At 65.1% G+C, this 102,381-nt stretch carries 79 protein-coding genes, 1 tRNA gene, 6 pseudogenes and 1 riboswitch (1 of these 87 running past the window's edge); of the genes and pseudogenes, 43 read left to right on the forward strand and 43 right to left on the reverse strand.

Translation table 11 applies throughout. The features are described from left to right. Positions 1 to 547, reverse strand: the 5' end (the start) of a protein-coding gene (locus tag EHV23_RS00425; RefSeq protein ID WP_125094231.1) for a TrbG/VirB9 family P-type conjugative transfer protein. It extends 971 nt beyond the left edge of the window; 547 of the gene's 1,518 nt are visible here — the first part of the coding sequence; it begins with the start codon at positions 545 to 547; the stop codon falls past the left edge of the window. 198 nt (positions 548 to 745) lie between these two features. Here EHV23_RS00425 and EHV23_RS00430 point away from each other — a divergent pair, with 198 nt between their 5' ends. Then, the gene (locus EHV23_RS00430; protein ID WP_125094232.1) at positions 746 to 1,558 is read left to right on the forward strand and encodes a sulfite exporter TauE/SafE family protein; all 813 of its coding nucleotides are present in this window, start codon (positions 746 to 748) and stop codon (positions 1,556 to 1,558) included. 315 nt (positions 1,559 to 1,873) lie between these two features. On the opposite strand, the gene cysK is transcribed toward EHV23_RS00430, so the two are convergent. Further along, positions 1,874 to 2,791, reverse strand: coding sequence for a cysteine synthase A (gene cysK, locus EHV23_RS00435; RefSeq protein ID WP_125094233.1), 918 nt, complete (start codon positions 2,789 to 2,791; stop codon positions 1,874 to 1,876). A 530-nt stretch (positions 2,792 to 3,321) separates the two neighbouring features. Between cysK and EHV23_RS00440 the strand changes: the two genes are divergently transcribed. The 3 genes from EHV23_RS00440 (at position 3,322) to EHV23_RS00450 (ending at position 7,086) form a co-directional block, all read left to right on the forward strand. Then, positions 3,322 to 4,131 (forward strand): lipoyl protein ligase domain-containing protein, encoded by an 810-nt coding sequence (locus EHV23_RS00440; RefSeq protein ID WP_125094234.1) that lies wholly within the window; start codon positions 3,322 to 3,324, stop codon positions 4,129 to 4,131. A 197-nt stretch (positions 4,132 to 4,328) separates the two neighbouring features. Beyond that, positions 4,329 to 5,777, forward strand: coding sequence for a BMP family ABC transporter substrate-binding protein (locus tag EHV23_RS00445; protein WP_125094235.1), 1,449 nt, complete (start codon positions 4,329 to 4,331; stop codon positions 5,775 to 5,777). Between the two features lie 34 nt (positions 5,778 to 5,811). Next, positions 5,812 to 7,086 (forward strand): BMP family ABC transporter substrate-binding protein, encoded by a 1,275-nt coding sequence (locus EHV23_RS00450; RefSeq protein ID WP_125094236.1) that lies wholly within the window; start codon positions 5,812 to 5,814, stop codon positions 7,084 to 7,086. Positions 7,087 to 7,189: 103 nt separating this feature from the next. On the opposite strand, the gene glgB is transcribed toward EHV23_RS00450, so the two are convergent. The 3 genes and pseudogenes from glgB to sbcB form a co-directional block, all read right to left on the reverse strand. Beyond that, on the reverse strand, positions 7,190 to 9,694 hold the full coding sequence (glgB, locus tag EHV23_RS00455; RefSeq protein WP_238990216.1) for a 1,4-alpha-glucan branching protein GlgB: 2,505 nt from the start codon (positions 9,692 to 9,694) through the stop codon (positions 7,190 to 7,192). 37 nt (positions 9,695 to 9,731) lie between these two features. Next, positions 9,732 to 10,298: a hypothetical protein gene (locus EHV23_RS16550; RefSeq protein WP_125095436.1), complete on the reverse strand. Its 567-nt coding sequence runs from the start codon at positions 10,296 to 10,298 to the stop codon at positions 9,732 to 9,734. A gap of 18 nt (positions 10,299 to 10,316) precedes the next feature. Continuing rightward, a pseudogene (gene sbcB, locus EHV23_RS00465) lies at positions 10,317 to 11,474 on the reverse strand (exodeoxyribonuclease I); the annotation flags it as partial. A gap of 486 nt (positions 11,475 to 11,960) precedes the next feature. Here sbcB and EHV23_RS00470 point away from each other — a divergent pair. Together EHV23_RS00470 and EHV23_RS00475 are read left to right on the forward strand one after the other, a co-directional pair. Then, positions 11,961 to 13,496, forward strand: coding sequence for a hypothetical protein (locus EHV23_RS00470; protein WP_125094237.1), 1,536 nt, complete (start codon positions 11,961 to 11,963; stop codon positions 13,494 to 13,496). Between the two features lie 257 nt (positions 13,497 to 13,753). Further along, positions 13,754 to 15,106: an IS5 family transposase gene (locus EHV23_RS00475; protein ID WP_125094238.1), complete on the forward strand. Its 1,353-nt coding sequence runs from the start codon at positions 13,754 to 13,756 to the stop codon at positions 15,104 to 15,106. Between the two features lie 255 nt (positions 15,107 to 15,361). Here the strand turns inward: EHV23_RS00475 and EHV23_RS00480 are convergent, their stop codons facing one another. After that, positions 15,362 to 16,522, reverse strand: coding sequence for an alpha-hydroxy acid oxidase (locus EHV23_RS00480; RefSeq protein ID WP_125094239.1), 1,161 nt, complete (start codon positions 16,520 to 16,522; stop codon positions 15,362 to 15,364). Between the two features lie 565 nt (positions 16,523 to 17,087). On the opposite strand from EHV23_RS00480, the gene EHV23_RS00485 reads away from it, so the two are divergent. Continuing rightward, positions 17,088 to 18,536 carry an FAD-binding oxidoreductase gene (locus EHV23_RS00485; protein WP_125094240.1) on the forward strand — a complete coding sequence of 483 codons (1,449 nt, stop codon included), beginning with the start codon at positions 17,088 to 17,090 and terminating at the stop codon, positions 18,534 to 18,536. Between the two features lie 158 nt (positions 18,537 to 18,694). After that, the gene (locus EHV23_RS00490) at positions 18,695 to 19,852 is read left to right on the forward strand and encodes a hypothetical protein (protein WP_125094241.1); all 1,158 of its coding nucleotides are present in this window, start codon (positions 18,695 to 18,697) and stop codon (positions 19,850 to 19,852) included. On the opposite strand, the gene EHV23_RS00495 is transcribed toward EHV23_RS00490, so the two are convergent. Then, complete coding sequence (locus tag EHV23_RS00495) at positions 19,809 to 20,948, reverse strand: DUF1615 domain-containing protein (protein ID WP_275265076.1); 1,140 nt, start codon at positions 20,946 to 20,948, stop codon at positions 19,809 to 19,811. The two genes, EHV23_RS00490 and EHV23_RS00495, sit on opposite strands and share 44 nt — an antisense overlap. A 386-nt stretch (positions 20,949 to 21,334) precedes the next feature. Here EHV23_RS00495 and EHV23_RS00500 point away from each other — a divergent pair, with 386 nt between their 5' ends. From EHV23_RS00500 to EHV23_RS00510, 3 genes are all read left to right on the forward strand, one after another. Further along, positions 21,335 to 23,188 carry an ATP-binding protein gene (locus tag EHV23_RS00500; RefSeq protein ID WP_158615759.1) on the forward strand — a complete coding sequence of 618 codons (1,854 nt, stop codon included), beginning with the start codon at positions 21,335 to 21,337 and terminating at the stop codon, positions 23,186 to 23,188. Next, positions 23,185 to 23,943, forward strand: coding sequence for a response regulator (locus EHV23_RS00505; protein WP_125094243.1), 759 nt, complete (start codon positions 23,185 to 23,187; stop codon positions 23,941 to 23,943). Before EHV23_RS00500 ends, EHV23_RS00505 begins: the two co-directional genes overlap by 4 nt. 285 nt (positions 23,944 to 24,228) lie before the next feature. Continuing rightward, a complete protein-coding gene (locus tag EHV23_RS00510; RefSeq protein WP_125094244.1) occupies positions 24,229 to 25,146 on the forward strand; it encodes a recombination-associated protein RdgC in 918 nt (305 codons plus the stop codon). Here the strand turns inward: EHV23_RS00510 and EHV23_RS00515 are convergent, their stop codons facing one another. Continuing rightward, positions 25,147 to 25,347 (reverse strand): CopG family antitoxin, encoded by a 201-nt coding sequence (locus tag EHV23_RS00515; RefSeq protein WP_203228834.1) that lies wholly within the window; start codon positions 25,345 to 25,347, stop codon positions 25,147 to 25,149. A 408-nt stretch (positions 25,348 to 25,755) separates the two neighbouring features. Here EHV23_RS00515 and EHV23_RS00520 point away from each other — a divergent pair, with 408 nt between their 5' ends. Beyond that, a complete protein-coding gene (locus EHV23_RS00520) occupies positions 25,756 to 26,148 on the forward strand; it encodes a type II toxin-antitoxin system VapC family toxin (protein ID WP_125094245.1) in 393 nt (130 codons plus the stop codon). A 418-nt stretch (positions 26,149 to 26,566) separates the two neighbouring features. Further along, on the forward strand, positions 26,567 to 27,343 hold the full coding sequence (locus tag EHV23_RS00525; RefSeq protein WP_125094246.1) for a LysE family translocator: 777 nt from the start codon (positions 26,567 to 26,569) through the stop codon (positions 27,341 to 27,343). 25 nt (positions 27,344 to 27,368) lie between these two features. Here the strand turns inward: EHV23_RS00525 and EHV23_RS00530 are convergent, their stop codons facing one another. The 3 genes from EHV23_RS00530 to EHV23_RS00540 form a co-directional block, all read right to left on the reverse strand. After that, entirely contained in the window at positions 27,369 to 27,638 is a 270-nt protein-coding gene (locus EHV23_RS00530) for a type II toxin-antitoxin system RelE family toxin (RefSeq protein WP_125094247.1), read from the reverse strand. After that, complete coding sequence (gene relB / locus EHV23_RS00535) at positions 27,622 to 27,849, reverse strand: type II toxin-antitoxin system RelB family antitoxin (RefSeq protein ID WP_125094248.1); 228 nt, start codon at positions 27,847 to 27,849, stop codon at positions 27,622 to 27,624. The genes EHV23_RS00530 and relB overlap by 17 nt, the downstream gene beginning before the upstream one ends. Before the next feature lie 142 nt (positions 27,850 to 27,991). Further along, positions 27,992 to 29,317, reverse strand: a complete 1,326-nt coding sequence (locus tag EHV23_RS00540; protein ID WP_125094249.1) for a sugar transporter — start codon at positions 29,315 to 29,317, stop codon at positions 27,992 to 27,994. A gap of 386 nt (positions 29,318 to 29,703) precedes the next feature. Between EHV23_RS00540 and EHV23_RS00545 the strand changes: the two genes are divergently transcribed. Continuing rightward, positions 29,704 to 30,282, forward strand: coding sequence for a hypothetical protein (locus EHV23_RS00545; protein ID WP_125094250.1), 579 nt, complete (start codon positions 29,704 to 29,706; stop codon positions 30,280 to 30,282). Between the two features lie 275 nt (positions 30,283 to 30,557). Here the strand turns inward: EHV23_RS00545 and gcvT are convergent, their stop codons facing one another. The 3 genes from gcvT to gcvH are packed head-to-tail and all read right to left on the reverse strand — an operon-like array spanning position 30,558 to position 35,287. Further along, positions 30,558 to 31,676, reverse strand: a complete 1,119-nt coding sequence (gcvT, locus tag EHV23_RS00550) for a glycine cleavage system aminomethyltransferase GcvT (protein ID WP_125094251.1) — start codon at positions 31,674 to 31,676, stop codon at positions 30,558 to 30,560. Between the two features lie 26 nt (positions 31,677 to 31,702). Continuing rightward, positions 31,703 to 34,888, reverse strand: coding sequence for an aminotransferase class V-fold PLP-dependent enzyme (locus EHV23_RS00555; protein WP_125094252.1), 3,186 nt, complete (start codon positions 34,886 to 34,888; stop codon positions 31,703 to 31,705). Between the two features lie 12 nt (positions 34,889 to 34,900). Then, positions 34,901 to 35,287 (reverse strand): glycine cleavage system protein GcvH, encoded by a 387-nt coding sequence (gene gcvH, locus EHV23_RS00560; RefSeq protein WP_125094253.1) that lies wholly within the window; start codon positions 35,285 to 35,287, stop codon positions 34,901 to 34,903. Positions 35,288 to 35,732: 445 nt separating this feature from the next. Next, a riboswitch (glycine riboswitch) is annotated at positions 35,733 to 35,874 on the reverse strand. 620 nt (positions 35,875 to 36,494) lie between these two features. Here gcvH and EHV23_RS00565 point away from each other — a divergent pair. The 3 genes from EHV23_RS00565 to glcF all read left to right on the forward strand — a co-directional run bounded on the left by EHV23_RS00565 (position 36,495) and on the right by glcF (position 41,085). Next, positions 36,495 to 38,081: an FAD-linked oxidase C-terminal domain-containing protein gene (locus EHV23_RS00565; RefSeq protein WP_125095439.1), complete on the forward strand. Its 1,587-nt coding sequence runs from the start codon at positions 36,495 to 36,497 to the stop codon at positions 38,079 to 38,081. Between the two features lie 160 nt (positions 38,082 to 38,241). Further along, complete coding sequence (gene glcE / locus EHV23_RS00570) at positions 38,242 to 39,597, forward strand: glycolate oxidase subunit GlcE (RefSeq protein ID WP_125094254.1); 1,356 nt, start codon at positions 38,242 to 38,244, stop codon at positions 39,595 to 39,597. A 201-nt stretch (positions 39,598 to 39,798) separates the two neighbouring features. Continuing rightward, positions 39,799 to 41,085: a glycolate oxidase subunit GlcF gene (glcF, locus tag EHV23_RS00575; RefSeq protein WP_125094255.1), complete on the forward strand. Its 1,287-nt coding sequence runs from the start codon at positions 39,799 to 39,801 to the stop codon at positions 41,083 to 41,085. On the opposite strand, the gene EHV23_RS00580 is transcribed toward glcF, so the two are convergent. Beyond that, positions 41,036 to 41,413: a DUF4870 family protein gene (locus EHV23_RS00580; protein ID WP_125094256.1), complete on the reverse strand. Its 378-nt coding sequence runs from the start codon at positions 41,411 to 41,413 to the stop codon at positions 41,036 to 41,038. The two genes, glcF and EHV23_RS00580, sit on opposite strands and share 50 nt — an antisense overlap. A 389-nt stretch (positions 41,414 to 41,802) precedes the next feature. On the opposite strand from EHV23_RS00580, the gene EHV23_RS00585 reads away from it, so the two are divergent. After that, positions 41,803 to 42,258, forward strand: coding sequence for a DUF4870 family protein (locus tag EHV23_RS00585; protein WP_125094257.1), 456 nt, complete (start codon positions 41,803 to 41,805; stop codon positions 42,256 to 42,258). Positions 42,259 to 42,279: 21 nt separating this feature from the next. Here the strand turns inward: EHV23_RS00585 and EHV23_RS00590 are convergent, their stop codons facing one another. The 4 genes from EHV23_RS00590 to EHV23_RS00605 all read right to left on the reverse strand — a co-directional run bounded on the left by EHV23_RS00590 (position 42,280) and on the right by EHV23_RS00605 (position 46,141). Further along, positions 42,280 to 42,945, reverse strand: coding sequence for a MarC family NAAT transporter (locus EHV23_RS00590; protein WP_125094258.1), 666 nt, complete (start codon positions 42,943 to 42,945; stop codon positions 42,280 to 42,282). Positions 42,946 to 43,253: 308 nt separating this feature from the next. Next, positions 43,254 to 44,699, reverse strand: coding sequence for an NAD(P)(+) transhydrogenase (Re/Si-specific) subunit beta (locus tag EHV23_RS00595; RefSeq protein ID WP_125094259.1), 1,446 nt, complete (start codon positions 44,697 to 44,699; stop codon positions 43,254 to 43,256). Then, positions 44,696 to 45,010, reverse strand: coding sequence for an NAD(P) transhydrogenase subunit alpha part 2 (locus EHV23_RS00600; protein WP_125094260.1), 315 nt, complete (start codon positions 45,008 to 45,010; stop codon positions 44,696 to 44,698). The genes EHV23_RS00595 and EHV23_RS00600 overlap by 4 nt, the downstream gene beginning before the upstream one ends. Positions 45,011 to 45,019: 9 nt before the next feature. After that, positions 45,020 to 46,141 carry a Re/Si-specific NAD(P)(+) transhydrogenase subunit alpha gene (locus tag EHV23_RS00605; protein ID WP_125094261.1) on the reverse strand — a complete coding sequence of 374 codons (1,122 nt, stop codon included), beginning with the start codon at positions 46,139 to 46,141 and terminating at the stop codon, positions 45,020 to 45,022. 57 nt (positions 46,142 to 46,198) lie between these two features. On the opposite strand from EHV23_RS00605, the pseudogene mnmA reads away from it, so the two are divergent. From mnmA to EHV23_RS00675, 14 genes and pseudogenes are all read left to right on the forward strand, one after another. Further along, positions 46,199 to 47,164, forward strand: a pseudogene (gene mnmA, locus EHV23_RS00610) (tRNA 2-thiouridine(34) synthase MnmA); the annotation flags it as partial. 303 nt (positions 47,165 to 47,467) lie between these two features. Next, on the forward strand, positions 47,468 to 47,737 hold the full coding sequence (locus EHV23_RS16555; RefSeq protein WP_420813038.1) for an aminomethyltransferase beta-barrel domain-containing protein: 270 nt from the start codon (positions 47,468 to 47,470) through the stop codon (positions 47,735 to 47,737). 93 nt (positions 47,738 to 47,830) lie between these two features. After that, positions 47,831 to 48,640 (forward strand): hypothetical protein, encoded by an 810-nt coding sequence (locus tag EHV23_RS00620; RefSeq protein WP_125094262.1) that lies wholly within the window; start codon positions 47,831 to 47,833, stop codon positions 48,638 to 48,640. A 220-nt stretch (positions 48,641 to 48,860) separates the two neighbouring features. Continuing rightward, a complete protein-coding gene (gene purB / locus EHV23_RS00625; protein WP_125094263.1) occupies positions 48,861 to 50,234 on the forward strand; it encodes an adenylosuccinate lyase in 1,374 nt (457 codons plus the stop codon). Between the two features lie 41 nt (positions 50,235 to 50,275). After that, positions 50,276 to 50,701, forward strand: a complete 426-nt coding sequence (locus EHV23_RS00630) for a hypothetical protein (RefSeq protein ID WP_125094264.1) — start codon at positions 50,276 to 50,278, stop codon at positions 50,699 to 50,701. A 247-nt stretch (positions 50,702 to 50,948) separates the two neighbouring features. Beyond that, positions 50,949 to 51,212: a hypothetical protein gene (locus EHV23_RS00635; protein ID WP_125094265.1), complete on the forward strand. Its 264-nt coding sequence runs from the start codon at positions 50,949 to 50,951 to the stop codon at positions 51,210 to 51,212. Between the two features lie 159 nt (positions 51,213 to 51,371). Further along, a complete protein-coding gene (locus tag EHV23_RS00640; protein ID WP_125094266.1) occupies positions 51,372 to 51,932 on the forward strand; it encodes a hypothetical protein in 561 nt (186 codons plus the stop codon). A gap of 168 nt (positions 51,933 to 52,100) precedes the next feature. After that, positions 52,101 to 52,673, forward strand: a complete 573-nt coding sequence (locus EHV23_RS00645) for a hypothetical protein (protein ID WP_125094267.1) — start codon at positions 52,101 to 52,103, stop codon at positions 52,671 to 52,673. A 212-nt stretch (positions 52,674 to 52,885) separates the two neighbouring features. Further along, the gene (locus EHV23_RS00650) at positions 52,886 to 53,146 is read left to right on the forward strand and encodes a type II toxin-antitoxin system ParD family antitoxin (RefSeq protein WP_125094268.1); all 261 of its coding nucleotides are present in this window, start codon (positions 52,886 to 52,888) and stop codon (positions 53,144 to 53,146) included. Between the two features lie 5 nt (positions 53,147 to 53,151). Then, positions 53,152 to 53,469 carry a type II toxin-antitoxin system RelE/ParE family toxin gene (locus tag EHV23_RS00655; protein WP_238990218.1) on the forward strand — a complete coding sequence of 106 codons (318 nt, stop codon included), beginning with the start codon at positions 53,152 to 53,154 and terminating at the stop codon, positions 53,467 to 53,469. Beyond that, entirely contained in the window at positions 53,466 to 53,891 is a 426-nt protein-coding gene (locus EHV23_RS00660; protein ID WP_125094270.1) for a rhodanese-like domain-containing protein, read from the forward strand. Before EHV23_RS00655 ends, EHV23_RS00660 begins: the two co-directional genes overlap by 4 nt. A gap of 314 nt (positions 53,892 to 54,205) precedes the next feature. After that, entirely contained in the window at positions 54,206 to 54,430 is a 225-nt protein-coding gene (locus tag EHV23_RS00665; RefSeq protein WP_125094271.1) for a hexameric tyrosine-coordinated heme protein, read from the forward strand. A gap of 131 nt (positions 54,431 to 54,561) precedes the next feature. Beyond that, positions 54,562 to 56,061, forward strand: coding sequence for a hypothetical protein (locus EHV23_RS00670; protein WP_125094272.1), 1,500 nt, complete (start codon positions 54,562 to 54,564; stop codon positions 56,059 to 56,061). Between the two features lie 525 nt (positions 56,062 to 56,586). Beyond that, positions 56,587 to 57,159, forward strand: coding sequence for a YagU family protein (locus EHV23_RS00675; RefSeq protein WP_125094273.1), 573 nt, complete (start codon positions 56,587 to 56,589; stop codon positions 57,157 to 57,159). Between the two features lie 129 nt (positions 57,160 to 57,288). On the opposite strand, the gene secF is transcribed toward EHV23_RS00675, so the two are convergent. The 5 genes from secF to queA form a co-directional block, all read right to left on the reverse strand. Then, positions 57,289 to 58,233, reverse strand: coding sequence for a protein translocase subunit SecF (gene secF / locus EHV23_RS00680; protein ID WP_125094274.1), 945 nt, complete (start codon positions 58,231 to 58,233; stop codon positions 57,289 to 57,291). A 15-nt stretch (positions 58,234 to 58,248) separates the two neighbouring features. After that, positions 58,249 to 60,129 (reverse strand): protein translocase subunit SecD, encoded by a 1,881-nt coding sequence (secD, locus tag EHV23_RS00685; protein ID WP_125094275.1) that lies wholly within the window; start codon positions 60,127 to 60,129, stop codon positions 58,249 to 58,251. 2 nt (positions 60,130 to 60,131) lie between these two features. Further along, complete coding sequence (gene yajC, locus EHV23_RS00690) at positions 60,132 to 60,473, reverse strand: preprotein translocase subunit YajC (protein WP_125094276.1); 342 nt, start codon at positions 60,471 to 60,473, stop codon at positions 60,132 to 60,134. A 204-nt stretch (positions 60,474 to 60,677) separates the two neighbouring features. Next, positions 60,678 to 61,820 (reverse strand): tRNA guanosine(34) transglycosylase Tgt, encoded by a 1,143-nt coding sequence (gene tgt / locus EHV23_RS00695; RefSeq protein ID WP_125094277.1) that lies wholly within the window; start codon positions 61,818 to 61,820, stop codon positions 60,678 to 60,680. A gap of 251 nt (positions 61,821 to 62,071) precedes the next feature. Next, a complete protein-coding gene (gene queA, locus EHV23_RS00700) occupies positions 62,072 to 63,238 on the reverse strand; it encodes a tRNA preQ1(34) S-adenosylmethionine ribosyltransferase-isomerase QueA (RefSeq protein WP_125094278.1) in 1,167 nt (388 codons plus the stop codon). A 354-nt stretch (positions 63,239 to 63,592) separates the two neighbouring features. Here queA and EHV23_RS00705 point away from each other — a divergent pair. The 3 genes from EHV23_RS00705 (at position 63,593) to EHV23_RS00715 (ending at position 66,617) form a co-directional block, all read left to right on the forward strand. Beyond that, a tRNA-Leu gene (locus tag EHV23_RS00705) sits at positions 63,593 to 63,677 on the forward strand. A 247-nt stretch (positions 63,678 to 63,924) separates the two neighbouring features. Further along, complete coding sequence (locus EHV23_RS00710) at positions 63,925 to 64,926, forward strand: YeeE/YedE family protein (protein WP_125094279.1); 1,002 nt, start codon at positions 63,925 to 63,927, stop codon at positions 64,924 to 64,926. Between the two features lie 404 nt (positions 64,927 to 65,330). Continuing rightward, positions 65,331 to 66,617, forward strand: coding sequence for a rhodanese-like domain-containing protein (locus EHV23_RS00715; protein ID WP_203228835.1), 1,287 nt, complete (start codon positions 65,331 to 65,333; stop codon positions 66,615 to 66,617). Between the two features lie 176 nt (positions 66,618 to 66,793). Here the strand turns inward: EHV23_RS00715 and EHV23_RS15440 are convergent, their stop codons facing one another. The 5 genes from EHV23_RS15440 to ydiJ (EHV23_RS00745) all read right to left on the reverse strand — a co-directional run bounded on the left by EHV23_RS15440 (position 66,794) and on the right by ydiJ (EHV23_RS00745) (position 73,986). Beyond that, positions 66,794 to 68,185: a hypothetical protein gene (locus EHV23_RS15440; RefSeq protein WP_203228836.1), complete on the reverse strand. Its 1,392-nt coding sequence runs from the start codon at positions 68,183 to 68,185 to the stop codon at positions 66,794 to 66,796. A gap of 21 nt (positions 68,186 to 68,206) precedes the next feature. After that, entirely contained in the window at positions 68,207 to 68,740 is a 534-nt protein-coding gene (locus EHV23_RS00725) for a hypothetical protein (protein ID WP_125094280.1), read from the reverse strand. A gap of 340 nt (positions 68,741 to 69,080) precedes the next feature. Further along, positions 69,081 to 69,620 carry a hypothetical protein gene (locus tag EHV23_RS00730; protein ID WP_125094281.1) on the reverse strand — a complete coding sequence of 180 codons (540 nt, stop codon included), beginning with the start codon at positions 69,618 to 69,620 and terminating at the stop codon, positions 69,081 to 69,083. 302 nt (positions 69,621 to 69,922) lie between these two features. Further along, the gene (locus EHV23_RS00735; RefSeq protein ID WP_125094282.1) at positions 69,923 to 70,519 is read right to left on the reverse strand and encodes a glutathione S-transferase family protein; all 597 of its coding nucleotides are present in this window, start codon (positions 70,517 to 70,519) and stop codon (positions 69,923 to 69,925) included. A gap of 182 nt (positions 70,520 to 70,701) precedes the next feature. Further along, a complete protein-coding gene (gene ydiJ, locus EHV23_RS00745) occupies positions 70,702 to 73,986 on the reverse strand; it encodes a D-2-hydroxyglutarate dehydrogenase YdiJ (RefSeq protein WP_238990219.1) in 3,285 nt (1,094 codons plus the stop codon). A 499-nt stretch (positions 73,987 to 74,485) separates the two neighbouring features. Between ydiJ (EHV23_RS00745) and EHV23_RS00750 the strand changes: the two genes are divergently transcribed. Continuing rightward, positions 74,486 to 76,741, forward strand: coding sequence for a TonB-dependent siderophore receptor (locus EHV23_RS00750; protein ID WP_158615760.1), 2,256 nt, complete (start codon positions 74,486 to 74,488; stop codon positions 76,739 to 76,741). Between the two features lie 167 nt (positions 76,742 to 76,908). Here EHV23_RS00750 and EHV23_RS00755 read toward each other — a convergent pair whose 3' ends face one another. After that, positions 76,909 to 77,238: a hypothetical protein gene (locus EHV23_RS00755; RefSeq protein WP_125094284.1), complete on the reverse strand. Its 330-nt coding sequence runs from the start codon at positions 77,236 to 77,238 to the stop codon at positions 76,909 to 76,911. Between the two features lie 143 nt (positions 77,239 to 77,381). Here EHV23_RS00755 and EHV23_RS00760 point away from each other — a divergent pair, with 143 nt between their 5' ends. From EHV23_RS00760 to EHV23_RS00770, 3 genes are all read left to right on the forward strand, one after another. Beyond that, the gene (locus EHV23_RS00760) at positions 77,382 to 77,927 is read left to right on the forward strand and encodes a hypothetical protein (RefSeq protein ID WP_125094285.1); all 546 of its coding nucleotides are present in this window, start codon (positions 77,382 to 77,384) and stop codon (positions 77,925 to 77,927) included. Positions 77,928 to 78,047: 120 nt separating this feature from the next. After that, a complete protein-coding gene (locus tag EHV23_RS00765) occupies positions 78,048 to 78,554 on the forward strand; it encodes a hypothetical protein (protein ID WP_125094286.1) in 507 nt (168 codons plus the stop codon). Positions 78,555 to 78,594: 40 nt separating this feature from the next. Continuing rightward, positions 78,595 to 79,131 carry a hypothetical protein gene (locus tag EHV23_RS00770; RefSeq protein ID WP_125094287.1) on the forward strand — a complete coding sequence of 179 codons (537 nt, stop codon included), beginning with the start codon at positions 78,595 to 78,597 and terminating at the stop codon, positions 79,129 to 79,131. A 34-nt stretch (positions 79,132 to 79,165) separates the two neighbouring features. Here the strand turns inward: EHV23_RS00770 and fghA (EHV23_RS00775) are convergent, their stop codons facing one another. Further along, positions 79,166 to 80,065 carry an S-formylglutathione hydrolase gene (gene fghA, locus EHV23_RS00775; RefSeq protein WP_125094288.1) on the reverse strand — a complete coding sequence of 300 codons (900 nt, stop codon included), beginning with the start codon at positions 80,063 to 80,065 and terminating at the stop codon, positions 79,166 to 79,168. Positions 80,066 to 80,129: 64 nt separating this feature from the next. Beyond that, positions 80,130 to 81,260, reverse strand: a complete 1,131-nt coding sequence (locus tag EHV23_RS00780) for an S-(hydroxymethyl)glutathione dehydrogenase/class III alcohol dehydrogenase (protein ID WP_125094289.1) — start codon at positions 81,258 to 81,260, stop codon at positions 80,130 to 80,132. A 1,052-nt stretch (positions 81,261 to 82,312) separates the two neighbouring features. Here EHV23_RS00780 and EHV23_RS00785 point away from each other — a divergent pair. Further along, positions 82,313 to 83,317, forward strand: coding sequence for a YeeE/YedE family protein (locus EHV23_RS00785; protein WP_125094290.1), 1,005 nt, complete (start codon positions 82,313 to 82,315; stop codon positions 83,315 to 83,317). 40 nt (positions 83,318 to 83,357) lie between these two features. After that, complete coding sequence (locus tag EHV23_RS00790; protein ID WP_125094291.1) at positions 83,358 to 84,878, forward strand: rhodanese-like domain-containing protein; 1,521 nt, start codon at positions 83,358 to 83,360, stop codon at positions 84,876 to 84,878. Between the two features lie 112 nt (positions 84,879 to 84,990). Here the strand turns inward: EHV23_RS00790 and EHV23_RS15445 are convergent, their stop codons facing one another. The 8 genes and pseudogenes from EHV23_RS15445 to nadA form a co-directional block, all read right to left on the reverse strand. Next, positions 84,991 to 85,590, reverse strand: coding sequence for a glutathione S-transferase N-terminal domain-containing protein (locus tag EHV23_RS15445; protein ID WP_203228837.1), 600 nt, complete (start codon positions 85,588 to 85,590; stop codon positions 84,991 to 84,993). A 242-nt stretch (positions 85,591 to 85,832) separates the two neighbouring features. After that, positions 85,833 to 86,189 carry a helix-turn-helix domain-containing protein gene (locus EHV23_RS00800; RefSeq protein ID WP_125094292.1) on the reverse strand — a complete coding sequence of 119 codons (357 nt, stop codon included), beginning with the start codon at positions 86,187 to 86,189 and terminating at the stop codon, positions 85,833 to 85,835. A 77-nt stretch (positions 86,190 to 86,266) separates the two neighbouring features. After that, a pseudogene (locus EHV23_RS00805) lies at positions 86,267 to 86,605 on the reverse strand (hypothetical protein); the annotation flags it as partial. Beyond that, positions 86,604 to 86,770 (reverse strand): annotated as a pseudogene (locus EHV23_RS00810) (transposase); the annotation flags it as partial. The pseudogenes EHV23_RS00810 and EHV23_RS00805, both read right to left, overlap by 2 nt. A gap of 289 nt (positions 86,771 to 87,059) precedes the next feature. Further along, entirely contained in the window at positions 87,060 to 88,079 is a 1,020-nt protein-coding gene (locus EHV23_RS00815; RefSeq protein ID WP_125094294.1) for an alpha/beta fold hydrolase, read from the reverse strand. Between the two features lie 194 nt (positions 88,080 to 88,273). Beyond that, positions 88,274 to 91,432: a D-2-hydroxyglutarate dehydrogenase YdiJ gene (gene ydiJ / locus EHV23_RS00820; RefSeq protein WP_125094295.1), complete on the reverse strand. Its 3,159-nt coding sequence runs from the start codon at positions 91,430 to 91,432 to the stop codon at positions 88,274 to 88,276. A 144-nt stretch (positions 91,433 to 91,576) separates the two neighbouring features. Beyond that, complete coding sequence (nadB, locus tag EHV23_RS00825) at positions 91,577 to 93,307, reverse strand: L-aspartate oxidase (protein ID WP_125094296.1); 1,731 nt, start codon at positions 93,305 to 93,307, stop codon at positions 91,577 to 91,579. Beyond that, positions 93,304 to 94,422, reverse strand: a complete 1,119-nt coding sequence (nadA, locus tag EHV23_RS00830; RefSeq protein WP_238990334.1) for a quinolinate synthase NadA — start codon at positions 94,420 to 94,422, stop codon at positions 93,304 to 93,306. The genes nadB and nadA overlap by 4 nt, the downstream gene beginning before the upstream one ends. A 425-nt stretch (positions 94,423 to 94,847) precedes the next feature. Between nadA and EHV23_RS00835 the strand changes: the two genes are divergently transcribed. Together EHV23_RS00835 and nadC are read left to right on the forward strand one after the other, a co-directional pair. Continuing rightward, positions 94,848 to 95,792 carry an NUDIX hydrolase gene (locus EHV23_RS00835; protein ID WP_125094298.1) on the forward strand — a complete coding sequence of 315 codons (945 nt, stop codon included), beginning with the start codon at positions 94,848 to 94,850 and terminating at the stop codon, positions 95,790 to 95,792. A 126-nt stretch (positions 95,793 to 95,918) separates the two neighbouring features. Then, positions 95,919 to 96,809, forward strand: coding sequence for a carboxylating nicotinate-nucleotide diphosphorylase (gene nadC / locus EHV23_RS00840; RefSeq protein WP_125095441.1), 891 nt, complete (start codon positions 95,919 to 95,921; stop codon positions 96,807 to 96,809). A gap of 108 nt (positions 96,810 to 96,917) precedes the next feature. Here nadC and fghA (EHV23_RS00845) read toward each other — a convergent pair whose 3' ends face one another. From fghA (EHV23_RS00845) to EHV23_RS16310, 3 genes and pseudogenes are all read right to left on the reverse strand, one after another. After that, on the reverse strand, positions 96,918 to 97,778 hold the full coding sequence (gene fghA / locus EHV23_RS00845; RefSeq protein ID WP_125094299.1) for an S-formylglutathione hydrolase: 861 nt from the start codon (positions 97,776 to 97,778) through the stop codon (positions 96,918 to 96,920). A gap of 118 nt (positions 97,779 to 97,896) precedes the next feature. Further along, positions 97,897 to 99,018: pseudogene (locus EHV23_RS00850) on the reverse strand (S-(hydroxymethyl)glutathione dehydrogenase/class III alcohol dehydrogenase). Between the two features lie 731 nt (positions 99,019 to 99,749). Further along, positions 99,750 to 102,381: pseudogene (locus EHV23_RS16310) on the reverse strand (DUF11 domain-containing protein); the annotation flags it as partial.

Consider the following 102,381-nt stretch of genomic DNA (forward strand, 5'->3'; position numbering starts at 1 on the left):
GGGCATTCTCGCCATGGCGCAGCAGGATGCCCTTGTGCACGCCTTCCACGGCCAGCACGTTGCCAACGGCCTCGCAGCCGAGCAGGGCGCCGGCATCGTCGAAGCAGGCCAGATCGCTGGGGACGGGCTGTTCGAATTCGGCATAGGTGTGGCTGCCGTCGTCGAAGGCTGCCGTCAGACCAATGGTGCCGACCTGATAGTTGAGATAGTAGGGCTCGCCGGCCGGGTCGGTCCGGCTGGTCTCCTGCACGGCTTCGGGTGTCAGCATGGCCTCGGGGATCTGCTGGGAGGGCAGTGTGGTGCAGGCAGGCAGCAGCACGGCCGCCATCAGGGCTGCAGCCAGAGGGCGGACGCCCCGGAGCGACGCGAAGGTGGACTGCATGCGGGGCATGGCGCGTGGTCCGGGGGTATGGGTGTTGTCGAGGGCGTCACTGGCGTGAGTGTCTGGCGCGTCGGCGCTGTGAAGGGCCTGGCTGTGGAGAATCTGGCTGTCGAAGACCTGGCTTTGGGGGACCTGGCCGAGGGAGGAGAAGCGGGTGGAGACCATGGGAACTCCTGCGGAGTGGGGCGGGGCAGTTGATGAATGACGATGGCACGCAGGCCAGCGGATGTCGGACAGCTTAGGGGGCGCTGCACCGCCTGCCGAGGGGATTTGTTGGCAGATGTCCGGATGGCCTAGGCCATATGGATGAATCGCCCGCTCTGCTAGACTGGCTGCCGGTTTTCAGGGAACGGGGCCTGCGCCATGTCTGTCCTCACTGTGCTGATGCTGCTGCTGATGGGATGTGGCGGCGGCTTTCTGGCTGGCCTGCTGGGCGTGGGCGGCGGGATGGTGCTGGTGCCCTTTCTGGTGATGATCTTCGACGCCGAAGGCATGGTGGCACCGGAGCGGCTGGTGCAGACGGCACTGGCCACGGCGCTGGCCACCATCATGTTCACGTCGCTGTCCAGCATGCGGGCGCATCATCGCAAGGGGGCTGTGCAGTGGCCGCTGGTGCTGATGCTGGCACCGGGCATCCTGCTGGGCGGGCAGCTGGGCTCGCGGGTCGTGGCCTGGCTGCCGGGGCAGGCGCTGTCACTGGTGTTTGCGCTGTTCGTGGGCTGGTCGGCCAGCCGGATGCTGCGCGGGGCCAGACAGGTGACTTCCACGGGGCGCCCCCTGCCCGGACGGCTGGGGCTGATGGCCGTGGGGACGGGTATTGGGGTGCTTTCGGCGCTGTTCGGTGCCGGAGGTGGTTTCATCACCGTGCCTTTTCTGGCGGGACACGGGGTGCCCATGCCGAAGGCCGTGGCCACCAGTGCGGCCTGCGGCTTTCCGATTGCCGTGTCGGGCACGCTGGGCTACATGGTGCTGGGCTGGTGGCAGGGCCTGCCCGGTGGGGTGCTGGCGTTTCTGGAGGTGCCGGCGCTGCTGACCATCGTGCCGATGAGCATGCTGTTTGCGCCGCTGGGGGCGCACATGGCGCACCGTCTGCCGGTGCCCACGCTGAAGCGGCTGTTTGCCTGCCTGCTGATCGTGCTGGCCGTCTATATGCTGGTGCGGGGGCTGCGGGGATAAAAGCTCATCGAATCCCGGTCTGTGCGCTGCCAGCCTTGCCTGTGGTGTGTCCTGTCAGCATATGACCGCGGCCAGTGTGGGGGCGAATGAGTCCAAAACACGTTCCAGGAAAGAAAAACCACCGCGTCGGGCTGCCTGGGCGGGCAGTCGATCACGGTGGGTGATCAGACGGCGCCTCGTGGCACCGTTCAAAAAGGCCGCACGACAAGGAGGCCGCACAATCACGAATGCGGAAAGGCGGCATATCTTGCGCCGCCTTTCCCGGGGCTACCCGCCGGGTAGCCATGCGCCGTGGGGCCGGTGTGTGAGGGGGGCTCAGGCCGGCAGGAAGCCGTCGATGGACAGGTAGCGTTCGCCCGTGTCGTAGGCAAAGCCCAGCACGCGGGTGCCCTTGGGCAGCTCGGGCAGCTTGCTGGCAATGGCGGCCAGCGTGGCACCCGACGAGATGCCCACCAGCATGCCTTCTTTCGCGGCGGCTTCGCGGGCGAAGCGCTTGGCATCCTCACCGTCGACGGTGATCACACCATCCAGCAGGGAGGTGTCGAGGTTCTTCGGAATGAAGCCGGCGCCCAGCCCCTGGATGGGGTGCGGGCCGGGCTTGCCACCGGAGATGACGGCCGAGGCCACCGGCTCCACGGCATAGGCTTTCAGGTTGGGCCATTTCTGTTTCAGTACCCTGGCTACGCCGCTCAGGTGGCCGCCGGTGCCCACGCCGCTGACCAGCACGTCCAGCCCTTCGGGGAAGTCCTTCAGGATTTCCTCGGCCGTGGTGCGGATGTGCACGTCGGGGTTGGCCGGATTCTCGAACTGCTGCGGCATCCAGGAATTGGGAGTTTCGGTGAGCAGCTCGCGGGCGCGTTCGATGGCGCCGGGCATGCCGCGCTCACGCGGGGTGAGTTCGAAGCGGGCACCGTAGGCCAGCATCAGGCGGCGGCGCTCCAGCGACATGGACTCGGGCATGACCAGGATCAGCTGGTAGCCCTTGACGGCCGCCACCATGGCCAGACCCACGCCGGTGTTGCCGGAGGTGGGTTCGATGATGGTGCCACCGGGCTTCAGTTTGCCGCTTTTTTCGGCATCTTCGATCATCGACAGGGCGATGCGGTCTTTCAGCGAGCCGCCCGGGTTGAACTGTTCGGACTTGATCCAGACTTCATGATCGGGGCCGAACAGCCGGTTGATGCGGATTTCCGGGGTGTTGCCGATGGTAGCGAGAATGTTGTTTGCTTTCATGGTGTGAATGGATTCGTTGGAAGTCCTGTCCAGCAAGGGAGCGGGCCATGCGGGCGGCGGCCACGCTGCGCAGCCTGCAGGCATGCGGCACCTGCACGGCCAGACCAGACCACAGGGCCATGTGACTGCGCGGTACGGCAGTCAACCCGCCAGACCGCAGGGCCGTGTGACCGCATGGTACGGCAGCCGGAACGGCCGGACCGCATGACCGCATGGTACGGTGGCTGGCGCGCCCATTGCCGGAAACCCCGGAAGCGGGCATGCCTGAAACCGTACGTGGCCATCGTTGTCCGGCCTGGCAAGGTGGTCAGCCCTGTCGCGCCTGGCGCCCGGCCGATACGCAGTATCGGGGCATTCGCGGGAGCGGATGCACCTGCGTCACGTTCTGTCGGGGCTGCGTGAACGTCGGGGGGCTGACTGCAAGGGGCGATGTTCGTGCCGGCCTTGCGGGGAGCAGCCTTTCCCAAGCATTGGCTGCAATTTTGGCGCATCATTGCCGTTCCGATGACAGAAGGATATGCATAAAACGCATGAACGGAGCCATGATGGCACCGGCAGGTGCATGGGATGGGGGCGCTGCGGACCTGGTGCTGGACGCAGCCGAAGAGCAGCGCTGGAATGAGGCCCAGCTGGCCGAACCGGTAACGCAGCCGCAGATGCGGGTCTGGACGTACCGTCAGGGGGCCATCGTGCTGGGGCGTTCGCAGCACGCCATGGCGGAGCAGGTGGCGGCTGGTGATGGCGCCTGTGAGCCGGATGGGGCAATCGACCGTCTGCCCCTGGTCAAGCGGGGCGCGGGGGGCGGTGCGGTACTGGTGGGGCCGTGGCTGCTGAGTGCGTCGCTGCTGCTGCCACTGGATGATCCGCGCATGGCGGCCGTGTCGGTGGCCGACAGTTATCGCTGGCTGGGTGAGGCGATGGTGGCGGCATTGGCCTCCTTCGGGGTGCAGGCACGTGCGGTTTCCCCTGCGCAGCGCATTGCCGCGCCGGACGATCTGAAGTGGGCCTGCTTTGCCGGCGTGGCGCCCTGGGAGATCGTGGTGGATGATCCCGCCACGGGCGTGGCGCGCAAGCTGGTCGGCTTTGCGCAGCGCCGCAGTCGCCATGGCATGCTGCTGGCGCTGGGGGCACTGATGCAGCCGGCGCCCTGGCGGGCCATGGCGCGGACGCTGGGCTATCCGGATGCGCAGGCCGATGCGCTCGCGGGTACGGTGATCGACCTGGCCTCCGTGAGTCCGCAGCCGGTATCGAACGGGGCTTTTCTGGCGGCGCTCTGGCCCCATCTTCAGCCCATGGTCTGGCTGCCGGGGGCCCTGCCGGCACCGGCCGGTGCGGTCTGATCCTGGCCGATGCCGTCTGACGGTGGGGCTGTGATGACGGCAGGGCTGCGACATTGTTGGCAGTACCCCCCAGATTGCTACAGGGTGTGGCCGAAGCAGGAAAACCGCACTGCTAAAATCAGCACTTTGACTTTTTGCCGTTTTGGGGTTGTGGCGGGCCTGCCGGCGGCAGGTACGCAACCTTCGGAGCCAAACGCATGAAACTTGCTCGCCGATGTAAAACTGCGCCGCTGGCTGCGGCGCTGATGCTGGTGTTTGCCGGTGCCGCCGTGGCGGAACCGGCTGCGGAGGGGGCCACCCAGGCACCGGCTGCCGGCACCTCTGCCGTGCAGGCGGGTAGTGCAAAGGCGCCTGCACACACGGAAGGGGCGGCCAGGGGCAGCAGCCACGAGGCTGCGGCACCGTCAGGTTCCTCGTCCTCCGGTTCGGCGTCGTCTGCGTCCCGCTCGGCATCGCCTGCGGCCGGCACAAAAGCGTCTTCTTCCGGCACTGCAGCATCTTCTTCTGGTGCAGCAGCGTCTTCTTCCGGCTCGGCCGGGGCTGCTCCGGCTGGCAAGGCTGCGGCCGGTACCGCGCCTTCGGGCACTGCCCCGTCATCGTCCACCGGCGCCGACGGCCAGCCTGCCCACAAGGTCGAGGCCGAACTCAAGGTCGGTTTCGTGTTGCCCACCACGCCCGATGGCAGTGGCTGGTCACGCTCGCACCAGAACGGCATCGACCTGCTGCGCGATAAGCTGGGCGACCGGGTGCAGGTCACCGTGCTCGACAACGTCCGGGATGTGGATGCCGAAAAGGCCTTCCGCCAGCTGGCGGATGAGGGCAACCGGCTCATCATCGGCACCGGCCCGAGCTATGACGGCCTGATGCGCCGTCTGGCGCTGGAGTACCCGGATGTGCGCTGGGAAGTGGCCGGGCTGGACACCTCGGCCGGCAACATCCGCGCCTACGGTGCCCGATCGTACGAGGGCGTGTATCTTGCCGGCGTAGCCGCCGGCAAGATGACGAAAACCGACGTGATCGGCTTCGTGGCGCCGGTGCCCATTCCGGAGGTGGTGCGCAACATCGATGCCTTTGCGCTGGGCGCCCAGTCGGTCAATCCGACGGCCCGGGTGAAGGTGGCCTGGATCAACGGCTGGAACGACCCGGTCCGTGAAACCGAGGCCACGCAGACGCTGATCACCACCGGGGCCGATGTGATCATCTCCAACACCGGTACCGACGACGCCCTGAAGCAGGCCGAGCGGGTGGGCAAGTACGGGTTTGGCTGGGCCTCCGACCGCAGTGCGGCGGCGCCGAAGGCCCATCTGGGCTCGGTGGCCTTCGACTGGGGCGAGTATTACGTCCAGAGTGCCAATCAGGTGCTGTCGGGCCGCTGGAAGCCCACGCCCACCTGGCAGGGCGTGAAGGACGGCCGGGTCGATCTGGTCGCCCTGTCCGAAAAGAACCTTTCCCCCGAGGCACGTGCCGCCGTGCAGGAAAAGCGCGAGGCCCTGAAGAAGGGCACGCTGCAGATCTGGAAGGGCCCGCTGGTCACGGTGGATGACCGTGAGCTGCTGCCCGCCGGCAAGGTGGCGGACGACCGCTTCCTCGAAAGCCTGATGACGCTGGTCAAGGGCGTCGAGGGCCAGGTGCCCGTTGGCCGCTGAACACCACGCCGCACGCTGAAAAGGACCATACAAGATGTCGAATACTGATCGTCGTCGCCTGCTGCTGGCTGCTGGCGGTGGGGTGCTGCTGTCGCAGTTGGGCAAACCGCTGCAGGCGCTGGCTGCCGGAACCCAGGAGGCCACTCCGGGTGGTTCGCAGGGCGCAGCATCGGGCTCTGCACAGGGCGCACGGGCAGCAGCCACCGGCAAGACAGCCGGGGGAGGTGCCTCCACGGCCGCCGCTGCCGGCAAGGCGCAGGCTGCCTCCCGGGGTGTGTCCGCTGGAGGGGCGGCCGCGAAGGCGCCGGCCAAACCGCTGCGGGTTGGTTTTCTGTACGACGGCCCCATCGACCCGTATGCCTCCAGCCACCTGCATGCGCTGAGCGCCGGGTACGTGAAGAAGCAGCTGGGCTCGCGCATCGAGTTGGTGCCGGCCGAACGCGTGACCGAGGGCAAGGAGGCCGAGCGCGTGCTGCGCAAGATGTGTGCCGACGGCTGCCAGCTGGTGTTCGGCACCTCCTATGGCTTCATGGATGCCATCGTCCGGGTGGCGCGCGAGTATCCGGCGGTGCGCTTCGAGAGCAATGCCGGCTTCAAGACGGCCGACAACGTGGGCGTCTACAACGTCCGCTACTACCAGGCGCGCTATCTGGCCGGCATGCTGGCGGCCTATGCCAGCAAGGCCGGGGTGTTGGCCTATGTGGCGCCCATCCCGGTACCCGAGGTGGTGCAGGGCATCAATGCCTACACGCTGGGGGCCCGGGCCGTGAATCCGAAGGCCGTGGTGCGTGTGTACTGGACCAACAGCTGGCGTGATCCGGGGCTGGAGCGCGAGGCCACCTACAGCCTGCTGTCGCAGGGGGCGGATGTCTTCACCCACCACACCGACACGGTGGCCGTGGCCGAGGTGGCGCGTGACCGCAAGCTCAAGTTCATCGGCTTCCAGGGCGACTATCGCAAGATGCTGCCCCGCAACCTGCTGCTGGGCTCGGTGCTGCCCAGCTGGAACGCCTATTATCTGCAGCGCACCCGCAGTCTGCTGGACGGTACCTGGGGGCCCGATCGTACCTGGGGTGGTCTGGCCGACGGCATGGTGCGGCTGGATGTCGGCCCGGCGCCGCTGTCGCTGAAGGCGCGCCGGCAGCTGAGCCGGGTGCGGCAGCAGCTGGTGAGCGGGCGCCGCCATGTGTTCGAGGGGCCGCTGCGCGGCAACGACGGCACCATGCGCCACCTGGGGGGCATCATGCCCGACAACGTGCTGCAGAAGATGGACTGGCTGGTGGAAGGCGTGATCGGCCGGGTGGGGTGATCGCAGATTTTTCCAGCGTGACGCTGGCGTGCCGATGTGAAAACCCCCGCGTCCCCGGCATGTCCGGGGAGCGGGGGTTTTCTTCAGGGCTGGCTGCGGTTACTCAGACCTTGCGTGCACGCGTGGCCTTGGCAGCCGGTTTGGCTGCGGCAGCGGCGCCTACACGGGCCGTCGTGCTGCGGGCCGGGCTGGCCTTGGTGGCAGCGGCCTTCGGTGCGGCGGTCTTGGCGGCCGTAGCCCGCGAATTTTTCGGCGCAGCGGCCTTGGGCGCTGCAGCAGCCGTACCGGCGGTGGCTGTCTTGCGGGTCGCGGGTTTGCGGGCAGCCGGTTTTTCTTCGGCCACCGGCTCAGCCGGGGTCTGCGCCTTGGGGGCCGGCTTCTGGGCGGCTCCGGCACGTGCCTCGGCCTGCGCCTGGGCGCTGTCGGCCTTCTGGCGGGCTTCCACACGGGCTTTGGCCTCGGCGGCCGCCTTCGCTTCGGCGGCTTCGGCCTGGGCTTTGGCGGCAGCGGCGCGGGCGCTGGCCGAGCCGGCATCACCGGCACGCTGGCCTGCCTCGGCCGAGGCCTGTGCCCCGTCCTGCGCCTGGGCTTTGGCCGCTTCGGCCTGGCTGGCGGCGCTGTCGTCAGCCGACCCGGCCTTTGACTTTCCCGGCAGTTTGGCCTTTTCCACTTTCTGCGGCTTGAGCACCAGCAGACCCAGCGGCGGCAGCGTCAGCTCCAGCGAGTAGGGCCGGCCATGGCTGCCTTCGTGGATGGCTTCCACAAAGCCATGATTGCCCACGTCGGTCCCGCCGTAGATGGAGGCGTCGGAGTTGAAGATCTCCTGCCAGCGGCCACCCTGCGGGGCGCCCAGCCGGTAGTGGTGACGCGGCATGGGGGTGCCGTTGAAGATCACCATCAGCGTGTCTTCGGGGTTGTTGCCGTGACGCAGGTAGGCCAGCACGCTCTGGGCCGAGTCGTCGGCGCTGATCCACTCGAAGCCGCTGCCGTCGAAGTCGCGCTGGTGCAGGGCCGGCTGGGTGCGCATCAGGTGGTTGAGCGCGCCCACGATGTGCTTGATGCCCACGTGATAGTAGGTGTCGGCCGCATCCCAGTTCAGGCTGCCTTCGTGCGCCCATTCCGTCCACTGGCCGAACTCGCCGCCCATGAACAGCAGTTTCTTGCCGGGGTGGGTCCACATCAGGCCAAAGAGCAGGCGCAGGTTGGCAAACTTCTGCCAGTCGTCACCGGGCATCTTGGTCAGCAGGCTGCCCTTGCCATACACCACTTCATCGTGCGAGAGCGGCAGCACGAAGTTCTCGTTGAACGCGTAGTAGAGGCTGAAGCTCAGCGCGTTCTGGTGGTAGCTGCGGTAGACCGGGTCTTTCTCGAACCACGACAGCGTGTCGTGCATCCAGCCCATGTTCCACTTCATGCCGAAGCCCAGACCGTTCATGGTCTCGGGGTTGTCGTTGCTGTGGCCGCCCCAGGCCACCGGACGCGAGACGCCCGGCCACGCCGTGGATTCTTCGGCGATGGTCTGCACATCCGGGAAGTCGCGGTAGATGCTCTGGTTGAGCTGGCGCAGGAAGTGGATGGCTTCGAGGTTCTCGCGGCCACCGAAGCGGTTGGGAACCCACTCGCCGTCCTTGCGGGAGTAGTCCAGATACAGCATGGAGGCCACGGCGTCCACGCGCAGGCCGTCGATGTGGTATTCGTCCAGCCAGAAGGCGGCGCTGGAGAGCAGGAAGGCGCGCACCTCGTGGCGACCGTAGTTGAAGATCCAGCTGTTCCATTCGGGGTGGAAGCCCTGGCGGCGGTCGGCGTGCTCGTACAGTTCGGTGCCGTCGAAGCGGTGCAGGCCGTGGGCGTCACCGGGAAAGTGCGAGGGCACCCAGTCCAGAATGACGCCGATGCCACGCTGGTGCAGGTAGTCGACGAAAAACTTGAAGTCTTCGGGGCTGCCGTAGCGGGCGGTGGGGGCGAAGTAGCCGACGGTCTGGTAGCCCCACGAGCCATAGAACGGGTGCTCGGTGATGGGCATCAGCTCGACGTGGGTGAAGCCCATCGACTGCACGTAGTCGGCCAGTTTGGGGGCGATGTCGCGGTAGTTCAGGAAGCCCTGCGGGTTGTCGCCGGGGCGCATCCACGAGCCCAGGTGGCATTCGTAGATGGCAATGGGGGCGTCCAGCGCATTGGCCTTGGCACGGACCTTCATCCACTCCTGGTCGTGCCATTCGTGCGAGAGGTCGGCGATGCGGGTGGCGGTGCGCGGCGGTTCTTCCCACGAGAAGCCGAACGGGTCGCCCTTCTCGAGCCACTCGCCGGTGGCGCCGGAGAGGATGCGGTACTTGTAGCAATCGCCCACCGTGGCGCGGGGAACGAAGCCTTCCCAGATGCCGGAGCTGTCGCCGCGAACGCTCAGCGGGCTGGCGCCATGCTGCCAGCCGTTGAAGTCGCCGATGACTTCCACTTCGCGGGCGTTGGGGGCCCAGACGGCAAACCAGCAGCCCTGTTCGGCGGGCTGCCCTTCCTGGGTGCTGAAGCTGCAGGGATGCGCGCCCAGCCAGCGGTACAGGCGGTTGTTCGTACCCTCACGGAAGTAGTAGATGTCGTCTGCCGTGGGCACGGGGGGCGCCTGGAGCGTCCGGGCCGGATGGTGTTGGTCAGGCGAGTTGTTCCCCGTAGTCATAGAGAGCCTCCAGTAGCCGTTGGGCCGTAGGGTTATCAGGAGACAGCGCCTGGTTGAGGTCGTCGAGACGGTCGGCATAGGCCGCCAGGGTGAGGGCGTTGTCCGCACCCTCATGGAGCCGGCTGTGACAATGCTTCTGCCAGCGCTGTTTTTCTTCAGCATTGAGCATAGCCGGAAACTGCCTTGCACGGTACCTGAAAGACAATTCTTCGAGTCGGGGATCTTCGAATGAAGGTACGGAAATATGATCTATCTCAATGGTTGATAAGTGTGTCGCCGGTGATCCGTCGCCCGGGGTCTGGTTTGCGGTCGAATGGTCTGCCCCGGTGCTGCCGGCGTCGTGCCTGGCGCCATCGGTGTCGTGCCGGTGGCCGTCGTGCACGCCTGTACGGGCGCCGTGATCTGTGTGCACCGCAGCATTCCGGTGTGTCGTGTTCCCCTGCAAGGTCGCGCTTGCTGCATCTGATGCATCTGCTGGTTCCGTTTTGCCTGCCGGGCTCGTCGCTGCCGTCGCTCCGGCTGCCGCTCCGGTGAGAAGCATCCCTGCCGCATCGACACGTGCCCGCCAGTCGTCCAGCCGCCGGCGGTCGTCGTTGCCGATGAAGCCGCCGTACAGGTCACCGTCCACGTCGGGGGCATGCTCTCCCGCTCCGGCCCCTTGCCTGCGCGGGCGCTGATACACGTCGGGCCACAGGCCGGAGATCTGCGGGCTGATGCGGCGGGCCGCTTCCGTGTGGCGCTCGATGGCGCCCAGGTCGATCTGCCAGCGGTCGATGACCTGCGGCGTGAGCACCTTCAGGTTGCCGATGACGACCGGCGCCCTGTTGATGGCCAGACTGTAGACGGGCAGGCGGCTCATACCTTCGGGCAGCTCGCTGCCGCGGGTGAAGATGCGCTGCCGAAGGGATTCGGCGTCCAGCGCCAGCAGTTCGGCCGGGTCATGCGCCAGATCCCAGACGATCAGCTCGTTTTTGTTGGTGGGGTGCCAGGCCAGTGGCCAGACCACCGCCATGGCGCCGCGTTCCACGCCGTACATGGCGGAGATGTGAATGAAGGGGCGGCCTTCGCCGATCTCCTTCAGCACGGCGTGCTTGCTGCGCAGCTCCAGACAGAAGTTCCAGAGCTTTGGCTGGCGTTCGCGGATCAGCCGGCCCAGCGCGATGGTGGCGCGCACGTCCGACAGCGCATCGTGCGCCTGCTCGTGACCCAGCCCGTTGGCGGCGCTCAGGTGTTCCAGTTTGAAGGAGGGGCGGCCCTGGTCGTTGCGCGGCCATTCGATGCCATCGGGCCGCAGGGCAGCCGTGCAGCGGACCACGTCCAGCAGGTCCCAGCGGCTGCAGCCGTTGCGAAACTCCCGGTCGTAGGGCGGGCGCAGTGTGCGCCAGAAGAGATGGCGGGTGACCTCGTCGTCGAAGCGGATGGAGTTGTAGCCCACGCCGATGGTGCCGTCACGCCCCAGCTCGGCCAGGATGGTGTCGGCGAAGCGATATTCCGGCAGCCCCTCGGCCAGGCAGGTCTGCGGCACGATGCCGGTGAGCAGGCAGGCTTCGGGGTCGGGCAGGTAGTCGGGCGCCGGCTGGCAGTAGATCATCACCGGGTCGCCCACCTCGTTCAGGTCGAGGTCGGTGCGGATACCGGCAAACTGGGCCGGCCGGTCCAGGCGCGGGTCGCGGCCGAAGGTTTCGTAGTCGTGCCAGAAGAAGGTGTGTGTGGTCATGGGTGAGGGCGTGGGCGGGTGCGGGGCTGGCGTGTGTCCTTGCCGTTAGTTCCTGTACTTCCATGAAAGCCGTTTGGGCGATGCAGGGGGAGGCGTCAGGGACTGCACAGGAAGAAGAGGGGTCGGGGCATGGTATCAAGCGCGTCTCACTGGGGGTATCTGGCTGGGGGGGCGCCAGATGGGGGAGGATGTATCAGACGATATCGATGTGTTGTGAAAGTATGGCGTTCCCGATAGGGAGCCGGGTGTTCGGCGTGCCTGCAAAACGGTGATACACAAGGGGTGGCAGTGCCATTCTTGGGGATAGGCACCGGTGTTTCAGGTATTTAGAGTGGAACCGTGACGCATTTCCCGTGCGTGACCAGCATGCGATCCGGACGCCTGTTGAAACCTGTTTACAGGCGCTGGGTGAGTGTGCTGCGTAACCGTTTACCCGGGCAGATTCTCTCCATCAGCCCGGTCCGAACCCCAGGAGGAGATTCGATCATGACCAGATCCCACACATCCGCTCCCGCCAACGCCTCTGCCCGTCCTGCAGGACGCGGGCGTTCCCCGCTGGTTGCTGCACAGGTTCACCCTGGCCTCATGCATGCACGTACGCGTCAGGCCGTGCTGGTTGGCATGGCCGTTGCGGCATTGGCCGCCGCAGGCGGGGTGCATGCGGCCGAATCGGAAGCGGTGCCGGTGTCCATCGAGGGCAAGACGTTCAAGGTGGAAGCGCCGGTGCAGACGCAGGTGCTTGTTGACAGTCCCGAAAAGCGGGTAGAGAGTGGTACTTCTGCAAACGGGGCACCGGTGATCGTGACCCGGTTGTCCTACCGGAAACGTGAATGGCACGTCGATAAGGAGGATGATGATGGACAGGCACAAGAGCGCAAGGACGTTGCCGGTCAGTCTGCTACTGGGACTACGGGGGAGGCAGATAGCGTCAATAAAGATGTGACTAATCCAGCGACCGAGGACGCAGTAAGTAGTTCAGACGCCTCTGCAGCAGCCACTGACGATACAGAGGGGGCAGAAGCTCCCCACGAAGAGCCCGTCGCTGTGAAAGCGACTCGCGCATCAGCAGAGGAGTTGGAGCCGTTTGTAATTCATGCTGTTACACCACATTCGGTATCCATGGCGTGGGAGAGTGACCCTTCAGTGGTCTACAACGTTTCCCGGAATGGGCAGCCCATTGCTCAGGTAAGTGGTGGCAAGTATGTGGATGAAACAGTTAGTCCTGGGACTGAGTATCAATACAGCATCGAGCCGGCGACAGCGCCTACAGGTGCGTCAGGCAAACCCGGCATGTCCGGTGTGATTCAGGTCAGGACGCCAGAAATGCCAGAGTCTGGCGGTGCAGTGGCGAGTACGGCACGAGCCACAAAGGTGGTTAGCAAAGGGGGGGATGGTCCCACGGAAACCATCTACAAACATAGGGCATTCATTCCCAATGACTGGGTGGACATCAGCCAGTTTGAGAATATGGGATGCGGCGCCTGGCCGACGCAGAATGTGCGGTTCAAGGGGGATGATCGCAGCTGGAGTGATATTTTTGATATAGACCCAAACCGAAGCAGAACGGTGCTCACGATACAAGCGGACTGGAGAAGCTCGCCGGCAAAACTCAGCAGGGGGATTCATGTGTCCCGGACAACACGTATTATTGATGGGAAGGAGGAGGTAAAAAGAGCGAGTCCGAACTTTGGCTGGTTCCGGGATAGTGCCTCAAATTCGGAAGGGACATATCTTGCCGCTTATATATACCATTTTATCGGCAACCCGTTCTGCTGGCTTGGGCAGATACGTTACGAAGAGGAAGTGCACATGTGGAATGATGGCTCGATATCCATCATAGGACATCGACGGCAGGCGCCTCGTCATGAAGGATTGGTGGCTTTAAGGTTCGGGAACGGGCTTTTCCGCGGACCATGGCGTTTGTACCGGCTGGAAAATGTCGGATTCAAGTGCCTTGTTGGGGATAATGGAGTTGATGGGCAGTGCGTTTATGAAGAATACCGCGCTCGGAACAGTCTGTAACATCAGGTTGTTTTGAATTTGCGGTCTGCAGATCCCTCTCCATGGTGGTTATGGATGTAGGCGGATGTAGAACCATCGCTGGCTCTTAATTCAGCCAAGGGATATTGTGAACGCTGGCGCTCGATCCCGGCTAGTCTGCCCTGAACAACCCGTCTCACCCCCTGATTCCCAGTGTCTGACCCCGGGAACCACCCTGTGGGAATTGCAAGATTTGCGATCATAGGGGCTCGTTTTCTTGCAATTTCTCCGGGGTTCTCATGGGTCCAAAGCCATCACAACCACAGACTGGCGAGCTGTTCGGGTATCCGCTGCGCGATCACCTGAACCTGAAGCATCCGCTGATCCTGCTGGGTGACCGGATCCAGTGGGAGCGCATCGATGCACTGGTGGCGGACCAGTTCAAGTCCCGTACGGGGCGGCCCGCCACGTCCCCACGTCTGATTGCGGGGCTGCTGTATCTGCAGCACGCCTTCGATCTGTCCGACGAGGAAGTGGTGGCAACCTGGGTAGAGAACCCGTACTGGCAGGTCTTCACCGGGGAGATCTATCTGCAGACCAGGCCGCCGATTGATCCATCCAGCCTGACGCGCTGGCGCAAAAGGCTGGGCGAGGCTGGCGTGGAAGAGATGCTGTCGCTGACGCTGGTTCTGGCGCAGGAACTTGGCATGCTCAGGGAATCCAGCCTGAAGACGGTGATCGTGGATACGACCGTCATGCCCAAGGCGATTGCGCATCCAACGGATTCCCGGCTTCTGGAGCGTACCAGACAGCATCTGGTCAAGGCTGCCAGGGCGTGTGGCCTGAAGCTGCGACAGAGCTACAGTCGTGTGGCCCCTCAGCTGGCGAGGCAGGTGGGCCGCCATGCGCATGCAAGACAGTTCAAGCGGATGCGAAATGTGCTCGGCAAGCTGCGCAAACGGGTCGGGCGTATCTGGCGGGATATCGACCGGCAACGAGAGCAGGTGACCGGCCCATTGCGTCAATGGCTTGATGACCTGATGGCACGGGCCGAACGGATTCTGACGCAGCAGCCGAAAGACAGGAACAAGCTGTACGCACTGCATGCGCAGGAGGTGGAGTGCATCAGCAAGGGCAAGGCCCGAAACCCCTACGAGTTCGGTGTCAAGGTCTCGATCACCACGACGCACAGGGAAGGTTTCGTTGTGGGCGCAAGATCGATGCCGGGCCGGCCGTACGATGGCCATACCCTGTACGAAGCGCTGGAGCAGGCGTCGATTGTGGGAGATTGCCGTATCGACACTGCCGTAGTGGACAAGGGCTATCGCGGTGCTGACGTGCCGGGCGTGAGAATCCTGCGATCAGGACAGAGGCGAGGCGTGACCCGGGGACTGAAGGCGATGATCAGACGCCGCAGTGCCATCGAACCGACGATAGGTCACATGAAGACCGATGGCAAACTTGACCGAAACTGGCTCAAGGGGGCATTGGGAGATGCACTTCACGCAGTGCTGTGCGGTGCCGGACACAACATCCGGCTGCTGCTGCGTCGGCTGCAGCGCCGGCTGCGGCGTTTTTGCGCTTTCATTTTGCTGTCGATTCTGGCCTGTGTACGGCTGATGCTGCCGGATCGGTCGGAAATGACGTTGTAGGCGGTGGAGCGCAGCGCCAACCCGGTCGTTCAGACTTCAGGCCACTCGACAGGAGCCCGTTCAACGGCAGGCTGACGGGCGGATTCTGGGTTGTTCAGGACTGACCGGCTATACAGGGGATTGAGCGCCTCGTAACTTGGGATTTTCTTTTTATCGTTTGATGCCAGAATGGCATGGACTGCGCGGATGTGCAGAGGTTGGGAAAACAGGCGCCAGATCTGGCCGTGGCATATTCTGGCGCTGCTCCTTCCTGATTCAGACCACCAGATACGTCCCCGGCACCAGAATGTTCCGGTTCACATCCTTGATGTTGCGCAGCCCGCAGAACGCCATGGTGATGTCGGCTTCGTTGTAGATGATTTCCAGCGCCTTGGTCACGCCGGCCTCACCCATGGCGCCCAGGCCGTACAGGAAGGCGCGTCCGATGAACACGCCGCGTGCGCCCATGGCCACGGCGCGGATCACGTCCTGACCGGAGCGCACGCCGCTGTCGAGGAAAATCTCGATGTTGTCGTTGCCCACGGCATCCACGATGGAGGGCAGGGCCTCGATGGTGGGTAGGGCGCCGTCGAGCTGGCGGCCACCGTGGTTGGACACGATCAGCGCGTCCGCCCCGGACTTGACGGCCAGCCGGGCATCTTCGGGCTCCATGATGCCCTTCAGGATGATCTTGCCGCCCCACTTGTCCTTGATCCAGGCCACGTCGTCCCACGAGAGCGCCGGGTCGAACTGCTGGCTGGTCCAGGAGGAGAGCGAACTCATGTCATCCACACCGGTGACGTGCCCGACGATGTTGCCGAAGTAGCGCCGTTTGGTGTGCAGCATGTTCCAGCACCAGTACGGCTTGGTGGCCAGGTTCATCAGGTTGCGCGGCGTGGGCTTGGGGGGCGAGGACAGGCCGTTCTTGAGGTCCTTGTGGCGCTGGCCGAGGATCTGCAGGTCCAGCGTGATGACCAGCGCCGAGCAGCGGGCAGCCTTGGCGCGGTTGATCAGCTTCTCGACGAAGGGCTTGTCCTTCATCACGTAAAGCTGGAACCAGAAGGGGCGGCTGGTGTGCTCGGCCACGTCCTCGATGGAGCAGATGCTCATGGTGGACAGGGTGAACGGCACGCCGAACTTCTCGGCTGCGCGGGCGGCAAGGATTTCGCCGTCGGCGTGCTGCATGCCGGTCAGGCCGGTGGGAGCGATGGCCACGGGCATGTGCACCTTCTCGCCGATCATGGTGGTTTCGAGCGAGCGGTTCTCCATGTTGACCGCCACGCGCTGGTGAAACTTGATCTTCTGGAAGGCCGCTTCGTTGGAACGATAGGTGGATTCGGTCCAGGAGCCGGAGTCCGCATAGTCGTAGAACATGCGGGGGACACGGCGCTTGGCCATTTTGCGGAGGTCTTCTATGCAGGTAATGACAGGAGCCATGGAGAGGAAGTCCTTGTTGCGACAGGGCGGGCGGTACGTCCCGGCAGCCCGCCGGGCCAGCGGTTTTATTGGGAAATGCGAATCGCCTGCAATGTGCAGGCGGTCCGGCAAGATACTACAACCGGTAACGCGCCGTGGGGTGGCCGAAAGGTGTGATTAGGTGTTAACCCTGATGGACGGTGCGGGCGCGGGCCGCGGAATGACAGGAGGCGCATCAGGGCTGTGTGCCCGTCGTGGCACGGGGGCGACGCTGGGGAGTGCTGGGGGAGGTCGTTGGGGGCGCGCGATGCAGTGCCGGGCAGGACGGTACCTGCGCGCGGTGGGTGATGCAGGCGCAGCCGGCTCCGCCGTCGTATCGGGGGCGTTTTGGTTGCGCCGCATCTGGACCTGTCGGGTGCAGGTGTGATCCATGTCGGCCGCGGCGTGTTCCGTGATGGCATGGGGCCGTGTCAGTCGGGTGCCGGCGGCTCCATCCCTTTGCCAGAGGCCCCGCCAGCCTCCCGTACAGGCGCGAATGGGTCCGCTGCACGCTCTAGAATGACCGCCAGCCCACCGGAAGAACATCATGCACGAGACAGAATCCCCCGCAGCAAAGACAGCAAAGGCCACAGCCGCCACCCACTCACCCTCTCCCCGCCTGACACCCGCCCTGGCCAGTGCCCTGCAGCAGCGCTTCGGCAGCCGGTTTTCCACCGCGCAGGCCGTGCGCGAGCACCACGGTCGGGACGAATCACCCTATCCGCTCACGCCGCCCGAGGGTGTGGTGTTTGCCGAAAGCACGCAGGATGTGGTGGACGTGGTCAATCTGTGCCGTGAGCATGGCTGCCCGATCATTCCCTGGGGTGCCGGCTCGTCCATCGAGGGGCAGCTGCTGCCGGTGCAGGGGGGCATCACGCTGGACCTGTCGGGCATGAACCGGATGGTGGCGCTGGCCCCCGAAGACCTGCAGGTGACCGTGCAGGCCGGCATGTCGCGCCGGCAGCTCAATCAGGAAATCCGGGGGACGGGGCTGTTCTTTCCCATCGATCCGGGGGCCGATGCCTCGCTGGGCGGTATGGTGTCCACCCGCGCCTCGGGTACCAACGCCGTCCGCTACGGCACCATGCGCGAGAACACGCTGGCGCTCACCGTGGTCACGGCGGATGGCGAGGTGGTGCACACCGGCACGCGTGCCCGCAAGTCGTCGGCCGGTTACGATCTCACGCGCCTGTTCGTGGGGGCCGAGGGGACGCTGGGCATCATCACCGAGGTGACGGTGCGGCTGCATCCGCTGCCCGAGGCGATGTCGGCTGCAGTGGTCAGTTTTCCGTCGGCCGAACAGGCGGTGAACGTGGTGATCCACGCCATCCAGATGGGCATTCCGCTGGCCCGCTGCGAGTTTCTCGATCCGTCATCCATCCGGGCCATCAATGCCTACAGCCGGCTGACGCTGCCCGAGCGCTACACGCTGTTCTTCGAATTCCATGGCAGCGAGGCCGGGGTGGCCGAACAGGTGGAGCTGGTGCAGGCACTGGCGGCCGAGCAGGGCGGGGCGGATTTTCAGTGGGCCAACCGGCCCGAGGAGCGCTCGAAGCTCTGGAATGCGCGTCACGATGCCTATTTTGCCGGGCTGCAGCTGCGCCCCGGTGCCCGCGGCATCACCACCGATACGTGCGTGCCCATTTCGAAACTGGCCGTGTCGGTGGAGGGGGCACGCCGGCTGCTGGAAGACAGCGGCTTTCCGGCCATGATCCTCGGGCACGTGGGTGATGGCAACTTCCACTGCCTGATTCTGGTGGATGCCGACGACCCCGACGAGGTGGCCCGTGCCGAGGCGCTCAACCGCCAGATCGTGGAACTGGCGCTGTCGCTGGGCGGCACCTGCACGGGCGAGCACGGCATTGGCCTGCACAAGATGGACTTTCTGCAGGCCGAGGCCGGTGCGTCGGGCGTGGCCCTGATGACCCGCATCAAGCAGGCGCTCGACCCGCAGGGGCTGTTCAATCCGGGCAAGATGTTGCGGCCGGGGGCTTGACGGCGTGGCGACGGCTTCCCGGGGCACCGCAGGTACCGCATCATGCTCTTGCACGCAGGACGGCAGAGTCTGATAGGGTCTTGCCAGAGGAGCAGTCCGGCCGCAATTAGTATCGATACTGGTCACCTCTTCCCGTTCCACCCGAGTACCGCATCTCCATGATTTCTGCTGCGTTATCCGTGTTCCTGCTGCGAGAGCAGTCCTGGTCGGACTTCGAGTTTCCACGGGGTCAGGTGGTGGCTGCGCTGACGCTGATGGGGCTGCTGACTGGGCTGAGCCTGGCCATGCTGGTCGATGCCGATGGCCAGCCGCTCTTTTCACTGCAGGGGGCCGTGCTGCTGGGGCTGGTCTTCAACGCGCTGCTGTATGGGCTGGTGCACGCCATGCTGCGCCGCTGGCTGATGCGTGACGGGCGCTGGGATGGCCGTGGCCCGCTGTTCAACCTGCTGGTGGCCGCCGGGCTGCTGCCCAACATCCTGTCGGCTTTGTTCGAATCGCTGGAGCTGCCGCCCGATCTGGCGCAGCTCTCCGGCGTGGCGGTGGCCCTGTGGGGGCTCTGGACGGTCAGCCGCGCCCTGTCGTGGCTCATTCCAAAGGCCGACACGCGCTTTGCCATGGCCGGCATGGCGGTGTCGTCGGTGTTCTCCGTGTCGGTGCTGGCCGTGCTGGCCATGGGGGTGCTGATGGCCTTCGAACCGGAAGAGCTTCAGCAGGCATCGGCACCGGGCGCGACGCAGTCGGCCAATGCCACTGCACCGGGCGCACCCGGTGCGTCGGCAGCCTCGGGATCACCCCCCGTGCAGGGCGCCCCGGCTGCGGGTGCCTCTGCAACGTCTCAGGGAGGTCCTGCTGCGGGCGCCTCTGCAACATCTCCGGCTGCAGGCAGTTCTGCTGCGTCGCCGGCTGCCGGCCAGCCCGACCCTTCTGTTCCCCACCCGCCGGACACGGCAGGTCAGCATGGTACCCAGGCCGACAGCCGGACGGCACAGGCAGGGCAGGGCGCCCAGACGGGCAATCAGACAGGCAATCAGACAGGCAATCAGACAGGCAATCAAACGGGTGCCCCGACCGGCCAGACCAGTGCCCAGTCCGGTCAAACCGCCAGGACCGGCGCCCAGCCCGCGGCCAGCGCCCGGGATGCACAGAAGGCCAGTGACTGTCCCGCTGAGCCCCACAACTACCGCGACCGCCCCCGTGGCGAGCTGGTGCGTCACCAGCGCTTCGACCGCAATGGTCAGGCCGTGGATGCTTCTGGCCGGCCCTGCGCGCCTGTCACTCCCCCACCCGCGCCAGGCAGCGCAGATAGCGCTCGTTGACCCGTTCGGCAAACCAGGCCGTCGTCAGCTTGCGGGTGATTTTCGGGCTGTTGAGCCGGATGTCGGGCAGCAGCGCCCGGGCCATGGGCCTGCCGCTGCCGGCCCGGTCGGCCCGTGCAAAGGCAGCCTTGTAGAGGGGCGTATCGGCAAAGGCCAGTGAATCGCCCTTCTGCAGCATGGCGCGGATGGCCTCGTCGCTCTGGCCGATCTGTTTGCCGAACACACGGGCGGCCTGCTCGGTCTGGCCCGGGGTGTTCATGGCCGGATTGGCGTGGTCCAGCAGGTCGCCATCGGGCGTGAGCTTGCGGCCGGTGGCCACGGCCAGGGCGCGCTGGAAGGCCGCATTGCGGCTGGCATAGTGGCCTGCGTTGTAGTCGGCAAAGCGGAATTTCATCTCCGGATAATCCACCGGATAGTCCAGCAGGTGGGCAATGCCGAAATACAGTCCGCCGCGCCGGGTGAAGATCTCCTCGCGAATGCTGCGCGCGTCGCCGTAGGGGTAGGGTTTGCGTTTGGTGTGTTCTTCGGCATAGGCGATCGATACCTGCATGGCGCCGCCGGTGCGCACCGGGTTGTACTGTCCGAACAGCTGTCTGCCCATCGGTACCGAACCGATCAGTGCATCGAAGGTCCTGCTCAGGTCCTCTTCGGTACGCGCGCTGTCGATGCGTTCGGCATAGCTCTTGCCATTGCCGCTGGGCAGCGCCAGCGCACTGCGCACCATGAAGCTGGGGATGTGATAGCGCCCGGCCCGTTCCTCGATGGCCTTCCACGCAATGGCGGGCAGCCCCGCCACCACCGGATTCACCTGAAAATTCGATTCCTGCTCGATGATGGCCACCGTGGCGCACAGGCTGCCGCGCGTGGCGGGCAGCCCCAGCAGCGAGAACGATGTCCGGATGTCGTGGGCCCAGCCAGAGGCGTCCTTCACCCCGGGGGGGACGGCCTTGCGCGCCATGCTCAGCGCATCCTGCGGGGCCAGACCGGCCTGCGACGGATCGGTGGTGGTCTGGCAGCCGGCCAGCAGGGCGGCCAGGGCGAGGGCAGCGACAGGGGGGAGGCGGTTCGGCGTGATCATCGTGCGAAAGCGGAGCATGTGACAGGAACGTCAGGGTGGTGGCACACGGGTGGCACATGTGCGGCACATGAACGGTATGCGTGCGGTATGGAGGTGGCACGCAGGTGGTACATGGGTGGTACACAGGTGGCGCATTGGCGGTACGGGTGTGGTACACGTGCGGTACATGGGTGGCACACAGGTGGTACACGGGCAGGGCGGCGTGATGCGCAGCAAGGCCATGATGCGACCAGGCTGTGCATACGGGTCAACCCGCACAGGTTACAGCGCCAGACACCCAGATTATGGGGAGATTGCGGATTCTGAGGCATTCTGCGGGAACTTGCGGCGTACATTTGCGCCTGGATCACGCGTCCTGTGTTCTATTGTCTCCCATGAGAATCGGAATCGGCTTCAAGTTGTTCGTGGCAGTCCTGGTCGCCAGCATCGTGATGGCGGTCGCCATGGGTATTGCCAACCGCGTGAGCTTCCAGCGCGGCTTTCTGGGCTACCTGAACGAACTCGAAAGCCGGCGCATGTCCGTGCTCACCACCATTCTGGCGGCCCACTGGCGCGAGGTGGGCGATCCCGAGCACGGCTGGGATGTCCTGCGCGGGCGGGATGACCTGTGGCGTCACATCGTACGCTACAGCGGCTACCGCCTGCATTCCGGTCCTCGCCATCTTCCCATGCTGGTGCCCCCGGAACACCAGCTGCGCATGTGCCGCAGCGGCCCCGGGCTGCCGTATCCCTACGGCACGATGGACATGGGGGCGCCTGCCGGCAGTGATGCCCCGCCCCTGTTCCTGCTGCTGCACCAGCACCCACGGCCCGCCGGCGGTTTCTATCCGCTGCCCAGGCCGGCCGATGACCATGGCCGGCGGCGTACGGGAGCCTCCCATGCCCCGCATCCCGATCATGCCCGTCTGGCCGCGCAGATCACACCTGGGCAAGGGCGGGTACGTCGGCTGGTCCCGGGTGAGGCGTCGGCCGACATCGGCCGTGCCGGGCTGTTCTGGCCGCCGGAAGCACGGGCCGCCGAGATGCCGGGGACCGGCCCTGCCGAGAACCCCCTGCTCGATGCCCTGATCGACAACGAACCGATGCCCGGTGAGGGCATGCCCCTGCCGCCCGCCCCCGACTGGACGGGCCACAACCGGCCACCACCACCTCCGCGGGATGCCGCAGCCCGGATGACCCTGCAGGATGCCCATGGCCGGTTCGTGGTGGGCAACCCCAATCCCGGTCCGGATGCCCATTTCGTGCCCATCCTCGTCGATGGTGTGGTGGCCGGCTGGGTGGGCAGCGAGCGCTTCACCGAAGTGACCGACGCCGCCGACCTGGCCTTCCAGCGCCGGCAGGAGAGCGCCGCCTGGTACATCGCCGGCCTGGCCGTGCTGCTGGCTGCCGGCATTGCCTGGCTGCTGGGCCGGGTGATGCTGGTGCCGGCCCGGCGACTGGCCTCGGCCACCCGGGCCCTGGCCGCCGGCCAGTACGACATCCGCGTACCGGCCGAATCGCAGGACGAACTGGGTCAGCTGGCGCGCGTCTTCAACAGGCTGGCCAGCACCCTGCAGAGCAACGAGAGCATGCGCCGCGCCTTCATGGCCGATGTCTCGCACGAGCTGCGCACCCCGCTGGCCATCATGCGCGGTGAGCTGGAAGCCGTGGAGGATGGCCTGCAGCCCCTGGACCAGCGGGTGCTGCAATCGCTGCAGAGCGAAGTGGGCATCCTGTCCAAACTGGTGGACGACATTCACGTCCTGTCCATCACCGAAATGGCCTCCATGGCCTATCACTGGCAGATGGTCGATGTGGTCGAACTGCTCGACAGCACCCTGGCCAGCTGGCGGGAAAGACTGGCGGCGCGGGGGCTTGGCCTGAAAAGGGTCGGGGTTATCGATAAAATATACGTTTCGGGCGATCCGAACCGGTTGCGGCAGGTGTTCCAGAACCTTCTGGAAAACGCCGTGCGCTATGTGGACCAGGGCGGCCAGGTGCAGGTGGGCTGCCAGGCCGGCAACCCCGGCGTGATCATCATTTTCGATGATTCGGGGCCGGGCATGCCGCCGGAAGACTTTCCGCGGCTGTTCGACCGTTTCTACCGGCGCGAAGCCTCGCGCAACCGGGCCACGGGCGGGTCGGGGCTGGGGCTGGCCATCTGCCGGGGCATCGTCGAAGCCCATGGCGGTCATATCAACGCGGAGGCATCACCCCTGGGCGGGCTGCGCATCCGGATCGAACTGCCGCCCGAACATACCTCGGAGGGAAGTGGATGACGCAGCCTAATCTCTGGACCAACCCCGGCCGGCCGCTGCAGCTGCTGGTGGTGGAGGACGAGCCCAAACTGGCCGTGCTGGTGTGCCGTTATCTGGACGCCGCGGGTTTTCAGACGGGCATCCTGGCCGACGGCCGCCTGGTGGTCAACGCCGTGCGCACCAACCCGCCTGATCTGGTCCTGCTCGACCTCATGCTGCCGGGGCGCGATGGCATCGACATCTGTCGCGAGATCCGCACCTTCTCCTCGGTGCCCATCATCATGATGACTGCCCGCGTCGAGGAAATCGACCGGCTGCTGGGCCTCGAACTGGGCGCCGACGACTACATCTGCAAACCCTTCAGCCCCCGCGAAATGGTGGCCCGCGTGCGGGCCGTGCTGCGCCGCACCCTGTCCGACGCCATCAAGCCGCAGCAGTCCGCCGTGGCCGAGGCCGTACTGGAAAAGCCGGCCGAAGTCTCGCCCCCGCCCGATGGCCTCTGGATCGACACCGTGCGTCATTCCGCCTGGCTCGAAGGCGTGGCGCTGGAGCTGACCCCGGTGGAATTCCGCCTGCTGTCGGTACTGGCCGCCATGCCGGGCCACGTCTTCAGCCGCGAAGACCTGCTGGAACGCCTGTACGAAGACCACCGCGTGGTCAACGGCCGTACCGTCGACACCCACGTCAAGAACCTGCGCCGCAAGATGGGCCGCATCCTGCCCGATTCCGAGCTGATCCAGTCGGTGTACGGGATGGGGTACAAGTATCAGCCCTGAGCGCAGCCGGCCTGCAGCGTCGGGGTTGTCGCTTTTGGTGCCCCCCGCTGCATGCCGGCCCCGATGATGCGTTAAAGTAGCCGCCCGGCCATGACGGGAAAGCCCCCGTTCATGCGGACGGCTTTTCTGTCCCGCCATGGTGCCCACCGTCCACCTCACTGCACCAGTCACCGGCGAAATGCCGTGCGGCAGGCATGCCGTCTGCATCTTCCCTCAACATTCACCATCTGACTGACATCTCCGCTCAGACAGATGTCCCTTCTTTGTCCTTCGCATCACATCTCCATGAGTGCCGCCTTTTTTCGCAACGCCCTGATCTACCGTCTCTCCGCCCCCTGGAACCCCGATCCCGCTGCCGTCGAGGATCAGCTCGCCCGCCTGGCCTTCACCCCTGGCATGGCGCAGGAGGCCCAGTCGCTGGGCTGGGTGCCGGCCATGGAAGGCGAGGGGCTGGCGCATCGCGTGGGCAAACACTGGCTGCTCACCCTGCGCGCCGAAAAGAAACTGCTGCCGGCCTCCGTCATCAACCAGTTCACGAAGACCCGTGCCGCCCAGCTCGAAGAAGAGCAGGGCTTCAGACCCGGCCGCAAGCAGATGAAGGAGCTGAAGGAGCGCGTCACCGAAGAGCTGCTGCCCAAGGCCTTCAGCATCTTCCGTGATACCCGGGTCTGGATCGACCCCGAAGGCGGCTGGGTGGTGGTCGACACCACGGCGCCGGCGCGTGCCGACGAGATCATCGGTCTGCTGAAGAAGTCCGTGGACGACCTGCCGCTGGCCCCGCTGAAACTGGCCCATTCGCCCGCCCAGTGCATGACCACCTGGCTGGTCGACAACGAGGTGCCTGGCCCGTTCTCCATCGACGACGACAGCGAGCTGCGCGACACCGGCGAATCCCGCGCGGCCGTACGCTATGTGCGCCAGTCCGTGGACGCCGACACCGTGCAGCGCCACCTGAAGGAAGGCAAGCAGTGCACCCGGCTGGCACTGACCTGGCGCGACCGCGTGTCCTTCGTGCTGACCGAGACCTGCGCCATCAAGCGCATCAACGCCCTGGACGTGGTGCGCGAGGGCCGCGAGGGCCTGGACGAGGGCGACGCCCGCCAGGTGTTCGACGCCGAATTCACGCTGATGGCCGGTGAACTGTCCGGCATGCTGACCGACCTGCTGGATGTGCTGGGCGGGGAGCAGAAGGCGGAGGGGTGATCAGCGCACGGTGCCGCTGGCGTGCGTGCGCAGAATGTCCGACGTGCCCGGTTTGCTGAACTCGAACTGCATCGGCCTGAAATCCGACAGGTCGTACTCCGACAGATCAGCCGTATCAACGAAGTGCTCTGCCTCGTCGTCCGTGCGTAATGGGGGCAGGGCCTTGCCGGGAGAGGGCATGGGACGGGTGGATCGATCCATGCATGACATGGACTCCTGTCAGGGTTGGTGCCTGTTGGCGGAGACCGTTGCTCAGTGGCAACGCTGTGTTGGCTGAATATTGTGCCGCAAGGATCTCCGGCCGGTGTTTGCGACACAGTACATCATGATGGTGACGGTGTAACGCAACACGCACGTTCCACCCCCGATTTGCCCGTGATGCCCTGTTCATGGGCCTCTTCAGCAGACCAGCCCCGGAAGTCTGGGGTTTCTGCCCTCTGGACACCGTGCGTTTTTTCCGTCGATACCCGAACGGCATAGGCCGTCTGTACAGACAAGCCGCCCGTCGGTTGCTTTTGTTGCAGCGTGTCAAAAGCATTGAGACCGGGGGCGTTTTCTTCTACAGTCCGCCCTTGTCTCCAACCGGCGCAGGCCGGAGCTTTCCATTACATGAAAATTCTGCTGGATACCCAGGTTCTGAAAGCCTGGCTGACCCACGACCTCTCCCGTCTGTCTGCCCAGACCATTGCCCTGCTGCAGGACACCGGCGCCGAGCGCTACTACAGCAACGCCAGCATCTGGGAACTGTCGCTGAAGGAAGCGCTGGGCGCCTCCAACGTCAAGCTGAACCCGCACGAAGTGGTCAACGCCCTCAAGGCCCAGGGCTTTGTCGAGCTGCCGCTGACCCTGTCCGTCGTCTGGGGCGCGCTGCGCATGCCCGGTACTTTCGGCGATCCCTTCGACCGCCTGCTGCTGGCCCAGGCCAAACAGAAAGACCTGAAGCTGCTCACCGTCGACCCGCTGATGCTGCAGCGTGAGCTGCCGGGGGTGATGGCGGCCTGAGTCGCTGCGCAGGGGCGTCCGGGCGGCTCCGTGTACGCTGGCCACAGCCACAAACAGTGTGCCAGTTCTGGCCATTGGGCCGGAGATTCAACGCAAAACGCCTGAGCGTATCCCTCGCCGGGCGTTTTGCCGTTTCAGGGGGACCTGGCGCCGCCTTGCGCTGTCCGTATGATGCATGGGCCGGTTCGTGACCCTCATTCGGAACAAGGGGCGCTTCGCAGGGGGTCATTGAACAATGGACTCATCAGTGCCGGCTCCAGTCGCCGTCGCTCCGCCATGAGTTCGATCTCTGCCATGAGCCCGATGAACGCCTCCAGCGTCGGCAGCTGGTGCCGGACGCGCTGATACTGCATCCACGGCGCCCCGCAAAGCATGGCATACTGCCCCGCTGCTTCGACGCCTGTTACACCGGCACGCCATGCACCCCGACTACCTTGCCGAGTTCCTTGCACTCGCTGCCGTCCACTTCCTGGTGCTCATCGCCCCCGGCCCGGACTTCTTCATCACCGTGCGCCAGAGCGTGCGCCATGGCCGCAACGCCGCCATCGCCACCGCGCTGGGGATCTGCGCCGGCATGTCCGTACATGTGATCTACACCCTGCTGGGCATGGGCGCGCTCATGCACAGCACCCCGTGGCTGATGCAGGTGGCCCAGCTGCTGGGTGGACTGTATCTGTTCTATCTGGGCGTCGTCTTCATCCGCCAGGCCGGGCGCATGGCGGAAGGTACCGGCCCCCAGCCGCCCGGGGAGGCTTCCGCCGCGACGGGCAGCGTGCTGCCGCTGGCCGGTGATGCATCCATCATGTTGGATGAGCCCGCTGTCTCCGGCCGTGAGGCGGTCCGCGGGTGCGCGAATGTCATGACCCTGCGCCAGTCCTTCCTGCAGGGGTTTCTGACCAACGCCACCAACCCCAAGGCCACGCTCTTCTTTCTGGCCGTTTTCACGACCATGGTCAGCGCCGAGACGCCGCTGTCCGTGCAGGTTCTCTATGGCGTCTGGATGTGCCTCGCGAATGCGGTCTGGTTCGTGGTGGTGGGGCTGGTGTTCTCGTCAGCCCGGGTACGCGGGCACTTCCTGCGCGCGTCCTGCTGGATCGAACGGGCGATGGGGGTGCTGCTGATCATCTTTTCGGCGCGGCTGCTGTGGGAGTGCGTGGCACTGCTGGCCAGCGTGCAGCAGGCGCTGGCGGCCTGAGCGAGGGCCTTGGGAAAGGGGCACACTATCGGCGGTACACATCCTTGCGGTTGCCCAGCTCAACGACCAGAATGCGCAACACATTGTTCTGAATGTTGCAGATGATTCGGTAATCGCCAACACGGTAACGCCAGTAGTCTCCCAGAGGTCCTGTCAGGGCCTTTCCTGACGTTCTGGGATCATTTTGCGGCGCGATACGCGTATCCATGAAATCAACGATGCGCCGCGCGACCTGACGGTCAAGTTTCTTCAGTTGTGACCGAGCCTCGGCGGTATAGTCAATCGTCCAGGCCAAGATCCTGTCTCACTTCTGCTGCCGAGTAGATCTTTTCTTCACCACGGCGAACGCGCGCCATCACGGCTTCCGCCCGGTAATAATCTTCCATGTCCTCAAGCCCCTGCTCAATGGCTTTTTGCAGGTAGTAGGCCCTGGATTGTCCCGTGAGGGACGCAAGAAAATCGAGGCGCTGCTCGATTTCTGGCGTCAGGTTGATGGATGTGGGCATGACTGGCTCCTTGCTTCCTGGGGCTTTGAGGTGGCTCCGGTAAGGTTACGTCCTCCGGGCGAGGATCTCAAGTGTGCTGTTGTGCAACCTGCTTGCCGTGTCGCCGGAGCAGGTGTTACTACAAGGTTCCTGCGTGGTCCTCTCAATGCCCCGCCACCACCCCGCCCCCCGGTCCGCGCAGAAACACCCCGCGAAACTTAACCAGCGCCAGCACCGTCCCTGCCAGCGTAGCCACTGACAGCCACCCGGCCACATGGCCCAGCTGCGGCAGGCCCCAGTGCAGGCTCACCTGATTGCCCAGCAGCGCGCCGGCGCCGATGCCCAGATTGAAGAGCCCCGAATAAAGCGCCGTGGCCACATCGGTGGCATCCGAGGCCAGCCCCAGCACGCGCGCCTGCGTCGACAGGCCAAAGCACATCATCATCGCGCCCCACAGCACCAGCAGCGTCAGCAGCCAGCTTTCGTGCGTGGCCATGCCCGGCAGCAGCAGCAGGCAGACACTCATCACCGCCAGCGCCGTGAGCAGCAGCGTACCGGGCATGCGCGTACCCAGCAGGCCGAACAGCACGCTGCCGATCAGCCCCGAACCACCGAACACCAGCAGCACCAGCGTGATGGCCTGACCCTGCAACCCCGCCACGTGTTGCGCGAAGGGTTCCAGATAGCTGTAGAGCGTGAAGTGCGCCGTCACGCCCACGATCACCAGCCCGTACACACTCAGCAGTGCCTGCCGCTTCAGCAGCAGCGGCAGGCTGGATAGCGAACCACTGTTCTGGCTGGGCAGCTTCGGCAGCAGCCGCATCAGCACCAGCATGATGACCAGTGCCACCGCACCGGTCAGCCCGAAGGTGATCCGCCAGCCCAGCAGTTTGCCCACCACCCTGCCCAGCGGAATACCCAGCACCATGGCCAGCGACGAGCCGGTGGCCACCAGCCCCAGCGCCTGGCTGGCCTTGCGGGAGGGCACCATCCGCACGGCCAGCGATGGTGTGATCGACCAGAAAATCGCATGCGCGCAGGCAATGCCCAGCCGGCCCGCCATCAGCAGCCAGAAGCTGCTGGCCACTGCCGTGACGGCATGGCTGACCACGAACACCAGAAACAGGATCATCAGCAGCCGCTTGCGCTCGGCCGCACGTACCGCCAGCATCAGGGGCAGGGAGCCGACGGCTACCACCCACGCATAGATGGTCAGCATCAGCCCCACGTCCTCGGTGCGCATGGCAAAGCTCTCGCCGATCATCGACAGCAGTCCCACCGGCGCAAACTCGGTGGTGTTGAAGATGAAAGCGGCCAGAGCCAGGGCGATGACGGCAGGCCAGCTGGTGGGGGTTGCCGTTTCTGCGGTGCCCGCGTTGTCTGGTGCGCTCGTGCTGTCCGGGACGCCCGTGTCAGTGCTGTTGATGCCAGCGGTGTCGTCCTGGGGCGCCGAGGGGGGGGCGGGGAATGCTGCGGGGATGTTGCTCATGGGGTGTCGGAGTACCGGCGGCAGGCAGCCCGAAGGTGGCTGCCATTCCGTCAAGTATGTGCGGAGCCGGGCGCGGTGTATCGTGCCATGAGGTCAAAAGGAGTCGGGTGATGGGCTTGGAGGAGGGGGGTGTTGTCGCCGTGCGACGAACGTGGCATTGCGTAGTGCATCTTGCCGGCACGTGGATTCGGGGGCAGCGGCGGGGTGAATGAGTCCATGACATGCGCCAGGATATGAGATGCTTCACTGGGGCAAAAGGTGGCCAGTGTTTCGGGGGAAATTACCTGTTGGAGTGCGCGTCGTCCACGTGTATGGTTCTGTGTCTGTTCGTTCTGCGGCGTCTGAGGGTGCTCGCTGGGCCGGCTTCCAGGAAAGAGCGGGTAGAAGTGAAAGCAACGATCATCTTTCTGGGCTTCGCGCAATACATCCCCTATTTCATCAGCATGTTCCGGGGCCGTACCCGACCTTCCGTGTCGGGTTGGCTGTGCTTTGCGTTGTCGCTCTTCGTCACGCTTGTGGCGTCGCTTTTCATGGGGTCGATCAGTATTCTCGTTTCCTGTGGAATGGGGTTGTTGTGCCAGATTTTCATCATTATCGCAGGGGTGCGGCAGGGGGTGGCGTTCATGCCCTCCCGTATGGAGATCTTCGTCCTGTGGATGGTAGCCTTCAGTGGGGTGGCCTGGTTTGCTTCGGGGGATGCTTCCGTGGCCATCTACGTGAATCTCATTGCCGAGGTGGCTGGCACATTCTTCATTTTCTTGAAAACGTTGCGGCACCCGATGTCCGAGGCCCTGCTGACCTGGGGAATGGGGCTTCTGGGGTCTGGCCTCGCAGTCATTCATTTCAATGACGAAACAGGAGCCCATTATGCGTACCTGCTCAATGTGTTCCTGTCGAATCTGCTGATTGTCGGGCTGCTCCTGTATCAGCGGTTCGTGCCTGCAGATGGAAAGCGTGGCCCGTAGAGCATGTCATGGACCTGTTCTTCCCCGCGAAACCCCAAGGGAGCCCTCTGCAAAAGCGGTGAAAGTCCTGCGGCATTTTGGCCCCCATGCGCGGGTGGTTCGGGAGGTGCTCCCTCGCTCCCCAGGGCAAAAAAACCGGCCCGTGAACCGCATTCACCGGGCCGGTCATGATGGAGCCCCCTGCAGGCCGTATCGTCAGCGCATCAAGTGCCAGACGCGCCCTTCAGGTGCCAGGGGCCTTTCCCGCAGGTCGCTGGCCTGCCGGGGCATTCCGCTCACCGCTTGTACTGCTTCGCCACAAACGGCAGCTTCACCCGCTGCAGCGGAATCAGCCTGTCCCGCACCCGGGCGTGGAGGGGGCTGTCATCCTTCGACACCGCCGGTGGCAGGTAAGCCAGCATGATCGGCTTGCCCAGCGTGGGCGACACCGTGCCGGACGTGACTTCGCCGATCACCTCGCCGGCTGCATCCACGATGGGCGAATGTGCGCGTACCGGCACATTGCTGTCGGCCATCAGCGCCGTCAGCCGGCGCGGGGCGCCGTGGGCCAGCTGGCCCAGAATCACCTCGGCGCCGGGGAAGCCGGCAAACTTCGCACCGTCGGCACGGCGGCTCCTTGCAATGGCAAAGTTCAGCACGGCTTCCACCGGTGTGGTGTCGGGGCCGATGTCGTTGCCATGCAGCGGCAGCCCGGCTTCCAGACGCAGCGTGTCGCGCGCGCCCAGGCCAGCCGGTGTGACGCGGGCGTCGTCCAGCAGGTGGCGCACCACCTGTTCGGCCTCGGCGGTGGGGATGGAAATCTCGTAACCATCTTCGCCGGTGTAGCCCGAGCGCGTGGCAAAGCAGGGCACACCCAGCAGCTCCAGCGAGACGGACTCCATGAAGCGCGGCGAGGCCGCCCGCGGATCCAGCGCGCTCAGTACGGCTTCGGCCTGCGGCCCCTGCAGGGCGATCAGGGCGGCGTCGATCCACTCGAACGACAGTTTCGGGCAACGGGTGGTGAGCAGGTGGTAGTCGTGCTCGCGGTTGCCGGCGTTGACGATGATGCGCACCTCGCTGCCGAGGTTGACCAGCATCAGGTCGTCCTCGATGCCGCCCCGCTCGTTCAGCAGCAGCGAATAGCGCTGCTGGCCCTCGGGCCAGTCGGCAAAGTCCAGCGGCAGGCAGGCTTCCAGCTGGCTGTGCAGTGTGCCGATCTGGCCGTCACGCGGCGTGACCAGCAGCTGGCCCATGTGCGAGACATCGAACAGGCCGCACGACTGACGCGTGGCCAGGTGCTCGGCCTTCAGGCCGCTGTACTGGATGGGCATGTCGTAGCCGGCAAAGCCGCCCATGCGGGCGCCCAGCTCCCGGTGCAGCGCGTCCAGCGCCACGTGTTTCAGGGTATCTGCCATGATGGGTCTCCTTGTGATGTTCCGGCTCACTGATAGCCCGACAGCGGCGGGCAGGTGCACACCGGGTTGCGGTCGCCGGCGGCGTTGTCGATGCGCTTGACCGTCGGCCACACCTTGCCCCCCTTCAGCCAGGGCACCGGGAAGGCGGCCTGTTCGCGGCTGTACGGGTGATTCCATTCGCCCGCCACCTCGGTGGCAGTGTGCGGGGCGTTCTTCAGCGGGTTGTCGTCGGCGGGCCACTTGCCGGCGGCCACGTCGGCAATTTCCTGGCGGATGGCGATCATGGCGTCGCAGAAGCGGTCCAGCTCGGCCCTGTTCTCCGATTCGGTGGGCTCGACCATCAGCGTGTCGGGCACCGGGAAGGAGAGGGTGGGGGCGTGGAAGCCATAGTCCATCAGCCGTTTGGCCACGTCTTCGGCGCTTACGCCATACTGGGCCTTGAAGTGGCGCAGGTCCAGAATGCACTCGTGTGCCACCCGGCCATGCTCGCCGGTGTAGAGCACCTCGTAGTGCCCTTTGAGGCGGTGCACGATGTAGTTGGCGTTCAGGATGGCCATCACCGTGGCCTGGCGGATGCCGGCCGAGCCCATCATGCGGATGTACATCCACGAAATGGGCGTGATCAGGGCGCTGCCGAAGGCGGCGGCCGAGACGGTGCCGGGTTGCGTGCCTTCCTTGATGGAAGAGGCGGCCAGGGTATGCCCCTGTTCCGCGGTCGGGCCGGACGCTCCGGTCTGCGAACGGGCGCTACCCGCCTGCGTGCCCGGTGCGCAGCCAGCGCCTGCGGGAGCTGCCGTCAGTGACGGTGCGGCCGGCAGGTACGGCACCAGATGTTTGGCCACCGCAATCGGCCCCATGCCCGGGCCGCCACCGCCGTGCGGGATGCAGAAGGTCTTGTGCAGGTTGAGGTGGCACACGTCGGCGCCGATCTCGCCCGGCTTGGTGAGGCCGGCCTGCGCGTTCATGTTGGCGCCGTCCATGTACACCTGGCCGCCGGCGGCATGCACCTTCTTGCAGATGTCGCGAATGCTGGCTTCGAACACGCCATGGGTGGACGGGTAGGTCACCATCAGGCAGGCCAGCGTGTCGCGGTGGGCTTCGATCTTCGCGTCCAGGTCGGCCACGTCGATGTTGCCCTTCTCATCGCAGGCCACCACCACGATCTTCAGCCCGGCCAGCTGGGCCGAGGCCGGGTTGGTGCCGTGGGCCGAGGCCGGAATCAGGCACACCTTGCGCTGCGGCTGGCCCTGCGCCAGCAGGTACTCATGAATGGCCTGCAGCCCGGCATACTCGCCCTGTGCACCGGAGTTGGGCTGGAACGACACGCCCGCAAAGCCGGTGATGTCGGCCAGCCACCCGCCCAGCTGCGCCAGCATGGCGGCATAGCCCTGCGTCTGGCTTTCGGGGGCGAAGGGGTGGATGTGGGCAAAGGCCGGCCAGGTGATGGGCGCCATCTCGGCGGCGGCGTTGAGCTTCATGGTGCACGAGCCCAGCGGGATCATCGAATGCACCAGCGAGATGTCGCGGTTTTCCAGCCGCTTCAGGTAGCGGACGAACTCCGTTTCGCTGTGGAAGCGGTGGAATACCTCGTGCGTCAGCACGGTGTCGGTGCGCAGCAGGCCGGCCAGCACGTCGCTGTCGGTAGCCTGTCTGGCGGCCAGGTCTTCCAGCGTCCGGATCGTCGCCCCGGTTGCACATGACGTTGTGGTGCCGCTGGTTCCGGTGTCGTCCGTTCCGATGCTGCCCGATGCAGTGCTGCCGCCCCGGGCGTTGCCCGTCAGCACTTCCACCAGATCGGCCACGTCGTCCAGCGTCACCGTTTCGTCCAGCGCCACCAGCACGCGCTGGTCATCCAGCCGGCGCAGGTTGATGCGCCGCGCTTCGGCCCGTGCCATCACCGCATCGGCGGCGGCCCGGTCGGCAAAACGCCAGGTCAGCGTGTCGAAGTACACGCCGTGCTGGGGCAGTGGGAAGGCAGCGCCCGCGGGGCTGGAGGCGCCCTGACGGCCGGCAGTCGTGCTGGCTGCACCGGTTGCCGCCTGGCCGCTTGCTTCGGCCACTGCCGCGGCCAGCAGCCGTGCCAGCCCGTGTGTGCGCTGTGCGATGCGGCGCAGCCCCTCGGGGCCGTGGTAGATGGCGTAGAAGGCCGACATGTTGGCCAGCAGCGCCTGCGCCGTGCAGATGTTGCTGGTGGCCTTGTCGCGGCGGATGTGCTGCTCGCGCGTCTGCAGCGCCATCCGGTAGGCGGTGTGGCCGGATGCATCCACGCTGGTGCCGATGATGCGACCCGGCATGGAGCGGATGAGTTTCTGCCGCGTGGCCATGAAAGCGGCGTGCGGGCCGCCAAAGCCCAGCGGAATGCCGAAGCGCTGGGCCGAGCCGATCACCACATCGGCGCCCTGGGCGCCGGCGGGTTTGAGCAGGACCGATGCCAGCAGGTCGGTGCCCACGCAGACCTTCACGCCGGCGGCCTGCAGGCGGGCGATGTCGTCGGTCAGGTCGCGTACGCGGCCTTCGGTATCGGGGTTCTGCAGGTGGGCACCGTAAACGGTGGCCGGATCCAGCGCATCCAGCGCGCCGACGGTGACCGGAATGTCCAGCCAGCGGGCACGGGTGCGAATGACCTCGATGACCTGCGGATGCGTGCCGGCCTCCACGAAGTAACCGGCGGCCCTGTTGGCCGTGTTGGCCCGGCGCAGCATCGTCATGGCCTCGGCGGCGGCCGTGGCCTCATCCAGCAGCGAGGCGTTGGCCACCTCCATGCCCGTCAGGTCGATGACCATCTGCTGGAACACCATCAGCGCTTCCAGCCGGCCCTGCGAGATCTCGGCCTGATAGGGCGTGTAGGCCGTGTACCAGCCGGGGTTTTCCAGCACATTGCGGCGGATCGGCTCGGGGGTGAAGGTATTGTGGTAGCCGGCACCCAGATAGCTGCGCCAGACCTGGTTCCGGCTGGCCAGCGCCTGCAGCTCGGCGAGTGCGCCGGCCTCGGTGGCCGCCTCGCCCAGCGACAGGGCCGGTCTGTTGCCCGGATCCAGCAGAATGCTGGCCGGCACCGTTTCGGCCACCAGCGCATCCAGCGAGGAGGCGCCCACGGTGGCCAGCATCTGCGTCACATCGTCCCCCGCAGGGCCCACGTGACGCGCCACAAATTCATTGCTGCCCTGGGCCAGCAGCCCGGCCAGGGTTCCCGAGTCGTTCCGATCCGCCATGATGGTGTCCCCTCAGTCCTTGGTAGCTTCTGCGTAGTCTTCCGCCGACAGCAGGCTGTCGAGATCGGCTGCATTGGCCGGCTTGATGCGGAACAGCCAGCCGCCCTCGAAGGGCTGCTCGTTGACCAGCTGCGGGGCCTCGCCCAGCGCGTCGTTGCCGGCCACGATCTCGCCGGCGATGGGGGCGTACACGTCCGATGCCGCCTTGGTCGACTCGACCACACAGATCGCCTCGCGGGCCTCGACCTGACGGCCGGCTTCCGGCAGTTCCACATAGACGAGATCGCCCAGTTCGGCCTGTGCGTGCTCGGTGATGCCGACGGTGATGGTGCCATCCGCCTCGGGGCGCAGCCACTCGTGCGATTCGGTGTACTTCAGATTGCTGGGTACTTGTGCCACGGCAATGTCTCCAGAGAAAGGGAATGAAGGGATCGGAAGGGCGGCAGCCGTGCCGCCACCCCGCAGATTAACAGAGCTTCACATGGGCATGGCCGATATCGGCCAGGACCGGCTGCACCGCGCCATCGCCCGGTGTTGGCCAGAACCGGCAGCACCACGTCATTGTCCGGTGCCGACCAGAACTGGCAGCGCCACGCCACGATACGGTCACATGGATCGCCCCGTGGCGGCGCTGTGCACCTGCCGGAAAACCCGCCCCCTCTGTATCTGTGCCTGAGATCGTACCCTTCGGCGAAGCCTGGGGCCGTGCCTGCCCGACTGCCGCCCGGCGCAGCCTCCGGACGCCATGACCTGGATGTCATGACCCGGACCGGGCGTCAGCCCCGGACGGCATGCGTGAGGCGGTGCGATGCAGCACCGGCCCTGGCTCTCTCTCCAGAGCGTTCGCGCCGCGGCAGTCCTTTTGCCTGAGAGTTTGCGGGGATGCTGCCCCTTCGGCGCCACCATGGGGGCGTGTCTGCAGGGTACGGAAGTTCGACCCATGCCTGAAACACGCCGCGCTGGATGGTCTCTCCTGCTGCGACGATAGGGTGTTGTAGGGAAAACCCTGATGTCCGGAAGCCCCGGTGATAAAGATTTGGAGGCACTCTGGTCCCCGTGCCCGGGCGATCCAGCGCGTTGTCATTGCCGCCAATGGTTCTGCCATTGCCGGCAAACGACGCCTTCTGGCTCGGCCCGATGCTGGTTTCAAGGTGCTTGCAAACTTTTCCGGAGGCTCCCGGGGTTTCCAGACAAAACCCCGGAACTGCCAGAAAATTAGCTGACGTATGGCGGCAAGTCAAACCGGGCGTATTACGGATGACGTGTGCACCGGGGCCCGCACTTCGGGTCTGCACGGGGGTGAACAAGCCCAGGACACGCTCTAGAATGAACGAAGACCCTGCCCGTGAAAGGGAGAGCAGGCCCCGCCGGCACCGTACGGACGGGCACCTGCCATAACACTGGAGACCCATGCCGTATGGACAACGGCCCGTCATCGCCCTGGCCGGGGCAACCGCCAGCCCGGTCGCACCCGTCAGCCCGGTTGCATCCGCCTGTAGTGCATGCCGGTGTGCCGCCCCTGTGCGACAACCCGCAACCGGTGGACACCGAGACGCAGGCATTTGCCCTGCCACGGCTTCAGGAGGGCGAGCAGCCGTGGCAGGACATTGCCCGCCCGCTGCCGCCCGGGCAGGCGCGTCAGCTCATCCAGCGCCTGCAGCAGATCCTGCCGGCGGGCAGTGTCCTGCACCGCGAGGAAGACCTGCGTCCTTACGAATGCGACGGCCTGAGTGCTTATCGCCAGTTGCCCCTGGTGGTGGTCATTCCCGACGCCGAAGCGCAGGTGCAGGCCATCATCCGCCTCTGCCGTGCGCTGGACGTGCCATTGGTGCCGCGCGGGGCTGGCACGGGGCTCACCGGCAGTGCCTTGCCCCATGCCGGCGGCGTGCTGATGTCGATGGCCCGCTTCAACCGGATCGGGCACGTGGACCCGTACAGCCGTACCGCCCGTGTCCAGCCCGGTGTGCGCAACCTGGCCATTTCCGAAGCGGCCGCGCCGCATGGCCTGTTCTACGCCCCCGATCCCTCCTCGCAGATCGCCTGCACCATCGGCGGCAATGTGGCCGAGAATTCCGGTGGCGTGCATTGCCTCAAGTACGGGCTGACCGTGCACAACGTGCTGGCCGTGCGCGGGCTGACCGTGGATGGCGACCCCATCACGCTGGGGCCGGGGATGGATCCGGCTGTGGCGGAGGGTAGGGCGGCGGCCGCACCTCCTGGCGCACCGGGGCCTCGTGACGTATCGGGGGCGCCGTCCGGGCCGGCCTGTACGACATCTGCCGTGGCGCTGGACGCCCCGGGGCTCGACCTGCTCGGGGCGGCCATCGGTTCCGAGGGCATGCTGCTGGTCGTGACTGAGGTGGTGGTCCGGCTGCTGCCCATGCCCCGGCAGGCACGCGTCATCATGGCCTCCTTTGACGACGTGGAAACCGCCGGCAATGCCGTGGCCGACGTGATCGCTGCCGGGCTGATCCCGGCCGGCATGGAGATGATGGACCAGCAGGCCACACGGGCCGTCGAACCTTTCGTCAACGCCGGCTACGATCTGGATGCAGCCGCCATTCTGCTGCTCGAATCCGATGGCACCGAAGCGGAGGTCACCGAAGAAATTGCGGCCATGGAAGCCGTGCTGCGCAAGGCCGGGGCCACCCGCCTGCAGGTGTCCACCTCCGATGCCGAGCGCATGCGTTTCTGGTCCGGCCGCAAGAATGCCTTTCCGGCGGCGGGCCGCATCTCTGCCGACTATTACTGCATGGATGGCACCATTCCCCGGCGCACCCTGGGCCGCATGCTGCAGGCCATTGCCGGCATGGAACGCAAATATGGCCTGCGCTGCATGAACGTCTTTCACGCGGGCGACGGCAACCTGCACCCGCTCATCCTGTTCGACAGCTGCATCCCGGGCGAATGGGACCGGGCCGAGAAATTCGGTGCGGAAATTCTGGAACTGTGCGTCGGGCTGGGCGGCACCATCACCGGCGAACATGGCGTGGGCGTGGAAAAGATCAACTCCATGTGCGTGCAGTTCTCCGAGGCAGAACGCGCAGCCTTCTTTGCCTTGAAGCGCGCCTTCGATCCCCCGGGGCTGCTCAACCCCGGCAAGGCCATTCCCACGCTGCACCGCTGCGCCGAATACGGACGCATGCACGTGCAGCAGGGGCGGCTGAAGTTTCCGGAACTGCCGCGGTTCTGAGCATGGAGATACCCTTGTTTCCATCTATCCCGGCCATGTTTTCGGCTATTCCTGCCATGCTTCCGGCTATCCATGCCATGTATTCGACTGTCCCTGCTATGTTCCCGGCCGTCCCTGTCCGGTTTCGAAAGGAACGATGATTTCGAAAGGAACGATGATCATGTCTTCTTTCTGCAAGGAAAACGGTACGGCACAAGCGTTCACGAATGCGGGCGACATCCCCGCGGCTGGTGCAATCCGTGAGGCACGTGCTTCCCATGCAGCCCTTGCCGAACTGCGTGAACAGCTGGTTTGCGCCTATCGAGGTGGCTATCCCATTCTGCTGCAAGGGGGTGGCACCTGTGCGTTCTACGGCAATCCGTACCGCTTCCGTGGCGAGGAGATTGCCGGTGGGACACCAGCTGGTTTCGTGCCGGAGGGCTCCACAGACATCGCACAACCTGCTTCTGTCATGCTGGACTGTCGCCGTTACGCCGGCGTCGTTTCGTACGATCCCTCAGAGTTGGTCGTGACGGCACGCTGCGGCACATCGCTGGCCGAACTGGAGGTGCTGCTGGCCGAACAGGGCCAGTGTCTGCCCTTCGACCCACCGCACTTCGCCCCGGGGCGTACCGTGGGCGGCATGGTGGCCACCGGCCTGTCGGGACCGCGACGCTTGTCGGCGGGCGCCGTGCGCGATTTCGTGCTGGGGACCGTGCTGCTTGCGGCCGATGGCAGCGTCATGCGTTTTGGTGGCGAAGTGATGAAGAACGTGGCCGGCTACGACATGTCGCGTCTGCTCTGCGGATCGCTCGGCATGCTGGGCATGATTGCCGAAGTCTCGCTGAAGGTGCTGCCCGTGCCGCGTGCCGATGCCACCCTGCGCCTGGAGATGACCGAAGCCGATGCACTGGCCGCCTGCAACCGCTGGGGCGGCCAGCCCCTGCCACTGGCGGCTACCTGCTGGTACCGGGGCGTGCTGCATGTCCGCCTGTGCGGGGCGCGGCGCGCCGTCGATGCAGCGTGCAGGCTGCTGGGTGGCGAAGTCGTGGACATCAGCGAGGCCGATGCCTTCTGGCGTGCGCTGCGTGACCAGCATCTGGACTTTTTTACCGGCCCGGCCAGCGCAACGGCGCCTCTCTGGCGCCTGTCGGTCCCCGCCACCACCCTGCCGCTCGATCTGCCGGGTGAGCATCTGATCGAATGGGGAGGGGCGTTGCGCTGGTGGCGCCCGCCCCTGGAGCACGGCCAGCCGGTGTACCGCTTCGGGGGCAGGGACCATGCCTGGCCCGGGGCTGCTGCGGCACTGCGCCATCTGGTTGCACGCCAGCGCGGGACGGCCACGCTGTTCCGGGCCGGCACGGCTGCGGCTGGTGTGCATGCGGGTACCGCTGTCGGGCTTTCCCTGGGAACATGCGCCGGCGCGGAGCGTTTTCATCCACTGGATCTCGTAAACCTGCAGATTCACCAGCGCCTCAAGCAGGCCTTCGACCCGCGTGGTCTGATCAACCCGGGCCGGATGTATACCGGGCTGTGACTGATGCACGTACCGGCAGCCGTCCGATGGACACACGGGTCGCGTGGTCTCACAGGAGCGATGCCCGACTGCCTGACTGAATGGCTGAATGGCTGAATGACTAAAGTGATGCCTGACTGGGGTGATGCCTGACTGGAATGATGCCTGACTGGAATGATGCCTGACTGGAATGATGTCTGACTGAAGCTGGAGTGATGTCTGATGGAAACCCACCTTGCTGCCCGTTTTCTCGGCACGCCTGCCGGGGAGGAGGCCGAACGCATCCTGCGTGCCTGCGTCCATTGCGGTTTCTGCACCGCCACCTGTCCCACCTACCAGCTGCTCGGCGACGAGAAGGACAGCCCGCGCGGCCGCATCTACCTGATGAAACAGGTACTCGAAGGTGCAACGCCCACCCTGTCGGCCCTGCATCATCTGGACCGGTGCCTGACCTGCCGCAACTGCGAAAGCACCTGTCCTTCGGGCGTCCAGTATTCGAAACTGCTCGACATCGGTCGCGACATCATTGGCACCGAAGTGCGCCGGCCCCGGCGTGAAGCGGCCGTCCGCACGCTGGTACGCCGCGTGGTGGGCTGCAGGCCGCTGTTTGGCGGCCTGATGAGAATCGGCCGTGCCCTGCGTCCGGTCCTGCCCGCGGCCGTACGGGCCAAGGTACCCCCCGTGCACCATCCCGTGGGCCAGTGGCCCGCCCGCGCGCATGCCCGCAAGGTGCTGATGCTCAACAGCTGCGTGCAGGAAGCCATGCTGCCGGCCGTGGACCGTGCCACGGCACGGGTGCTGGACCGGCTGGGCATCCAGGCCATCGTTGAGCGGAAATCGGGCTGCTGCGGCTCGCTGCCCTTTCATCTGGATGACGAACCCGCCGGCCTGCAGGATGCGCGCCGCAATATCGATGCCTGGTGGTCGCACATCGAGGCCGGTGCCGAGGCCATCGTCATCAACATTTCGGGGTGCGGTGCCATGGTCAAGGACTATGGACACCTGCTGCGCAACGATCCCGTCTATGCCGAACGTGCCCGCCACATTGCCGGCATCACCTTCGATCTCAGCGAATGGCTGTCACGTGAACTGGCGCAGTACCGTCCCGCCATGCCCCTCAAGCCCCAGCGGCTGGTGTTCCACCCGCCCTGCACCCTGCAGCATGCCCAGAAAATCCGTGGTGTGGTGGAGGACATGCTCACCATCTGGGGTGCCGAACTGCAGCCCATCCGCGATTCACACCTGTGCTGCGGTTCGGCCGGCGCCTACTCGGTACTGCAGCCGGACATTTCGCAGCAGCTGCGCACCCGCAAGCTCGACAACCTCGAACACAGCCGGCCCGAACTGATCCTGTCGGCCAACGTGGGGTGCATTGCCCACCTGGGTGCCGGAACGGACACGCCGGTCATGCACTGGATCGAATGGATGGAGCAGCGGCTGGAGGTGGGGGGAATGGGAATCACACGATCATCATGGGCTGATACGCATTGGCCCGCAGCAGCCCCTTGATCATCCGGTAGTAGAACCAGATGACCGGGATGATGGCCAGAAAGCCCAGCAGCCCGAAGGTGATGAAGCCCAGCGGCACCGTGACGCAGACCCACAGGATGGTCCACCAGCAGGTGCGGATCATCCAGCTGAAGTGACTTGCGTAGATGGTACCCCGTGCCGACGGACGCTGGATGTAGTTGACGATCAGGGCGATGACGTTGAGCAGCCCCAGCGAGAAGGTCATCCCGATGAGGTGCATCCAGTAGTCCAGCATGGCCGTGCGCCGGAACGCTGCCTCCTGCTGGGTTTCGATGTTGGTGACGTTGTCGTAGGTGTAGGACGGCATGGCAAGCGCTCCGCTGAGGATGGGGGAGGGGCTGCGCTGTCCGAACGCTCGGGCGCATCTTCCTGCAGGTCTGGGCAGTGGCGGCGATTTCAAGGACAGAGTGCCGCCCGGAGCGCCCGGCAGGGTGAACAATGGTTTCTGGCTGCCCGGGTCATGGACGAGATGCTGGCCTTCAACCGCCGTGTCGAGACTTTCTTCCCCAGCAAAGCGCCTGTTTCCGTCTGATTTCCCCGCTTGCCCCCGATGTTTTGAACAGTCGGGCCATCGACCGGGGAGGGGATTGCCGCCCCCCCATCCCCCAGGATGCGACAAACGTCATTGTCCATGCTCCCCAAAGGGATTAGTCTCAAAAGAGACACTTGGTTCTCTTTTCCGGATCTGTTCCGTTCATGGACATCGACTCCAATGCTGCCTCGCCGGCCGGCTCTGCCCCGGCTGGCTCCCCCTTTGCTTCCGCGCACGGCTCCGTACCCTCGCACGGCTCGTCCCGGGATGCTCCGTCCGACGATCTTCACAACCTGGCCACCCAGCGCAACCTGGCGCTGGCCTGCTATGCCCTGCACATCCTGGGCGGGCCGTTCACGGTGGGGGCAGCCAGTCTGGCGGGGCTGATCATCAACCATCTGCAGCGCGACCATGCACGGGGCACGGTGTACTACACGCACCACCGCTGGATGATCGGCACCTGCTGGCTGGGGGCCGGGCTGGCGCTGCTGGCCGGGCTTGTCTGCCTGGCCTTTCCGTCGCTGACCCTGTTGCTGTTCCCGCTCATCGGTATCTACCTGATGCTGCGGATGGTGACGGGGGCGATCAACGCCATTCACGGCGAGCCGATCAAGGACTGAGGCGCGGCTTGCTGCGCCGCCTCAGTGCGCCGCAGCAGCCGCCTGCACCAGCGTGGCGTACAGCGTCTGGGCGCCCGAGGCCACGAACTGCACGCCCACACAGATCAGCAGAAAGCCGCTCAGCCGGGTCACCACCTCGATGCCGGTGTTGCCCAACCGGGTGGTGACGCTGCGGGCGCTGCGCAGCAGCAGCCACTCGATGGCGCACACCATCAGCATGGCAATGAGCACGGCGGCATAGGCACCGATGCGGTGCTGAAAGCCGCCCAGCTCACGGATCTGCGTCTCCAGACCGATCACCACGGCGATGGAGCCGGGGCCGGTGATGCCGGGCAGGGCCAGCGGGAAGAAGGCGGGATTGCCATACTGGGCCTTGGCCACTTCCGACACCTCGGCCTTGCCATACAGCATGCCGTGGCCCAGCAGGCCGATGATCATGCCCCCGGCCACACGCATGGCGCCGTAGGAAATGCCGAAGGCCTTCATGATCATGCTGCCCACGAACAGCGATCCCACCAGAATGCAGAAGCAGTAGAGCGAGGTCTTGGTGGCCGTGCGCCGTGTGGTGTCGGCGTCCATGCCGACGGTGACCGAGGTGAAGATGGGCAGCGTGGCCGGCGGGTTCATGATGGTGAGAAGGCTCACAAAGGCCCCCAGCAGAAACGCGGTAAAACTCTCGCCAGCCATGCTTCGACCATCCACCAAACGTACGAAGTCTGATTGTCGGGCACCGGTTTGCGTGTGGCCAGCCCCCGGCGCCGGGTGTTGTATAGGCGCCGATAAAACAAAAAACCCCTGTGCCATGAGGCAGCAGGGGTTTGCGGAGGACGGGTGAATCGCCCGCGGTGGAGTGGCTGTTGCCTGTCCTGGCGCTTCCGGTAGTCGGCGCAGGTGCTTTTGGAGGCCAGCAGGTGCTTCCAGTGGCTGGCCTGTGGCATGCCGGCCGGCCCGGCGCAGTGCCCGCTGCACAAGGCCGCGGGCGTTCTGCGTGCGGGTCAGCCCTCCAGCGACTTCACCATGTCCTCGACCACTTTCTTGGCGTCGCCGAACACCATCATGGTCTTGGGCATGTAGAACAGCTCGTTGTCCAGGCCGGCGTAGCCGGAGGCCATCGAACGCTTGTTCACGATCACCTGGCCGGCCTTGTAGGCGTCCAGGATCGGCATGCCGGCGATGGGGGAGCTGGGGTCCTTGGCGGCGGGGTTCACCACGTCGTTGGCGCCCAGCACCAGCACCACGTCGGTCTCACCGAAGTCGGGGTTGATGTCCTCCATTTCGAAGACCTGGTCGTAGGGCACCTCGGCCTCGGCCAGCAACACGTTCATGTGACCCGGCATGCGGCCGGCCACCGGGTGGATGGCATAGCGCACCTGCACGCCTTTCTCGATCAGCTTGTCGGTCAGCTCCTTCAGCGGGTGCTGGGCGCGGGCCACGGCCAGACCGTAGCCCGGCACGATGATGACCGAGTCGGCGTTGGCCAGCATGAAGGCGGCGTCGTCGGCCGAGCCGCTGCGCACGGGGCGCTGCTCTTTGGCTTCACCACTGCCGGCTGCGGCCGGATCGGCACCGAAGCCACCCAGGATCACGTTGAAGAACGAGCGGTTCATCGCCTTGCACATGATGTACGAGAGGATGGCACCGCTGGAGCCCACCAGCGAACCGGCGATGATCAGCATGGGGTTGTTGAGCGAGAAGCCGATGCCGGCGGCCGCCCAGCCCGAGTAGCTGTTGAGCATCGACACCACCACCGGCATGTCGGCCCCGCCGATCGGGATGATGATCAGCACGCCCAGCACGAAGGCGATGGCGGTCATCATCCAGTACGGGAACCAGCCCTGTGTGGCGGCAAACCAGCAGCCGAACAGCACCATGGCAATGGCCAGGATGAGGTTCAGTGCGTGCTGGCCGGCGAAGGTGACCGGGGCGCCCTGGAACAGGCGGAACTTGTACTTGCCCGACAGTTTGCCGAAGGCGATGACCGAGCCGGAGAAGGTGATGGCGCCGACGAAGGTGCCGATGAACAGCTCGACGCGGTTGCCCACGGGGATGCGCTCGCCATGGGCGACGATGTCGAAGGCCCAGGGCTCGGCCACGCAGGCGATGGCGATGAAGACCGCGGCCAGGCCGATCATGGAGTGCATGAAGGCCACCAGCTCGGGCATCTTGGTCATTTCCACCCGGCGCGCCATGATGGTGCCGAGGGTTCCGCCCACCAGCAGGCCCAGGATGACCAGCGCGATGCCGGCCCCGTTGGACTGGGTGCCGGCGGCATCCTGCAGTTTCAGGATCAGCGCCACCGTGGTGAGCAGCGCGATGGCCATGCCGCTCATGCCGAAGACGTTGCCGCGGCGGGCGGTGGTGGGGTGCGACAGTCCCTTCAGGGCCTGGATGAAGCAGACCGAGGCCACGAGGTACAGAAGGACGACAAGGTTCATGCTCATGCCTGTTTCTCCGCCTTTTTCGGTTCTTTCTTCTTGAACATCTCGAGCATGCGCCGTGTCACCAGGAAGCCGCCGAACACGTTGACGGCGGCGAGGACCACGGCCAGCAGGCCCATGGTCCGTCCCAGGCCGGTTTCGGTCAGCGAGGCGGCCAGCATGGCGCCCACGATGACGATGGCCGAGATGGCGTTCGTGACGGCCATCAGCGGTGTGTGCAGCGCCGGCGTCACGTTCCAGACCACGTGATAGCCCACATAGATGGCCAGCACGAGGATGATCAGATTGATGATGGTGTGATTGACGAGTTCCATGCTTTTCCCTTATTTCTGCTCGCGCAGCACCTTGCCGTCCTGCGTGACCAGGCAGGCCTTGACGATGTCGTCCTCGAGGTTGATCTTCAGTTTCTTCTCGTCATCGACGATCAGCTTCAGGAAGTCGAGGATGTTGCGGGCGTAGAAGGCCGAGGCGTCGGCCGGTACGAGCGCCGGCAGGTTGCCCACGCCGGCGATGCTCACGCCATGGTGGCGCACGACCTTGTCGGCCTGCGACAGCTCGCAGTTGCCGCCCTGTTCGACGGCCATGTCGACGATGACCGAGCCCGGCTTCATCGACTCGACCATGGCGCGCGTGACCAGCACCGGCGCCTTGCGGCCCGGGATGAGCGCGGTGGTGATCACCACGTCGGCCTGCCTGATGCGCTCGGCCACGGCAGCGGCCTGGCGCTGCAGCCACGATGCCGGCATCGGCCGGGCGTAGCCGCCCACGCCGGCGGCGGCCTCGCGTTCTTCATCGGTCTCGTAGGGCACGTCGATGAACTTGGCGCCCAGCGACTCGATCTGCTCCTTCACGGCAGGGCGCACGTCCGAGGCCTCGATCACCGCGCCCAGCCGCTTGGCCGTGGCGATGGCCTGCAGGCCAGCCACCCCGGCGCCCAGGATGACCACGCGGGCGGCCTTGGCCGTGCCGGCGGCGGTCATCATCATGGGGAAGAAGCGCTGATACAGGTTGGCGGCCACCAGCACGGCCTTGTATCCTGCGATATTGGCCTGAGATGAGAGCACATCCAGGCTCTGTGCCCGCGTGGTGCGGGGGGCGGCCTCGAGGGCAAAGCCGGTCACGCCGGTGGCGGCCAGCTTCTCCAGCCCTTCGGCATGGAAGGGGTTGAGCATGCCCAGCAGGGCCGTGCCGGCCTTCAGGTGCTTCAGCTCCTCTTCCATGGGGCTGCGCACCTTGGCCACCAGCTCGGCGCCGAAGGCACCGGCCGTGTCCACCAGCTGCGCACCGGCCTCTTCCCAGGCGGTGTCGGGGATGTCGGAGGCCACACCGGCCTCGCGTTCCACCACCACCTCGTGGCCGGCTTTCACCAGCTTCCTGACCGTTTCCGGTGTGGCGGCTACCCGGGTTTCGCCAGGGCGCCGCTCTTTCGGGATCCCGATTCTCATGAGTCGATCCTTTCCAAGGGTTTGCTGCAGGGATTTTCTGTTTTCTACAATGTTCGCATGAAACGTACGATACCGGACGGCGAAGGCCGTCAGATTGTGGTGGGGCTTTCGGGCGGGGTCGATTCGGCCGTCAGTGCCTGGCTGCTGAAGGAGGCCGGCTGGCAGGTCACGGGCCTCTTCATGAAGAACTGGGAAGATGACGACGACAGCGAGTACTGCTCCTCCCGGCAGGACTGGCTGGATGCCGCCAGCGTGGCCGATGTCATCGGCATCGACCTGGAGGCCGTCAACTTCGCCGCAGACTACCGGGAAAGGGTGTTCCGGCTCTTTCTGGAGGCCTACGAGGCCGGCCTCACACCCAACCCCGACGTGCTCTGCAACGCCGAGATCAAGTTCAAGGCGTTTCTGGACCACGCCCTGAAGCTGGGGGCCGAACGCATCGCCACCGGTCACTATGCCGGCAGCCGCGTGGGGCCCGATGGGCGCGTGCAGCTGTTGCGCGGGGCCGACAGGAACAAGGACCAGAGTTATTTCCTTCATAGGCTGAATCAATACCAGCTTTCGTCCGTGGTCTTTCCGCTGGCCGGATACACCAAGCCGGAGGTGCGCGAGATCGCCACCCGCATCGGCCTGCCCAACGCCACCAAGAAGGATTCCACCGGCATCTGCTTCATCGGCGAGCGGCCGTTTCGCGAGTTCCTGTCGCGCTACCTGCCCACCCAGCCGGGCCCCATCGTCGACGACCGGGGCGTGCAGGTGGGCGAGCACGTGGGCCTGTCGTTCTACACGCTGGGTCAGCGCAAGGGCATTGGCATCGGCGGCCGGCGCGACAATGCCGGCGGGGAACCCTGGTTCGTGGCCGGCAAGGATCTGGCCACCAACACGCTGACCGTCGTGCGTGGCCACGATCATCCATTGCTGCTCACCCGCGAGCTGGTGGGGCGTGATGTGCACTGGATCGGTGACGCCCCCATCACGGGCAAGCACTACGGCATCAAGGCCCGCTACCGGCAGGAAGATGCCGATGGCTGGCTGGAAGGGGATGTACCCCGTGGCTGTGCCGCCGACGGCTTCCGGCCCGGCGCTGCCCGGGGGCGTGGCATGGGGGCCGGCATCGGTATGGGGCAGGGCAGTGTGGTGGGGCAGGATGACGCCAGTGCCATTGCCCGCGAGGTGGCGGCCAGTCTGGGGGTGCCCGTGCCCACCGGGGCGGCCGGCCAGAATACCGGTGCAGTGCGGGGACCCTCGTGGGGGGATGTGCCCGTGTGCGGCGCCGGCGGCATGACGGGGGCGGGCTGGCCTGCGGCCGGCATGCCTGTGGCCGGCATGCCACCCGGGAGGGGGGCTGGCGTGCCATCAGCGGGGGGCGTCGGCACGCAAGACCCGGTGACGGGGGGGAGCTGGCCGGGGACATCACACGGGGCAGCCGGCGGTGCCTCCCGGCCGGGAGACCCGGCCGCGTCTGGCGGGCCGCGCATCCAGGTCCATTTCTCCAGCCCGCAGTGGGCCGTCACGCCAGGCCAGTCCGCCGTGTTCTACGACGGCGAAGTCTGTCTGGGGGGCTGCATCATCGACCGGAAACCTGCCCGCGCCTGACCGCCTGCACCCTCCGCTCGTCCGCGCGTGCTGGCGGCCCTGTACGTCCTGCCCAACAATCCGGGGCATATGGACACTCCGGGTACACGACACATGGCAACTACCACGCCGGCCCCTGCCGCAAGGGCCCAGGCCGGCGCGCGCTCGCGACCAGAAATGGCGCGGCGTCAGCGTCGCCGGCTGTTGCAGATCATTGCCATGGCATTTTCCGGGCTGCTGCTCGGCAGGCCCGCCCATGCCAATACCACCCGACGCCAGCTGGGGCCCCTCTCCCAGGGGCAGCGCATGCTGATTATCGAGTTTCTGGAGGCACAGGCCACCCTGCTGTCCACCTACGTGCTGGCCGGCATCGATGACGGCGCCGACCGCTATCGCAGCACGCTGGAGAGCCAGCGCCGCAATGCCGACCTGCTGCTGGGGCGTGTCAAGCGCGAGCTGTTCGCGCGCATCGAGCGTTCCGACATGACGGCCATCGAAGCCCGCTGGCACACCGTGTCCGACGCTGCCCGCACCCAGCCCACGCTGGACATCGCCCGCCTGATGCTGCCGATGGCGCAGGAAGTGGCCGCGCCGCTGGGCAACCTGCTGCCGGCGGTCGACACCCAGAGCCTGGGCGGCATGGAAGGGCGCGCGCGCCGTCGTCTGCTGATGTGCCAGCTGATGCTGGACGGCCTCAGCGCCTGCTGGGGGCGTGACCTGGCCCAGTGGGATCTGATGGAGGCACGCCGCGGTCTGCTCGATACCTGGCTCAATGCCGTGGCCCAGCAGGGCACCGACGGCGTGCGCCTGATGGCGCAGTGGAACCTCTTTGCCAGCGCGCTGCCGCTGCACAACGCGCGCTGCCTGCCTGGGGCGGCGCAGACCCTGCAGATGGTGGGGGAGCGGCTGTACAAGCTGCTCTAGCGCGTGTTGGGGGGCGTTTGTCCCGCGAAACACACGTACGGCATGCAGGGCAAGGCGGCCATCCTGTTGAAGGACGGTAGTGGCGATACGCCTGCATGAGGCGGTGCCAGGGGGCGATCCGTATTCCGGGGCAGGGTGGCCCTGAGCCGTGTGTGTATGTGGGGAATACAGGGGATTTGCTAGCATTCCGGCTGTCGATCACCCCAGCCGGAGCCCCCTCATGTCCGCCCAATCCGCCGCCCTCGAAGCCCTCTCTCCCCTGGATGGCCGCTATGCCGCCAAGGTCGCCCCGCTGCGCGCCTTCTGGTCCGAGGCCGCCTTCATGCGCCACCGCGTGCAGGTGGAAGTGGCCTGGCTCATCGCGCTCTCGGATGCCGGCCTGCCCGAACTGAAGCCCTTCAGTGTCGCCGCCCGCCAGCGCCTGCAGGCCATCGTCGAGCATTTCGGCCCGGCCGATGCCCAGACCATCAAGGACTTCGAACGCACCACCAACCACGACGTGAAGGCGGTCGAATACTTCCTGAAGAGCAGGGTGGCCGAGGATGCCGAGCTGGCACCCGCCGCCGAATTCATCCACTTTGCCTGCACCTCCGAGGACATCAACAACACCTCGCACGGCCTGATGCTCAAGGGCAGCCGCGAACAGGTCATCCTGCCCGCCATCGACCGCATCATCGACACCCTGCGCACCATGGCACACCAGTATGCCGGCCTGCCCATGCTGTCGCGCACCCACGGCCAGCCCGCCTCGCCCACCACCCTGGGCAAGGAACTGGCCAACGTCGTGCAGCGCATGAAGCGGGCCCGCGAGCATATTGCCGCCGTGCAGCTGCTGGGCAAGATGAACGGCGCCGTCGGCAACTACAACGCGCATCTCTCCGCATATCCGGAGGTGGACTGGCCGGCCTTCTCGAAGCGCGTCATCGAGGGGCAGCTGGGCCTGACCTTCAACCCGCTCACCACGCAGATCGAACCGCACGACTACATGGCGGAGCTGTTCCATGCGCTGATCGGCTTCAACACCGTGCTGCTGGACCTGTGCCGCGACATCTGGAGCTACATTTCCATTGGCTATTTCACCCAGAAGCTGAAGGAAGGCGAGGTGGGTTCGTCCACCATGCCGCACAAGGTCAACCCCATCGATTTCGAAAACGCCGAGGGCAACCTGGGCCTGGCCAACGCACTGCTCTCGCATCTGGCCCAGAAGCTGCCCGTCAGCCGCTGGCAGCGTGACCTGACCGACTCCACCGTCCTGCGCAACGTCGGCGTGGCGCTGGGCTACGCACTGCTGGCCTTCGACTCCGCCCAGCGCGGCCTGGGCAAACTGCAGGTGGCCGAGGCGGCACTGGCCCGCGATCTCGATGCCAACTGGGAAGTGCTGGCCGAGCCCATCCAGACCGTCATGCGCCGCTACGGCGTGGAAAAACCGTACGAGAAGCTGAAGGAACTCACCCGCGGTCGTGCCATCGGCCAGGCCGAGCTGGTGGCCTTCATCGATACCCTGCAAATCCCCGCCGCCGCCAGGGAACAGCTCAAGGCCATGACGCCGGCCAGCTACATTGGCCGGGCCGAGGCGCTGGCGAAGCGGGTGTGATGTGCCATGATGTCCGGTAATGCGTGACGGGAGGAAGCTGCATGGCGCTGGAATTCCTGATGGAAATCATCGTGGGGACGGTGGTAGAGATCGGAATCGATGAATACCCGAAGTACGCTGCGCGGCGCCGTCATTCCGCATGGCGCGTGCTGCTGACCTCGTTCCTGGTTCTGCTGGCGCTGTTCACGATTCTCATGCTGCTTCCCATCGGCCTCGAACGCAGCTGGGCCGACCGCATGCATTTCGTTCTCGTTGTGTCCACCATCGGGGCCATCGGCATGACCCTGGCGTACGGGCTGTATCGCTGGGTTGCGGTGCGCAAGGCGCGTAAACAGGCGCAGGCAGAACGCGCGGAAGCAGAACACGTGCAGGCGGGACATGTGCAGGGAGAATACGTGCAGGGAGAACGCGCGCGGGCAGAACACGGGCAGGCAGAACGCGGAGCCGGCATTGTGGACAGGGACTGACCCGGACGAAACGGTTTTTGTGTCGCAGGGGAGGGGCACGACTCCCGGCCAGCCGCATGCGGTGGAGAAGGTGGTCTTGCGAGACAAGGCGTGTGAACCAGCAGGCTTCCCCACGTGTCGTGGATGCGGCCCAGGCTGCGTTCACACGATATCCCGGGTGCGATATGCGGGCTTTTGCTCGAAGATACAGATAATTGCGCATAATTTAACGAATTATCGAAAAGAGAAGGGGGAAACGTCCGTGCTCATGATCGCAACCGCCCTCAGCAGTGTCCTGATCGTGCTGCTGGCCAGAGTGGCCATGGGGAAGGCCGCGTGGAGCTGGCCCTGTGCCGCCGTGGTGTTCATCGTTTCCGCTGCCTGTCTGGCGGGTGCTTTCCTGCTCGATGACCAGCCGGTCGAAGGGGCCGCCCTGAAAGGTGTCGTGATCGGACTGATCAATGTGGTCCTGTTCTTCGTGCTGAAAGGGGTGTTCCAGAAGACGGTCGCCCGCCAGCAGGACGGACCCTGACATCGAATACCGTCCGCCTCTGCGCAGTGTGCCCTGCGTCCTGCGTCCGCCCTGTGCCCTGTCCGCTGTCAGCACACGACTGGGGGCCGGCGCGGGGGACGACGCGGTTCGTCACACACTCCAGCAATATCCAGCAACCCTGACCAAGGAGATCCCTGCATGAATATATTCGTTCCCAGTGCAAAACTCGTCGTCCTGAAGGAACTGCCGTTCAGCGATTATGCATTTCCACGCTGGCAGTCCTATGCGTCCATCGCACTGGTGGCTTTGCTGTCGGCCATTTCTGCCACGCTGGCACCGCAGATGCATGGCCTTCCCCTGATGTCGTTCTGGGTTCTTTTGGGCTCGAACTTCCTTTCCACCTGGGTGCTCTTTCTGATGGCGATGTTCATCCTGCGCTGGTGGATGAAGCGGGGTGACCGCTGGGATGGCGAGGGCGATATGTTCAACCTGATTGCGGCGTCCTGGCTGGTGATCGATCTGATCGTCTATGCAGCGTCGATGCTCGGCGCGCCGGGCTTCATCGTCATGCCGCTGTCCATCTATACGATATGGGTCGCCGGCAACGCCCTTTCCGGGGCCATTCCCAAGGCTTCGCTGGGTTATTCCATCGTCGGCGTGATACTGGCCATCATCCCCGGGGCGCTGATCGGTGCCGCGGTGGGCATCATGCTGGTCAAGATGGGCTACCTGCCCATGCCGGCCGCCCCTGCGGGCTGAGCAATGCCGGCTGGTCCTGCGGGCTGAGCGCACAACGATCCTCTGCAAAAGTCTGCGAGCGCTCTGGACCCAGGATCGGGATGGCATGGTTCTGCTGGCCACGCCAACGCGGATCGTCAGAGAAGGATCCATCAGAGAAAGATCGTCAGAGAAAAAGGAGACCCCTGCATGAACATTTTCGTTCCCAGCGCAAAACTCGTCGTCCTGAAGGAACTGCCGTTCAGCGATTATGCGTTTCCGCGCTGGCAGTCCAACGCGGCCATCCTCCTGCTGGGGATCCTCTCCGGCGTCCTGCAGGTGCTGATGCCGTTGCGACCCGGTGCGCCCATGTTTCCATCGTGGTATGTCATCGGGTCGAGCATCCTCATCATGTGGGCTGGCTATCTGGTGGTGGTGCGTGTCCTGCGTGGGTGGCTGAAGCGGGGTGATCGCTGGGATGGCGAAGGCGACCTGTTCAACCTGGTTGCAGCGGCGTGGTTCCTGATCCACACCATTTCCTTCCTGCTCGCCCTGTCCGGCGCACAGCCGTACATCGTCACACCGTTGTGGATCTACTCCCTCTGGGTGGCGGGCAATGCTCTGTCCGGAGCCATTCCGAAAGCCTCTCTGGGCTATTCCATCGTTGGCATCCTGCTGGGAACCCTGGCCAGCGTGCTCCTTGGCGCCCTGATCGGCGGGGTGGGCGGTGCCCTGCTGGCCATACTGGGCCTGGTCCAGGTGCCGCACGGCGCGGCGGGCTGATCACAGCAGGCCAACCCTGCAGGCTGCCCCCTGTGGACTGATCGGGAGGATGCCACATCGGTTTCCGGCGTGGAGCTTGGTGCGCAGGACGGATGAGTTCATGATGCGCCCTGGTGGCCGGTACGCTTCCTGCATGGATTGCCAATCTTTGCCAAACGGGCTAAGCTTGCGCCCATCCACGACCGCCCATCCACCACGCCGGAGGCTTGCCCATGGTCACAATGAACATCTCCCTGTCCGACGCACTGAAGAACTTTGTGGACGAGCAGGTCTCGCAGGGTGGCTACGTGTCCAGCAGCGAGTATGTCCGCGACCTGCTTCGCAGGGAGCAGGGGCGCCTGCAGCTGCGGAGCATGCTGCTCGATGGCATCAACAGTGGGCCGGCAGGGGTGGCGGATGACGCCTATTTCGATGATCTGAAACAGAAGGTACGGAAGGCTGCCCGCAGGCGCTGTGAAGCAACGGTGGAATGACTGTCGTGAAGTACAAGGTCATTGAAGACAGCGTCCGGGCACGTCAGGATGTCGAGCGTATCGTTGCCGACTATCTGGAGCAGGATGCAGAACGGGCGGGGCTGCATTTTGCCGAGGCGCTTCAGAAGGCCTATCGGCACATCGCCCGGTTCCCTGGTACCGGTTCATCCCGCTACGAGCATGTGCTTCAACTACCGGGGCTGAAATTCTGGCGAGTGCCCGGTTATCCGCATCTGGTGTTCTACGTCGAGCATCCAGAGCAGATCTCCGTTCTGCGTGTCCTGCATGGTCAGCGCGACATTCCTGCTTTCCTCACTGAATGACATTGCACGCCACCCTCCCCGAAACCGACGCCTGGGAACTCTTCTGGGCCATCAAGCAGGGCAAGCCCGTCAAGGTGGTGGACGGCCGTTCACCCGAAGCCTTTGCCCGTGAGCATATCCCCGGCGCCCTGAACCTGCCGCTGGTTGCCTCGGGCGCAGATGCCGCAACGGCGGATGCCGGCTGCGTCGTCCAGACCACCAGCCTGTCCTCGCTGTCTCCCGATGTCCTCTACGTCTGCTGCGACGATGGCATAGACGGCGACGTGGCCGAACGGACCGCCTGCCGCCTGCAGGCCGCCGGCCTGAAGGTGCAGATACTGGTGGGCGGCATCGACTGGTGGCGGCGCGACGGCTATTCCACCGAGGGCGAGAACGCCCAGACGGGTACCCGGGTGGGCTGCGGCTGCGGCCGGCGGGGGTAACTCACCCCGACCCTGGCTCCAAAGCGCTCGCAGACTTTTGCAGGGGCTTTCATGTATCCGTATGAGATCGTGCATTTATTTGATTTCAATAACAAGATACATTATCAAAATCAAAGACAATAATGTGTACCAGATCCACGTGCTGAAGAAATCCCGGTGTTTTTGGAAAATACCGTTATATCTTCCGCCGTCCGTTCCATTCCCCTTGATCAGCCCGTAGCTGTCTTCCTAAAATGCGCCTCCTCCCGCCCCGGGAGCCTTCGTGGGTTTTCGCGGCGGGCTCTTTCATTTACCGGAACCGAACGGAGAAAACCATGGAAGCCTGGCTGCCCAGCCTCATCACCGCCACCCCGCAAGAGGGGTATGAACTGGCCATCAAACTGTCGCGCATGGCCGTCAAGTACACCCAGCCCAGCGCCGAAGTGCGCGCCCAGCTGCGCCCCGTGTACGAAAAGGATGCCGACAGCCTGACCGCCGTGTCGCAGGTGGTTGCCATCAACTTCCAGACCGTGGCCGCTGCCAACAACTACTGGAAGTGATGCCCGCCTCCAACGCCACCTCTGTGCGCATGTATCCAAAATGTGACGCCATATAGGCTACAGACATTGCATTGCAAGAAAGTGTGAAGCATGCTGCGGGTGATGAGGGTCTGAACGACAGGAGCATCACCATGCGGACATCGATACAGTTTCGGCTGCCGGTTACTGCGGCGGCGCTCGCACTTCTTCTGGCCGCCTGCGGTGGCGGCGGCGGTGGGGCACAGCGGGGCGTACTCAGCTCTCCGCAGCCGCCGTCGTCCAGTGGCGGCGGCCTCATTCCGGGTGGCGGCCAGTCCGGGCAGGCAGGCCAGAACGGCCAGAATGGCAACACCAGCCAGAACGGCCAGAGCGGCCAGAACGGTAATGCCAGCCAGTCTGGACAGACAGGCCAGAGCGGTAACGCCAGTCAGGGGGGCCAGACTGGCCAGAACGGTAATGCCAGCCAGTCTGGACAGACAGGCCAGAGCGGTAACGCCAGTCAGGGGGGCCAGACTGGCCAGAACGGCAACACCGGCCAGAATGGTGCTTCCGGCAGTGGTGGCACGGGGGATTCTGGTGCTGGTGGCACAGGCAGCGGTGGCAACACTGGCGGCCAGACAGGTGGCAGTGGCACCGGCAATGCCGGCACGGGCAACACGGGCAGTCAGTCCGGCGGTGGTACCGGCAACACGGGCAACCAGTCCGGCGGCGGCAGCGCAGGCAACCAGAACGGTGGTGCTTCCGGCACCGGCACCATCACCCCCATCGTCAGCAGGCTTCCGCTCATTTCCGCCCGGGGCGTGCGTGGCGACGTGCTGCTGGCCATGATCGACCAGAGGGCCTGTGCTTCCCTTTCCCGGGCCACCAGCTACAACGGCAGCCTGCTGGCCAATACGCATACCCCCAACGTCGTGGCCGGTGTGGAGCTGGATCCGTTCAACTACACGCACACCACCTCGGCACCCGATCCGTCCAGCCCGCTGATCGACGCGAAGTGCACGGAGAACTACTACCGCTACCGGGCGGCTGAAGAAGGGCGCAGCTACACCATCTACGCGTACAGCTATCCGCGCTACTACCACCCGCTCAGCATCGGGGCCACCCAGCGTGTCCACTATCTGGAAGTGAGAACATCGCTGACCGTCTCGGGCACCGGCTTCACGCTGGGGCAGACCATCAGCGTGCGTGACGGGGCGGACGATGGCATCAGCAACTTCTGGGGCAACGGTACGCACGTCGAGAAGCTGGAGCTGTCGGCTGCTGCGGCGCGCACCATCGCCTTCAACAGCGTGGTGCCCTATGGTGTGCTGATCGAATGGAAAGGCACCAGCAGCTCGGCCGCTGTTTCCGCTACCAGTGGCTCCGGTGCCGCCAATGCCACCGGCACAGCCAATGCAGCCAGCGGCACGAGCCGCACGAACAGCACCAGCCCCCGTCTCGAACAGCTGATGCTGCTGCGTGGCCAGAATGGCAGCCAGGCCAAGCTCTGCTGGAATGCGTCGGGGCTGCAGTATGCCCGCCGGCTGCACTGCACGGCCTGGAAGGCACCGGCCGGCTGGCAGCGGGGTCAGAAGCTGGGCTTCGACGGTCACTACCTGATCGATGACCGTTCTGCGCATGCGGGCGAAAGCGGCTTCTTCTACTGGCGTTAGAGCGTGTCACGCACTCATCGACCCCTCGCAGTTCCCAGCCGTACGCGAGGGTGTTGCCCTGTCCGGCAGGGCGGTCCGCCTTGCCTGCGCAGCGTGCCTTGTCAGCACACGGCTGGGCCGGGGGCTGCCCGCAGGGGAGTTTCTCCTGCGGGTACGCATGACTGTGTTGGCCGTGCCTTGAAACCATTGAAGATTCTGCGGCCCCGCCGGCCTGCCCCCCCAGACTGGCGGTCCCTGGTTTCCCGCCCCCTCCCGGTAGTTATCATTACCAAAGGAAATATAACGATTCCGACAGCTCCACGCGGGTTTCCGTGTCCACAGGCTGATCCCCTGCCTATCATGAGCTGTCACCTGCCCATGGTGGCCGGGCACCGTGGGCGGCGGCGTACCGCATGTGCCGCATGCGGGGCGGGCGTTCTGTCGCCCCCGGACGAACCGCTGTGGCCGTGCCATCGGCCTTCTCACGGGGGGCGGCGTCGTTGCAGGTGTACATCCATCATTCCCGGTGTTGCAAGGAGCGCCGACATGAGCGATGCGAAAATCACCGTTCACGAACGCCAGGTCAACAGCCAGATCATCGTCTGGACCACGCTGATCGGGGGCTTCATCAGTTCGCTGGTGAAGTGGGGATCCGAAGTGAACATGCCACCGCGCGTACCGGGTGAAATCTCCCCGCCGGGCGCCAACATCGATGCCTGGCTGGGATGGCTGGGCTTCAACTCCCATTCACTGGACTATGTGTACCAGGGCGCCACGGTGCCCGGTGCCGTCACGCTCTATCACTGGGGCTTCAGCTTCGTGTTTGCCTGGCTGTACGTGTGGGGCAGCATCCGCTGGCCGCGCATCCGGCTCTGGTACGGTGCGTTCTATGGTCTGGTCATTACCGTGGTCATGCACGGGTTCCTGATCCCGCTTTTGGGCTTCCGCAACCCGGTCTATGCCCATGGTGCCACCGGCTGGCTCTGGAATCTCAACGCTGCCGAGCTGTGGAGCGAGATTCTGGGCCATGTTTACTGGTCCGTCTCCATCGAGATCTGTCTGATTGCCGTGCTGGCCCACTTCGGCCGTCCCATCGTCGGGAAGTGGTTTCTGAAGTGACGGCCTGATCCGGCGATGCTCGGGGCTGAAATGCCCCCCGATTGCCGGACACAAAAAAGGCAGGGTCCGAATCCGAACCCTGCCCATGTGGGTGCAACCCTGTAGGGGCGGAAAGCCGCCCCCACGGCCTCACGGCAATTCCACCTCCGTGGCATCCTTTTTCCTGATCGGCTTGACCAGATCCTCGCGCTTCAGGCCCAGGCGCATCACGATGGCCGCGGCCACGAAGATCGACGAATAGATGCCGAAGCAGATGCCGATGGCCAGCGCCAGCGCGAAGTAGTGCAGCGTGGGGCCGCCGAAGAACAGCATCGACAGCACCATCATCAGCGTGGACGTGTGCGTGATGATCGTCCGCGACGTGGTGGTGGTGATGGCGTGGTCCAGCACGGCGGCGGTGGTCATGTTCTTCGCGTGGCGCTCGCGGAATTTCTCGCGCACCCGGTCGAAGATGATCACCGATTCGTTTACCGAGTAGCCCAGCACCGCCAGCACCGCTGCCAGCACCGACAGCGAGAACTCCCACTGGAAGAGGGCGAAGAAGCCCAGGATGATCACGATGTCGTGCAGGTTGGCGATGATGCCCGCCACGCCGAACTTCCACTCGAAGCGCATGGCCAGGTAGATCACGATGCCGACGATCACCATCAGCAGCGCCATGGCGCCGCCGGTGGCCAGCTCATGCCCTACCTGCGGGCCCACGAACTCGTTGCGGCGCAGCTCCACCTTCGGGTCGACCGTTTTCAGCGCGCCCAGCACCTGCTCGGCCTGCTGGGCCGCCGACACGCCTTCCTTCAGCGGCAGGCGAATCATCACGTCGCGCGAGGTGCCGAAGTTCTGCACCTGCGGCTCCGAAAAGCCCAGCTCCTCGATGGCCAGCCGGGTCTTGCCCAGATCGGCCGGCTGTGCGTAGTTGAACTCCATGACGGTACCGCCGGTGAACTCCACCGACAGGTTCAGCCCGCGCACGGCCAGCAGGATCACCGCCGCGACGAAGAACGCGATGGAGATCATGTTCAGCACCGTGACGTGGCGCATGAACGGAATGTCACGCTTGATCTTGAACAGTTCCATGGTGTGAGCCTCCGGTCAGCGCTTGGCAACGGGCTTGTGATCGTCGGGTACCCAGTCGCTCTGGCCCACCGACAGGTGCTTGATGCGCTTGCGGCCGCCATACCAGAGGTTGACCAGCCCGCGCGACACGAACACCGCCGAGAACATCGAGGTCAGGATGCCCAGGCAGTGCACCACGGCAAAGCCCTTGATCGGGCCCGAACCGAAGGCCAGCAGCGCAATACCGGCAATCAGCGTGGTGACGTTGGCATCCAGAATGGTGGCCCAGGCGTGCTCGTAACCGGCGCTGATGGCCATCTGCGGCGAGACGCCGCGGCGCAGCTCCTCGCGCACACGCTCGTTGATCAGCACGTTGGCGTCGATGGCCATGCCCAGTGCCAGCGCGATGGCCGCGATGCCGGGCAGCGTCAGCGTGGCCTGCATCAGCGACAGCACCGCCACCAGCAGCAGCAGGTTGAAGCCCAGCGCCAGCGTGGAGAACACGCCGAACAGCGCGTAGTAGATGATCATGAACACCGAGATGGCCAGGAAGCCCCACGCCACGGACGAGAAGCCCTTCTCGATGTTATCGGCCCCCAGGCTCGGGCCGATGGTCCGTTCCTCGATGATGTTCATCGGCGCGGCCAGTGCACCGGCGCGCAGCAGCAGGGCCAGGTCGCCGGCGTTCTTGGGCGTGCCCATGCCGGTGATCTGGAAGCGGCTGCCCAGCTCCGACTGGATGGTGGCCACCGTCAGCACCTCGCCCTTGCCCTTCTCGAACAGCACCACGGCCATCGGCTTGTGGATGTTCTTGCGGGAGACCTCACGCAGGTGGCGGCCGCCGGCTTCGTTCAGGCTCACGGCCACGGCGGGCTGCTGGTGCTCGTCGAAGGTGGCCGACGCGTTGGTGAGCTGCTGGCCGGTGAAGATGGGTTCGCGCTTGAGCACCACCGGGGCGCCACGGCCCTGGCGGAACAGATCGGAACCGAAGGGCACCACGGCCGTGTCGCTGGTCAGCGCCCGCTGGGCCTCGTTGCTCATGTCCACCAGCCGGGCTTCCAGCGTGGCGGTACGGCCGAGGATGTCCTTGGCCCGTGCCGTGTCCTGCACACCGGGCAGCTGCACCACGATGCGGTCAGCGCCCTGGCGCTGAATGACCGGCTCGGCCACGCCCAGTTCGTTGATCCGGTTGTTCAGCGTGGTGATGTTCTGCTGCACCGAGTTGTCGAGGAAGGTGCGCATGGCCGCCTGCGTCAGCGTCATCACCAGCTGCGCATTGGCGCCGCTGCCGCGCGTCTGCAGGGCCAGGTCGCCCTGGTGGTCGCGCAGCAGGCCCTCGGCACGCTCGCGGGTGGCCTCGTCGCCAAAGGTCATCACCAGCTGGTTGCCGGTGCGGCGGATGCCGTTGTGGCGCACGTTGCGGTCACGCATCAGCGTGCGCACATCGGCCATGGCGCTGTCCAGACGCTTGTTTAGCGCCTCGGCCGTGTCGATCTGCATCAGGAAGTGCACCCCACCGCGCAGGTCCAGACCCAGATACATGGGCAGGGCATGCAGCTGCGTGAGCCAGGTGGGGGAAGCCGACAGCAGGTTCAGCGCCGTGATGTAGACCGGATCGGAGGCATCCGGGTTCAGCGCCTTTTCCAGCACGTCGCGGGCGCGCAGCTGGGTGTCGGTCGAGTCGAAGCGGATCTTGACCGAGCTGTCGTCGCGCAGCACCCCCGTGTTGGGGATGCCGGCTTCGGTGAGTGCGGCGAGCGCACGCGTCTCCGTGGCCTCGTCGACCTTGATGGTCGCCTTCTGGCTGGATATCTGAACCGCTGGCGATTCGCCGTAGAAGTTGGGGAGGGTATAGATCAGGCTGAAGATCAGTGCCAGCCCGATGACGGCGTACCGCCAGAACGGATTTCGATTCACACTCAGATGGCCTTGATGGTGCCCTTCGGCAGAAGGGTCTGGATGGTGGACTTCTGGAAGTTCATCTCGATGGACTTGCCTTCAGAAGCGGAAACTTCGACGGTAACATAGGCTTCGCCGACCTTGGTCACCTTGCCGACGATCCCGCCGGCCGTCACCACTTCATCGCCTTTTTGCAACGCTGCCAGCATGTTCCGGTGCTCCTTGGCCCGCTTCATCTGCGGGCGGATCATCAGGAAATACATGACGACGAACATCAGGATGATGGGCAGGAAGCCCAGCAGCTGGTTCTCGGCGCCGGCAGGCGCGCCGGCGGTCTGTGCGTAAGCAGAGGAAATCAGCACGTGTAAGGTCCTTTGTCAGGAGGTGGGGGAAGAGGAGCGACCGCGCCGGCTGGCGGCGATGCCCCCCAGGGCATGTGGCCCCGTGATGATGAACCGGCTTCCCGGGGGAGCGACGCCAGCAGGGCAGCCCCGATGGCCCCGGGCTTCCCGGGATGGATGAACCCGTCATTATACCGGCCAGGCCGCGGATGACGGGGCGTTCTGTTACGACTGCCCTTCGTCCAGCCCGCGCTGGCGGTCGGCCTCGAACTGCGCCTTGAATGCCGCAAACCGGCCTTCGGCAATGGCCTCGCGGGCCTCGCCCATCAGGTTCAGGTAGAAGTGCAGGTTGTGCACCGTGGCCAGATGGGCGCCCAGCATCTCGCCCACCCGGTTCAGGTGATGCAGGTAGGCGCGCGAGTGTTTGCGGCAGGTGCTGCACAGGCAGGTGGGATCCAGCGGTCGCTCATCGTCACGCCAGCGGGCGTTGCGGATCTTCAGGTCGCCAAAGCGTGTGAACAGCCAGCCGTTGCGCGCATTGCGCGTGGGCATCACACAATCGAACAGATCGATACCCCGGGCAATGCCGTCGAGCAGGTCTTCCGGCGTGCCCACCCCCATCAGATAGCGTGGGCGGTCGGCCGGCAGCCGGTGGCCCACATGGTCCAGAATGCGCAGCATGTCTGCCTTGGGTTCACCCACCGACAGCCCGCCGATGGCATAACCCTCGAAGCCGATCTCCTTCAGCCCGGCCAGCGACTCGTCGCGCAGATCCTCGAACATCCCGCCCTGCACGATGCCAAAGAGCGCATTGGGGTTCTTCCCGTCCAGAAACTCGTTGCGGCTGCGTCTGGCCCAGCGCAGCGACAGCTGCATCGACTGTGCCGCCTCGTCCCGCGTGGTGGGCCGCCCGTCGACCTCATAGGGCGTGCATTCGTCGAACACCATGGCGATGTCCGAATTGAGTGCCCGCTGCACCTGCATGGAAATCTCGGGCGTGAGAAACAGCCTGTCGCCATTGATGGGCGAGGCAAAGCGCACCCCTTCCTCCGAGATTTTGCGCAGCTCGCCCAGGCTCCACACCTGAAAGCCCCCCGAATCCGTCAGGATCGGCCGATGCCAGCCATTGAAACCATGCAGACCGCCCAGTTTTTCCATGACGGTGGTGCCGGGGCGCAGCCACAGGTGGAAGGTGTTGCCCAGGATGATGCGCGCGCCCACCGCCTCCAGATCGTCCGGCGACATGCCCTTCACGGCACCATAGGTGCCCACCGGCATGAACATCGGCGTCTGGAACGCGCCGTGATTGAGCTTCAGCGTGCCATGGCGCGCCAGGTCGTCGGTATGGTGCAGGGTGTATTCGAGCATGGGGATGGAGGAGAGGAAAGAAGAGGAAGTCGCTGTTGCTGTGTCGAAGTGAGGCGAGGCGTCTGGGGGCGGGGAAACAGGGAAAGGGAAACCGTCATGCCCCGGGTGCGTGCGCTCTGCTGGAATGGCTGGATGTTCCCGGTTTTATGCCTGTAATTACAGGATAATTACGCATTTCGTGTCTGGAGGGACAGGGAGGTGAACAGGCTCATGACAGGCGCTGCGTCAGGGCAGCCGCTGGCACGCCATTGTCAGGTGGCATGATCGTCCCGGTCCAGCAGCATCGCGTCCCCATAGCTGAAGAAGCGGTAGCGCTGCGCAATGGCGTGCGCATAGGCGCGCCGGATCGTCTCGCGCCCGGCAAAGGCGCTCACCAGAATCAGCAGGGTGGATTTTGGCAGGTGGAAGTTGGTGAACAGCCGGTCCACCACCCGGAAGCGGTAGCCCGGCGTGATGAACAGGTTCGTCTCGCCCACGCCGGCCTGGCCGCTACTGGCTTCCAGCGCCCGCATGGCCGTCGTGCCGATGGCCACCACCGGCCGTCCCCCGGCCTTCGCCCGCGCAATGGCCTGCGCCGTTTCGGGCGAAATGGCATAGCGCTCGGCATGCATCTGGTGCTGCGACAGGTCTTCGGTACGCACCGGCAGGAAGGTGCCGGCCCCCACGTGCAGCGTCAGGTGGGTCATCTCCACCCCCCGCGCGCGCAGGGCCGCCAGCAGCGCTTCATCGAAATGCAGCCCGGCCGTCGGCGCCGCCACCGCGCCCGGCTCACGCGCAAACACCGTCTGATAGCGCGACTCGTCCGCGCCGTCCGGCGTGTGCTGGATGTAGGGGGGCAGCGGCAGCTCGCCCAGCCGCTCCAGTACCTCCGCGGCCGGGGCGTCGAAACGCAGCCGCAGCAGCATGCTGCCCGGCTCGCGGGCGGAGACGACGGTGGCGGTGGCCGCGGCATGCGAGGCCGGGGGCCCGTCACCATGACTGGACGCCCCCGATCCCGCCCTCGATCCCGATCCCGATCCCGATCCCGACCCGGAACCCGCACCTGCATCACCGAAGTACAGCCGGCTGCCTTCCTTCGGCGGATGGCTGGCGCGCACCATGGCCAGTACCTCGAACTCACCGTCGATGCGCTCGACCATCACCTCGATGCGCCCGCCACTCTCCTTGTGGCCGAAGAGCCGCGCGTGGATCACCTTCGTGTCGTTGAACACCACCAGACTGCCCGGTGCCAGCAGCGACGGCAGATCCGTCAGCAGCCGGTCGGCCACTGAATGTTCCGTTGCGAGATGGCCCGTGCCACTGCCCGCGGCGGCGCCCAGCGCCGACACATCCAGCAGGCGCCCGCCGGCCCGGTGCTCGGGCGGGTACTGGGCGATCAGTTCATCGGGCAGGTGGTAGTCGAAGTCGGAGAGTTTCATGAACGGTGCACGGACCAGGGCAGGGTGCGGAAAGGGGGGAGGATGGCCCCTGCAAAAGACCGGTTGGCGTACCCGGCCGATTTGCGCCATAATGGTGACCGGATGCCGATGGTACAGGATTGGTACGACGCGTCCCGCGCCCGCCACCTTGCTCCCCCGCAAGGTCTCCCCCAACCCCGGGCCGGGGCCATTTATCCGTGCTTCTCCCTGTCCGCGCTGCCCCCCTGCCACTGCGCCTTCCCCCAATCCGGGCCATGGCAGGCCAGCAATCGGCATCCCCTTTTTTTCGGTGGGCCAGCCGGTCGCCGCCAGTTCTCTGGCGCGCACCCTGCAGGCTGGCTCTCCGGCCTGTCAGCCCGGGTGGTGAAACTGGTAGACGCAGGGGACTCAAAATCCCCCGCCGCGAGGCGTGTCGGTTCGAGTCCGACCCCGGGCACCAGCTTGCGCAAGGCCGCTTTCCGCTGTGTGTGGAGGCGGCCTTTGGTGTATCTGGCCGGCTCTGCCGGCCGATCCTTTCGTGCCGGGGCGAAGATCCGTTCTTTCTGGTGGCCGGTGCCCTGTCCTGGTGCAAACGGTCCTGGCCTGCTGCCGTTCCCGCCCTGCCACGGTCTGCTTCGGCGCGGGGCATCTCCCGACACCGTCCGTCCTACAATGCAGTTTCCCCAGAATGTGTAGGACGCACTGCCATGCCATTGACCGGTCTGCTGGTTGGACTCCTGTTCGGCTTTCTGCTGCAGCGGGGCCAGTTCTGCTTCGTTTGTGGCTTTCGCGAGCTGCTGTTGCGGCGCAACGCAAGCTTCATCGTGGCCCTGCTGGTGGCCATCGCCATCCAGTCGGCGGGTTTCTTCGGGTTGCAGCAGGCGGGGGCCATCCGGCTGCCCGAGGGGACCATGCCGCTGTGGGCCACGATCATCGGCGGGCTGCTGTTTGGCATCGGCATCATGCTGGCGCGCTGCTGCGGCAGCGGCAGCTGGTTCCGCTCCGGTGAAGGTGCCGCGGGCAGCCTGCTGGTCCTGCTGGTCTTTGCCATCACCCTCGCAGCCTTTCAGGCCGGGCCGTTCCGGGGCCTGATGCAGCCGCTGCTCGAACAGCCTTCCACCCTGTCCACCATTCACGGCACCCTGGGCATCTCCCCCTGGTGGCTGGTGGGCGCGCTGGCCCTGCTGGCCTTCACGCTGGTGAGGCGCGACCAGCGCACCACCGCCGACTTTGCCGATGCCCCGTCACTGGCCAGCGTCCGCCGTGCCCACTACTCCGTGCGCATGGCCGTGGTGATCGGCCTGCTGGGCATTGCCGCCTGGTGGCTCAGCTGGCAGACCGGCCGCAACTACGGCTATGGTGTGGCCACTCCCACCGCCAACCTGCTGCAGTACCTGACCACCGGCCAGAGCCGCTATCTCAACTGGGGCAGCCTGTTCGTGCTGGGCATCCTGCCCGGCGCCTGGATCAGCGCCCTGATGACCGGTGAGTTCCGCTGGCGCGTGCCCGCCCCCGAACAGGTGCCGCAGCGCATCACCGGCGGTGTCCTGATGGGTATCGGTGCCACGCTGGCCGGCGGCTGCACCATCACCAACACCCTGGTGGCCACGGCGTACTTCTCGTGGCAGGGCTGGATTGCCACCCTGATGATCATCGCCGGTGCCTGGATCGGCCTGCGCATCACAGGGCAGGGACGCATGAATTCATGATACGTCCCTCCATGCGCCCGGCCTTTCGCCGGTTGCCGTGATGGCAGCACCTGCCGGCCATCGCATCATGGTTTTGCCCGTCATGCACCTCATTTCCCGTGCAGTGCGCATGGCTGGCCCCTCGGGGGCAAGAGGCCGCTTTTGCCTTCCCCCATTCAAATGCCTCCAGCGCGCGTCATGAACCCATGCGTTCACGACGTATGTGTTCGGGGCACGCCCACTACCGGAGCCCTGTTGTGCTCCTGGCCTGCGCTTTGCCAGCGCGACTGGCAGGCGTGTTTTTCATTGTCATCATGAACCATCACCTTCCTCGCCCGCTGTGCGCGGCCCTGTTGACGACAGCCGTTGGCCTCGTTATGGCTGGTTGCGATTCCCACAAAATCCAGACGCTCGATACCGCCGCCATGGCGGATCTGATCGGCAAGCCCGACACCGTCATCATCGACACCCGTGACGACAGCCTCTACAACGGCTTCCACGATCAGGGCGCTCCGCGTGGCGGCCACCTGCCGGGGGCTGGCCAGTTCACCACGGCCTGGCTGGACTACATCGCCCCGGACAAATTCGAGAGCTTTGCAGCCGGCAAGGGCATCACCCGCGACAAGCGGGTGGTGTTCTACGACAGCAACCCCGACAACCTCGAACGCGTCAGCGCCGAATTTGCTTCCCGCGGCTACAAGGTGGATATCTACAAGGACTACCTGGCCTGGGCTGCCGACAGCAGCCGCCCGCTCGAATCCTTCCCCAATTACACGCTGGCCGTCTCGCCCCAGTGGCTGGACCGCCTGATGAAGGGCGGAAAACCGGAAAGCTACGACAACGACCAGTACATGCTGTTCGAAGTCTCGTGGGGGCCGCTGGAAAAATCCAACGCCTACATGCAGCACATCGTGGGGGCCTACCATTTCGATACCGACTGGATCGAAAACGCCCCGGTCTGGAACCTGTCCGACCCGAAGGTCATCGAGGCGAACCTGCTGAAAAACGGCATTACCGCCGGCAAGACCATCGTACTGTACTCCGACAACCAGCTGGCGGCCCTGCGGGTGCTGTGGGCACTGAAATGGGCAGGCGTGAAGGACGTGCGCTTCCTCAACGGGGGCCTGCGTGGCTGGGTGGATGCCGGCCTGCCTACCGAGACGAAGGCCAACACCCCGGAGCCTGCCGAAAGCTTCGGCGTGAAAATCCCCGCCAACCCGCAGATCGACATCAGCCTGCCGGCCGAAGCGCAGGCGCTGCAGAAAGAGGGCCTCAAACTCATCTCCAACCGCTCGTGGGACGAATACACCGGCAAGGTCAGCGGCTACGACTACATCCCCGGCAAGGGGGAACCGAAGGGCGCTATCTGGGGCTTTGCCGGCACCGACTCGTCCAACATGGCCGACTACTACGACCCGGACAATACCCTGCGCAACCCCAACGAAATCTTTGCGCTCTGGAAAGGGCAGGGCATCGAGAAGGGAGACAGGCTGGCCTTCTACTGCGGTACCGGCTGGCGTGCCGGTGTGCCCTGGTTCATGACACAGCTGGCGGGCTGGCCCACCACCTACATCTACGATGGAGGCTGGAATGCCTGGCAGATGGACTCGGTGTTTCCCGTCCAGAAAGGCGCACCGGACGGCATGAGCAAGCCGGATGCCTTCAACGATTTCGGCAAGGTGCACAGGCAGGGGGCGTCTTGCAAGAGCTGAGGCGCGCGTGGCAGGGAGGTGCTGGCTGATGGCACCTCCTGTGGTGTGGTGTCTGGTGGCGTGCCTTTGGTGCGGGGCGTCTGCGATGGGGCATGCTTTCAATGTGGCACGTCCTGGACGTATCCCACCGGGCGGCTTTGGCTTTTCTGGGGTAGCCCCGAAGCCGGTTGAAATCCTCACGGCTTGATGAGCCATCCCGGATCGACGACCTTCTGCGAAACCTGTGGCTGAAGGGGGGCGTCCTCCTTCACCATCTCCGCCTTCCATGCGCCATTGGCTTCACGCCGGACCCTGATCTGTGCCACCGGTATTTCATCGTCGTCGCCCAGACGGCCGCGTTGCGCGCCGGTGTCGATGACCCGCGTGATGGGCTGGCCTCCCTGTGCAAAACTGATTTGCACGGTGGCCTTGTGCTCCGGTCCCTTGAAGTTGTTCACGCCGATCCGGTAGATGCCCTCCTGCAGTACGCTCGTATCGCATGAGGCGTAGTAGTGTTCGGGGCCGTTGGCAATCCGGTTGTCGATATCCAGTTCCCCCGCCAGCCCTTTGCTGTTCAGGTAATAGACGTGCTGGCCGTTGGGCTCCCGGGTGTGCAGGTCGACATCCCCTTCGCCGTCCCAGGTCAGGGTGGTGGTGAACAGGCCGGGGCTGGCCGTTGGCGTTGTGTTCTTCAGGGAAGCAAGTGCACTGAGCGAGCGTTCTTTCACCAGGCCACGTGCCTTGCGTCCCGCATCCAGGTAGGTTTCCCACAACATGTGGCCGGACGCGTCCGATCCTGAAGGAGCCATGAGGATGTTGTTCGATGGGACTGCGGTTGGGCCGTACAAAAGCCTCAGCCCATTGATCACCACATCAATGTAGGCCAGAAGATGCTCTCCATGGGTTTCTGCTGTAGCGGGGGCTATGTGCAGAGTGGCAACGCTGCTTTCCGGATACCGGGACTTTGTATAGCTCCAGGCCTTGTTGACAAAAAAGTTGCCCTGCGAGTGCGCGATGAACAGCATCTTCCTGCCTTCGAGCGCCAGCGTGTCAACCTGTGCCTGGTGTCTCCGGTAGTCTTCCTCGGTGGGCGGGTCATAGAAAAGCCGGGACAGGGCGGCAAGCGTTTTTGAGGTGATGACACGGTAGATGCCTTCCAGAGCCAGCGCCGCTCCCTGAAATACACCTGTTACTCTGTCCCATAATGTATGCTGGCCGTGTATGGCTTCCCAGAGGTACTCGAACCGCTTTTCCAGTTCTCCGCTCTCGTCGAGCTGGTGAGCAGTCTGGATAAAGGTTTCTGCGAGATCCTGAAAGTCGTTGGAGCCAGCTTCTTTGCCCGTGGTGTTATAGAACAGCGTCGGCTCTATTGGCTCTCCGTTATAGGAGGTTCCGATAAGGTCCCCGAGTCTTTCGAGCGCTTTCCCCGCATCGTCCGAGCTGTTCCACACGCCATTGAAAAAGCCAAGTGCATAGCTGCCCTTCTGGCAAACCGTATGCTCCGGAATGGATTGCGATGCTGCTGGCGCGGGTTGAATCGAAAGGGATGTGGCGAGAACCAGCAGTGAAATTCTGTGCACAGCTTTCATGATGGTTGCTTTTTGGGATGCTCACTTGCAGTGGCTTTTGGGGATGGCTACCCAAACGGCGCCATTCAGTGCGGCATTGAATTTTCCGTACGCCTTGTACCGCTGCCGGGTGTTGACGGTAAAGTTTCGTACCATGGTGTCATGGTACGGATCTGTCCCGGGGAAGGCATCTGCTGCACAGTATGCGGCGGCAAAGACGTCATCACCAGCTTCCCGAAGATCGTCCTCGTCCTTGAGGTTTGCCATCATGCCGCGTTTGATGGCCTGATGGAGCACCGTCAGCCGGTGTTTCTGAAGTTCGGTATCCGGAAGTGACGCGATCCACGCCTCGATGTCATCCCTCACGCCATTGTGGTTGGCGTCCACGCCCTCGATGGTGTCGGTGCGGTCCAGTATCGGTAGCTTCCCTTTGGCTTCCAGTTGTTGAAATGCTTCCTTGAAGTTTCGTGGGGGTGTTTCTGTGGATGAAGGGGCGTTGGGACCGCCGCAGGCGGCAATGGCGGCCGAGAGCAGAACGGTCAGCAGAACGGGGCGCAGAAGACGGGAAGGGCGCATGACGGTAGTCCTTGTACAGGGGCCGCCCCTGGGTGGGGCGGCATGGACGCTATCATGCGCGGGACTGCGCGTGCTGCCTATAGGCCAAATGGATAATCCGGGCAGATTTATCGCCGGGAGAATTCCATCTTCGTGAAATAGTACACACGTCCCTGCGTTATTGGCCTGCCGGGTAATCCCCTCTTTCCCATCCTGGGAAGACATGTTTCGTACAATTGCCTGTGTCCCATGGCAGGCAGTCGTGCATTGAGCCCGGAAATGGTCGTCTCTGGTCGGTCCAGGTCGGCTATGCATACCGGAGGCATGCAGTTTTGTTTCATGAATGGAGTGGAGGGGGGCGTCACGGACGTATGCATGCTTCGTGTGGATAGCTGAAGCTCACGGTTCCGTTCTGGGATGCATTGAAGCGCCGGTATGCCTTCTTCCTTGCCCGGGTGTTGACGGTCAGTTTCTCTATTTCCGCTCCGCGGTGGTATCCCAGCAATGTATCCGGTGGATAGGCGTCCATCTGGCAGTCGGTGGTCAGCGTGATGTCATTCGCTACCTCTCTGAGTGCATACTCGTCCTTGACATCCACCAGCATCGAGTTCGTGACGGCAGTGTGAACGCGACCGAGCCAGTATTTCTGTTCTTCGTTGTCCGGCAGCCTGGCAATCCATGCTTCGATGTCGTCCCGCACACCGTCGTGGTTGGCATCCACGCCTGCGATGGTGTCGGTTCGGTCCGGCACGGGGCGTCTTTTTCTGGCTTTCTGCTGGTGCTGCGCTTTGTGTGGGGATGATTCTGCCTGAGAAGGGGGATTCAGGCTGCCACAGGCGACGACAGTGACAGCGCTCAGGGCGGCCAGCAAGGCAGGCCGCAGAAGACGGACACGGTGCATGACATGGGTCCTTGCGCAAGGCACTGCCCCGGGATGGGGCAGCGTGGACGCCATCATGTACGACTTCTGTGCGCACCACCCATGCCTCGGGTCAAATGGACAGCCTGGGTGGATTCATCGGTGATAAACCGTTGGTTCTGTGCGATATTCACCGGCGAGCAACCGTTGGTCCTGTGCGATATTCATCGGTGAGCAATCGTTGGCCCTGTGAGACACGCGGGTCATGAACGCATTCGTTTCTGCGCTGGCCCCGGCCGCGTGCTGGCAAGACGCCGTTCAGGCAAGGCAGTGCGCCAGGCTTGTTACAGCGCCCCCACCGTCTGCGCCCCGGTGGTTGCCAGCGCTTCCGGCCGGGTCTTCTCGGCCAGCGGCCGGGCGGCAAATACCTCCACGGCGGCTTTGGTGTCGTCGCGGGCGGCGGCCTCGTACACGTCGGGGCGGCGCAGCTTGATGGTCAGCAGCACGAGGGCCAGCATCACGTCCGGCCATTTGTCCGAGCTGCCATCGAACGCGGGCACCCTGGGCAGGGCACGCTGCAGGGCGGCAATGCCGCGGGCTACCAGCGGATGATCGTCGCTGTCCGGGGCCTTGAAGCGCACCAGCTTCACCACCTGCGCCAGCATGTCCAGCAGGGCCAGGGCCTGCGAGGTGCCGGACAGGTAGCGCGGCGTGGGCAGCTGGTTCTCCAGATACTGGCAGATGGACAGCGTGCCGGCGATGACGCTGCCGTCGTTGAGCAGCAGCACCGGAATCTGGCTCAGTGGGTTGACGGCTTCCAGTTCGGGCGGGTTCTGCCACGGGTCCACCAGCTGCATGGGCAGATCGTCGAGTCCCAGTTGAAGTGCCCGCGCCAGGCAGATACGGCTGTAGGGTGACGTCGGGCTGATGTAGAGCTTCATGCAAACCTCCGGCAACAGGATAGGGGGATTAATTCGGGACCAGCGCAGGGACGAATGCGTTCATGACAAGCGCTGAGCGTCCGATGGTACACCCGCCCTGCCTCCCTTCCCCGGCTTCCACGCTGGCCGGATGGTTGCTGCCGAGAGGCGGAACGATTCACATCCCGCCATCGGCGGCGGATTCATTCGCCCTGCTGCGCCCGCACCCGTTCCAGCAGCACCTGCAGCGGGTGCCGCAGTGTCTGGTGAGCCATCCGCTTGACCTGGCTGCGGCACGAGTAGCCGGTGGCCAGTGCCTCGCCGGCCTCGGCTGCGGGTCGCTCCACCTGGGCCTGCCACGACTGGCTGTAGATCACGCGCGACGTGCCCGCGTTGCGTGCTTCGTGCCCGTAGGTGCCGGCCATGCCGCAGCAGCCCGTGGCCTGCACCTGCAGTTTCAGCCCGAAGCGCTCGAACACCTTCACCCACTGGGCATTGCTGTTCGGCTCACTGGTCTTTTCGGTACAGTGCGCCAGCAGGCGATAGGGGGGGGGGGATGGGGCTGTATCCAGGGGGGCGTTGGGCTGCTCGCAGGGAGCATGGCGGACGGGCAGTGAGGCGGCATTCGCCCGGTTGCTGCTGGTGACTGCTGTGCCGGCCAGTACCGTCTGCATGACAGTGGGGCGCTGGTCTGGCTGGGCGGCTGTACTGGCTGTACTGCCTGGGCTGGTCGTATCGGCGCGTGCCGTATCGGGGGGAGTATCGGCTGTCGTCTTCATGCGAGAACCGACCAGTGGCTCCGCATCCAGCACCGCCAGCAGCCATTCCTGCGGCAGCAGTACCTTCGGCACCTCGCCAATCCCCTCGACCTTGGTGTACTCCTGCCGGAACACCAGTGTCATGGCCGGGTCCAGGCCCACCAGCGGAATGCCGAAGGCCGCCAGTTCGCGCAGCCTGCGGGTGTGCCGGCGGGCGGTGCGGGCAAAGGCCGGCAGAAAGCCCTGCACCTGCAGCGGTTTGCCGTTGGCGTGCAGGGGCGCCAGCCACACATGCAGGCCCAGCCGGGCCGCCAGTTCGATGAAGTCGGCCAGCTGTTCGGTTTCGAAGTAGCGGGTGAAGCTGTCCTGCACCAGAATCACGCTGCGGGCACGGTCTGCGGTGCCCAGGGCAGCCAGTGTGGCGGGGGAGGCCGTCTGCACCTGCCATCGCTTCAGCGATGGCTGCAGGGGCAGGCGCGACAGCAGTGGGCTGTCCACCATGCCGATGCGGGTTTCCAGCAGGCGCTGCACCATCCGGTTGCCCATGATGCCGTTGTACAGCCAGGGCGCATGCGCCAGCCACGGCATGGAAAACTCCAGCGAGCCGATCAGATAATCGCGCAGGGGCCGCTGGTAGCGCTGGTGATAGAGCTGCAGAAAGCGCGACCGGAAGTCCGGCACGTTCACCTTGACGGGGCACTGCCCCGCACACGACTTGCACGACAGGCAGCCGGCCATGGCCTCGTACACCTCGTGCGAAAAATCGGCCGTGCCGCGCCGGGCCGCCCGCGCGTTCTGCCAGCGGCTGTGGAGCGTGCGCCAGAAGCCGGGCGGGTTGCGCGACAGTTCCAGCACATCCACGCCGGCATGGCCCTGCAGGCGCAGCCATTCGCGGATCAGCGAGGCACGGCCCTTCGGGGAATGCACGCGCTGCCGTGTGGCCTTCCATGACGGGCACATGGCGTCGTCCGGGTCGTAGTTGTAGCAGGCGCCGTTGCCGTTGCAGTGCATGGCGGCGCCGTAGGCCTGCCAGACGCGCTCGTCGATCTGGCGGTCGTGTTCGCCGCGGGTGGGCACGCCGTCGATTTTCAGGAGTTTTGCGGGGCTCTGCCATGCGGTGGCAATCTTGCCCGGGTTGATCTGGTTGTATGGGTCGAAGGCGGCCTTGAGTTTCTGCAGTACGGGGTACAGTTCGCCAAAATAGCTTTCGGCGTATTCCGAGCGTACGCCCTTGCCGTGCTCGCCCCACAACAGCCCGCCGTAGCGCTGTGCCAGTGCGGCCACCGCATCGCTCACCGGACGGACCAGGGCTGCGTATTCTGGATCCTTCATATCCAGCGCCGGTCGCACGTGCAGCACGCCGGCATCCACGTGGCCGAACATGCCATACTGCAGGCCGTGGCTGTCCAGCAGCGCGCGAAATTCGGCAATGAAGTCGGCCAGATTCTCCGGCGGCACCGCCGTATCTTCCACGAAGGGCTGCGGCCGCGCCTCGCCCTGCACGTTGCCCAGCAGGCCCACTGCGCGCTTGCGCATGGCATACACGCGCTTCACGGCGTCGGTGCCCACCGCCAGCGTGTGCCCCAGCCGACGCACCGTGGTGTCGGTCTGCAGATGCTGCACGAAGCGTGCCACCCGGGCATCCACCTCCGCTGGGTCATTGCCGCTGAATTCCACCAGATTGATGCCCAGCGTGGGCTCGCCTTCACTCGCCGGAAAATATTCGGCCACGCTGTTCCAGACGAAATCGTTCATGGCCAGCAGCAGCACCTTCGAATCTACCGTTTCGATGGACAGGGGCTTTTGCGCAATCAGCGCCCGGGCATCGCGCAGTGCATCCATGAAGGCCGCATAGCGCACATTCACCAGTACCGAATATTCTGGAATGGGCAGGATGTTGAGCTTTGCCTCCACCACGAAGCCCAGTGACCCTTCGGCCCCGCACAGCACGCTGTTCAGGTTGAAGCGGCCGTCAGCCTCGCGCAGGTGGGCCAGATCGTAGCCGGTCAGGCAGCGGTTGAGTTTCGGAAACTTTGCGGCAATCAGGCCGGCCTGTTCATCGGCAATGCGGCGCGTCGTGCGGTACACCCGGCCCACACGGCCCGGGCCGGCGCACAGGGCATCGAGCTGCGCATCGTCCACCGCCTCGCTGAAGAAGCGCTCGCCGCCCAGCAGCACGAAATCGAGCCCCAGCACGTGGTTGCGCGTCTTGCCGTAGGTACAGCTGCCCTGGCCGCTGGCATCGGTGTTGATCATGCCACCGAGGGTGGCGCGGTTGGAGGTGGACAGTTCCGGCGCAAAGAACATGCCGTGGGGTTTGAGCGCCGCATTGAGCTGGTCCTTCACCACGCCTGCCTGCACCCGCACCCAGCCTTCGGCGGCATCGATCTCCAGAATGCCGTTCATGTGGCGCGACAGGTCCATCACCAGCCCGTTGGTGAGTGACTGGCCATTGGTGCCCGTGCCACCGCCCCGGGGGGCCAGTGTCACCTCACGATACTCGTCCTGCCCGAGCAGCCGGGCCACCCGTTGCACGTCCTGGGCATGGCGGGGGAACAGCACGGCTTTCGGCGGGTACTGGTAGAGCGAGTTGTCGGTGGCAAACAGCGTCTGGGTGCCGTAGCTGGCGTCGATCTCGCCCTCGAAGCCGGCTTCGCGCAGTGCATCCAGAAACTGCCGCCAGATGCCGGAGGGCGCATGTTCGGACTGGGGCAGGGGGGCGATGGGCATGGGGGACGCGGGGATGATGCAGGTGAAAGGCAGGGGTGATGTAGTGAAGCCGGGTGGGGGGGGGAAGGTCCGGCGCTCATGGCCGGTGAGGTGGGCTGCAGGGCGCCCTGCCGGCACAGGGCAGGGGCCTGCTGCGCCAGGCCGGATGGAGCCATGACACGCGCCAGAGCCTCCCTAGTATGTGCGCCCCTGTCGGGGCTGACAAGCGCGGGCGGGTAGCCGGGCATGTGCGACCGCCTGTTGCAGGAAAATTTGTGCACCGCCACGAAATTGAAATCAAAGGTAACAATTATCGATATCGTTACGTATCAAAACAAACCCAATGAACATTTATCAATTCTATCGGTGCCGTCGATATTGTTGTCATAAGGCTATTGAGCAGCATCAATGCAGGGGTGCTGCAGCTGGATGAACATGCCGCGCCGCCATGGCGGCCAGCTCTCTATCTTTCCGGAAACACATTACAGACAACCCTTCCCCCCTCTGCAAGGAACAGCTCATGAGCCGTCATACGCCTGTCAGCCGTCGTCCGTCCTCTTCTTCGTCCTGCCTGCTTCGTCCTGCCGCCGTGGCACTGGCGCTGGCCTCGCTGCCCTGGGCTGCCCATGCCGCCGTCGATGAGACTTTCCAGCTGGGCACCGTGGTGGTGACGGGCAAGGCCCGCCTGAAAATGGACAGCGAAACCGCCTTCACGGCGTCGTCCATGCGCACCACCACGGGCCTGTCGCTGTCGCCGCGCCAGACGCCGCAGTCGGTGAGCGTGGTGACGCAGGCCCAGATGAGGGGGCAGGGCATTCGCACCTTCGAGGGGGCGCTGAACACCACGACGGGCGTGAACGTGACGCGCAGTGCGTCGCGCTCGGTGTTCATGTCGCGCGGGTTCTACATCGAGCAGCTGGCCGAAGATGGCATCAACACCATGATCGGTGCGCCCGGCCTCAATGGCACGCCGGGGCGTGACCCCAAGCAGCAGCTGGACATTGCCCTCTACGACCACATCGAGGTGGTGCGTGGTGCCACCGGGCTGACGCAGGGCGTGGGCGAGCCGGGCGGCACGCTGAACGCCGTGCGCAAGAAGCCCACCAGCACGCCCCTGGTCGAAGCCAGCCTGATGGTGGACCGCTTCGGCACCGTGCGTGCCACGGGCGACGTGTCCGGCCCGCTGAATGAAGACCGGGACCTGCGGGCGCGCCTCGTGACGGTGCTGGAAAAGGACCGGTCCTTCCAGGACAACGTCGATGGCAGGAATGCGCTGCTCTATGGCGTGGCCGACAAGACGCTGGGCGATGGCACGCGCTTCACCGTGGGCGGACTGGTGCACAACACGCACGACACACCGGACCCCAACGGCCTGCCGATGGCCCACGACAACACCGATGCCCACCTGCCCCGAGACAAGTTCCTGGGCATGGACTGGAACAAGGGCCGCTATCGCAAGCGGGACGCCTTCGTCGAGCTGGACCACTACCTGAACGACGACTGGAACCTCAATGCCAAGCTGGACTACCGGCAGACCCATTCGGTGTCCGAGTACACCTCGCTGGCGGGTTCCGGTGCCGTGGGCGGTGGCATCAGCGCCACCGGCACGCTGCCGGTGGACGACATCGAGCGTTACGACCATGCCGGCAACCAGCTGGCCTTCCAGACCAACCTGAATGGCTCCTTCGAGGCGCTGGGCCAGAAGCACGAAGCCTTCATGACCTACAGCTACAGCCGCGAGAAGCTGGATGTGCGCGAGCGCTGGCAGGACAACGACGGCCTGACGGCGCCTGTCTACACCTTCACCGGCCATGAAGTGGCCCGTCCCGACTGGAACACCTACTACGGCCAGAACTTTTCGCACAACAACTTCTACAATCAGGGGCTGTCGGGGGGCGTACGCCTGAATGTGCGGGACGATCTGCACATCCTGGTCGGCACGCGCTACACGCACTGGAAGCGTGACTGGGCCTACATCTACGACACCCGCAATGGCCAGCCCGATACGCGCGCCAATACGCAGCTGATCACGCGCCGCAGCCGCTTCATCCCGTACGCCGGCGTTACGTACGATCTGGATGATGTCAACAGCATCTACCTGAACTACACCTCCATGTTCAAGGTCAACACCAACCCGGCACTCGACGGCGGCCCGCTGCCCGTGACGCAGGGCAGAAATTACGAGGTGGGCTGGAAGGCCGCGGCCAATGAGGGGAAACTGAACGCGTCGGTGGCGCTGTTCCAGGTGGATCAGGACAATACGGCGGTGCGCTCCAACCTGCGCACCACGGACGGTACCCGCCGCTGGGCCTGGTTCCCGCTGACCGAGCGCAGCCGGGGGCTGGATGCCGAGGTGTCCGGTGAGGTGATGCCCGGTGTCAACCTGTTTGCCGGCTATACCTACAACAAGCGCAAGTACACGGCCAGTGTCGGCAGCGCCGTGGCCGGGAAGGACTTTGCCAAACAGATGCCCAAACACATGCTGCGCGCCTATGGCAACTATCGCCTGCCGGGCGAGGCTTCGGCATGGACGCTGGGCCTGGGCATGCGCATGCAGAGCGCCACGGAAAGCGGCTGGGATATCCACAACGGTGGTCGCACGGTGTGGAATGCCAGCGTGCAGTACGCGCTGGATGCGCACTGGCAGTTCAACCTGAGCCTCAACAACCTCACGGACAAGCGCTACTACACGGACAACGGTTCACGCGGTTATGGCTATGGCAGCTACTACGGCGAGCCGCGTAACGTAGTGCTGACGGCAACGTGGCGGATGTAATGATCCGGTAACTTTTCTGTCCATGTCTCCCTTTCATTGGGGGGCATGGCACGGTATGGCCCATACAATGCCCCGCTGTGACGTGCTGCATGGCGGGGCATTCGTTCGTGGGGACACGGACGGCAAGGGGGCAGAAGCCTGTCTGGTCATGCACACAACGGCTACGATCAGGAGGCGCGCTCATGGCGTTCGGACGATTGGTCTCGCTCTTCAGAAAATCCCCGTTCATGCAGGGGCCGCTGCTGAGCAGGGTGGGGGTGATCATGCTGGCCATCACGCCGGTCCTCATTCTGCTGCTCTGGCGCTTCCACAGCCCCAGCATGATGGATGCCGATGTCCGGGGGGCCGTGATCCTCAACGATCCGCTCACCGCCACCCAGGAGTCCGGCTTTTATCCGGTGGTGTTCGATGTGGACGGCAATCCCCGTGGAACGCAGAGCCTTGCCCATGTGCCGCAGGGTTCGCCCAACGCCGGCCGTCTGCACCGGGGCGACCATGTGACGCTGCTGTGCGAGGGCCACCCCTGCGAGGTCGTGCAGATCAGGCAGGGGGATCAGGTTCTCGTGTCGGGTGAGGCGCTGGCCGAGTTCTCGCGGTACAAAAACCGGATGAGTGCCCTGGGGCTGCTGGCCTGGGCGCTGTGCGGTGCCGGGCTGATCTGGCTTTCCGGGCGTCGCAGGCATGGGTTGTCGGGGCGTGGCATGGGGCGCCGGCGGCGACGTTCCCGGTCATCCGGTTCGTCACGCCCGGCCGGGTCTTCGCGGTCCTCCAGTTCATCACGTCCGGGAGGGGCTTCACGGTCCACCGGTTCATCGCGTTCGGGGGAGTCTTCGCGCCCGTCCGGTTCGTCGCGTTCAGGAGAGTCTTCGCGGCCGTCTGGTTCGTCGCGTTCGGGAGAATCTTCGCGTTCGTCCGGTTCGTCGCGTCGGGGAAGGTCTTCACGGTCGTCCGGTTCGTCGCGTCTGGCAGAGTCATCCCGGTCGTCGGGGGCGTCACAACCGGCAGAATCCTCCCGGTCAGCCGGCGCGTCGCATTCGGCGGAGTCGTCGCGTTCATCCGGATCGTCCCGCTCTTCGTCGGGTGCGCCCCGGTCGTCCGGATCGTCACGGCCGGCGGAGGCGTCTCCATCGTCTGCCGGGGCGTCGCAGCCATCTGGTCAGTCCAGACCCACGTCCGCGGACAATGAATGAGGCAGCTGCTGTCAGGAGGTGTTTCCATGCCGCTGGGAGATTTCATCGGACGCAAGGCGAAACCCGCAGTACGCGGGCCCGTGTTTCGCAGGGTCGGACGGGGTCTGCTGGCCCTGATGCCCGTGATCTTTTTATGCTTCTGGCATTTTGGCGGCCCTGATGTGGAGGGGGCGGATGCCCGCCCTGCGGTGATCGTCAATGATCCGGCCACCGATCTGCAGGATGGCGGCTTTCACCGGGTCAGCCTGGCGGTGGAGGGAAATCCCGAAGGGCAGCTGAGCCTTGCCTTCGTTCCGGAGGGCGCCTCGAATCGTGATGTCCTGCACCCGGGTGACCGCCTGATGGTACTGTGCGAAGGAACGCCCTGCGAAGTGGCCGAAATCCAGCGAGGAAACCGGGCGCTGATCGGAAATGGACCGCTGTCCGAGTTCTACCGCTACCAGAACCGGCTGACCGTTCTGGGGCTGCTCGTCTGGGGGCTGCTTGCGCTGGCCTTTCTGTCGGTGGCGTGGCGTGACCACCACGAGCTGCTCCAGCAGGAAAGCGAATCGGGCGGGTCCCGCTCGTCCAGACGACGGCGCTCATCGCGTACCTCCCGGGGGCGGGGGGCCACACGGGGTTGAAGCCCGGGTGTGATTTCCGGAAAACCGGGGGGCTTTCATCATGTTTTATCTGGATGCTTTCTTTGCACCCCCAGAGGTGCGAGGACCCGCACTGCGCAAGGCTGCAGAGATATCGGCGGTCATGCTCGTTCTGATGACGCTTCTTTGCTGGGATTACGGCTCTCCCGATGTGCGTGGGGTCGAGGCGCGGGAGGCCATGGTGGTTTCCGCACCCGCGCCAACACGTGATGCATACGGTTTTTATCGCCTTGTACTGGATGTGGATGGAAATGGTATGCGTGGCAACAGGCGCCGCCCCAGCCTCGTTTATGTTCCCCAGGACGCGCCGAATCTCGATAGTCTGTGGAAAGGTGCGGAGGTGACGGTGCTGTGCCGCGAAACACCCTGCAAGGTCGTCGAAATCCGGCAGGCGGGACGGACCATCGTGCCGGCGGCAACGCTGTTTGAAATCCGCCGGCACCGCAACCAGAGCGTGATATTCGGTCTGGTTGGTGGCACTCTGGTGATTGGCGTGTTTCTTCTCGTGTCGTGGCGGGACGGCAGGAGGATGGCTCGTAGAAAGAGATCAGCCGGGTAGTACAGGAGCATGGCCGGACAGCAGGCAGTCTCCGTCACACCTTCCCCGACTCATCCCTCCCTGCCCGCAGAATCCGCGCATGCCATCCGATGTGCTCGCCAATGAAGGTGGCAATGAAGTAGTAGCTGTGGTCGTACCCGGGTTGCAGGCGCAGTTCCAGCGGCTGGCCGGCGGCGGCGCAGGCTGTCTTCAGCAGTTCGGGGCGCAGCTGTTCCTGCAGGAAGGGGTCGTCGGTGCCCTGGTCGATCAGGATCGGCAGGTTGGAGGGGGCTGACAGCCCCATCCACTCGCGCCCCTGTGCCTTCACCATCGCCACGGCATCGTACTGCGCCCAGGCGGCGGGATCATCCCCCAGATAGGTCCGCAGTGCCTTCTGCCCCCACGGTACCTGCGAAGGGGCGACGATGGGCGCAAAGGCCGATACGCTGCGGTAGCGGGCCGGGTTGCGCAGTGCAATGGTCAGGGCGCCATGACCGCCCATGGAATGCCCGCTGATGGCCCGTACCTGTGTGGCCGGAAAATGCGCCTCGATGAGCGCCGGCAGCTCCTCCACCACGTAGTCGTACATGCGAAAGTGCGGTGCCCACGGCGCTTGCGTGGCGTTGACGTAGAAGCCGGCGCCCTGGCCGAGGTCATACGCTTCGTCGTCGGCCACGGCGTGGCCCTGCAGGTCGCTGCCGCGCGGGCTGGTGTCGGGGGCCACCAGAATGATGCCGCGCTGCGCGGCATACTGCTGCGCGCCGGCCTTCGTGATGAAATTCTGCTCGTTGCAGGTAAGGCCCGACAGCCAGTAGAGCACGGGGCATTTTTCGCCGGCCAGTGCCAGCGGGGGCAGGTATACCGCCACGTTCATGGCGGTGCCGGTGCAGGTGGATTCATGCTGCCAGACTTCCTGGCGGCCGCCGAAGCAGGCGTGCTGTTCAGTACGTTTCATTGTGGTGTCCGCTGGGCATTGTTCTGGCGACGGGCGGGCAGAAGAGGGGGGCGGCCCGTCATGGTCATGGTTGTCCGTAGTGCACCACCGAGCGGATGGATTTGCCTTCGTGCATCAGGTCGAAGGCCCGGTTGATGTCATCCAGCGGCATGGTGTGGGTGACGAAGGGGGCCAGTTCGATCTTGCCCTGCATGGCGTCTTCGACCATGCCGGGCAGCTGGCTGCGGCCCTTCACGCCGCCAAAGGCGGTGCCCAGCCAGCGGCGGCCGGTGACGAGCTGGAAGGGGCGGGTGGAGATTTCCTGGCCGGCGCCGGCCACGCCGATGATCACCGACTGGCCCCAGCCGCGGTGGGCGGCTTCCAGCGCGGCGCGCATGACGTTGACGTTGCCGATGCATTCGAAGGTGTGGTCCACGCCCCAGCCGGTCATCTCGATCAGCACCTGCTGGATGGGTTTGTCGTAATCGTTCGGGTTCAGGCAGTCGGTGGCGCCGAACTGGCGGGCCAGTTCGAATTTGGCAGGGTTGGTGTCGATGGCGAAGATGCGGCCGGCCTTTGCCTGCCGGGCGCCCTGCAGGACGGCCAGTCCGATGCCGCCCAGGCCGAAGACGGCCACCGAATCACCTTCCTGCACTCTGGCGGTGTTGTGCACGGCGCCGATGCCGGTGGTGACGCCGCAGCCCAGCAGGCAGACCTGTTCGGGGTTGGCGGCAGGGTTGATCTTTGCCAGCGAGACTTCGGCGACGACGGTGTATTCGCTGAAGGTGCTGCAGCCCATGTAGTGGTAGAGGGGCTGGCCGTTGTACGAGAAGCGGGTGGTGCCGTCGGGCATGACGCCCTTGCCCTGGGTGGCGCGTACCGAGGTACAGAGGTTGGTCTTGTTGCTCTGGCAGAAGAGGCATTCGCCGCATTCGGCGGTGTAGAGGGGGATGACGTGGTCACCGGGTTTGACGGAGGTGACGCCTTCGCCGACGGATTCGACGATGCCGGCGCCTTCGTGGCCGAGGACGGCGGGGAACAGCCCTTCGGGGTCGCTGCCGGAGAGGGTGAAGGCGTCGGTGTGACAGATGCCGGTGTGGGTGATGCGGACGCGGACTTCGCCTTTTTTGGGGGGAGCTACGTCGATGTCGACGATCTGCAGGGGCTGGCCTGCGCCAAAGGCCACGGCGGCGCGGGATTTGAGGGTGGTGGTCATGGGGGGCTTCTCTTCGGGAGGGGAGTTGGGTCACTGTAACACGTCATGGGGCGTGGTTCATGATGGGCGCTTTCAGGCGAGGGCTGTACTTCATGGAAGACGGCTTTGGGTGATGAGGTCTGTGCTTCACGGAAGACGCTTTTCGGTGGGGGCGGCGTTTCATGGATGACGCTTCCGGGTGGGGGCCGTGCCTCATGGAAGACGCTTTCGGGTGGGGCGGCGCGGGGAGGGGGAGACCCATGCGGCTCATACGCTCAATCCAGTTTTGTTGCCCACGACCTGCGTCGTGGTCAACAAAGCTGGATGGCTATAAAACTTTGCAACAACCGGGCTGCGCCCGCCCGTTGCAAAGTTTTCACGCCGACCACGAAATCGCCGCATGGGCCTCCCCCTCCCCACGCCGCTTCTCGGGTTTGCTGGGTGCGGCTTTGACGGGCAGGGACTGGTGTTGCGCTTGCGATGTTTTCGCTGCGCGAGGTCATTGCATTGGTGGGGGCAACGTCCAGGAGTCTGTGGGGCAACGTTCCGGAGAAAAGGCGGCGACGGGGCGGCAGACCGAATGATGTGGTGTGGCAGTCAAAAACGGAACCGCCCGCGCAACCTGGGTGGCTGGCGGGCGGTGAGGGAAGCGCTTTTGCCGGTGAGGGCGAAGCGCTTCGGGGGCAGGGGGGGTGGTTGTGGCGTATCTTGCATCATGGGTTCGTATCCAGTGAGAGACATGGCCAGTAAGGGCGACAAGTTTCGGCATCCACGTTACGGACGGCTTGGATCGAGTCCAGCCTGGCCCCTATCAGCGATAACCAGTCGCCTGCCAGAGCCCGGTGACATCACCCCCCGGATCATGGATGACTGGGGGCAGCAATCATGCCGGGTCTGGCTGGCCAAAGCCCCGGTTGTCCAGGACACGAACATAGTAACGGGGGCGGAAAGCCGGTACGACCCTAAGGGAAGTGGCGCGGCATGCTGCGGACAGCAGGCCGGACATGCCTGGTGGTGATGATCGGGGTTCTACAATTACGACCCTGATTCATTCGTCCGACCGGGATCGAACCATGCCATTGAGCGGCCTTCTGGTGGGGCTGGCGTTCGGCTTTCTGCTGCAACGCGGCCAGTTCTGCTTCGTCTGCGGTTTCCGCGAGCTGTTCCAGAAGCGAGATCCGCGTTTCATGCTGGCGTTGCTGCTGGCTGTCGCCATCCAGTCGGTCGGCTTCTTCGGGCTGCAGGCGGCCGGGCTCATCCGTCTTCCCACCGAGCAGATGCCGATCCTGGCCACCGTGCTGGGCGGGTTGCTGTTCGGCATGGGCATCATCCTGGCGCGCTGCTGCGGCAGCGGCAGCTGGTTCCGCAGTGGCGAAGGCGCCGCCGGCAGTCTGCTGGTGCTGCTGGTCTTTGCCATCACCCTGGCGGCCTGCCAGGCGGGGCCGCTCAAGAACCTGCTGCAGCCGCTGTTGCAGCAGACATCCTCACTGGGGCTGATCCACGAGACGCTGGGCATTGCGCCATGGTGGTGCGTGGCGGCACTGGTGGTCATGTGCGCCGGCCTGCTGTGGCGGGCGCGCCGGCAGGCCACCTCTTCCCCGTCGCCCGCCAGTGATGCGGCCGAGGCCGTCGAGGCGGGACGCTATCCCCTGGGGATTGCCGCGCTCATCGGTCTGCTGGGCGTGCTGGCCTGGTGGCTCAGCTGGCAGAGCGGCCGCAACTATGGTTACGGCGTGGCTGTGCCCACGGCCAACGTGCTGCAGTATCTGGTCACCGGCCAGAGCCGCTATCTCAACTGGGGCAGTCTCTTCGTGCTGGGTATCCTGCCCGGTGCCTTCTTCAGCGCCTGGCTGCGGGGGCAGTTCCGCTGGCGGGTGCCGCCGGTGGAACAGGTGCCGCAGTGCATCCTGGGCGGCGTGCTGATGGGGGTGGGCGCCACGCTGGCCGGCGGCTGTACCATCACCAACACCCTGGTGGCTACCGCCTACTTCTCGTGGCAAGGCTGGCTGGCCACGCTGATGATCCTGCTGGGCTGCTGGCTGGCGCTGCGCCTGCTGCGCACGCCGTCCTGTGCCTGAGCATCCTTTTCATCCCTTTGCGTCTGTCTGCACCATCATCATGAGTCTGCTGTCCATCCGTCCGGAGTCATCCGCTTTCTCCTTCAAGCCATCCGCCACCTCGGCCGGCGGCCGACAGCAAGGCACTCCTGCGCATCACACCCTCCGCCGTGACGTGCCGCGGGGACGGCCGGCTGCACGCCGCCTTGCCGGTGCTGCGGCGCTGGCCGCCGTGCTGGGTATCACACTGGCTGGCTGTGATTCGCAGAAGGTGCAGGTGATCGACACGGCTGGCCTGGCAGCGAAGCTGGGCAGCGCCGACTACGTGATCATGGACACGCGCGACGACAGCCTCTACAACGGCTTCCACGATCAGGGTGCGCCGCGTGGCGGGCACATCCGTGGCGCAGGCCAGTTCACGACGGCCTGGCTGGATTACATCGCCCCCGAGAAATTCGAGGAATTTGCGGCCGGCAAGGGCATCACCAAGGACCGCACGGTAGTGTTCTACGACAGCAACCCCGACAACCTGGAGCGGGTCAGCGCCGAGTTTGCCTCGCGCGGCTACAAGGTCGCGGTCTACAAGGACTATCTGGCCTGGGCCAATGATCCGGCCCAGCCGATGGATGCGTTCCCTAACTATCCCCTCAGCGTCTCGCCGCAGTGGCTGGACCGCCTGATGAGAGGAGGCAAGCCCGAAAGCTACGACAACGACCAATACATGCTGTTCGAGGTGTCGTGGGGGCCCCGGGAAAAATCCAATGCCTACATGCAGCACATCGTCGGCGCCTACCACTTCGACACCGACTGGATCGAGAACGCGCCCGTCTGGAACCTGTCCGATCCGAAAGTGATCGAGCAGAACCTGCTGAAGAACGGCATCACGCACGACAAGACCATTGTGCTGTATTCCGATAACCAGCTGGCGGCGCTGCGCGTGTTGTGGGCGCTGAAATGGGCGGGCGTGAAGGACGTGCGTTTCCTGAACGGCGGTCTGCGTGGCTGGGTGGATGCCGGCCTGCCCACCGAGACGAAGGTGAACACGCCCGAGCCCGCCGAACACTTCGGCGTGACCATTCCGGCCAACCCGCAGATCAACATCAGCATGCCCGCTCAGGCGCAGGCTGCGCAGAAGGAAGGGCTGAAGCTCATCAGCAACCGGTCGTGGGATGAATACATCGGCAAGGTGAGCGGCTATGACTACATCCCCGGCAAGGGGGAGCCCAAGGGCGCCATCTGGGGTTTTGCCGGCACGGATTCTTCCAACATGGCCGACTACTACGACCCCGACAACACACTGCGCAACCCCAACGAGATCTTTGCGCTGTGGAAGGGGCAGAACATCCACGCGGGCGACAAGCTGGCCTTCTACTGTGGCACGGGCTGGCGTGCCGGCGTGCCCTGGTTCATGACCCAGCTGGCCGGCTGGAAGGACACCTTCATCTATGACGGCGGCTGGAATGCCTGGCAGATGGATTCGGTCTATCCGGTGCAGAAAGGCGCGCCCGGCAACATGAGCAAGCCGGACGCCCACAACGACTTCGGCAAGGTGCACAAGCAGGGCGCGTCCTGCAAGAGCTGAACGGGACGAGGGTTTTCGGCTTGACCCAGCGGTGTGACGCAGCCCGGCTTGGGCTGCGTGAAGGCGTGTGCTTGAAGGGGCTGCCGTGGCGGTCGAGCCCCTTGGGGCGTGGTCAAAGCTCGCCGACTGTTGTGGCTTTGGTTGCTGCCAGAGCTTCGGGGGCCGTCTTCTTCGCCAGCGATGTTGCGGCAAAGGCTTCCACGGCCGCCTTCGTGTCGAGCCGTGCAGCCGCCTCGAATTCCTCGGGGCGACGCAGCTTCACGGTCAGCAGCACCACGGCCAGCATCACGTCCGGCCAGGCCTGGCTGTTGCCGTCAAAGGCGGGCACCCGTGCCAGCGCACGCTTCAGTGCCGTGACACAGCGCTCCACCAGCGGATGGTCGGCCGTGTCCGGCGCCTTGAAGCGCACCAGCTTCACGATCTGGATCAGCATCTCCAGCAGCGCATGCGTCTGGGAGACGGCCGACAGCTCGGCCGCCGGTGGCATGGCACCACCCAGGTACAGGCAGATGGGCAGCGTGCCCGGAACAGCGGTCTTGCCGTCATCCAGCACCAGCACCGGAATCTGGCTCAGTGGGTTGATGGCCTCCAGTTCCGGCGGGTTCTGCCACGGGTCCACCATTTGCAGCGACAGATCGTTGCGACCCAGCAGCAGTGCGCGGGACAGGCAGATGCGCCCATAGGGCGAGGTGGGGCTGACATAGAGCTTCATGGCGGTCTCCGGTCGAGTCATGGAAGCGTCCATGGTACTCCTTGCCGGCTGGGTCCTGCCTGAAGCCGTAGGGCATGTCATGGGCGCAGAACTCAATGTTGCTGCAGCAACCGGTCTGCTGCACGCTGCAGCCCTTGCAGGATGCTGTCGGCTGACACATGCGACGGCCGCTTCCAGTGACCGACGAACAGCCCATTCATCCACAATCCCAAGACATTCCTGCGGCGTGCGGACATGGCGTGTCACCAGGCAAAAGGGTCGGGGGCGGCAGAGCTACCCGTGGGGGGGGGGGGTGGAGACGCACTGGCAGGCGTCGTCTCATCATCAGCCGCAGAGGCTACCGAAACGGCAGCCCCTTCGGCACGGTCCTGCCGCAGCACCAGCGATACGCCCAGCAGGCTCAGCAATGCCATCAGGCGTTCGGCGCTCATCCGGTGGGCGTTGCGCTCCAGGCTGGAGAAGGTCTGCTGGGTCACGCCCAGGCGACGTGCGGCTTCGGCCTGTGTCAGGCCGGCGGCCTTGCGAAAACCCTGCAGCAGCATGGGGAGCTGTTCGGGAATCTGGACGCGGAAGTCCTGAGGAAGGGGGTGATCAGGCATGTACAGGCCATAGGCTGTATCTTGATGATACATAGTATAGCCTGTATTTGTGTCATACAGGTTATGGGCTGTATCTTTCAGCCTTGCCGCCCCGCACTCGCGCGGCCCTCATCCCCCACCCGCACCCGCGCCAGCAGCACCTGCAGCGGGTGGCGCAGCTGGCGGTGGGCCATGCGTTTGACCTGGCTGCGGCAGGAATAGCCGGTGGCCAGGGCCTCGCCGGCCGTCTCGGCAGGGCGGTCCACCTGGGCCTGCCACGATTGCGAGTAGATGAGGCGCGAGGTGGCCAGGTTGCGGGCCTCGTGGCCATAGGTGCCGGCCATGCCGCAGCAGCCGGTGGCCTGCACCTGCAGCGTCAGCCCGAAGTGGCGGAACACCTTCACCCACTGGCCGTTGCTGTCGGGCTGGTTGGTCTTTCAGCCTGGACACCGTCACGCCGGCGTACTTGCGCTTCCATTGGTAGAAGAGAAGGTGGAAACGCTGATGCCCCGCTTGCGGCATACCTCTGCCACCGGGACGCCGGACTCAGCATGCTGCAAGGTTTCCAGGATCTGGCTTTCCGTGAACTTCGACTTCTTCATGGGTTCTCACCTCGGGTTGGTCGAAGTCTATGGTTCCGAGCGCTCCTCTTTCAGGAGGAGTCTACGGCTCCATCTTCTCAAAGATTGGAGCCTCCTCCAGACCCAGGGCGGTTCACCGGGATGATTGATCCGTGGTTACACTTGTCTTTGAAATGCCGCTGAATATCGAGGCTGCCAGCATGATCATCAATCTGCAATGTCGGATCTGCGAAGTTGTCGGCCTCAGCATGCTTGGCGCCAAGGCCATGTAGAGCAGATTTTCAGGGGTGAATCCTGAGAAATCAACAAGTTACGTCAAGACTGTCGAACTCGGGTTTCTCGATGCCTGAGGCGCCTGACTCTGCCGGCTTTGTTTCTGTTTTATTGTGCTCAGAAATTTCCTGATATATCGGGCTATCTCCTCCGGCTTGTAGTCATGGATGTAGTGCGGCCCTTCCATTGTTATGAGTTTTGCCTGCGGATTTTGGGCGACGAAGGCCTTTTCCTTTTTGTCATTGCTGCCTGTGCTGCCGCCTTTTTGAATGGCTGCAAAGATTAGGGTAGGAACTTGAGGCACTGGCTCATGCCTGATCGTATCAAGGTTTTTATTCATCTCCTTGACTTCGTTCATGACCGCTTGAGTAATGGATCGGCGGTGGAATAAAGCTCTAAATACAGATTCGTCCTGTCGGTTGAGTGTCCCGGAACGCAAGGTCGGGGTGCTCCTTATGTCGTAGAGGATAGGCAGTCGAGCCAGGCCCAGATTCTTGGCTAGCCACGAAATCTGATAGAGTCGCTGATCCGGTATTCTAGTTGGCGGAATGGACATGTCCAGACCGATAAGGGCTTCCACTTCTTCTGGATGACGATTTGCCCAGTGGACAGCCTCCAATCCTGCCATGGAATGCGGCACCAGGACATAGGGGCCGGAAATTTCAGCTGTCTTGAGAGCCTTGCGGGTCTGGCTAAGCTGTTTATCCAGCGATCGGTCATCGTCCCCATCATCGCTATATCCGTAGCCCAGACGTTCTACAACGACAACGCGATAATCATTTTCCAGTCTGGAATAAAGGGCCTTGAAGTCCAGTGTCGGCGCATTGGTTCCCAGTCCAGACAGGAAAACAAGGGTCCTGTCTCCCATGCCTGTGGTATAAACATTCAGCCTCTTTCCATCCACCTCGACCAGTTGACCAATCGGTCTTTCGATGAGACTGCTTTCCTGAAAGATTTGGAAGCGATGGTAGAGGGAGATGGTCAGCAGAGCAAAAGCCAGCATTCCCGAAAGCCAGGCTGCGATTCTGAAGATAAATTTCAAAACAGGTCTGAACATGCAATATCCATTTTGAAGAATGTGCCACGGCGCCCGCATTTGACGGGGTGGCTCCCTAGTACAGGCAGATGCGCCCATAGGGCGAGGTGGGGCTGACATGGAGCTTCATGGCGGTCTCCGGTCGAGTCGTGGAAACGTCCATGGTACCCCTTGCCGTCAGACCGCCCCGTGGGCGGCCCTGTATCTGTCAGCTCCTATCGCCCCGCACTCGCGCGGCCCTCATCCCCCACCCGCACCCGCGCCAGCAGCACCTGCAGCGGGTGGCGCAGCTGGCGGTGGGCCAAGCGCTTGACCTGGCTGCGGCAGGAATAGCCGGTGGCCAGGGCCTCGCCGGCCGTTTCGGCGGGGCGGTCCACCTGCGCCTGCCACGATTGCGAGTAGATGAGGCGCGAGGTGGCCAGGTTGCGGGTCTCGTGGCCATAGGTGCCGGCCATGCCGCAGCAGCCGGTGGCCTGTACCTGCAGCGTCAGCCCGAAGTGGCGGAACACCTTCTCCCACTGGCCGTTGCTGTCAGGCTGGTTGGTCTTCTCGGTACAGTGGGCCAGCAGGCGATAGGTATCTGGGAAGTTGATGTCCTGGTGGGTATTGCTTTGCGGGCTGGCGGCATCGGTGGCTGTCGTGGCGGAGGGGGACAGAACCTCAGCCAGCTTCCTTGCCGCCGGTCCTTCTGCCAGCGCCTGCAGCAGCCATTCCTGCGGCAGCAGCACCCGGGGCAGGTCCTGAATGCCCTCGATCTTGGCGTACTCCTGACGGAACACCAGCGTCATGGCCGGGTCCAGTCCCACCAGGGGGATGTCGAACCGGGCCAGCGCCTGCAGGGCGCGGATGTGGCGACGCGCCGCGCGCTCGAAGGCGGGCAGGAAGCCCTGCACCTGCAACGGCTTGCCGTTGGCGTGCAGCGGTGCCAGCCAGACGCGCAGGTCCAGCCGGGCGGCCAGCTCGATGAAGTCCGCCAGTTGTTCAGTCTCGAAATACCGGGTGAAACTGTCCTGCACCAGAATGACGCTGCGCGCACGCTCCTCCGCAGGGAGTGCAGCCAGTGCGGCTGGTGTGGCGGTGCTCACCTGCCATCGCTGCAGCACGGGCTGGAGTGCCATGCGGTTGATGAGCGGGCTGTCCACCATGCCCACGTGCTTTTCCATCATGCGCTGCACCCAGCCGTTGCCCATGATGCCGTTGTAGAGCCACGGCACGTGGGCAAACCACGGCATGGAGAATTCCAGCGAGCCGATGAGGTAATGGCGCAGCGGGCGCAGGTAGCGCTGGTGGTAGAGCTGCAGGAAGCGCGCGCGGAAATCCGGCACGTTCACCTTGATGGGACATTGCCCGGCGCAGGCCTTGCAGGACAGGCAGCCGGCCATGGCCTCGTACACCTCGTGCGAGAAGTCCGGCACCTGCTGCCGTGCGGCGCGGGTATTGCGCCAGCGCTGCCAGAAGCTGCGCAGGAACCCCGGTGGGTTGCGCGACAGTTCCAGCACGTCCACCCCGGCATTGCCCTGCAGGCGTAGCCATTCGCGCATCAGCGAGGCACGCCCCTTGGGTGAGTGCTGGCGCTGGCGGGTGGCTTTCCACGATGGGCACATGGCGTCGTCGGGGTCATAGTTGTAGCAGGCGCCGTTGCCGTTGCAATGCATGGCGGCGCCATAGCTCTGCCAGACGCGCTCGTCGATCTGCCGGTCGTGTTCGCCGCGTGTGGGCACACCATCGACCTTCATCAGCTGCGCCTGGCTCTGCCACGGCGTGGCAATCTTGCCCGGGTTGATCTGGTTGTGCGGGTCGAAGGCGGCCTTGAGCTTCTGCAGCGACGGATACAGCTCACCGAAATACGCCTCGGCATATTCCGAGCGCACGCCCTTGCCGTGCTCGCCCCACAGCAGGCCGCCGTAGCGCTGCGCAAGGGCTGCCACCGCATCACTGATCGGGCGCACCAGTGCCGCGTACTTCGGATCCTTCATGTCCAGCGCCGGGCGCACGTGCAGCACGCCGGCGTCCACGTGACCGAACATGCCGTATTGCAGGCCGTGACTGTCCAGCAGTGCGCGGAACTCGGCAATGTATTCCGCCAGATTCTCGGGGGGCACGGCCGTGTCTTCCACGAAGGGCTGCGGACGGGCCTCGCCCTGCACGTTGCCCAGCAGGCCCACGGCACGCTTGCGCATGGCATAGACGCGCTTGACGGCGTCCGATCCCACTGCCAGCGTGTGGCCCAGACGGCGCACGGTGGTGTCGGTCTGCAGGTGATTCACGAAGCGCTGCACCCGCGCGTCCACCTCGGCCGGGTCATCGCCGCTGAATTCCACCAGGTTGATGCCTAGTGTCTGCTCGCCGTCCTGTTCCGGGAAATATTCCGATACGCTGTTCCAGACGAAATCGTTCATGGCCAGCAGCAGCACCTTGGAATCCACCGTCTCGATGGACAGGGGCTTCTGTGCGATCAGCGCCCGGGCGTCGCGCAGCGCATCCATGAAGGCGGCATAGCGCACGTTCACCAGCACCGAATACTTCGGGATGGGCAGCACGTTGAGCCGTGCCTCCACCACGAAGCCCAGCGAACCCTCGGCACCGCACAGCACGCTGTTGAGGTCGAAGCGGCCGTCAGGACGACGCAGGTGCGCCAGGTCATAGCCGGTCAGGCAGCGGTTGAGCTTCGGAAACTTCGCGCGGATGAGATCGGCCTGCTCGTCGGCAATGCGGCGGGCCGTGCGGTGCACCTTGCCGATGCGCCCGGGCTGCGCACACAGCGCCTCCAGTCCCGCATCGTCCACCGGCTGGCTGATGAAGCGCTCGCCGCCCAGCAGTACGTAGTCCAGTGCCAGCACGTGGTCGCGCGTCTTGCCGTAGGTGCAGCTGCCCTGGCCGCTGGCGTCGGTATTGATCATGCCGCCCAGCGTCGCCCGGTTCGAGGTGGACAGCTCGGGGGCGAAGAAGAGCCCGTGAGGGCGGAGCGCGGCATTGAGCTGGTCTTTCACCACACCGGCCTGGACGCGCACCCAGCCCTCCTCGGCATTGATCTCCAGAATGCGGTTCATGTGCCGCGACAGGTCCATCACCAGCCCGTGGGTGAGCGACTGGCCGTTGGTGCCCGTGCCGCCACCACGCGGTGCCAGCGCCACCGTCTGGTAGGCAGGCTGGCCCAGCAGCGTGGCCACGCGCTGCACGTCCTCGGCGTCCTTCGGGAAGACGGCGGCCTGCGGGGCCAGCTGGTAGAGCGAGTTGTCGGTGGCGAACAGCGTGCGGGTGGCGTAGTCGTCCTGGATCTCGCCGACAAAGCCGCTGGCGCGCAGGTCCGCCAGAAACTGTCGATAGATGGCGGGCAGCTCGTCGGCGGGGCGGGGCAGGGCGGCGATGGACATGGAACAGGCAGGACGGAAGGACCGGTGCCGGCGCGGGAGTGGCCGGGACAGCCCGAAAGTATCCGCACGCGCGCCCCGGTTGACAAGCGCAGGCCGGCTGCCGCTGGTCTGGAATCCGCCACCAGCCGGAGGTGAAGGCGCTGTTCACGCGCCGGGCTGTGCTGACGGCTGCCGCCGATGCGCCGTAGAGGCTGTCGGCGGCGGAGCGGCGGTCAGGTCCACGTTGCAGTGTGCGCCGATGCTGGTCGGGCACTGCCGGGCGCTGGCCTCGATGATCCGCGCGCAGGTGAGCAGGTTGAGATCCTCATGCCCGGACACGCTGACGGGGGGCTGGATGTGGGCCTGCCAGGCGGTCAGCACGGCATGGGCATGGGCCAGGCCCGGCGTGCTGCGCAGGATGCCCAGGTTCCGGCTCACCAGCGCCTGCAGGCTGCGACGGTCGAAAGGCGGCAGGGCGGTACCGGATTCGTCGGCAACCCTGCTGGCGGGCGCGGGCTGCGCGAAGGGGGCGGAAGCATCCCTTTCGGCCGCTGCCACGGTCGTTTCGCGGGGGGCGGAGGAAGCGTCCTGCACCATGTCGTGCTTCGAGACCATCGTCATGGCCCGGATCATCGGATGGTGCCAGCGGGCGCCGTCCGCAATGGCCCGGGCGGCGTTTCGGCCCATCACCACGCATTCCAGCAGCGAGTTGCTGGCCAGCCGGTTGGCGCCATGCAGGCCGGTGCAGGCGGCTTCGCCCAGACAGAACAGGTTCTCCACCTGGGTGTGCCCGGCCGTGTCGCAGACGATGCCGCCGCAGGTGTAGTGCTGCACCGGGCCGACCGGAATCGGGCTGCGCGTGATGTCGATGCCGTGCGCCAGGCAATGCGCATGGATGGTGGGGAAGTGCTCCAGGATGAAGCTGGGGGGGCGATGGCTGATGTCCAGCCAGACGTGGGGCAGTGACTGCCTGCCGATCTCGGCGGCAATGGCGCGGGCCACGATGTCGCGGGGAGCCAGTTCGGCGCGCGAGTCGTAGCTGGGCATGAAGCGCTCGCCGGCTTCATTGCGCAGTATGCCCCCTTCGCCGCGCACGGCTTCGGAGATCAGGAAGATCGGTTCCTGCCCGTCGGTATCGGACAGCCCGGCACCGATGTCCGTCAGGAAGCGGGAAGGTCCGGCATGCCCGGCGAAGCCGGTGGGGTGGAACTGCATGAAGGCCATGTTGGCCGCCGCGCAGCCGGCCCGGAAGGCCATGGCAATGCCGTCGCCGGTGCAGGCAGTCGGGGTGGTGGTGCGTGCATAGACCTGGCCGCAACCGCCGCTGGCCAGCACGACAGACGTGGCCAGCATTGGTTGCAGCTGCCCCTGGTGCAGTACGCGCACGCCCACGCAGCGCTCCTCGTCGTCCTGCAGCAGGTCCACGGCCATGGTCTGTTCCAGCTGCCGGATGTTGGGGCGGCTGGCCACGGCCCGGTAGAGCGCCTGCATGATCGAGAGCCCAGTGTGGTCGGCCACGTGGGCGATGCGGCTGGCACCGTGCCCGCCTTCGCGTGTCAGGTGCAGGCTGCCGGTGTCCGTGCGACTGAAGGGCACGCCCGTGCCGATCAGCCATTCGATGGCGGCCCGTCCCTGCGAGAGGATGGCGCGTACCGCGGCCTCGTCGCATAGCCCGGCACCAGCCACCAGCGTGTCGGCCACGTGGTCATCCAGTCGGTCAAGCCGATCCAGCACGGCGGCGATGCCGCCCTGGGCGCGACTGCTGGCGTTGTCATCAAGCCGGTACTTGCACAGCAGCGCGATGCGCAGGCTCTCCGGCAGCGAGAGCGCCAGCGTCAGCGCTGCCAGCCCGTTGCCCACGATGATCACGTCGTGGTCGGCATTCCGTGGTTTCATGCTGGTCCCATCCCGTTGAAGACATTGGCGGCCTGCTGGCGCTTGAGCTGTTCGGCAAAGTCCAGCATGCGTTCCAGCGGCTTGCGGGCTGCCTGGCCCAGTGCGCTGTCCAGCAGGATCTCGTTGTGGCCGTGACGCAGTGCGTCGTGGATGCCCACCAGGCCGTTCATGGCCATCCAGGGGCAGAAGGCGCAGCTCTTGCAGGTGCCGCCGTTACCGGCCGTGGGGGCCGCCAGGAAGGTCTTGTGAGGCGCCTGCTTGCGCATTTCGTGCAGGATGCCCTGGTCGGTGGCCACGATGAAGGTCTGTTCGGGGCGTTCCACGGCGGCCTTGAGCAGCTTGCTGGTGGAACCCACCACATCGGCCATCTCCACCACGCTGGCCGGTGATTCCGGATGCACCAGCACGATGGCATCCGGGTGCTCGGCCTTCAGCGCCAGCAGCTCCTCGGCCTTGAACTCGTCGTGCACGATGCACGAACCCTGCCACAGCAGCATGTCGGCGCCGGTCTGGCGGCGGATGTAGTCGCCCAGGTGCCGATCCGGTCCCCAGATGAGCTTTTCTCCCCGTTCTTTGAGGTGGGTGACGATCTCCAGTGCCACTGACGAGGTGACGACCCAGTCGGCACGCGCCTTCACGGCGGCACTGGTGTTGGCATACACCACCACCGTCCGGTCCGGGTGCTGGTCGCAGAAAGCCGAGAACTCGTCCTCGGGGCAGCCCAGGTCCAGCGAGCATTCCGCTTCCAGGTCCGGCATCAGCACCGTCTTGTCCGGGCAGAGGATCTTGGCGCTCTCGCCCATGAAGCGCACGCCGGCCACCACCAGCATCCGCGCCGGATGGGAGGCACCGAAGCGGGCCATCTCCAGCGAGTCGCCCACGCAGCCGCCGGTTTCCAGGGCCAGATCCTGGATGTCGGGATCCACGTAGTAGTGGGCCACCAGCACGGCATTGCGTTCGTGCAGCAGGGCCGCAATGCGTTCTTTCAACGCCCTGGCCTCATCGGGGCCCAGGGCATCGGGCACCTTGGCCCAGGCCTGCCGGATGCTGCAGGCCGTGGTGGGGGCCTTGGCGTCGGGCAGGTCATAGTCGAAAACCCTGTGCAGGACTTCCATCATCGTCGGGATCCTCTTTGGTGGGTGCGGGGTTATGGGCTGTGCGGGACAGCAGGGCGGGTGAGGGTTGGTGGTGGGGGGCGGGAATGTCTGCCGGCCGTCACTATTATGCTCAGTTTGAGCATAATTGATCGGAACACAGGAATCGACCGGAACCCATGCCGTGTCCGAACAGGTCACAACGAGGGAAGCGATGGTGCGATGCGCGCCGGACCTTCCGTTCCGGGGTCTTCATGCGGTGCTCCGCACACCAGACCCCTTGCATCGGAAACGGCGTACAGGGCGGCATGGACTCCGGAACCTTCGGATCCGCGTCGTCATGCTTATGCTCAGGTTGAGCATAATAGGAGCGTCTCATTGTCCCTGTCAAACGATCACCCTTCCGGGCGGGTAGAATTTTCGTAACCCTCTCGGATTTCTGCTGGATGGATGCCTCTCTCGAACAGACCGGCGCGGCGCAAGGCATCGTCGAGCTGGTCACGGTGCTGGTTGCGGTGACGGACTTCAAGGCCCGTGTACTGACCGTGGGCAACGGCACCATGCTGCCGCAAGGGCCGCTGTCGCCCGTGCATCGCTCGCTGCAGTCGGGCGTGCGGCTGTGGGTGGCGCAGAAGACCGCGCAGCCGATGGGCTATGTGGAGCAGCTCTACACCTTCGTGGATACCCGGCGTCAGAACGACCAGGGGCTGCCGGTGCTGTACGTGAGCTACCTGGGACTGGTGAGCGAGGCCAACGAGACGGAGCTGAGCCCGGATGCGCGCTGGTTCGACTGGTACGACTATTTCCCGTGGGAAGACCTGCGCGATGGCCGGCGGGACTGGATCGCCCGCGTGATCCTGCCCCGGCTGGATGCCTGGGTGGCGCAGGCCGGGGCGGCAGCCGCGCGCCGGGAGCGTCGCAGCCGGGTTGACTTGCTGTGGGGGCTGCCGCCCTGCGAGTGGTCGGAGGAGCGCACGCTGCAGCGCTACGAGCTGCTCTATGAGGCGGGGCTGGTGCCGGAGTCGCTGCATCTGCAGGCGGACTTCGACATGGCACTGACAGGCCGCGCCATGCAGCACGATCATCGCCGCGTGCTGGCCACGGCCGTGTCGCGGCTGCGCGCCAAGATCAAGTACCGGCCGGTCATCTTCGACCTGATGCCCGAGCGCTTCAGCCTGCTGCAGCTGCAGAAGAGCGTGGAGGCGCTGGTGGGCTGCGAGCTGCACAAGCAGAATTTCCGCCGTCAGGTCCTGCATCAGGGGCTGCTGAAGCCTATCGACCAGAGCACGGCGACCTCGCGCGGCCGTCCGGCCCGTCTGTATCGCTTTCACGAGAGCGTGCTGTCCGAAAGCCTCATCTCGGGGGGGCGATTGTCGTTCCTCAAGGGCTGAGCGGGCGTCGTGGCATCACACAGAATTAACCCACAAGGAGATCACAGGATGTCGTCGGAATCTGCATCGAACACGCGGCCCATGCCGGGCCCGGATACCGGAATTTCCGGGGGCGGCGCGCAGAGTATGGATGCGTCACCGTCCGGTCCGGCCGACGTCGGCGGCGTGCCATTCCCGCTGCCCGATGTCGTGCTGGAGCCGTTCGTGCGACAGGCGCTGGCCGAGGACTTGGGACGGCGTGGCGACATCACGTCGGCTGCCGTCATTCCGCCTTCGGCCACGGCCTGTTTTGACGTGACCAGTCGTGAGCCGGGCGTGGTGGCCGGGCTGGACCTGGCCCGCCTGGCCTTTCACCTGTTCGATCCGGCCGTGACGTTCCAGGCCCGGGCGCAGGACGGGCAGCGGGTACGGCCCGGGCAGGTGCTGGCACGCGTGCAGGGGCCGGTGCGTTCGCTGCTGTCGGCCGAACGCACGGCGCTGAATTTCATGACGCATCTGAGCGGCATCGCCACCCTGACGGCTGCTGCCGTGGCACAGACAGAGGGCACGGCCGCGCGCATCACCTGCACGCGCAAGACCCTGCCCGGGCTGCGCGTCCTGCAGAAATACGCGGTGCGCGCTGGCGGGGGCTGCAATCACCGCATGGGTCTGGATGACGCCATCCTGATCAAGGACAACCACCTGGTGCATTCCGGCAGCTTGGCGCAGACCCTCCGGCGTGCCCGGCAGGCGGCCGGACACCTCATTCCGCTGGAAGTGGAGGTGGACACGCTGGGTCAGCTGGAAGAGGCGCTGGAGGCGGGCGCCGACCTGGTGCTGCTCGACAACATGGATGACGAGATGCTGGCGCAGGCCGTGGCGATGTGCCGGGGCAGGGCACGCACCGAGGCATCCGGCGGCATCACGGTCGAGCGCATTCACCGTGTGGCGGCAACGGGCGTGGACTTCATCGCGCTGGGCTACCTGACCCACAGCAGCCGGTCGCTGGACATCGGGCTGGACGAGCCGGTGAGCTGAAGCAGGCCGTCTGGCCGAGGGGCTGGGTGGGCACCTGGGGTGCTGCCTGCCGCCCGGGCCGGGGACTGAAGCCGGCGGCAGGACGCCGCCGCATGCGCGAGTTGCAGCTTACGGCGCTTCCTGCAGCGCCTGCGCGTGCCACGCAATGTGCTCGCCGATGAAGCTGGCAATGAAGTAGTAGCTGTGGTCGTAGCCGGGTTGCAGGCGCAGCTCCAGCGGGTGCCTGGTAGCGGCGCAGGCGGCTTCCAGCAGTTCGGGGCGCAGCTGCTCGTGCAGGTAGGCGTCCTCACCGCCCTGATCGATGAGGATGGGCGGGCGGATGCTGGCGCCATGCTGGCCAGCGGCCAGCGCCTCGACCAGCGCCACGCTATCCCAGGCCTTCCAGGCCTGCGGATCGTTGCCCAGGTAGGCCCCCAGAACCTTCTGGCCCCAGGGCACCTGCGAGGGGGCCACGATGGGGGCGAAGGCCGAGACGCTGCGGTAGCGCTCGGGGTTGCGCAAGGCCACGACCAGCGCACCATGCCCGCCCATCGAATGACCAAGGATGCTGCGCACGTCGCTGGCCGGGAAGTGGGCTTCCACGAGGGCCGGCAGCTCGTCCACCACGTAGTCGTACATCCGATAGTGGTCGGCCCAGGGGGCCTGGGTGGCGTTCACGTAGAAGCCGGCACCCTGGCCCAGGTCGTAGCCTTCGTCGTCGGCCACGTCCTTGCCGCGCGGGCTGGTGTCGGGGGCCACTAGGATGAGGCCATGGTGGGCGGCGTGTTGCTGGGCACCGGCCTTGGTGATGAAGTTCTGCTCGGTGCAGGTCAGGCCCGAAAGCCAGTAGAGCACGGGGCATTTCTCGCCGGCCAGCGCCTGCGGCGGCAGGTAGACGCCCACGTTCATGAGCGTGCCGGTGGAGGAGGAGGGGTGCTGCCAGACTTCCTGGCGGCCGCCGAAGCAGGCGTGCTGTTCGATCTGTTTCATCGTTTTGTGTCCGTGGGACCGGCCGAAGGCATGGCCCGGGAGCTGGCCGAAGGCACGGCCCCGGGGCTGTACCGTCATGTCGGCCGGTTGTGTCGGCCGGTCGTGTCAGGAAGGGCGCTCAGTAATGCACCACGCTGCGGATCGACTTGCCTTCGTGCATCAGCGTGAAGGCGTCGTTGATGTCGTCCAGCGGCATGGTGTGGGTCACGAAGGGGGCCAGGTCGATCTTGCCGTGCATGGCTTCTTCCACCATGCCGGGCAGCTGCGTGCGACCCTTCACGCCACCGAAGGCGGTGCCCAGCCAGCGGCGGCCGGTGACCAGCTGGAAGGGGCGGGTGGAGATCTCCTGTCCTGCGCCGGCCACGCCGATGATCACCGACTGACCCCAGCCGCGGTGTGCGGCTTCCAGTGCGGCGCGCATGACATTGACGTTGCCGATGCACTCGAAGGTGTGGTCCACGCCCCAGCCGGTCATCTCGATGAGCACCTGCTGGATGGGCTTGTCGTGGTCCTTCGGGTTCACGCAGTCGGTGGCGCCGAACTGCCGGGCCAGCGGAAACTTGTCGGGGTTGGTGTCGATGGCGATGATGCGCCCGGCCTTGGCCTGCCGTGCACCCTGGATGACAGCCAGGCCGATACCGCCCAGCCCGAAGACGGCCACCGAGTCACCGGCCTGCACCTTGGCGGTGTTGTGCACGGCGCCGATGCCGGTGGTGACGCCGCAGCCCAGCAGACAGACGTGTTCGGGGTTGGCCTGCGGATTGATCTTGGCCAGCGAGACCTCGGCCACCACGGTGTATTCGCTGAAGGTGGAGCAGCCCATGTAGTGGTAGAGCGGCTGGCCGTTGTACGAGAAGCGCGTGGTGCCGTCGGGCATCACGCCCTTGCCCTAGGTGGCGCGCACCGAGGTGCAGAGGTTGGTCTTGTTGCTCTTGCAGAACAGGCACTCGCCGCATTCGGCGGTGTAGAGCGGAATGACGTGATCGCCGGGCTTCACGGAGGTGACGCCTTCACCCACGGCTTCCACGATGCCGGCGCCCTCGTGGCCCAGCACGACGGGAAAGAGGCCTTCCGGATCGTCACCGGACAGGGTGAAGGCATCGGTATGACAGACCCCGGTATGGGTGATGCGCACCAGCACTTCGCCCTTGCGGGGCGGTTCGACATCGATCTCGACGATCTGCAGGGGTTGGCCGGCGGCAAAGGCGACGGCGGCGCGGGATTTGAGGGTGGTGGTCATGGGGGCTTCTCTTCGTGAGGGGGAGTTGGGTCACTGTAACACGTCATGGGGCGTGGTTTGGGGAGGGCGCTTTCGGGTGAGGGGCTGTGCTTCATGGAAGACGGCTTTGGGTGATGAGGGCTGTGCTTCGCGGAAGACGTTTTTTGGTGGGGCCTGCGTTTCATGGGGGACGCGTTCAGGTGGGGTTCTGTGCCTCATGGAGGACGCTTTCGGGTGGGATTCTGTGCCTGATGGAGGACGCTTCCGGGTGGGGCGGCGTGGGGAGGGGGAGGCCCATGCGGCTCATATGCTCAATCCAGTTTTGTTGCCCACGACCTGCGTCGTGGTCAACAAAGCTGGATGGCTATAAAACTTTGCAACAACCGGGCTGCACCCGCCCGTTGCAAAGTTTTCACGCCGACCACGAAATCGCCGCATGGGCCTCCCCCTCCCCACGCCGCTTCCCGGGTTTGCAGGGTGCGGCTTCGACGAGCAGGGACTGGTGTCGTACCTGCGGCGTTTCGCTGCATGGGATCATTACCGCTACGGGAGCAACGTTCCGGAGTCTGTGGGGCAGCATTCAGGAGAAAAGGCGGTGACTAGGCTCCGGACTGAATGGTGTGGCCAGACTGAATGGTGCGGCGTGGTGGCCAGAAACAGAACCGCCCGCGCGGCCGGGGAGGCTGGCGGGCGGTGGGGAAGCGCTTCTGCCGGTGGGGGCGAAGCGCTTCGGGGGCGCAGGGTGGAGGGGCTCAGTGCCGCGTTTTCGACAGCGGCTGGCTGGCGCCGTCGGTGCCCTGCTGGCGGGGGCGGGCGGGGATGCCCTGTTTGCTGTCGAATTTCAGGGCGGGCTGGCCTTTTTCTGTTTGCACGCTGGTGCTGGGGCCTTGCGCCTGACGGGCCTTGACCTGTTCGATCACTGTGTTGCTGCACGAGCCTTCGATGAAGTCGGCGCGGTGCAGCATGCCCTTGCGGGCGTCGATGAAGAGGCTGTTGGCATCGCCCACGTTCTGCGGGCTGCTGGTGACGAGGCGGCTTCTGCGGGGCAGGGTGCGGCTGTCGACCTTCAGGACGTGGGTGCGGGGGCGCAGGCCACAATGGCTGTATTTGCCCTGTTCGTCGGAGACGAGCCAGGTGCCGTTTTCCAGATACAGACGTACGCCGGGGATGCCCAGTTCTTCGCGGTCCTTGATGGAATTGCCGTTGCAGTCGACGAAGATCTGGCCGGCCAGGCAGGCTTCTTCGGAGAAGATGCCGCCGGTGACCTGTACTTTCCAGCGGGATTCGTTGGAGCAGTCGGCCAGACCGGAGGGGCTGCGGGGCGCGACGCACTGGATGTGGGCACGGTTGATGCCGTCACCTTCCTGTGAGCCGACGCCGGCGCGCAGGCGGTAGGTGATCAGCACATCGCGGCTGCTGGTGCCTGTGCTGCCCGTCAGGCGGCTGCCGGTGGTGTCCGGGTTGCCGGTGCCGGCCGCCGTGTTGCCTGCCGTGCTGCTGGCGGTTGCGTTGCCGGTGGTGCTGCCCGGCATGTCGATGCGGTCCAGGGTGATGCGCAGTTCGCGGCTGCTGGCCATTTCCACGTTCGTGGCGGTGGCGTTCTGCACGCGTACGGAGCCGGGTTCGAAGCGGAAGCCGCGCGGCAGCAGATCCACGACCACGGGTTTGATGGCCGGGGTGTTGCCGGTGTTGCGGATGCGCAGGCGGTAGGCCACCTGTTCACCCAGTTCGACGCTGCGCAGGCCGCTGGATTTCTCGATGACGAGGGTGGTGGATTCGATGGGTTCCGGTGTGTCCACGCACGCCTGCGAAGTCAGCGGGGTGCTGTTGATGGGCTGCAAGGCACCGTCGTAGTGGGTGAGGCTGACGGTGTTGTGCAGGCCATTGCCGCCGGTGGCCGAGCCTGTGGAGGAGGCGATGGAACCGGTGGCCGCGGAGGTGGTCGCGACGCTGCCCGTTCCGGTGCCGGTGCCCACGGCGGTACCTGTGGCGGTATTTGTGGCGCCACCCGTTGTGCAGCGGTTGTTGTGTGTGCTGCTGCCGAAGGGTACGCGGATGCGGCTGGTCATGCGGTAGACGTGCCGGCCGCTGTGGCCGGTGGTGGTGTCCTGCATTTTCAGGACACGGCGGCTGGCGAGCGGCCACTGCACGGTGCCATTGGTCAGTGTGATGGGGGTGATGTTCAGTGGCTGCAGGCTGTTCTGGCCGCGGCTGGTGCGTGAAGGTGTCTGGCCCGTGCGGTTGTCGTTCGCTGCGCTGGGGGTAGCGTTCGTGCGCAACGACTGGCCATCGCGTCCGGTGCGGCTGGCGCTGCCTGCGTCGTCATCGCCGTCATCGCTTTCCAGCGTGACCTGGGTGGACACGACCTGCACATCGGGGTCGAAGGCGGGGGTATCGGTCAGGTCGTAGGTGGCATCGACGCCGCTCTGGTGGGTGACGGTGACGATGTGCTGCACCGTGTATTCGTTGGCGGTACCGGCCACGAGTGCGGGTTCACCGACCACGGATTTTTCCACCCGGATGCTGGCGGGGATGTCCTTGAGGGTGAAGCGGCAGCCGATGTTGGCACGGTTGCCGGTGACGAGGAAGGGGCCGTTCTGCGTCTGGCCATCGACGACGTAGGTGTCCTGCAGGGTGCCGCCATCGCAGGCCCAGCTGCCGGTCTGGTAGCCGGGCAGGGACAGGCCGGTGAGTTTATACACGCCGGGGGCCACGGGCACCGGATCGGAGGATTCGGATTTTTTCGGGCTGCGGATTTCCTTGCCCTGGCCGGATGCGGAGACGGTGTTGTCGTCGGCGGTGGCGGTGCCGCCGTACTGGTTGATGATGTCGAGTTTGAGCGACAGGCTCACGGGGGCGTCGCTGTGGTTGATGGTGCAGACCACGTTGTCGCCGTTGGCCAGCGTCACGTCGGCATCGCCTTTTTTGGCATTGCCGCTGTCTTCGGTGATGATGGTGACATCGCGGACCGAAGTACGGCCGGCTGCGCTGCTGCCGGTAGTGCCGGAAACAGTACCCGAAGCATTCGACGTGGCACCGGATGCAGAGCCGCCTGCTGCGCCCTGGGCGGCATCATCCGTGCTGACCGTGCACGACCAGGCGCCCGGTACATAAATGGGTTTGCCGTCGCTGTCGAGCAGATTGGTGGCGTGCAGGCGGTAGCTGCCGGGCAGCACCTGCACCGAGGTTACGGTCGGGGTGCCGGTCTTGCCGGACAGCGCAGCGGTCTGGGTGCTTCCACCGTTTCCGCTGCCACCGTTGCCACCATGACCTGTGTTGCCACCGTTTCCGGCATTGCCGCCATTTCCACCCGATCCGCCATTATTGCCGGAACCACCATTGCCGCCATTCTGGCCGGACAGCGGCCCCGTGGCGCTGAGGTCG

Origin of the sequence: Lautropia dentalis, assembly GCF_003892345.1 — a bacterium.
Taxonomy (GTDB): domain Bacteria; phylum Pseudomonadota; class Gammaproteobacteria; order Burkholderiales; family Burkholderiaceae_E; genus Lautropia; species Lautropia dentalis.

What these genes read in the sequence shown, in the direction of transcription:
- EHV23_RS00430 (WP_125094232.1), top strand. Translation starts at nt 746, where the DNA reads ATGTCTGTCCTCACTGTGCTGATGCTGCTGCTGATGGGATGTGGCGGC.
- cysK (WP_125094233.1), bottom strand. Translation starts at nt 2,791, where the DNA reads ATGAAAGCAAACAACATTCTCGCTACCATCGGCAACACCCCGGAAATC.
- EHV23_RS00440 (WP_125094234.1), top strand. Translation starts at nt 3,322, where the DNA reads ATGAACGGAGCCATGATGGCACCGGCAGGTGCATGGGATGGGGGCGCT.
- EHV23_RS00445 (WP_125094235.1), top strand. Translation starts at nt 4,329, where the DNA reads ATGAAACTTGCTCGCCGATGTAAAACTGCGCCGCTGGCTGCGGCGCTG.
- EHV23_RS00450 (WP_125094236.1), top strand. Translation starts at nt 5,812, where the DNA reads ATGTCGAATACTGATCGTCGTCGCCTGCTGCTGGCTGCTGGCGGTGGG.
- EHV23_RS16550 (WP_125095436.1), bottom strand. Translation starts at nt 10,298, where the DNA reads ATGCTTCTCACCGGAGCGGCAGCCGGAGCGACGGCAGCGACGAGCCCG.
- EHV23_RS00470 (WP_125094237.1), top strand. Translation starts at nt 11,961, where the DNA reads ATGACCAGATCCCACACATCCGCTCCCGCCAACGCCTCTGCCCGTCCT.
- EHV23_RS00475 (WP_125094238.1), top strand. Translation starts at nt 13,754, where the DNA reads ATGGGTCCAAAGCCATCACAACCACAGACTGGCGAGCTGTTCGGGTAT.
- EHV23_RS00480 (WP_125094239.1), bottom strand. Translation starts at nt 16,522, where the DNA reads ATGGCTCCTGTCATTACCTGCATAGAAGACCTCCGCAAAATGGCCAAG.
- EHV23_RS00485 (WP_125094240.1), top strand. Translation starts at nt 17,088, where the DNA reads ATGCACGAGACAGAATCCCCCGCAGCAAAGACAGCAAAGGCCACAGCC.
- EHV23_RS00490 (WP_125094241.1), top strand. Translation starts at nt 18,695, where the DNA reads ATGATTTCTGCTGCGTTATCCGTGTTCCTGCTGCGAGAGCAGTCCTGG.
- EHV23_RS00495 (WP_275265076.1), bottom strand. Translation starts at nt 20,948, where the DNA reads ATGCTCCGCTTTCGCACGATGATCACGCCGAACCGCCTCCCCCCTGTC.
- EHV23_RS00505 (WP_125094243.1), top strand. Translation starts at nt 23,185, where the DNA reads ATGACGCAGCCTAATCTCTGGACCAACCCCGGCCGGCCGCTGCAGCTG.
- EHV23_RS00510 (WP_125094244.1), top strand. Translation starts at nt 24,229, where the DNA reads ATGAGTGCCGCCTTTTTTCGCAACGCCCTGATCTACCGTCTCTCCGCC.
- EHV23_RS00515 (WP_203228834.1), bottom strand. Translation starts at nt 25,347, where the DNA reads ATGGATCGATCCACCCGTCCCATGCCCTCTCCCGGCAAGGCCCTGCCC.
- EHV23_RS00520 (WP_125094245.1), top strand. Translation starts at nt 25,756, where the DNA reads ATGAAAATTCTGCTGGATACCCAGGTTCTGAAAGCCTGGCTGACCCAC.
- EHV23_RS00525 (WP_125094246.1), top strand. Translation starts at nt 26,567, where the DNA reads ATGCACCCCGACTACCTTGCCGAGTTCCTTGCACTCGCTGCCGTCCAC.
- relB (WP_125094248.1), bottom strand. Translation starts at nt 27,849, where the DNA reads ATGCCCACATCCATCAACCTGACGCCAGAAATCGAGCAGCGCCTCGAT.
- EHV23_RS00540 (WP_125094249.1), bottom strand. Translation starts at nt 29,317, where the DNA reads ATGAGCAACATCCCCGCAGCATTCCCCGCCCCCCCCTCGGCGCCCCAG.
- gcvT (WP_125094251.1), bottom strand. Translation starts at nt 31,676, where the DNA reads ATGGCAGATACCCTGAAACACGTGGCGCTGGACGCGCTGCACCGGGAG.
- EHV23_RS00555 (WP_125094252.1), bottom strand. Translation starts at nt 34,888, where the DNA reads ATGGCGGATCGGAACGACTCGGGAACCCTGGCCGGGCTGCTGGCCCAG.
- glcE (WP_125094254.1), top strand. Translation starts at nt 38,242, where the DNA reads ATGTCTTCTTTCTGCAAGGAAAACGGTACGGCACAAGCGTTCACGAAT.
- glcF (WP_125094255.1), top strand. Translation starts at nt 39,799, where the DNA reads ATGGAAACCCACCTTGCTGCCCGTTTTCTCGGCACGCCTGCCGGGGAG.
- EHV23_RS00580 (WP_125094256.1), bottom strand. Translation starts at nt 41,413, where the DNA reads ATGCCGTCCTACACCTACGACAACGTCACCAACATCGAAACCCAGCAG.
- EHV23_RS00585 (WP_125094257.1), top strand. Translation starts at nt 41,803, where the DNA reads ATGGACATCGACTCCAATGCTGCCTCGCCGGCCGGCTCTGCCCCGGCT.
- EHV23_RS00590 (WP_125094258.1), bottom strand. Translation starts at nt 42,945, where the DNA reads ATGGCTGGCGAGAGTTTTACCGCGTTTCTGCTGGGGGCCTTTGTGAGC.
- EHV23_RS00595 (WP_125094259.1), bottom strand. Translation starts at nt 44,699, where the DNA reads ATGAGCATGAACCTTGTCGTCCTTCTGTACCTCGTGGCCTCGGTCTGC.
- EHV23_RS00600 (WP_125094260.1), bottom strand. Translation starts at nt 45,010, where the DNA reads ATGGAACTCGTCAATCACACCATCATCAATCTGATCATCCTCGTGCTG.
- EHV23_RS00605 (WP_125094261.1), bottom strand. Translation starts at nt 46,141, where the DNA reads ATGAGAATCGGGATCCCGAAAGAGCGGCGCCCTGGCGAAACCCGGGTA.
- EHV23_RS16555 (WP_420813038.1), top strand. Translation starts at nt 47,468, where the DNA reads ATGCCACCCGGGAGGGGGGCTGGCGTGCCATCAGCGGGGGGCGTCGGC.
- EHV23_RS00620 (WP_125094262.1), top strand. Translation starts at nt 47,831, where the DNA reads ATGGCAACTACCACGCCGGCCCCTGCCGCAAGGGCCCAGGCCGGCGCG.
- purB (WP_125094263.1), top strand. Translation starts at nt 48,861, where the DNA reads ATGTCCGCCCAATCCGCCGCCCTCGAAGCCCTCTCTCCCCTGGATGGC.
- EHV23_RS00630 (WP_125094264.1), top strand. Translation starts at nt 50,276, where the DNA reads ATGGCGCTGGAATTCCTGATGGAAATCATCGTGGGGACGGTGGTAGAG.
- EHV23_RS00635 (WP_125094265.1), top strand. Translation starts at nt 50,949, where the DNA reads ATGATCGCAACCGCCCTCAGCAGTGTCCTGATCGTGCTGCTGGCCAGA.
- EHV23_RS00640 (WP_125094266.1), top strand. Translation starts at nt 51,372, where the DNA reads ATGAATATATTCGTTCCCAGTGCAAAACTCGTCGTCCTGAAGGAACTG.
- EHV23_RS00645 (WP_125094267.1), top strand. Translation starts at nt 52,101, where the DNA reads ATGAACATTTTCGTTCCCAGCGCAAAACTCGTCGTCCTGAAGGAACTG.
- EHV23_RS00650 (WP_125094268.1), top strand. Translation starts at nt 52,886, where the DNA reads ATGGTCACAATGAACATCTCCCTGTCCGACGCACTGAAGAACTTTGTG.
- EHV23_RS00660 (WP_125094270.1), top strand. Translation starts at nt 53,466, where the DNA reads ATGACATTGCACGCCACCCTCCCCGAAACCGACGCCTGGGAACTCTTC.
- EHV23_RS00665 (WP_125094271.1), top strand. Translation starts at nt 54,206, where the DNA reads ATGGAAGCCTGGCTGCCCAGCCTCATCACCGCCACCCCGCAAGAGGGG.
- EHV23_RS00670 (WP_125094272.1), top strand. Translation starts at nt 54,562, where the DNA reads ATGCGGACATCGATACAGTTTCGGCTGCCGGTTACTGCGGCGGCGCTC.
- EHV23_RS00675 (WP_125094273.1), top strand. Translation starts at nt 56,587, where the DNA reads ATGAGCGATGCGAAAATCACCGTTCACGAACGCCAGGTCAACAGCCAG.
- secF (WP_125094274.1), bottom strand. Translation starts at nt 58,233, where the DNA reads ATGGAACTGTTCAAGATCAAGCGTGACATTCCGTTCATGCGCCACGTC.
- tgt (WP_125094277.1), bottom strand. Translation starts at nt 61,820, where the DNA reads ATGCTCGAATACACCCTGCACCATACCGACGACCTGGCGCGCCATGGC.
- queA (WP_125094278.1), bottom strand. Translation starts at nt 63,238, where the DNA reads ATGAAACTCTCCGACTTCGACTACCACCTGCCCGATGAACTGATCGCC.
- EHV23_RS00710 (WP_125094279.1), top strand. Translation starts at nt 63,925, where the DNA reads ATGCCATTGACCGGTCTGCTGGTTGGACTCCTGTTCGGCTTTCTGCTG.
- EHV23_RS00715 (WP_203228835.1), top strand. Translation starts at nt 65,331, where the DNA reads ATGGCGGATCTGATCGGCAAGCCCGACACCGTCATCATCGACACCCGT.
- EHV23_RS15440 (WP_203228836.1), bottom strand. Translation starts at nt 68,185, where the DNA reads ATGAAAGCTGTGCACAGAATTTCACTGCTGGTTCTCGCCACATCCCTT.
- EHV23_RS00725 (WP_125094280.1), bottom strand. Translation starts at nt 68,740, where the DNA reads ATGCGCCCTTCCCGTCTTCTGCGCCCCGTTCTGCTGACCGTTCTGCTC.
- EHV23_RS00730 (WP_125094281.1), bottom strand. Translation starts at nt 69,620, where the DNA reads ATGCACCGTGTCCGTCTTCTGCGGCCTGCCTTGCTGGCCGCCCTGAGC.
- EHV23_RS00735 (WP_125094282.1), bottom strand. Translation starts at nt 70,519, where the DNA reads ATGAAGCTCTACATCAGCCCGACGTCACCCTACAGCCGTATCTGCCTG.
- ydiJ (WP_238990219.1), bottom strand. Translation starts at nt 73,986, where the DNA reads ATGCCCATCGCCCCCCTGCCCCAGTCCGAACATGCGCCCTCCGGCATC.
- EHV23_RS00750 (WP_158615760.1), top strand. Translation starts at nt 74,486, where the DNA reads ATGAGCCGTCATACGCCTGTCAGCCGTCGTCCGTCCTCTTCTTCGTCC.
- EHV23_RS00755 (WP_125094284.1), bottom strand. Translation starts at nt 77,238, where the DNA reads ATGGTCGCCCCGGTGCAGACGGCCGGCGTTGGGCGAACCCTGCGGCAC.
- EHV23_RS00765 (WP_125094286.1), top strand. Translation starts at nt 78,048, where the DNA reads ATGCCCGTGATCTTTTTATGCTTCTGGCATTTTGGCGGCCCTGATGTG.
- EHV23_RS00770 (WP_125094287.1), top strand. Translation starts at nt 78,595, where the DNA reads ATGTTTTATCTGGATGCTTTCTTTGCACCCCCAGAGGTGCGAGGACCC.
- fghA (WP_125094288.1), bottom strand. Translation starts at nt 80,065, where the DNA reads ATGAAACGTACTGAACAGCACGCCTGCTTCGGCGGCCGCCAGGAAGTC.
- EHV23_RS00780 (WP_125094289.1), bottom strand. Translation starts at nt 81,260, where the DNA reads ATGACCACCACCCTCAAATCCCGCGCCGCCGTGGCCTTTGGCGCAGGC.
- EHV23_RS00785 (WP_125094290.1), top strand. Translation starts at nt 82,313, where the DNA reads ATGCCATTGAGCGGCCTTCTGGTGGGGCTGGCGTTCGGCTTTCTGCTG.
- EHV23_RS00790 (WP_125094291.1), top strand. Translation starts at nt 83,358, where the DNA reads ATGAGTCTGCTGTCCATCCGTCCGGAGTCATCCGCTTTCTCCTTCAAG.
- EHV23_RS15445 (WP_203228837.1), bottom strand. Translation starts at nt 85,590, where the DNA reads ATGAAGCTCTATGTCAGCCCCACCTCGCCCTATGGGCGCATCTGCCTG.
- EHV23_RS00800 (WP_125094292.1), bottom strand. Translation starts at nt 86,189, where the DNA reads ATGCCTGATCACCCCCTTCCTCAGGACTTCCGCGTCCAGATTCCCGAA.
- EHV23_RS00815 (WP_125094294.1), bottom strand. Translation starts at nt 88,079, where the DNA reads ATGTTCAGACCTGTTTTGAAATTTATCTTCAGAATCGCAGCCTGGCTT.
- ydiJ (WP_125094295.1), bottom strand. Translation starts at nt 91,432, where the DNA reads ATGTCCATCGCCGCCCTGCCCCGCCCCGCCGACGAGCTGCCCGCCATC.
- nadB (WP_125094296.1), bottom strand. Translation starts at nt 93,307, where the DNA reads ATGAAACCACGGAATGCCGACCACGACGTGATCATCGTGGGCAACGGG.
- nadA (WP_238990334.1), bottom strand. Translation starts at nt 94,422, where the DNA reads ATGGAAGTCCTGCACAGGGTTTTCGACTATGACCTGCCCGACGCCAAG.
- EHV23_RS00835 (WP_125094298.1), top strand. Translation starts at nt 94,848, where the DNA reads ATGGATGCCTCTCTCGAACAGACCGGCGCGGCGCAAGGCATCGTCGAG.
- nadC (WP_125095441.1), top strand. Translation starts at nt 95,919, where the DNA reads ATGGATGCGTCACCGTCCGGTCCGGCCGACGTCGGCGGCGTGCCATTC.
- fghA (WP_125094299.1), bottom strand. Translation starts at nt 97,778, where the DNA reads ATGAAACAGATCGAACAGCACGCCTGCTTCGGCGGCCGCCAGGAAGTC.